At 62.7% G+C, this 90,999-nt stretch carries 86 protein-coding genes; 37 read left to right on the top strand and 49 right to left on the bottom strand.

The annotated features are described in order from the left end of the window. The 4 genes from ACFWYE_RS28640 to ACFWYE_RS28655 all read right to left on the bottom strand — a co-directional run. Positions 1 to 515 (bottom strand): ATP-binding cassette domain-containing protein (locus tag ACFWYE_RS28640; RefSeq protein WP_379115462.1); only part of this gene is annotated, 515 nt, incomplete at its 3' end. Next, on the bottom strand, positions 512 to 1,438 hold the full coding sequence (nikC, locus tag ACFWYE_RS28645; RefSeq protein ID WP_379115463.1) for a nickel transporter permease: 927 nt from the start codon (positions 1,436 to 1,438) through the stop codon (positions 512 to 514). The genes nikC and ACFWYE_RS28640, both read right to left, overlap by 4 nt. Positions 1,439 to 1,529: 91 nt before the next feature. Then, positions 1,530 to 2,537 (bottom strand): ABC transporter permease, encoded by a 1,008-nt coding sequence (locus ACFWYE_RS28650; protein WP_379073167.1) that lies wholly within the window; start codon positions 2,535 to 2,537, stop codon positions 1,530 to 1,532. Positions 2,538 to 2,609: 72 nt separating this feature from the next. Then, the gene (locus ACFWYE_RS28655) at positions 2,610 to 4,244 is read right to left on the bottom strand and encodes an ABC transporter substrate-binding protein (RefSeq protein WP_379115519.1); all 1,635 of its coding nucleotides are present in this window, start codon (positions 4,242 to 4,244) and stop codon (positions 2,610 to 2,612) included. 372 nt (positions 4,245 to 4,616) lie between these two features. Here ACFWYE_RS28655 and ACFWYE_RS28660 point away from each other — a divergent pair, with 372 nt between their 5' ends. After that, positions 4,617 to 5,474 carry a MurR/RpiR family transcriptional regulator gene (locus ACFWYE_RS28660; protein WP_379115464.1) on the top strand — a complete coding sequence of 286 codons (858 nt, stop codon included), beginning with the start codon at positions 4,617 to 4,619 and terminating at the stop codon, positions 5,472 to 5,474. A gap of 37 nt (positions 5,475 to 5,511) precedes the next feature. After that, entirely contained in the window at positions 5,512 to 6,306 is a 795-nt protein-coding gene (locus ACFWYE_RS28665) for a TetR/AcrR family transcriptional regulator (RefSeq protein ID WP_379115465.1), read from the top strand. Between the two features lie 5 nt (positions 6,307 to 6,311). Here ACFWYE_RS28665 and ACFWYE_RS28670 read toward each other — a convergent pair whose 3' ends face one another. The 6 genes from ACFWYE_RS28670 to ACFWYE_RS28695 form a co-directional block, all read right to left on the bottom strand. Beyond that, positions 6,312 to 7,178 carry a carbohydrate ABC transporter permease gene (locus ACFWYE_RS28670; protein ID WP_379062639.1) on the bottom strand — a complete coding sequence of 289 codons (867 nt, stop codon included), beginning with the start codon at positions 7,176 to 7,178 and terminating at the stop codon, positions 6,312 to 6,314. Beyond that, entirely contained in the window at positions 7,175 to 8,071 is an 897-nt protein-coding gene (locus tag ACFWYE_RS28675; protein WP_379115467.1) for a carbohydrate ABC transporter permease, read from the bottom strand. The genes ACFWYE_RS28670 and ACFWYE_RS28675 overlap by 4 nt, the downstream gene beginning before the upstream one ends. Beyond that, a complete protein-coding gene (locus ACFWYE_RS28680; RefSeq protein ID WP_379115468.1) occupies positions 8,068 to 9,186 on the bottom strand; it encodes an ABC transporter ATP-binding protein in 1,119 nt (372 codons plus the stop codon). The genes ACFWYE_RS28675 and ACFWYE_RS28680 overlap by 4 nt, the downstream gene beginning before the upstream one ends. Before the next feature lie 72 nt (positions 9,187 to 9,258). Further along, a complete protein-coding gene (locus ACFWYE_RS28685; protein WP_379073169.1) occupies positions 9,259 to 10,518 on the bottom strand; it encodes an ABC transporter substrate-binding protein in 1,260 nt (419 codons plus the stop codon). A 48-nt stretch (positions 10,519 to 10,566) separates the two neighbouring features. Beyond that, entirely contained in the window at positions 10,567 to 11,508 is a 942-nt protein-coding gene (locus tag ACFWYE_RS28690; RefSeq protein WP_379062645.1) for a carbohydrate kinase family protein, read from the bottom strand. After that, entirely contained in the window at positions 11,508 to 12,890 is a 1,383-nt protein-coding gene (locus ACFWYE_RS28695; RefSeq protein WP_379062647.1) for a 6-phospho-beta-glucosidase, read from the bottom strand. Before ACFWYE_RS28695 ends, ACFWYE_RS28690 begins: the two co-directional genes overlap by 1 nt. Positions 12,891 to 13,052: 162 nt before the next feature. On the opposite strand from ACFWYE_RS28695, the gene ACFWYE_RS28700 reads away from it, so the two are divergent. Next, entirely contained in the window at positions 13,053 to 13,799 is a 747-nt protein-coding gene (locus ACFWYE_RS28700) for a GntR family transcriptional regulator (RefSeq protein WP_379062649.1), read from the top strand. Positions 13,800 to 13,815: 16 nt separating this feature from the next. Here the strand turns inward: ACFWYE_RS28700 and ACFWYE_RS28705 are convergent, their stop codons facing one another. Both ACFWYE_RS28705 and ACFWYE_RS28710 read right to left on the bottom strand, forming a co-directional pair. Further along, positions 13,816 to 14,628 (bottom strand): SDR family NAD(P)-dependent oxidoreductase, encoded by an 813-nt coding sequence (locus ACFWYE_RS28705; RefSeq protein WP_379115469.1) that lies wholly within the window; start codon positions 14,626 to 14,628, stop codon positions 13,816 to 13,818. Positions 14,629 to 14,639: 11 nt separating this feature from the next. After that, complete coding sequence (locus ACFWYE_RS28710; protein WP_379115470.1) at positions 14,640 to 15,482, bottom strand: NAD-dependent epimerase/dehydratase family protein; 843 nt, start codon at positions 15,480 to 15,482, stop codon at positions 14,640 to 14,642. Between the two features lie 250 nt (positions 15,483 to 15,732). Here ACFWYE_RS28710 and ACFWYE_RS28715 point away from each other — a divergent pair, with 250 nt between their 5' ends. The 3 genes from ACFWYE_RS28715 (at position 15,733) to ACFWYE_RS28725 (ending at position 18,266) form a co-directional block, all read left to right on the top strand. Continuing rightward, on the top strand, positions 15,733 to 16,377 hold the full coding sequence (locus tag ACFWYE_RS28715) for a cysteine hydrolase family protein (protein WP_379062655.1): 645 nt from the start codon (positions 15,733 to 15,735) through the stop codon (positions 16,375 to 16,377). A gap of 46 nt (positions 16,378 to 16,423) precedes the next feature. Next, a complete protein-coding gene (locus ACFWYE_RS28720; protein WP_379062657.1) occupies positions 16,424 to 16,957 on the top strand; it encodes a MarR family winged helix-turn-helix transcriptional regulator in 534 nt (177 codons plus the stop codon). A 109-nt stretch (positions 16,958 to 17,066) separates the two neighbouring features. Further along, a complete protein-coding gene (locus ACFWYE_RS28725) occupies positions 17,067 to 18,266 on the top strand; it encodes an amidohydrolase family protein (RefSeq protein WP_379062659.1) in 1,200 nt (399 codons plus the stop codon). Between the two features lie 51 nt (positions 18,267 to 18,317). On the opposite strand, the gene ACFWYE_RS28730 is transcribed toward ACFWYE_RS28725, so the two are convergent. Both ACFWYE_RS28730 and ACFWYE_RS28735 read right to left on the bottom strand, forming a co-directional pair. After that, positions 18,318 to 18,902 carry an amino acid synthesis family protein gene (locus ACFWYE_RS28730; protein WP_379062661.1) on the bottom strand — a complete coding sequence of 195 codons (585 nt, stop codon included), beginning with the start codon at positions 18,900 to 18,902 and terminating at the stop codon, positions 18,318 to 18,320. Next, positions 18,899 to 19,483: an amino acid synthesis family protein gene (locus tag ACFWYE_RS28735; protein ID WP_379062663.1), complete on the bottom strand. Its 585-nt coding sequence runs from the start codon at positions 19,481 to 19,483 to the stop codon at positions 18,899 to 18,901. Before ACFWYE_RS28735 ends, ACFWYE_RS28730 begins: the two co-directional genes overlap by 4 nt. A gap of 240 nt (positions 19,484 to 19,723) precedes the next feature. Between ACFWYE_RS28735 and ACFWYE_RS28740 the strand changes: the two genes are divergently transcribed. The 7 genes from ACFWYE_RS28740 to ACFWYE_RS28770 all read left to right on the top strand — a co-directional run bounded on the left by ACFWYE_RS28740 (position 19,724) and on the right by ACFWYE_RS28770 (position 27,518). Next, positions 19,724 to 20,731, top strand: a complete 1,008-nt coding sequence (locus ACFWYE_RS28740) for a BMP family protein (protein ID WP_379115471.1) — start codon at positions 19,724 to 19,726, stop codon at positions 20,729 to 20,731. Between the two features lie 115 nt (positions 20,732 to 20,846). Next, a complete protein-coding gene (locus ACFWYE_RS28745; protein WP_379115472.1) occupies positions 20,847 to 22,427 on the top strand; it encodes an ABC transporter ATP-binding protein in 1,581 nt (526 codons plus the stop codon). Beyond that, entirely contained in the window at positions 22,424 to 23,464 is a 1,041-nt protein-coding gene (locus ACFWYE_RS28750) for an ABC transporter permease (protein ID WP_379062669.1), read from the top strand. The genes ACFWYE_RS28745 and ACFWYE_RS28750 overlap by 4 nt, the downstream gene beginning before the upstream one ends. After that, positions 23,452 to 24,441, top strand: coding sequence for an ABC transporter permease (locus tag ACFWYE_RS28755; RefSeq protein WP_379115473.1), 990 nt, complete (start codon positions 23,452 to 23,454; stop codon positions 24,439 to 24,441). Before ACFWYE_RS28750 ends, ACFWYE_RS28755 begins: the two co-directional genes overlap by 13 nt. 17 nt (positions 24,442 to 24,458) lie before the next feature. Further along, positions 24,459 to 25,472, top strand: coding sequence for a nucleoside hydrolase (locus ACFWYE_RS28760; protein WP_379115474.1), 1,014 nt, complete (start codon positions 24,459 to 24,461; stop codon positions 25,470 to 25,472). Then, positions 25,472 to 26,413 (top strand): nucleoside hydrolase, encoded by a 942-nt coding sequence (locus ACFWYE_RS28765; RefSeq protein ID WP_379115520.1) that lies wholly within the window; start codon positions 25,472 to 25,474, stop codon positions 26,411 to 26,413. The genes ACFWYE_RS28760 and ACFWYE_RS28765 overlap by 1 nt, the downstream gene beginning before the upstream one ends. 148 nt (positions 26,414 to 26,561) lie before the next feature. Further along, positions 26,562 to 27,518, top strand: coding sequence for an ornithine cyclodeaminase family protein (locus ACFWYE_RS28770; RefSeq protein WP_379115475.1), 957 nt, complete (start codon positions 26,562 to 26,564; stop codon positions 27,516 to 27,518). A gap of 13 nt (positions 27,519 to 27,531) precedes the next feature. Here ACFWYE_RS28770 and ACFWYE_RS28775 read toward each other — a convergent pair whose 3' ends face one another. Further along, a complete protein-coding gene (locus tag ACFWYE_RS28775; RefSeq protein WP_379062677.1) occupies positions 27,532 to 28,665 on the bottom strand; it encodes an aminotransferase class I/II-fold pyridoxal phosphate-dependent enzyme in 1,134 nt (377 codons plus the stop codon). A 224-nt stretch (positions 28,666 to 28,889) separates the two neighbouring features. Between ACFWYE_RS28775 and ACFWYE_RS28780 the strand changes: the two genes are divergently transcribed. The 6 genes from ACFWYE_RS28780 (at position 28,890) to ACFWYE_RS28805 (ending at position 35,474) form a co-directional block, all read left to right on the top strand. Then, positions 28,890 to 30,326, top strand: a complete 1,437-nt coding sequence (locus ACFWYE_RS28780) for an aldehyde dehydrogenase family protein (protein WP_379115476.1) — start codon at positions 28,890 to 28,892, stop codon at positions 30,324 to 30,326. A 156-nt stretch (positions 30,327 to 30,482) separates the two neighbouring features. Continuing rightward, positions 30,483 to 30,953, top strand: coding sequence for a cupin domain-containing protein (locus tag ACFWYE_RS28785; protein ID WP_379115477.1), 471 nt, complete (start codon positions 30,483 to 30,485; stop codon positions 30,951 to 30,953). Between the two features lie 11 nt (positions 30,954 to 30,964). Then, positions 30,965 to 32,479 carry an argininosuccinate lyase gene (gene argH, locus ACFWYE_RS28790; protein ID WP_379115478.1) on the top strand — a complete coding sequence of 505 codons (1,515 nt, stop codon included), beginning with the start codon at positions 30,965 to 30,967 and terminating at the stop codon, positions 32,477 to 32,479. A gap of 112 nt (positions 32,480 to 32,591) precedes the next feature. After that, a complete protein-coding gene (locus ACFWYE_RS28795; protein ID WP_379115479.1) occupies positions 32,592 to 32,891 on the top strand; it encodes a (2Fe-2S)-binding protein in 300 nt (99 codons plus the stop codon). Positions 32,892 to 32,893: 2 nt separating this feature from the next. Continuing rightward, positions 32,894 to 34,327, top strand: coding sequence for an FAD-dependent oxidoreductase (locus ACFWYE_RS28800; RefSeq protein WP_379115480.1), 1,434 nt, complete (start codon positions 32,894 to 32,896; stop codon positions 34,325 to 34,327). Then, positions 34,311 to 35,474, top strand: coding sequence for an NAD(P)/FAD-dependent oxidoreductase (locus ACFWYE_RS28805; RefSeq protein ID WP_379062689.1), 1,164 nt, complete (start codon positions 34,311 to 34,313; stop codon positions 35,472 to 35,474). The genes ACFWYE_RS28800 and ACFWYE_RS28805 overlap by 17 nt, the downstream gene beginning before the upstream one ends. A gap of 26 nt (positions 35,475 to 35,500) precedes the next feature. Here ACFWYE_RS28805 and ACFWYE_RS28810 read toward each other — a convergent pair whose 3' ends face one another. Beyond that, positions 35,501 to 36,046: an Lrp/AsnC family transcriptional regulator gene (locus ACFWYE_RS28810; RefSeq protein WP_379062691.1), complete on the bottom strand. Its 546-nt coding sequence runs from the start codon at positions 36,044 to 36,046 to the stop codon at positions 35,501 to 35,503. A gap of 123 nt (positions 36,047 to 36,169) precedes the next feature. Between ACFWYE_RS28810 and ACFWYE_RS28815 the strand changes: the two genes are divergently transcribed. From ACFWYE_RS28815 to ACFWYE_RS28835, 5 genes are all read left to right on the top strand, one after another. Then, entirely contained in the window at positions 36,170 to 37,069 is a 900-nt protein-coding gene (locus ACFWYE_RS28815; RefSeq protein ID WP_379115481.1) for a LysR family transcriptional regulator, read from the top strand. Between the two features lie 176 nt (positions 37,070 to 37,245). Then, positions 37,246 to 38,100, top strand: a complete 855-nt coding sequence (locus ACFWYE_RS28820) for a transporter substrate-binding domain-containing protein (RefSeq protein ID WP_379115482.1) — start codon at positions 37,246 to 37,248, stop codon at positions 38,098 to 38,100. Then, complete coding sequence (locus ACFWYE_RS28825; RefSeq protein WP_379115483.1) at positions 38,097 to 38,816, top strand: ABC transporter permease; 720 nt, start codon at positions 38,097 to 38,099, stop codon at positions 38,814 to 38,816. Before ACFWYE_RS28820 ends, ACFWYE_RS28825 begins: the two co-directional genes overlap by 4 nt. Next, positions 38,813 to 39,508 (top strand): ABC transporter permease, encoded by a 696-nt coding sequence (locus ACFWYE_RS28830; protein ID WP_379115484.1) that lies wholly within the window; start codon positions 38,813 to 38,815, stop codon positions 39,506 to 39,508. Before ACFWYE_RS28825 ends, ACFWYE_RS28830 begins: the two co-directional genes overlap by 4 nt. A 125-nt stretch (positions 39,509 to 39,633) precedes the next feature. Further along, positions 39,634 to 40,422 (top strand): ABC transporter ATP-binding protein, encoded by a 789-nt coding sequence (locus tag ACFWYE_RS28835; protein ID WP_379115485.1) that lies wholly within the window; start codon positions 39,634 to 39,636, stop codon positions 40,420 to 40,422. Positions 40,423 to 40,529: 107 nt separating this feature from the next. Here ACFWYE_RS28835 and ACFWYE_RS28840 read toward each other — a convergent pair whose 3' ends face one another. The 9 genes from ACFWYE_RS28840 to ACFWYE_RS28880 form a co-directional block, all read right to left on the bottom strand. Next, complete coding sequence (locus ACFWYE_RS28840) at positions 40,530 to 41,774, bottom strand: pyridoxal phosphate-dependent aminotransferase (protein WP_379115486.1); 1,245 nt, start codon at positions 41,772 to 41,774, stop codon at positions 40,530 to 40,532. Between the two features lie 19 nt (positions 41,775 to 41,793). After that, positions 41,794 to 42,177: a nuclear transport factor 2 family protein gene (locus ACFWYE_RS28845; RefSeq protein WP_379115487.1), complete on the bottom strand. Its 384-nt coding sequence runs from the start codon at positions 42,175 to 42,177 to the stop codon at positions 41,794 to 41,796. A 14-nt stretch (positions 42,178 to 42,191) separates the two neighbouring features. Continuing rightward, positions 42,192 to 43,499, bottom strand: coding sequence for an aminotransferase class III-fold pyridoxal phosphate-dependent enzyme (locus tag ACFWYE_RS28850; protein WP_379115488.1), 1,308 nt, complete (start codon positions 43,497 to 43,499; stop codon positions 42,192 to 42,194). Between the two features lie 37 nt (positions 43,500 to 43,536). Then, entirely contained in the window at positions 43,537 to 44,736 is a 1,200-nt protein-coding gene (locus ACFWYE_RS28855; protein WP_379115489.1) for a M20 family metallopeptidase, read from the bottom strand. A gap of 89 nt (positions 44,737 to 44,825) precedes the next feature. Then, complete coding sequence (gene speB, locus ACFWYE_RS28860; RefSeq protein ID WP_379115490.1) at positions 44,826 to 45,782, bottom strand: agmatinase; 957 nt, start codon at positions 45,780 to 45,782, stop codon at positions 44,826 to 44,828. 34 nt (positions 45,783 to 45,816) lie between these two features. Further along, positions 45,817 to 46,725 carry an ABC transporter permease gene (locus ACFWYE_RS28865; RefSeq protein ID WP_379115491.1) on the bottom strand — a complete coding sequence of 303 codons (909 nt, stop codon included), beginning with the start codon at positions 46,723 to 46,725 and terminating at the stop codon, positions 45,817 to 45,819. A 10-nt stretch (positions 46,726 to 46,735) separates the two neighbouring features. Then, positions 46,736 to 48,010, bottom strand: a complete 1,275-nt coding sequence (locus ACFWYE_RS28870) for an ABC transporter permease (protein WP_379115492.1) — start codon at positions 48,008 to 48,010, stop codon at positions 46,736 to 46,738. Beyond that, the gene (locus tag ACFWYE_RS28875; RefSeq protein WP_379115493.1) at positions 48,007 to 49,110 is read right to left on the bottom strand and encodes an ABC transporter ATP-binding protein; all 1,104 of its coding nucleotides are present in this window, start codon (positions 49,108 to 49,110) and stop codon (positions 48,007 to 48,009) included. The genes ACFWYE_RS28870 and ACFWYE_RS28875 overlap by 4 nt, the downstream gene beginning before the upstream one ends. 84 nt (positions 49,111 to 49,194) lie before the next feature. Further along, entirely contained in the window at positions 49,195 to 50,274 is a 1,080-nt protein-coding gene (locus ACFWYE_RS28880; RefSeq protein WP_379062717.1) for an ABC transporter substrate-binding protein, read from the bottom strand. 153 nt (positions 50,275 to 50,427) lie between these two features. Here ACFWYE_RS28880 and ACFWYE_RS28885 point away from each other — a divergent pair, with 153 nt between their 5' ends. From ACFWYE_RS28885 to ACFWYE_RS28895, 3 genes are read left to right on the top strand one after another with little or no spacing between them, the layout of a single operon-like run. Then, a complete protein-coding gene (locus ACFWYE_RS28885) occupies positions 50,428 to 52,074 on the top strand; it encodes a 5-guanidino-2-oxopentanoate decarboxylase (RefSeq protein WP_379115494.1) in 1,647 nt (548 codons plus the stop codon). Then, complete coding sequence (locus ACFWYE_RS28890; RefSeq protein WP_379115495.1) at positions 52,071 to 53,468, top strand: FAD-binding oxidoreductase; 1,398 nt, start codon at positions 52,071 to 52,073, stop codon at positions 53,466 to 53,468. The genes ACFWYE_RS28885 and ACFWYE_RS28890 overlap by 4 nt, the downstream gene beginning before the upstream one ends. A 43-nt stretch (positions 53,469 to 53,511) precedes the next feature. Continuing rightward, positions 53,512 to 54,297 carry an IclR family transcriptional regulator gene (locus tag ACFWYE_RS28895; protein WP_379062723.1) on the top strand — a complete coding sequence of 262 codons (786 nt, stop codon included), beginning with the start codon at positions 53,512 to 53,514 and terminating at the stop codon, positions 54,295 to 54,297. Between the two features lie 198 nt (positions 54,298 to 54,495). Here the strand turns inward: ACFWYE_RS28895 and ACFWYE_RS28900 are convergent, their stop codons facing one another. The 7 genes from ACFWYE_RS28900 to ACFWYE_RS28930 all read right to left on the bottom strand — a co-directional run bounded on the left by ACFWYE_RS28900 (position 54,496) and on the right by ACFWYE_RS28930 (position 62,078). Continuing rightward, on the bottom strand, positions 54,496 to 55,242 hold the full coding sequence (locus ACFWYE_RS28900; protein ID WP_379062725.1) for an SDR family NAD(P)-dependent oxidoreductase: 747 nt from the start codon (positions 55,240 to 55,242) through the stop codon (positions 54,496 to 54,498). Between the two features lie 37 nt (positions 55,243 to 55,279). After that, complete coding sequence (gene ppaT, locus ACFWYE_RS28905) at positions 55,280 to 56,458, bottom strand: pyridoxamine--pyruvate transaminase (RefSeq protein ID WP_379062727.1); 1,179 nt, start codon at positions 56,456 to 56,458, stop codon at positions 55,280 to 55,282. Between the two features lie 118 nt (positions 56,459 to 56,576). Next, positions 56,577 to 57,383 (bottom strand): 4-pyridoxolactonase, encoded by an 807-nt coding sequence (locus tag ACFWYE_RS28910; protein ID WP_379062729.1) that lies wholly within the window; start codon positions 57,381 to 57,383, stop codon positions 56,577 to 56,579. 47 nt (positions 57,384 to 57,430) lie between these two features. Further along, positions 57,431 to 58,366 carry an ABC transporter permease gene (locus tag ACFWYE_RS28915; RefSeq protein WP_379115496.1) on the bottom strand — a complete coding sequence of 312 codons (936 nt, stop codon included), beginning with the start codon at positions 58,364 to 58,366 and terminating at the stop codon, positions 57,431 to 57,433. A gap of 3 nt (positions 58,367 to 58,369) precedes the next feature. Further along, complete coding sequence (locus ACFWYE_RS28920; protein ID WP_379062733.1) at positions 58,370 to 59,467, bottom strand: ABC transporter permease; 1,098 nt, start codon at positions 59,465 to 59,467, stop codon at positions 58,370 to 58,372. Then, the gene (locus ACFWYE_RS28925) at positions 59,464 to 61,026 is read right to left on the bottom strand and encodes an ABC transporter ATP-binding protein (protein ID WP_379115497.1); all 1,563 of its coding nucleotides are present in this window, start codon (positions 61,024 to 61,026) and stop codon (positions 59,464 to 59,466) included. The genes ACFWYE_RS28920 and ACFWYE_RS28925 overlap by 4 nt, the downstream gene beginning before the upstream one ends. Before the next feature lie 77 nt (positions 61,027 to 61,103). Continuing rightward, entirely contained in the window at positions 61,104 to 62,078 is a 975-nt protein-coding gene (locus tag ACFWYE_RS28930; RefSeq protein ID WP_379062737.1) for a BMP family protein, read from the bottom strand. Between the two features lie 151 nt (positions 62,079 to 62,229). Here ACFWYE_RS28930 and ACFWYE_RS28935 point away from each other — a divergent pair, with 151 nt between their 5' ends. Next, on the top strand, positions 62,230 to 62,655 hold the full coding sequence (locus ACFWYE_RS28935; RefSeq protein WP_379062739.1) for a hypothetical protein: 426 nt from the start codon (positions 62,230 to 62,232) through the stop codon (positions 62,653 to 62,655). 34 nt (positions 62,656 to 62,689) lie between these two features. Here ACFWYE_RS28935 and ACFWYE_RS28940 read toward each other — a convergent pair whose 3' ends face one another. The 10 genes from ACFWYE_RS28940 to ACFWYE_RS28985 form a co-directional block, all read right to left on the bottom strand. Next, entirely contained in the window at positions 62,690 to 63,700 is a 1,011-nt protein-coding gene (locus ACFWYE_RS28940; protein ID WP_379115498.1) for an ABC transporter substrate-binding protein, read from the bottom strand. A gap of 31 nt (positions 63,701 to 63,731) precedes the next feature. Beyond that, a complete protein-coding gene (locus ACFWYE_RS28945) occupies positions 63,732 to 64,541 on the bottom strand; it encodes an ABC transporter permease (RefSeq protein ID WP_379115499.1) in 810 nt (269 codons plus the stop codon). Beyond that, on the bottom strand, positions 64,538 to 65,368 hold the full coding sequence (locus tag ACFWYE_RS28950) for an ABC transporter ATP-binding protein (RefSeq protein ID WP_379115500.1): 831 nt from the start codon (positions 65,366 to 65,368) through the stop codon (positions 64,538 to 64,540). Before ACFWYE_RS28950 ends, ACFWYE_RS28945 begins: the two co-directional genes overlap by 4 nt. Before the next feature lie 58 nt (positions 65,369 to 65,426). Further along, positions 65,427 to 66,356: a 5-formyl-3-hydroxy-2-methylpyridine 4-carboxylate 5-dehydrogenase gene (gene fhmpcd1 / locus ACFWYE_RS28955; protein WP_379115501.1), complete on the bottom strand. Its 930-nt coding sequence runs from the start codon at positions 66,354 to 66,356 to the stop codon at positions 65,427 to 65,429. After that, entirely contained in the window at positions 66,356 to 67,990 is a 1,635-nt protein-coding gene (locus ACFWYE_RS28960) for a GMC family oxidoreductase (RefSeq protein ID WP_379115502.1), read from the bottom strand. Before ACFWYE_RS28960 ends, fhmpcd1 begins: the two co-directional genes overlap by 1 nt. Before the next feature lie 112 nt (positions 67,991 to 68,102). After that, entirely contained in the window at positions 68,103 to 68,825 is a 723-nt protein-coding gene (locus ACFWYE_RS28965) for a class II aldolase/adducin family protein (RefSeq protein ID WP_379115503.1), read from the bottom strand. 71 nt (positions 68,826 to 68,896) lie between these two features. Further along, a complete protein-coding gene (locus ACFWYE_RS28970; protein ID WP_129411166.1) occupies positions 68,897 to 69,355 on the bottom strand; it encodes a YbhB/YbcL family Raf kinase inhibitor-like protein in 459 nt (152 codons plus the stop codon). Between the two features lie 24 nt (positions 69,356 to 69,379). Beyond that, entirely contained in the window at positions 69,380 to 69,970 is a 591-nt protein-coding gene (locus ACFWYE_RS28975) for an amino acid synthesis family protein (protein WP_379062749.1), read from the bottom strand. 65 nt (positions 69,971 to 70,035) lie between these two features. Further along, positions 70,036 to 71,175 carry an FAD-dependent oxidoreductase gene (locus ACFWYE_RS28980; protein WP_379115504.1) on the bottom strand — a complete coding sequence of 380 codons (1,140 nt, stop codon included), beginning with the start codon at positions 71,173 to 71,175 and terminating at the stop codon, positions 70,036 to 70,038. A 43-nt stretch (positions 71,176 to 71,218) separates the two neighbouring features. Then, on the bottom strand, positions 71,219 to 72,049 hold the full coding sequence (locus ACFWYE_RS28985; protein WP_379062755.1) for an alpha/beta fold hydrolase: 831 nt from the start codon (positions 72,047 to 72,049) through the stop codon (positions 71,219 to 71,221). Between the two features lie 187 nt (positions 72,050 to 72,236). Here ACFWYE_RS28985 and ACFWYE_RS28990 point away from each other — a divergent pair, with 187 nt between their 5' ends. The 4 genes from ACFWYE_RS28990 (at position 72,237) to ACFWYE_RS29005 (ending at position 75,880) form a co-directional block, all read left to right on the top strand. Next, complete coding sequence (locus tag ACFWYE_RS28990) at positions 72,237 to 72,908, top strand: GntR family transcriptional regulator (protein WP_379062757.1); 672 nt, start codon at positions 72,237 to 72,239, stop codon at positions 72,906 to 72,908. A gap of 139 nt (positions 72,909 to 73,047) precedes the next feature. Further along, positions 73,048 to 74,613 (top strand): GMC family oxidoreductase, encoded by a 1,566-nt coding sequence (locus ACFWYE_RS28995; protein WP_379115505.1) that lies wholly within the window; start codon positions 73,048 to 73,050, stop codon positions 74,611 to 74,613. A 59-nt stretch (positions 74,614 to 74,672) separates the two neighbouring features. After that, on the top strand, positions 74,673 to 75,251 hold the full coding sequence (locus ACFWYE_RS29000; RefSeq protein WP_379115506.1) for a TetR/AcrR family transcriptional regulator: 579 nt from the start codon (positions 74,673 to 74,675) through the stop codon (positions 75,249 to 75,251). Between the two features lie 134 nt (positions 75,252 to 75,385). Next, positions 75,386 to 75,880: a hypothetical protein gene (locus ACFWYE_RS29005; RefSeq protein ID WP_379115507.1), complete on the top strand. Its 495-nt coding sequence runs from the start codon at positions 75,386 to 75,388 to the stop codon at positions 75,878 to 75,880. A 98-nt stretch (positions 75,881 to 75,978) separates the two neighbouring features. Here ACFWYE_RS29005 and rsgA read toward each other — a convergent pair whose 3' ends face one another. The 4 genes from rsgA to ACFWYE_RS29025 all read right to left on the bottom strand — a co-directional run bounded on the left by rsgA (position 75,979) and on the right by ACFWYE_RS29025 (position 80,952). Next, a complete protein-coding gene (gene rsgA / locus ACFWYE_RS29010) occupies positions 75,979 to 77,058 on the bottom strand; it encodes a ribosome small subunit-dependent GTPase A (protein WP_379115508.1) in 1,080 nt (359 codons plus the stop codon). A 163-nt stretch (positions 77,059 to 77,221) separates the two neighbouring features. Beyond that, positions 77,222 to 78,088, bottom strand: coding sequence for a 2-keto-4-pentenoate hydratase (locus tag ACFWYE_RS29015; protein ID WP_379115509.1), 867 nt, complete (start codon positions 78,086 to 78,088; stop codon positions 77,222 to 77,224). 30 nt (positions 78,089 to 78,118) lie between these two features. Further along, positions 78,119 to 79,765 carry an ABC transporter substrate-binding protein gene (locus tag ACFWYE_RS29020; RefSeq protein ID WP_379115510.1) on the bottom strand — a complete coding sequence of 549 codons (1,647 nt, stop codon included), beginning with the start codon at positions 79,763 to 79,765 and terminating at the stop codon, positions 78,119 to 78,121. A gap of 44 nt (positions 79,766 to 79,809) precedes the next feature. Continuing rightward, entirely contained in the window at positions 79,810 to 80,952 is a 1,143-nt protein-coding gene (locus ACFWYE_RS29025) for a trans-sulfuration enzyme family protein (RefSeq protein ID WP_379115511.1), read from the bottom strand. A 219-nt stretch (positions 80,953 to 81,171) separates the two neighbouring features. On the opposite strand from ACFWYE_RS29025, the gene ACFWYE_RS29030 reads away from it, so the two are divergent. Continuing rightward, a complete protein-coding gene (locus ACFWYE_RS29030; protein ID WP_379115512.1) occupies positions 81,172 to 81,666 on the top strand; it encodes an Lrp/AsnC family transcriptional regulator in 495 nt (164 codons plus the stop codon). A gap of 27 nt (positions 81,667 to 81,693) precedes the next feature. Here the strand turns inward: ACFWYE_RS29030 and ACFWYE_RS29035 are convergent, their stop codons facing one another. Further along, positions 81,694 to 83,220, bottom strand: a complete 1,527-nt coding sequence (locus ACFWYE_RS29035; RefSeq protein WP_379062775.1) for an MFS transporter — start codon at positions 83,218 to 83,220, stop codon at positions 81,694 to 81,696. Positions 83,221 to 83,383: 163 nt separating this feature from the next. Between ACFWYE_RS29035 and ACFWYE_RS29040 the strand changes: the two genes are divergently transcribed. The 3 genes from ACFWYE_RS29040 (at position 83,384) to ACFWYE_RS29050 (ending at position 86,244) form a co-directional block, all read left to right on the top strand. After that, positions 83,384 to 84,292 (top strand): LysR family transcriptional regulator, encoded by a 909-nt coding sequence (locus ACFWYE_RS29040; protein WP_379115514.1) that lies wholly within the window; start codon positions 83,384 to 83,386, stop codon positions 84,290 to 84,292. 462 nt (positions 84,293 to 84,754) lie between these two features. After that, the gene (locus ACFWYE_RS29045) at positions 84,755 to 85,384 is read left to right on the top strand and encodes a DUF6088 family protein (RefSeq protein WP_379115515.1); all 630 of its coding nucleotides are present in this window, start codon (positions 84,755 to 84,757) and stop codon (positions 85,382 to 85,384) included. Between the two features lie 65 nt (positions 85,385 to 85,449). Next, entirely contained in the window at positions 85,450 to 86,244 is a 795-nt protein-coding gene (locus tag ACFWYE_RS29050; RefSeq protein WP_379115516.1) for a nucleotidyl transferase AbiEii/AbiGii toxin family protein, read from the top strand. A 140-nt stretch (positions 86,245 to 86,384) separates the two neighbouring features. On the opposite strand, the gene ACFWYE_RS29055 is transcribed toward ACFWYE_RS29050, so the two are convergent. Further along, complete coding sequence (locus tag ACFWYE_RS29055; RefSeq protein ID WP_379115517.1) at positions 86,385 to 87,146, bottom strand: 4'-phosphopantetheinyl transferase; 762 nt, start codon at positions 87,144 to 87,146, stop codon at positions 86,385 to 86,387. Between the two features lie 521 nt (positions 87,147 to 87,667). On the opposite strand from ACFWYE_RS29055, the gene ACFWYE_RS29060 reads away from it, so the two are divergent. Then, on the top strand, positions 87,668 to 88,480 hold the full coding sequence (locus ACFWYE_RS29060; RefSeq protein WP_379115521.1) for a glycosyltransferase family 8 protein: 813 nt from the start codon (positions 87,668 to 87,670) through the stop codon (positions 88,478 to 88,480). Between the two features lie 100 nt (positions 88,481 to 88,580). Here ACFWYE_RS29060 and ACFWYE_RS29065 read toward each other — a convergent pair. Then, positions 88,581 to 90,999, bottom strand: a 2,419-nt coding sequence (locus tag ACFWYE_RS29065; protein WP_379115518.1) for a thioesterase domain-containing protein, incomplete at its 5' end; no start/stop codon positions are given.

The following is a 90,999-nucleotide window of genomic DNA, read 5'->3' on the forward strand; positions in this document are numbered from 1 at the left end:
ATGGCGCGCTGGCCCATGCCACCCGAGACTTCATGCGGATAGAGATCGAAGACACGCTTCGGATCGCGGATCTGCACCGCCGCCAGCATGTCGAGGGCACGTTCCCTTGCCTCGGCTTTCGAGACCTTCTCATGGGTGCGCAGGGTCTCGACGATCTGGCGGCCGATGCTGATGACGGGATCGAGCGAGTACTTCGGGTCCTGCAGGATCATGGCGACACGCTTGCCGCGCAGCGCCCTGCGCTCGCGCGCCGGCAGCGACAGAAGGTCGATGCCGTCGAACTGCAGCCGGTCCGCGCTCACCTCGGCTCTCGGATCTGTCAGGCCCATGATGGCGCGGCCGGTCTGGGACTTGCCGGAGCCGGATTCACCGACGATGCCGAGGCGTTCGCGTCCCAACGAGAAGGAGACGCCGCGCACCGCTTCGATGACCCCGGTGCGGGTGGGGAAGCGGACCCTGAGGTTGTCGACCTCGAGCAGGGTGCCGCCCTTCGAGTTTGCATCCGTCGCGCTCATTGGCCGGAGCTCCTTGGATCGAGCGCATCGCGCAGGCCGTCGCCGAGCAGGTTGAAGCCGAGGCTGACGATGAGGATGGCCATGCCGGGCATGGCCGCCACCCACCACTGGTCGAGGATGAAGCGACGGCCCGAGGCAATCATCGCGCCCCATTCGGGCAACGGCGGCTGCGCGCCAAGACCGACAAACCCCAGACCGGCTGCCGTCAGGATGATGCCTGCCATATCAAGAGTGACACGCACGATCAGCGAGGAGGTGCACATCGGGATGATGTGGCACCACACGACCCGGAACGGGGACGCGCCCATCAGTTGCACCGCCTTGATGTAGTCGGAGTTGCGCACCATCAGCGTTTCGGCACGCGCAATGCGGGCATAGGGCGGCCATGAGGTGATGGCAATGGCGATGATGGCGTTCTCGATGCCTGGCCCGAGTGCGGCCACGAAGGCCAGCGCCAGGATCAGCTTCGGAAAAGCCAGGAAGATGTCGGTGATGCGCATCAGGATCGCATCGGTCCAGCCGCCGGCGTAACCTGCCACCGCACCAACCAGCAGGCCGACGGGCGCCGAGATGACGGCGACCAGCACCACGACCAGCAATGTCAGCCGCGAACCGTAGATGATACGCGAATAGATATCGCGGCCGAGATCGTCGGTGCCCAGCCAATGCTGCGTGGACGGCGGCAGCAGCCGGGCGGCTTTCAGGTCACCGACGACTGGCGAATAGCTCGTCAGATGGCTGGCGAAAGCGGCGACGAACAGCAACAGGAGAATGATCAAAAGGCCCAGCACGCCCGGCTTGTTGGCGAGGAAGCGCCGCCATGTCGCATAGCCACGGCCGAGCCTGGCCTGCCAGCGCGAGGCGGGCTGATCCGAAAGCAGCCACTCGCGGCGGGAGAGCGCCGATGGTTGTGCCGTGCTCATGGCAGGAAGGTCCAATGGATAGCGTGCACGGGTTCGTCTCCTCGTCGCGGGCCGAAATCAGGGATTGCTATGTTGGCAGTGGCCAGACGGCTCACTGCTGCTTGGTTCTTGGGTCGAGCAGCCGGTAGAGCTGGTCCGAGATCAGGTTGATGGCGATGAACACCGAGCCGATGACGACGGTACCGCCAAGCACCGCATTCATGTCGGCATTCTGCAGCGAGTTGGTGATGTAGAGCCCGATGCCCGGCCAGGAGAACACCGTCTCCGTCAGCACCGAGCCCTCCAGCAGCCCGGCGTAGGAAAGCGCGATCACCGTCACCAGCGGCACGGCCGCGTTGCGCAGCGCATGCCCCCAGATGATACGCGTTTCCGAGACGCCCTTGGCACGCGCCGCAATGACATATTCCTGGGACAGCTCGTTCAGCATGAACGAGCGCGTCAGGCCGCTGATATAGGCAAGCGAGAAATAGCCGAGCAGCGAAGCCGGCAGGAAGATGTGGCGCATGACATCCCAGAACACATCCCACTGCCCCTGCATGGCCGAATCCAGCAGGTAGAAGCCGGTGGTCGGGGTGAAGGAATATTCGTAGGCGATGTCGAGACGGCCAGGGAACGCGGCCCAGCGCAGCTTGGCGTAGAACAGCACCAGCGACAGCAGGCCGAGCCAGAAGATCGGCACCGAATAGCCTATCAGGCCGATGACGCGCACAATCTGGTCGACAAGGCTGCCGCGCCTGACCGCAGCCAGCACGCCGAGCGGAATGCCGATAAACGCGCCGATGAGCGTGCCGATCGTCGCCAGCTCGATGGTGGCAGGGAAGACACGGCGGATATCGTCCATGACCGCATTGGAGGTCAGCACGGACCTGCCAAAGTCTCCGGAAAGCACGCCCTTGATGTAGATGTAGAACTGCTGGATCAACGGCAGGTCGAGCCCCAGTTCGCGCCGTGTGCGCTCGACGACGCTGGCGGGCGCCCGGTCGCCGACGATCGCCAGCGCAGGATCGATCGGGATGACCCGGCCGATGAAGAAGGTGACCGCCAGCAGGCCCAGATAAGTCATGATGGCGATGACCAGGAAGCGGACGACAGGCGCCAGAAGCGCAAACGCACGGGTGCCATCAGCCTCGGCTTGCGCTCCGGCTGCACTCAAGCCACGGGTTTCCACCGGTTATTCCTTTGTGATGGTGCCGACGAAGTTGGTGTCGAAGCTGGGCCCCAGCTTGAAACCCTTGACGGCGTTGCGCACGCCGGCGACCTCGGTCTGCTCGTAGATGATCGCGAACGGGCTCTTCTCCAGCACTTCCTTCTGCAGGTGCCGGTACATCTCGATACGCTTGGCCGGATCACTTTCCAGCAAGGCGGCTTCCGTCTCCTTGCTCAATTCCGGCACATCCCAGGCGTTGCGCCAGGCCAGCGTCTGGTTGCTGCTGTCATCGGCATTGTTGGGATTGGACGCGAAAGTCTGGGCGTTGGAGTTGGGATCGAAATAATCCTGCCCCCACTGGCCGATATAGATGTCGTGATTGCGGGCGCGGTATTTGGTCAGCGTCTGCTTGTCGTCGCCGGGGATGATCTCGATCTTGATGCCGGCTTCGGCCGCCGTCTGCTGGATGGCTTCGGCGATGCCGGTCACCGGCTGGCTGTTGCGCACATCCATCGTGACGGAAAACCCGTCCTTCAGGCCGGCCTTCTCCAGCAGTTCCTTCGCCTTGGCCACGTCGAGCTTGTAAGGTTTGTCTTCGATCGAACCGAGCACCCCGGTCGGCAGGAAGGTCTGGTGGACATTGCCGATACCCTTGATCAGGGTGTCGCCGATGGCACCGTAGTCGATCAAATATTTGAACGCCTGCCGCACTTCCGGTTTGGCCAGCTTCTCATTCTTCTGGTTGAGACTGATGTAATACACCGTGCCTTTCGGCGCGCTGGCGAGCGATATCTCGCCGTGCCTGGCCACCGCATCGAGATCGTTCGGTTCCAGGTTGCGGGCGACATCGATGTCACCGGCTTCGAGCGCCAGCCGCTGGGCGGAGCTTTCCTTCATGTGGCGGTAGATGACGCGTGCGAGCTTTGCCTTCTCGCCCCAGTAATTGTCGTTGCGATCCATGACGACCGCCTCGCTGGCCCGCCATTCGCGCAGCTTGAACGGACCGGAGCCCGCCGAATGCGTCTTCAGCCAGTCATTGCCGAAATCATTGTCGTATTTGTAGTCGTCGCCTGGCGTCATCGCCTTGGCGTTTTCGGACACCAGCTTCTTGTCGACCACCGCTCCCACGCCCGCCGCCAGGCAGTTCAACACGAAGCTCGGCGCATAAGGCTTGTCGACCGTGAAAACGAAGGTATCCGGGCCGGTCGCCCTGGCCTTCTCGGCCACATTGTCGCCAGTCAGGCCGAACTGGCCAAGGATGAAGGCCGGACTCTTGTCGAGTTTGATCACACGCTCGAACGAATAGGCGACATCCTCGGCGGTGAGCGGATTGCCGGAAGCGAATTTCAGGCCGGGCTTCAGCTTGAAAGTATAGGTGAGCCTGTCGTCGGAGATGGTCCAGCTTTCCGCCAGATCGCTCGTCACCTTGGTGGTGTCGGCAAGGTCGAAGCGCACAAGCAGGTCGTAGATGTTGGCATTGACCTCGGCAGTCGACAGTTCGAACGCCTCGCCAGGATCCATGGTGATGATCTCGTCGAGGGCATAGGCTTCGACCAGCGTATCGGCAGGCGTTGCCGCGAAGGCCGGGGCCACGCCGATCAGCAGCGCAGACACTGCCGCGCCCACGAACAGGCGGCGAAAGGCGATCTTTTCCATCATCATCATGCTCTCTCCCTTGACGGCCAGGGTTCCCCACCCCGGTTCGATGTCCGTTTGTGCCGGGCCTCCAACCCGGCGGGCACACCTTCAGCGACGGCTGCACACCAGCAGCCGGATCGATGTCGGAGGCCCTCTTGCCCTGAACTTTTTTGTTCAGTGGACAATAAACATTATGTATATACTTTTCCCGGAGTCAATCGTGCTTTTTGCGGTTGAGACAGAGCCGGTTCTTGCCGTATGCGCGTGATTGTGCCCTGTGATGCCTGGAGCGGCTTACGTCCTGCCCTCTGGTAAGATGACGTTATTTTGACAGAAAAAGAACGTCAAGCGCCATTATGTTAGAAATATTTCAAAACTGCGGTGCAGGATGAAATGACTGAATCCGTTCGCCAGCGACTGACCGAAAGCCTCGCCACCGCCACCAGCGCAAACAAGGCGCTTGCCAGCTACATGCTGGCGAACCTCGGCGGCCTGCCCTTCGAGACCTCAGCGACACTGGCCGCCAAGGTCGGCGTGAGCGAACCGACAGTGGGACGCTTTTGCCGCTTGCTCGGCTATGCGCATTTCAAGGAACTGAAGGAGGATCTGAGGGACGGCATCGGCGACAAGCCCTGGCTGGCCGGCGAGCGCCTCAAGGAATTCCGTGAGCGCAGCCACAAGGGCGATGCGCTCGCCCGCAGCCTCGATCTCGAGATCGCCGCACTGCTCAGGATCTACGAGATCGCCAAGACCCCTGAATGGGAGCGAGCGGTCGAACGCCTGGCAACGGTACCCCAGCTCTTTGTCGCCGGCTTCCAGACCGAGCGCGGCATGGCGCAATATTTCGCCACCCAGATGCAATATCTGCGGCCCGGGGTTCAGCTCGCCGACGTCGCCGGCGGCAATTTCAGCGAGATCCTGCTGGCCACGCCGAAGTCGACTGCACTGGTGCTTTTCGAGGCACGTCGCTATTCCCGGCTGACATTCCTGCTGGCGCAGGAAGCGCATCAGGCTGGAATACCGATCACGCTGATCACCGATGCCTTTTGCGACTGGGGTCGTGACCTGGCCGATGAGATGTTCGTGGTGCCGACCGAGTTCGGCATGTTCTGGGATTCGACCGCGCACATGGCCAGCCTTGGCAATCTGCTGATCAACGGCGTCTTCAACGAACTGGATGCATCCGTGGAAGAGCGCATGAACAGGGTCGCCGCCTTGCACGGGAAATTCATCGGCTTTACCGGCGACTGACCGGGATGGAGCATGGGTGTCGAAACAGCAGGAGAGAATGAGCGGTTTGCCGAAGAACTCCACTGCGCCATCACCAGACGGTAAAGACAGCACGGCCCGGAAGCCGGCATCGGAAAAACGTTATGTCGGCCGCGCCGCCGCCATCGGCCTGACCAGGCAGCGTGTCGTCGAGGCAGCGATCGCCCTGATCGACGACGAGGGCCTGACCGGCTTCTCCGTCCGCGCGCTCGCTCGCCGTCTCAATGTCTATCCGGCCGCGCTCTACTGGCATGTCGGCGGCGACAAGACCAACCTGCTGGCCGAGATCTCGGGCTCGCTGATCGCCAGCCTGATGCGGCCCGACGACCTGCCCGACGACTGGCGCGACACCATCCGCATCCTGTTCCGGCGCTTTCGTGCCAGCGTCCACCAGCATCCGCGCGCCGCGCCCTTGCTGGGCCCGCATATCCGCTCCAATGGTGCGCCTAACGCGCCCTGGGTCGAGGTCATCCTGAAGGCGCTGACACAGGCCGGTTTCGAGGGCCAATCGCTGATCGACGCCTTCAACGCCGTGGTCGGTGCGCTGGAAGGCTACATCACCATGGAACTGGCGGCCGATGGCGCGACGGAAGGTTCCGAATGGGTGCAGGCTTTCGATGCGGGACTCGATACGCTCGAAGCATCGCGCTTTCCATTGGTCAGGCAGCACCTGCCGCAGATGTACAACCGCTCCTTCGTCATGCGCTGGAAGAGCGGCGATGTCGCCCCGCTCACCGAGGGCTACGACTTCCTGGTCGAGACCCTCATCCTCGGTCTGGACGCCCAGGCCCGCGCGAAGCCGGTCGTCCCCTAGACCCGCTATCCCTTGACGGCGCCGGCAGTCAGCCCTGCGACGATCTTGCGCTGGAAGAACAGCACCAGCACGATCAGCGGCAAGGTCACGGTGACCGACGCGGCCATGATCGGCCCGAACGGATATTCGTAGCGTGAGTTGCCGGCCAGCAGCCCGATGGCGACAGGCACGGTGCGGCTTCCTTCGGTCAAGGTGAAGGTCAGCGCGAACAGGAACTCGTTCCAGGCGAGGATGAAGGCAAGCAGGCCGGTGCTGACCAGCGCCGGTCCCATCAGCGGCAGAAGAATACTGGTGAGGATGCGCCAGTGCGAACATCCGTCCATGATCGCCGCCTCTTCCAGCTCGCGCGGAAACTCGCGGATGAAGCTGGTCAGCACCCAGGTGGTGAAGGGCAGCGTGAAGATGAGGTAGGCGAAGACCAGCGACCAGACACGGTTGTAGAGGCCGAACCAGCGGATCAGTTCGAACATGCCCGACAGCACCACCACCTGTGGGAAGATCGAGATCATCAGCACGGTCAAAAGCAGCGAACGCCGCTCCGGGAAGTTGAGACGGCCGAGCGCATAGGCGGCCAGTGTCCCCAGGCCCAGCGACAGCGCCGTCGTCGAGATGGCGACGCAGAGCGAGTTGAAGATCGAGGTGGCGAAGTTGGCGTCGCGGAACAGTTCCTTGTAGTGCCTGAAATCCAGCGCCGGCAGCAGCACCGAATTGTAGAGTTCCGCGCCCTGCTTGGTCGAGGAGACGATCGCCCAGTAATAGGGGAACAGCACGTAGAACAGCAGCAGCGCGGTGACGCAGCCGAGGGCAAGCTGGCGCACGCGGCGCATGGCCCTGTAGTAGGCGGCCGAGCGCCGTTTGATGCGCGTGCTCATCGTTCAGCCGCTCCCGAGCGATCGAGCCGCATCGCACCGACGATGAAGATCGCCACGAAGGCGATCAGCAGGAACACCATGGTCGAGGCGGCCGAGCCGACACCGAGTTCCTGGTTGTTGATCAGCCGGTCGCGCGCATAGATCGACATCGTCATGGCGTTGACGTTGGCGCCGGCCAGCACATAGGCGAGGTCGAACATGCGCAGGGCATCAAGCACGCGAAACAGCACCGCGACGCCGATGGTCGGCGCCAGCAGCGGCAAGATGATCGACCACAGCCGCTTCCACCACGGAATGCCGTCGACCTCCGCCGCCTCGAAGATCTCCTCGGGCAGGATCTGCAGACCGGCCAGGATCAACAGCACCATGAACGGCGTCGTCATCCAGACGTCGATGAAGATGACGACACCGAGCAGCAGGGAGCCGTTCGCCACCCAGGCAACACCGTGATCGGCGAGGCCCAGCCCGACGATCGCACGGTTGACCACGCCGAACTGGTCGTTGAGCATCCATTCCCAGATCTTGGTGGAGACGACCACCGGCATCGCCCACGGCACCAGGATCGCCGCACGCACCAGTCCGCGTCCGGGAATGGCGCCATGCACCAGAAGCGCGATCGCCAGCCCGAGCACGGTCTCGATGGCGACCGAGATCGTGGTGAAGACTGCCGTGTTGCGGACTGCCCGCCACCAGACCGGATCGCTGGCAACCTCGACGAAATTGTCGAAACCGACCAGGACGTGATTGGCGCTGTCGTCGAGATAGGCGTCAGTCAGCGAAAAATAGAGCGTGCGCGCCAGCGGCCAGCCTGCCACCAGGACCAGGACGGCGATCAGGGGGGCGACGAACAGCAGCCCCGACCGATGCTCGCGCCGTTCGAGCCTCGTCTTCACGCCCGCACCTCATTGGCCGCGGCCGAGCGCTCATGGCTCATGGAATGGTCGAGCCGGCGGCCATCCGTGTCGAACAGGAAGAGATCTTCGAAGCGCCAGTCCAGGTCGACGGATGTACCGAGCGCCGTCCTGCCCAACGAATTCGGCAATCTGACGGACCATGCAATGTCCGGTGCGATGCGCACATAAGCGAGATGTTCGTGACCGAGGTCTTCCAGCCGTTCGAGCGTGCCTGTGACCTTGCCTTGTCCCTGGGCGGCAATTGACACGGCCTCGGGCCGAATGCCGATTTCGGCCGGCCTTCCAGGACTGGACAGCGCGACATCCAGCGACAGGTTTCCCGGTCCCTGCACGCTGCAACCGGCACCGGAAGCGCTTGCAGAGACAGCCATGAAGTTCATGCGCGGGCTGCCGATGAAGCCGGCGACGAAGCGGTTCTGCGGCGCATGATAGAGTTGCTGCGGCGTGCCGATCTGCTCGATGCGCCCTTTGTTCAGGACGACGATGCGGTCGGCCAGCGTCATCGCCTCGACCTGGTCGTGGGTGACATAGATCATCGTCGCCGCCAGGTTGGCGTGCAGCTTGGCGATCTCCATGCGCATTTCCATGCGCAGGTCGGAATCGAGGTTGGACAGCGGTTCGTCGAACAGGAACACCTCGGGCTGGCGCACCAGCGCGCGGCCGATCGCCACCCGCTGGCGCTGTCCGCCGGAGAGTTCGCGTGGGCGCCGCGACAACAGATGATCGATCTTCAGCGTTGCCGCGACTTCCGCCACCTTGGCGTCGATTTCCTGCCGCGACAGGCCGAGCGTCTCCAGCGCGAAGCCTATGTTGCGGGCGATCGTCATGTGCGGGTAGAGCGCATAGCTCTGGAAGACGAAGGCAATGCCGCGTTTCGAGGCGGGGATATCCGTCACCACCTCGCCGTCGATGACGACGTCGCCGGCGCCGACCGGCACCAGTCCCGCGATCAGGCGCAGCAAGGTCGACTTGCCGCAACCCGAAGGCCCGACGAAGACGACGAGTTCGCCATCGGCGATTTCGAGATCGACGTCGGTGATGACCGGAACGTGGCCAAATGACTTGGACACTGACCGCAAGGCAACTGATGCCATGGCATCCTCTGGCTGTATTTAAGGCAAATGACTGGTTCCGGCGCCGTCCGACTCCGGAACCAGTCGCGAAAGCTAACGGCTTTCCTTGAGCTTCTCCAGCCGACCGGACAGGTCGGTCAGCGTCTTGTCGACATCCGCGCCATCGGCGATGATCTCGTGGACGGCACGGTAGAAAGCCTGCGAGACGCGGTTGTAACTCGACCCGGTATAGCCGGATGGGCGCGCCACGGAGCCGTCGAAGGCCGCCTGCGCATCGGCAAGGAACGGCAGTTTCGCCAGCACGTCCTTGTCGCTGTAGAGCGACTTCTGCGTCGGGTTGTAGGCGCCTTCGATGGCACGCATCTTCTGCACCTCAGGCCCGACGAGATAGCGCAGCAGCTGGGTCGAAAGCTCGGGCTTGGCCGTGTATTTCGAAATGCCGAGATACATCGGGCCAAGGCAGCCGCTCGACTTCTGGCCATCCGCGCCGACTGGCAGCGCCATCATGCCGACCTTGCCGGCGACCTTGGAACCGTCGGCCTGCGACGTGCCCCAGACATAGGGCCAGTTGCGGTGGAAGACGGCATTGCCCGCTTCGAACACCGCGCGAGAGGTTTCCTCGTCATAGCCAAGCACGCCTTCCGGGCTGATCGTCTTGACCCAGTCCTTGGCGCGCGTCAGTGCCTTCGCGGCCGCCGGGTTGTTGATCGAAACCTTGCCATCCGGCTCGATGATGGTGCCGCCACCGCTGGAGGCTACCCATTCGATGGCGTCGCAGGTCAGGCCCTCGTAACTCTTGCCCTGCCAGGTGAAGCCCCAGAGGTCGGGATTGCCGGCCGCCCGTTCCTTCTCCTGGATGAGCTTGGCCGTTTCGGTCAGTTCGTCCCAGGTCTTCGGCGGCTGCTTGCCGTATTTCTCCAGCAGGTCCTTGCGGTAGTACATCAGCCCGGTATCCATGTACCAGGGCAGCGCCACCAGCCGGCCATCCTGGGTGGTGGCCGCATCGATGGTCGACTGGAAATGCTGCGCCACTTCCTCGGCCGGGACCAACGGCTTGAGGTCCAGCATGTTGCGCTGGAGCATACCGATCCAGATCACGTCGATAAACAGCACGTCGGCATCGGCGGACTGGGCCGCGAGAAGCTGCTGGTAGATTGGAATGGCGTCGTCGAGCAGCGCCGGCATCTTGGTGATCTTCACCTCGTTGCCGGTCTTTTCCTTGAAGCCGGCGGCTGCCTTGGCGCAAAGCTCATACTCGCTGGCGCCGCAGAACATGGAGACGGTGTCCGCCCAGGCGGACGTCGCCGCTGTCGAAAAAAGCATGGCCGCGCCAAGCGCGATGGATCTCATCATCATTGTCTCGTTCCCTCTGTTGTTGTTTCGGATGATGTCGGTGACTGGCTATCGCGCGCGCTTCTCCTTCCCGTCTTGTGAAACACGTGCGAGCAGATCGGCTTCGCGCGGCAGGGCGCGACCTCCATAGTCGGTGGTGGAGAGCGAGCCGCAGATGACGGCGTAGCGGAGCGCCTCCTCGAACGGCGCGCCGCGCAGCACGCCATAGATGAGGCCGGCGTTGAAGGAATCGCCGGCCCCAGTCGTGTCGACGACCTCGACCTTCGGCGCGGGCACGGCATAGCGGCGCCCTTCATGGCTGGCGATGGCGCCATTGGCACCGCACTTGATCACCACCGTCGGTACGTGACGTTCCAGCACGCCGAGCGCGGTCTCGGCATCCGCCGCCCCGGTGAACTGGATGGCTTCGCTCTCGTTGGGCACGAACATGTCCAGTGCCTGCAGGACATCGACAACCCCCTCGGCCTCGATGCCGAAATCGAGATGCTGGCACTCGCCGCAGACCAGAACGCCGTTCCGGCGTGCACCCCTGGTCAGGGCAAGCCGCTCGGCGCTCCTGGAAAACCCCTGGAGCATCAGCACCAGCGGCTGCGCGACCTCGACATCTTCGGCTGTGGGGTCGCGGTCGTGTTCGTCGACATAGCTGATGAAGCCGCGATCCTGCTGAAAGGAAAAAGCGGCGCTGACCCGGCGCAGCGGACCGTCATGCCACTGGAACAGGCCTTCGTCGATGCCTTCGCGCCGCACCTCGTCCAGCACCATGCGGCTGAAGATGTCGGTGCCGAAACCACACCACCAGCCGGCCTTCAGCCCGAGCCGCGTCAGTGCCAGCGCCGTCGTGTAGCTGGCACCCGGCAGGTCGTCGAAACTCCCGGCCCAGATGTCGGTTCCCAGGCGCGGCAATGCTGGCAGGTCGGTGAAGATCAGGTCGTAGTAATATTCCCCCACAACCATGACGTCGTAACGATTGGCCGGCGCGGGTTCCGTCATCAGCGCCACTCGCCGACATAGGCGGCATGCGCCTTGAGATATTCATCCACCAGCGGCTCGGCCCGCGAATAGGACAAGACAAGCGGGTGCGCCGCCAGCGCTTCCACCGCGATGTCGCGGCGGCGCTCGCGTATGGCCGCAACCGCCAGCCGTTCGTAGTGCTTGACGTTCTGGACGAGCTGCGACTGCGCCGCAGGCATCGCACCGATCTTGGTCGGACGCACGCCGTCCCTGTCGATCACGCAGCTCACTTCCACCACGTCGTCGGCGCGCAGGCCGTCAATGGCATCGCCGTTGCGGATGTTGAGCCCGCTATAGCAGGGCACACCGGTCTGCAATGCGTCGACAAGGTTGAGCGCGACACCGGCGTAACCTTCTCCTTCATGGCCGGTCGTTTCTTCCGGCAGGGTGGCATTGCGGTCCGCCTCTTCCATGCTGGGCGCGTCGCCACGGGCATAATGCATGTAGGTGGCGTTGCGGCGCTGCTCATAGGCGAAATAGGCAGACAGCGCCTCATCGGCGTTCTGCGTGACACCGATCTCCTTCAGCCGGGCCATCAGCGAACGGTTGAGATCGCGCACTTCCTCGCCGCGGGTGCGCTTGTCGTTCTGCACGGCGGCAACCGCCTTTTCCGCATAGTAATAATAATAGAGATATTCGTTGATCCAGAGGCGATGACGGCGCACGACCGACGGCGAGAACATGCGCTGCGAAGTCGAGGCCAGGAAATCGTCATCGTCGAGCAGGTCCTGCAGCACTTCCTTGCCGTTCACATAGGCGGCACGCGTGAACGACAGATGGTTCAGGCCGAAGACCTCGGTGCGGACATCGTTCTGAGGCACGTGAAAGCGCGATGCGATGGCTTCCTGCGCGCCGTTGGCGCCGTCACAGATGCCGATGGCGCGATCGAAACCGGCATCCTGCAGGGCCTGCGTGACCAGGCCGGCCGGATTGGTGAAATTGAACAGCCAGGCCTTGGGGCTGACCCGCTGCAGCTGCGCGGCATAGTCGAGAATGACCGGAATGCTGCGTAGTGCCATGGCGAAGCCGCCGGGGCCCGTCGTCTCCTGCCCCAGCACATCATGGGCCAGCGCGATGCGCTCGTCCTTGATGCGGCCTTCCTCGTCGCCGGGACGAACCGTGGTGACGACGTAGGAAGCTCCGTCGAGCGCCCGCTCGGTGTCCGAGGCCGTCGAAATACGCACCCGCGACTGCATGCGCGTGGCGAGTTCGGAACTCAGCGTGCCGAAGACCTCCAGCTTCTCGGCATTGATGTCGTGGAGGCAGATTTCCGTCAGCCCGCTTCGCTCGGCACGCCGCAGGGCCGACCCCACGAACAAGGGCGCGCGCACGCCTCCACCACCGATCAATGTCAGCTTCATCTGTCCCTCATGCTGTGCCGTGACAAGCCAATTAGAACTGGATATAACCAGTAATGTCAATGAACATTTGTTGCTTAAACACAGCCCGGCATGCCAGAAGATTTTCACGATGCCTCGCGCCGGTTCCAGCGATAACGGCATCCGCCCAACCGGAGATCATCGTTGAAGGACGCACGTCCCATCCAGCCAGTCGACCGCAACGATCCGGCACCGCTTTACATGCAGGTTCGACGGCACATCATGAACCTGATCGAGAACGGACGGCAGCCGCTCAATTCAAAACTGTCCTCGGAACGCGAACTGGTGGAACTGCTCGGCGTCAGCCGGATCACCGTGCGCCAGGCGCTGAAAGATCTCGAGCATGACGGCTATATCGCAAGCCATCCCGGCAAGGGCTTCTACGTCACCGGCGGCAAGACCAAGCCTTTCGAGCTCGACCTGCTGAAGAGTTTCACATCGACGGCGATCACCACCAACCGCAAGCCGGGAAGCCGGCTGATCGAAGGCCGGGTCGGCAAGGCCGACCGCGAGATCACCCGGCCGCTGTTCCTGCCGGACGGCGCCGACGTCGTCTATCTACGGCGCCTGCGCTTTCTCGATGATGTACCGGTGACGGTGCAGGAGGACTGGCTGTCGCCGGCGACAGCCCCCGGCCTGCTCGAGCTCGACTGGTCGAGCGGCAACCGCTCGCTCTATGGCGAACTGCGCGAACGCTATTCGGTCGTCCCGGTGCGCGGAGAAACGATCGTCAGCGCGCGGCTGCTGACCAGCGAAGAGGTGGTGCTGCTGCAGGTCGAAGCGCCCGCAGCCGCCCTGGTCATCGACCAGATCGCCTTCGACAGCGAAAACAGGCCGGTGAACCTGTCGGTATCGGTGACGCTGCATCCGCAGGTGCTGTCGCAGGCCTGAGGCAAGCTTTCGAGCCTTATCTGCGCCGGTGGTCCGGAAAGGCGACGGCCTCCGGTGCATTCGCCCAGCTCTGCAAGGTCTGGCCACCATCGATCAACCAATCGACGCCGGTGACATGGCGCGATTCCTCGGCTGCGAGGAATGCGACGGCGGCGGCAACGTCTTCCGGCTGCCCGATCCGGCGCAGCGGAATGCGGTCGGCGAAACGCTGGATGCCTGAAAGATAACCCGCACGATCGGCTGCGGGCACGCCGAGCGTCGTCTCGATGACGCCGGGGCAGATCGCATTGACCCGGATGCCGTAAGGTGCGGCATCGAGAGCCGCGACGCGTGTCAGGCCGACCACCCCATGCTTGGTCGACGCATAACCGGCACCTCCGGACAGGACATCCCAACCAGCCATGGACGATCCCATGTTGACGATCGAACCCTCCACGCCGGCTGCAATCATCGCGCGAAGCGAAGACTGGAGCACAAGGAACATGCTGCGCAGATTGACGCGGACAATGGCATCCCAGTCTTCGACCGGAAGTTCATGGACCGGCGCGACCTTGCCGGAGATGCCGGCATTGTTGAAGACGACATCGAGCCTGCCGAAGGCCTCCACGGTTTTCGCAACCGCTCCATCGGCAGCGGCCGCGTCCGAGACGTCCGCTGCGACCGCGATCGCATTGTCGCCGATGGTTGCCGCTGTCGCCAGAGCCCGCTTTTCATCGATGTCGACGATCGCCACCCGGGCGCCTTCTTGCGCAAAACGCAGCGCAGTCGCACTGCCGATCGCGCCGCCGCCCCCGGTCACCAATGCGACCTTGCCTTCGAAACGCTGCATCGCGAACTCCTTCAATTTTCGTAGTCCCGCCAGGAATGCCGCGGTGTGAACCCCAATGTGGCCCGGGCGTGGTCATTGTCTATGACGGAGGTGAAGCCCAGCAGGGCCGGTGAAACCGGCGTGGTCGGGAAAGCCCTGGCAACAAGTGTTTCCGTCGGTTCTTCCGAATAGGTGTCGGCCGCGCTCAGGAAGGTGCGCAGGTGGCCGTCGCCATTCCAGCCAAGAGCCTGCACGAAAGCCTCGGCGGCGTCGCGAGCGTCGAGATAGCTCCACAGATCTCTCGCGGATTCCTCGAGGCGACGGCGTGGCACGACCGCTTCGAGGAAATCGCGTGGCGTCTGGATCCAGGGCATGCGCAGGCTGACCGCTGAAAACGCGCCGCGGCGCACCGCTGCCTCGACAATTTCCTCGCCCAGCCATTTCGACAGGCCATAGGCATCCTGCGCACCAATAGGATGGTTCTCGTCGATCGGAAGATATGCGGGCGCCGGGAGGATCTGCGCGAAAGGATAGCCGAGCACGCTGAAGGAAGAGGCATAGATGAAACGCTCCGCTCCGTTCAGGACCGCCGCCTCCGTGACGTTGTAGGCCAAAGCCATGTTGGTTGCGAAAACTTCGGAGGCAGCCTTACCCGTCGGGCGCGGAATGGCGGCGATATGCGCGACGGCGTCACAATCACGGATCAACTGAAGTGCGACGCCGAGATCGGTCAGGTCGGCGTCGACATGGACCCAGCCATGATCCGTCCTCGGTGGAACGGCGTCGATGCCGCGAACATCGTGGCCTGCGGCAACAAAGGCGCCTGCAACGTGGCGACCGAGGAGCCCGCTGGATCCCGTGACGACGATTTTCATGTGATGCCTCCCTCCAGGCTTGGTAGAACCGCACGAATATCATTGATGGTCAAACAATCTAAGCCCCTCATTCCGATAAGTTGTCAATGCATTCTCCCTTCTCCTAAAAAGCTCCAGGATGCGGTAAACGTCGGGTTGCGCTGCACCATTCCGGGCTCGGCCGAAATCGAACCGGCAAGGATTGACTTGGAAACCGTGCGGGTTTTTTGTATGACCACCAACAATCGGTTCACACCGGGGAGGATTGGGCATGGCATTGGATAGTTTCTCGTCGCATCGGCAGGAAGGCGGGATCACCCTCGATCCGGGCCGGACCGCGGTGGTCGTCGTCGACATGATCAACGACTTCTGCAAGCCGGGTGGCGCAATGGTTCTGCCGGGTTGCGAAACCCTGCTTGGACCGCAGTTGCGTATCATTGATACGGCCCGCAAGATCGGCGCGCCGGTTATCTGGGTCCAGGACGCACATCGGCCCGGCCTGCGCCGGGACCGCGAATTCCTCAAGCGATCGCCGCACTGCATCGAGGGCACCTGGGGCGTTGACGTCATCGACGAACTCGGCGCCCGACCTGATGAGATCCATCTCATAAAGCGTCGTTTCTCGGCCTTCTTTCAGACCGATCTCGACCTGACGCTCAAGGACATGATGGTCGACCAGTTGGTCGTCTTCGGGGTCGTCACCAATATCTGCGTGCGCTCCACCGTCCATGACGCATTCTTCAACGGCTATCAGGTCGTGGTCCCAGCCGATTGCTGCGCGGCGACAGGCCCGCGCGAGCAGGAAAGCACGCTCTACGACATTTCGACCCATTTCGGTGTCGTCAGCGATTCCAACACCGTTGTTCGGGCGCTCACGGAAGGCGCCTTCGTGGAAAACGCAAACATCGCAGCCTGAAACGGCACGCGCGATTGAGCCTTCCAGCCGAAAGGTAATGCAGTTCGTGACATCCCTCGATAACGACGCTCAAGGATCGAACCCGGCCAGGTCCGACAAGATCAGCCGGGAAGAGGCGGTGGTCCGCTATGCCGAGACAGGCTACGATCTCGACGTACATCCCGCCCATGTGGTGCGCCGCGCGCACCAGCGCGCGACGCTCTGTTTCCAGCAGATCATGGCAGGTGAAGACCTGTCACCGACGCAGTTCGCTGCCTTGGCCACCATTCTCAAGCATGGCGAGGTTTCGCAGAACCAGCTCGGCCGCATGACGGCAATCGATCCCTCGACGATCAGCCTTGTGGTCCGCAAGCTGCTCAAACAGGGACTGATCATCCGCAGCCCCTCCAAGACGGATCAACGCCTGGCGATCATCACCCTTACCGATGAAGGAACCCGCTACACGCTCGAACGGCTGGAGCGGAGCGTCGAGGTGGGCAGGCGTCTGCTCGCGCCGCTTTCGGCCCCTGAACAGATCACGCTTCTGAGGTTGCTGCTGCGCATCAGCGAGGACGAAACCGGTGGCCCGGAAGGCAAATGACCCTCTGACCTGACAGACGATCGCTTGATCTGACGGCAAGGAACGTCGGCGTTACCGGCGGATGTCTTTGCTCGCGCCCGTAACAACAAAAGCAGACAGGGAAACATTCATGTCGCACGACCAGCCAAGCACCCCCTCCGCAAGCGGCAGGACCCTCATCCGCAACATCGGCCTCCTCCTCAGCGGGAATATCGGGCAGCCGATACTGGAAGCGGATGCAATTCGGGTCGAGGACGGACTGATAACCGGGATCGGCACAACCGAAGAGCTCGCAGACGGGGACGATGCGACCGTGATCGACGCGAACGGCTGCGTGGTCACGCCCGGCCTGATCGACAATCACGTCCATCCTGCGGCAGGCGACTGGACCCCACGACAGAACCAGATCGGCTGGATCGACTCGACCCTGCACGGTGGCGTCACCACGATCATATCCGCCGGCGAAGCCCACTATCCCGGCCGCCCGAAGGATATCGTCGGCGTCAAGGCACTTGGCATCGCGTCGCAGCGCTCCTTTGCAAACTTCAGGCCCGGCGGCATGAAGATCATTGCCGGGGCGCCGGTGCTCGAACCAGGCATGACCGAAGCCGATTTCAGGGAACTGGCAGAAGCCGGCGTGACGCTGATCGGCGAGGTCGGGCTCGGCGGCGTCAAGGATGGACCTACAGGCCGCCAGATGATCGCCTGGGCGCGCAAATACGGCATGACCTCGATGACCCATACCGGCGGCCCCTCGATCCCCGGTTCGGGCCGCATCGGCGCCGATGTCGTTATCGAGGTGGATGCCGATGTGATTGCCCATGTGAACGGTGGCCCTACCGCCCTGCCCGACGAAGAGATCCGACGCGTCTGCGAAGAAAGCACGCGGGCCCTGGAAATCGTCCACAACGGCAACCTGCGCACCGGCCTGTTCGTCCTCGACATTGCCAGGCAGCGCAACGAGCTTGGCCGTGTCGTGCTCGGCACCGACGGGCCGGCAGGTTCGGGCGTGCAGCCACTCGGCATCCTGCGTACCATCTGCCACCTTGCCTCGCTGGGCGGAGTGCCGACCGAAACGGCATTCTGCTTCGCGACCGGCAACACGGCGCGGGTGCGCAACCTCGACGATCGCGGCCTGATAGAACCCGGCCGGGCCGCCGACCTCGTCTTCATGGACCAGGCCGCGGGCGGAATAGGCAACGGGTTTCTGGATAGCCTGGCGCTCGGCAATCTTCCCGGGATCGGCATGATCATGATCGATGGCGTGGTGCGGACGGCACGCAGCCGCAACACACCGCCTGCGATCCGAGTACCGGAAGTGGTCGCCTGAGCCACACCAGGAAGAAAGAAGAAAGGCGGCCTGATGGCCGCCTTTAGTTTGTCAGTTCACGCCGTCGTTGCCGACGATCTTGTCTTTGCTCAGTCCGCCAACCCGCGGTAACGGCCGGCCGGAATCGGTAATGGCGATGGCGACCACGAGTTCGTCGTCTCGCGGTGCGTCGGGCACGCGCACTTCCATGCCGTCAAAATGGCTGCGCACCTTGGCTGCATCCTTGTGGCCAAGGGGAATGTCGAGCGGCACGCCCATGCCGCCGCGCTTCTTGGATGATGGAATGAGCGCAGCACCCTTGCCGAGCACTTCCCGAAAAGGTGCGCCAAGCTTCGGATGCAGGATCGCCGCCGCATGCTCCAGCTCGCCCTCTGCGCCGACCGCCACGGCCTTGCCGAAACTTTCAACCTCGCTGCCCGCAATGCCCAATGCGGCAACCGCCCGGCGTGGCAATATGTCCCCCAGGGCCTCTCCGACCGCGATCAGCTCGGAAAGATCGTCGACATACCGGCCGGCATAAGGATTGTGGATGACGGCAATGGCGGCGGCCCGTCGCGTCGGCGGATCGACGGGCCTGGAGCCCTCCGTGCGGACTTCTTCGACAACCGTGATGATCCGGCGTATTCGCGCGTTCATCGCAAGCCGTCCTCGCCCTTGACGTCCGCGGCCAGAAGGCCACCCGCACGAGCATGCACGCGGGCTCCGGTGGTCATGGCAAGCACCAGGACCATCTCATTGTTTCGCGGGGCATCGTTGATGCCGGCCTCGATGGCGTCGAAATGGCTGCGCACATAGGAGGCGTTGATATGGGTGATCGGAATGTCGATGCGGACTCCCGGCCCGCCGACCTTCTTGCTCGACGGGACGATGGCCTTCGCGCCACCAAGCAGTTCGCGCATCGCGTATCCCCCGGGATTGTGCCACAGCGCGCCATGTTCCAGCTCGCCGCCGCCGCCGACCACGGCCCCCTTGCCATAACCTTCGACCGCGGCAGCATCACCGCCAAGCGCATCGACAAGTTTACGCGCCATCTCCAGCCCGAGCGGCTTCAGGTCCTCCATGAAAGGCTGGATATCCTCGACATAGCGGCCGGCATAAGGATTGGCGATGACGGCGAGAACGACACCGCGCTTGACAGGATCGCTGCGCACAGGCCCGCCCTCGTGAAAAATCTCCTCGACCTGCACGACCATTTTCCTGACGACCACGTCTGGCATCGCTTGTCCCGATCTCCCGCTGAAACTTGTTAGAGTATCAACAATTATTGTTCAGCGAACTTTGTCAAGCCATGTGACGGAAAGCCGCCTTTTTCCTCAGCTGAGCAACGGTTCTGGACAAATTCTTCGCCAATTGACAGTTTGTGTAGCCGACCATAAAGTCATACGACCACCAACGAGTTTGGGATGTCGGGAAGCGAACCCACGGCTTTGGAGGCGGGAGCTTTAAAGGGGAGTGAGATGAAAAGCGTATTCCAAAAATGCCTGATCGCCGGTGTTGCCCTGGCTGCATCGTTTGGCTCGGCCGCTGCCGCCAACGGCAAGGTCTCGGTCGCCGCGATTTCCGGATATTTCGCGCAGGGCTTCGGTGTCTCGATCGTCAATGGTCTCAACAAGGCCAAGGACGAATTCGGCATCGATCTCAAACTGGTCGACACCGGCAACCGCGCACTCGACTATGAGGAACAATTCGCCAATCTGGCCAAAGGCGGCCAGTATGACCTGATCTTCGTGATGGGCTGGGAACTGGTCGATGCGCTTCAGAAGGCAAGTGCCGCCTATCCGAACCAGCGCTTCGTGTTCATCGACGGTGTGCTCGACAGCGACAAGATGATCTACGCCAACTTCGCCGAGGAACAGGGTTCCTTCGTCGCAGGTGCACTTGCCGGCATGATCGAAGACAAGGGCAGCGCTTTCGAAAAGATCGGCGATGGCAAGGCAATCGGCTTCGTCGGCGGCCGCGACATCCCCGTCATCCGCAACTTCCTCGGCGGCTATGAGCAGGGCTCCAAATATGCCGCGCCCGACGTCAAGGTGAACTCCGTCTTCGCCGGCACGTTCGATGATCCTGCCAAGGGCAGCGAACTTGCGCAGGCGCTTTATGGACAAGGCACCGACATCGTCTACAACGTCGCCGGCCCGACCGGCGAAGGCGTGATGCAGGCAAGTGCCGCCGTCGACAAATATTCCATCGGCGTCGACGTCGACATGTGCGCTTCCGCGCCGGGCAACGTGCTTGCCTCGATGCTCAAGCGCGGCGATATCGCCGTCTACAGCCTGATCAAGGACGAGGTCGAAGGCCGCAAGATCACCGCGGGTACCCGCACTTTCGATCTGGCCTCCGGCGGCGTCGAGGTGAAGATCTGCGACGACATCGCACCTTCGATCCCGACCGAGGTGACCGCCAAGCTCGACGAGATCAAGAAGGGCATCGCGGACGGCTCGATCAAGGTCGAGCGTCACAAGTAAGCGCCCGCATCCGGGGGCGGCATTGCCGCCCACCGGAGCGATCTTTTCCCGAAAATCAGGTAGACATCGATCGGCCCCATCCGTGGGGCTGATCGGCTCAACTTGCGAGGCTCTCGTGTCGGACACGTCGCCAGCCAGAACACAGGATACCACCTCGTCGGCGGAGTACGCCGTCGAGCTGGTCGACATCACCAAGCGCTTCGGCGCATTCACGGCCAATGAGAGCGTCGATCTCCGCGTCAGGCGCGGTGAGATCCACGCCATCATCGGCGAGAACGGTGCCGGCAAGACGACGCTGATGAACATCCTGTTCGGCTTGTTGCAGCCGGACGAAGGCAGGATCGTGCTCAACGGCAAGGAAACCGTGGTGAGCGATCCCGCCACCGCGATCGATGCCGGCCTCGGCATGGTGCACCAGCACTTCAAGCTGGTGCCTTCGCTTTCGGTTGCCGACAATGTCTTTCTGGGCATGGAGATCCGCCGCAATGGCCTGATCGATCATGCCGCGCAGGTCCAGAAGACCCGCGAACTCTCCGACCGCTTCGGGCTCAAGGTCGAGCCGCAGGAACGCGTTTCGCTGTTGTCGGTCGGCATCGAACAGCGCATCGAGATCCTGAAGGTGCTGGCGCGCGGCGCACGCACCATCATCCTGGATGAGCCGACAGCCGTCCTCACCCCGCAGGAAAGCCGCGAACTCTTCCAGACGCTGCGCGGCTTCGTTGCAGACGGCATGACGGTCATCTTCATCTCGCACCACCTCGAGGAAGTGATGGAGGTCTCCGACACGGTGACAGTGCTGCGCCACGGCAAGCATGTGGCCACGCGTCCGACAGCCGAGCTCACCAAGGACGACCTGGTGCGGATGATGGTCGGCCGCGACGTCTCCTTCGAGCGCCGCCCGCGCACCAGGACCTCGGGCGAGGTCGTGCTCGACGTCAAGAACCTGTGGGCTCGCGACGAGCGCCGTCTGCCGGCGCTGCGCGACGCAAGCTTCGCCGTGCGCGCGGGTGAGATCGTCGGCATCGCAGGCGTCGCCGGCAACGGCCAGACGGAGCTTGCCGAGGTGCTGGCGGGCCTGCGCCCGGCGAGCCACGGATCGGCCATGCTGAAAGGGCGCGATCTGGCGGCATTGACGCCGGCGGCAATTCGCGCGGCCGGCCTTGCCCATGTCCCGGGCGACCGCATGGTGCGCGGGGTCGACGGCAGCGCCTCGATCTCGTCGAACCTGCTGATGGGCCGCCAGTTCAAGGCCCCGTGGAGCCGGAACGGCGTTCTCGACTGGAGGGCCGCCGCGAACCAGGCTGTCGAAATGATCAAGCGTTTCGACATCCGCGCACGCGGCCCGGAAGACACGGTCAAGCGGTTGTCGGGCGGCAACATCCAGAAGGTGGTGCTCGCGCGCGAATTCACGAACGACGCGGATTTCCTTCTGATCGATCAGCCGACGCGGGGCGTCGACATCGGTGCGCAGGAATCCATCCATGACGAGATCATGCGCCAGCGTGCCGCCGGCCGCGCCGTACTCGTCATTTCGGTGCAGCTCGACGAATTGCTCACCCTGGCCGATCGCATCCTGGTGATGTTCAACGGCCGGATCATGGGCGAAGTCGAGGGCGATGGCGCCGACAGTGAAAGGATCGGCATGATGATGGCAGGCTTGAGCGCCAGCTCGGCAGCAGGTGGGGTCGCGGCATGAGTGACAGGTTGCGCGCATTCTATGGGCAGCTCATCGCGCTGGCGATCGCCCTGGCCCTCGGGGCCTTGATCATCGTGCTGATCGACGAGAGCCCGATCAATGTTTTCATGACCCTGGTCAGGGGCGCCTTCGGCGACCAATCCAAGATCGCAGGCACCTTGTTGCAGACGACACCGATCCTCATCTGCGGCATCGCCGCCTGCATCGGCCTGCGCGGCGGCATGTTCAATGTCGGCATCGAAGGACAGCTCTTTCTCGGTGGCTTTGCGGCCGCCTGGGTCGGCTTCGCCCTGCCGCTGCCGGCCGGCCTGCATGTCGTGGTCGGCATGGTTGCCGCCGTCCTTGCCGGCGCTGCCTGGGTCGCCATCCCCGCTTATTTCCGTGCCCGCTACAACACCAACGAGGTCGTCTCGACGATCCTGTCGAACTATGTCGCCGTGCTGCTGACCTCCTATTTCACGATCTTCCTGTTCAAGCGCCCCGGCGGCTGGTCGGAAACCCCACCCATCCTGCCCACGGCCTATCTGCCGGAACTGTTCTCCTTCTCCCGGCTCAACTGGGGACTGATCATCGGCCTGGTGCTGGCCTTCTTCGTCGCCTGGTTCTTCCGCCGTACCGCCAAGGGCTATTCGATCTCGATGGTCGGCTCGGCTCCGAAATTCGCCGAATATGGCGGCATCGACGTCAAGCGCCAGGGCTTCCTGGTGTTGCTCGCATCAGGTGCCGTGGGCGGTCTGGCCGGCGGTGTGGAGACCCTCGGTGTCCACCACCGTTTCATGGAAGGTTTCGCGCCCGGCTTCGGCTTCGATGGGCTGATCGCTGCCCTGCTCGCCAACGGATCGCCCATCGTCACCATCTTCACCGCGCTGTTCTTCGGAGCGCTGCGCAACGGCTCGCTTCTGCTCGAGACCGACACCAGCGCATCGCGCGAGATCATCACGGTGATCCAGGCGCTGATCATCCTCGCCGTTTCCGCCCAGGTGCTGATGAAGCGTCGCGGCGACAGCACCGCAGGAGAGCGTCGATGGAAGTTCTAGACAAACTCCTCAACGTCGCCCTGCTGGTGGCGACACTGCGCACGACGGCACCGATCCTGCTGGTGGCCCTGGGCGGTTCCTTCACCACGAAGGCCGGCATCTTCAACATCGGCCTCGAAGGCCAGATGCTGGTTGGCGCCTTCTTCGCCGTGCTCGGTTCGATCTGGTCCGGTTCCGCGCTGATCGGCGTCGCCTGCGGCATTGCCGCAGCGCTCGTGTTTGCACTGGCTTTCGCGGTGCTGGTCGTCTCCTTTCGGGCAAACGAGGTCGTGGTCGGCCTGGCACTCAACATCCTGGCCGGCGGCATGACCATCTCGCTGATGAAGGCGATCTTCGGCACCCGAGGCTCGATCGTCGGCCAGAAGATCGTCGGGCTGCCGAAGGTCCAGATCCCCGGTGCCCGTGACCTGCTCGGCTCCTGGGCGCCGCTCATCTCCGGCTACACGCCCATGGTCTATGTCGCCTTCATCGCCGTTCCTCTCCTGGTGCTGTTCTACAAGTGCACCCGGCTCGGCCTCTACATTCGCGTCGTCGGCGAAAAGCCGGAGGCTGCCGAGGCGCTCGGCATCTCGATCACACGCGTTCGCTACACTGCCTCGCTGCTTTGCGGCCTGCTTGCCGGCCTTGCCGGTGCGCATCTGTCGCTCGGCTATATCACCATGTTCACCGAGAACATGTCATCCGGCCGCGGTTTCATGGCGGTCGCTATCCTGATCTTCTCGGCGGGCGATCCGCTCAAGGTTCTGGCCGGCTGCCTGCTGTTCGGTTTTGCCGACGCGTTCTCACTGCGCCTCCAGACCTTCGGCTTCCCGTCCTACCTCATCCTGGCAGTGCCCTATCTGGTCGCATTGGTGGCGCTGTTCGCGCTGTCCTACCGCAGCCGCCCCAGGATCATCCGTGAAACGCTGGAGAGTATGAGGAAGATGCTCTCCGTCGAAGAGAAGCCGAGTCAAACCGGCAGCAACCTCCCGCGCTGAAGGATCATATCAAGACAATGGAACGCATAATCCTCGACGTCGATTCCGCCGGCGACGATATCCTCGCCGTGCTCTTCGCCGCGGCAAATCCGAACGTGAAACTCGAAGCGGTGACGACCGTGACGGGTGCAGCCGGCGCCATCGAGCAAGTCACCAATGTGGTGCTCAACACCCTGTCGCTCGCAGGCCGCGACGACATTGCGGTTCATGCCGGCGCCTGGCGGCCCATCGTCGGCCACTCCAAGGCCGACATGGAAGCGCCGGTGCATTTCGAGAAGACGTTGACGGCGCGCTTCGGCGACCGGCTGAAGAAGTTCAACCCACCGGCACCCAGGCCGAAGCGTCTGGCAACACCCGGCCATGCCGTCGACTTCATCATCAAGACCGTGATGGCAAATCCGGGCGAGATCACGCTCGTCACCACAGGCCCGCTGACCAATGCGGCCATGGCGCTGCTGCAGGAACCGCGGCTTGCAAAGCTGCTCAAGCGCCTGCTGGTGCTGGGCGGCACCTTCACGACTCCCGGCAACATAACGCCGGTGACCGAATACAACATCTGGGCCGATCCCGAAGCATCGCGCATCGTGCTCAATGCTGAAGTCGACAAGATCCTGGTTCCTCTCGACATATGCGAAGACAACCGTGTCGCCACCTCCATGCTGACGCGCGACGACATCGCCGACATGCAGGCGACGGCAAAGGACAATCCGGTCCTCGACATGATCGCCGACGTCTTTCCGATCTACATCGACATCTGGCGCGAATTCTTCGGGCTTGTCGGCTTCCCGCTCGATGACGTCATCACCGTGGCCCTGGCCTTCGACCCCGGCCTTGCCACGCTCACCGAGCCGCTCTTCGTCGATGTGCTCATCGACGGCCATGTCGCCCGCGGCCAGACGGTGGCCTATCGCGGTTTCCAGATCCTGCCTGGCGGCGGTCCGAAGACCACGCGCATCGGCACCGATCTCGACGGTCGCCGCTTCCTCGAAATGTTCAAGAAAACCATAGCGCGCTACGAGCGTGCGGCATGATGAGTGCAATGATGAAGCCCACCCCCATCCTTTTCGACTGCGATCCCGGCCACGACGACGCCATTGCACTGGTGATGGCGCATCGCTCACCGGCCATCGAGCTGCTCGGCGTCACCACCACCTGCGGCAATGCCGAGCTGGAAAAGACGACGACCAATGCCCTGCGCATCCTGGAATATATCGGCGCCGGCGACGTGCCGGTTGCCGCCGGCTGCCACCGTCCTCTGGCGCGTCCGCTGGTGCTCGGCACCGCCGATGGACCCAGCGGTCTCGAAGGCTCGCCCTATCTGCCGCAGGCCACCATCAGGCCGGTCGACCAGCATGCGGTCGACTTCCTGGCCGAGAAGCTGAGCGCCTCGCCCGAGCCGCTGCTCGTCGTGGCGACAGGCCCGCTCTGCAACATCGGCCTGATGATCCTCAAGCACCCGCATGTGTTGCCCAAGATCAAGGAACTGATCTGGATGGGCGGCGTGTTCTACCGCAAGAGCGAGATCATAACGCCGACGGAGTTCAACGCCTTCTGCGACCCGGAGGCTCTGAAGATCGTGCTCGATTCCGGCGTTCCGATCACCATGGTCGGTCTCGATGTCACGATGCAGGTCCTGGTCGAGGAACCGCAATATGCCGAGCTCGCCAAGATCGACACACCGCTCGGCAAGCTCGTCAACGACTGGCTGCTGTTCTACGAAAAACTCCACCGCAACTCGATGGGCGTCGGCGGCGCGATGCATGATCCGCTGGCGCTGGCACTGGCGATCGATCCGACCCTGGTCAAGACACGTCCTGCCCACATCGCAGTCGACCTCAAGGGCAGCCACACCTTCGGCGCGACGGTAGCCGACTTCTGGGGTGAGCGTGGCGAAAGGGACAATGCACGCATCGCCTACGAGGTCGATGCCAGCCGGTTCTTCAAACTGATGTTCGATCTGCTGAGGGATTGACGCCATTCCGAGGTGGGTGCCCCGCGCCCGCCTCGATTGTTTGCCGGCCAGATCCCGAACCACACAATAATTCCTCAGGCACCCTGCCTTCAGCAGAAAATAGCACCAACAGCGATTTATGACGGGCTGACGAATTCGGGAGGCTGGCGTGACCGCTGTCGTGGATCTTTCCCAGATCAAAAGTGCCCTCTCCGGTGTCGACGTCATCGCGGAGATGGAGACCGCATTCAGCCTGTATTCGCAGGGCCTGGCAACAGTTCCGCCTGTCGGCGAACTGCTGTTCGAGCAGCCCCCCGGCGAGATGCACATCAAATATGGCGCGGTGCGCGGCGACGGGATCTTTGTCGTCAAGATCGCCACCGGCTTCTATGAAAACCCGTCCATCGGCCTGCCTTCCTCGGGTGGCGTGGTGCTGGTTTTCAGCGCTCGCGACGGGCAGCTTCTGGCAATCCTGCAGGACGAAGGCCACCTCACCGACATCCGCACAGCGGCCGCCGGCGCGGTTGCCGCCAGATGGCTGATGCCGAGCGGCCTCGAATGCATCGGCATTTGCGGCTCCGGCAATCAGGCGCGGTTGCAAGCGCGATATCTGCGCGAGGTGACCTCCTGCAGGAACATGCTGATCTGGGCACGCAATTCGGAAAAGGCCGAAAGCTGCGCTGCCGATATCGCCGCTCTCGGCTTCGAGGCCACGGCTGTCGCCTCACCGGCGGAACTTGCCAGGCACGCCCGCCTTGTCGTCACCACCACCGCGTCGAAGACACCCTATCTGATGAGCGATCATGTCCAGCCGGGAACGCTCATCGTGGCGATGGGTGCGGACACGCCCGAGAAATCGGAAATCGATGCAAGCCTGCTCGGCAGGGCGGCAACCGTCATTGCCGACAGCCGCCCGCAATGTTTCGAGCGCGGCGAGATCCATCACGCCATCGTCCGGGGCCTGCTTGCCCCCGAACGGGTCGTCGAGCTCGGCGAGATCATTTCCAGAGGGGATCGGCATCAACGGCAGGCCGACGATATCTCCCTCGTCGACCTCACCGGTGTCGCCGTTCAGGATATCGTGCTGGCCAAGGCATTGTGTCGGAAGCTGGGGCTCCTGGATTGAACAAACCCGAACCTCACGACCCGACGTGATCGGGGAATTCGTCCTGGAGGAACCGATCCACCCGCAGCAGGGCATCGCCGAAATGCTCCGGCTCGCCGCCGATGCCCAGGCGCAGGTGCCCCTCCATTCCGAACCAGCTGCCGGCGACCGCGAAAACGCTTTGCGTCTCGCGCAACCTGCGACACAGCTCTTCCGAAGAAACGGGAAGCTCGTAACGCAGGAAGGCCATCGCGCCGGCGTGCGGCGGCACCCAGCTGAAAATCCCCGGGTGCGTCGCTATCCATCGCGAAAGCTGGTCGAGGTTGCGGGCAAGAAGGTGGCGGTTGCGGGCAACAATCCGGGCGCGCTTTTCCGGCTGCAGGGCATACAGCGCGATCCGTTGCCCGAGCGTGTTGCTGCCGATCGTCGTGTAGTCCTGCCGCTGCATCGCCTTCTCGATGATGTCCCCAGACGAAACGATCCAGCCGATTCGCAGCCCCGCGAGCGCCATCGCCTTCGCCGTGCCACCGGTTATCACGGTGGTCGGCGCCGTCGCGAAAAGTGTCTCGGTCTCCGGTCCAGACAATTCGGCGCCACGATAGATCTCGTCGGCATGAACAGCGATGCCGTGACGCGCGGCAAGGGCGGCCAGACCTGACCGCTCCTCCGGGGAAAGCACGCCGCCAGTCGGGTTGTTGGGATTGCAGACCGAGATCAGCCTGGTTTTCAGCGTGATCGCTCCCGCCACCTCGTCAAGGTCGAGCATCCAGCGGTCACCCGACAATCGCAAGGGCACCTGGCGCACCTTCGCACCGAGCGCCTTCGCCAGCCCCGGCAACTGCATGAAATTGGGCGTGACGATGATGGCTTCGTCGCCGCTGTCGAGCAGGCTCATCACCGCCAGCATGTTGGCTTCCGACGATCCGGTCGTGACCAGGACATTGTCGGCTACCGCACCGGGATAGAGCGAAGCGATCGTTTCGCGCAGTGCCGGCTCGCCTTCGGTATGGCCATAGCCCAGCGGCAGCTCGAGCAGTGCCTCGATCTCCCGCGCGTCGAGCAGTTCGCGCAAGGTGAAGGGGTGCAGCCCGCTTTCGGTCAGATTGTACTCGACCGTGTTTTCCCAGATCGACTGGCTGCGTTCGAGTTCGAAAAGGTCAATGCGCATATCGCTTCCCATCGAGAGTATGTCATCGGCCGGCTGGCGCGATGTATCGAGAACGCGAGGCTAGTGTCACCCTTCGCAAGGTTCGGCTGAAGCTTCCCTGACCGTGGCAGAATGTGTCCACGCCGCGCGTGGCAATGACAGCATATTCTCCCCCATCCGCGCCATACCGAGGGCGCGCGGCATCCACATTCACGGCATGCCGCCGTTCACAGCGAGGACATGGCATGCAACAGGTCAGGAACAACTACATCGACGGTGCGTGGCGCCCGGCCGAGCATTGCAGCGAGGGCTACAATCCTTCCGACACCAGTGAGTTGATCGGCCGCTTCGCCATTGCCAGCGCGGCCGATGTCCGTGACGCCGTGGATGCCGCCCGCAAGGCCTTCGCCGACTGGAAGGAGAGCTCGCCCCAGCAGCGTTCCGATATTCTCGATCGCGCCGCCAATATCATCGCCAGCAGGACGCAGGAGCTGGCGACGCTGCTGTCGCGGGAGGAAGGCAAGACCTTGCCGGAGGCCGTCGCCGAGGTGACCAAGGCCGCGCATACCTTCAGATATTTCGCCGGCGAAGCCGTGCGCCTTGCCGGTGCAAGCCTGCGATCCGTGCGCAAGGGAGTCGATGTCGACGTCCGGCGCGAGGCAGTGGGCGTGGTCGGGCTGATCACGCCATGGAACTTTCCTTTCTCGATCCCGGCCTGGAAGAGCGCGCCCGCGCTGGCCTACGGCAACTGTGTCATCCTCAAGCCTTCGGAACTGACCAACGGCATCGCCTGGGAGCTGGCCAGCATCCTGCATGAAGCCGGCGTGCCGCGCGGTGTTTTCCAGATGATCATGGGCGGCGGCGACATCGGCGCGGCACTGGTCTCCAACCCTGGCGTCGACGCCGTCAGCTTCACGGGGTCGGGGGCCGTCGGCGGCCTGATCGCGGCGCGGGTCATCGGCCGTGGCGCCAGGCTGCAGCTTGAGCTGGGCGGCAAGAACCCGCTTGTGGTCGCCGACGACGCCGACCTGGACAAAGCAGTAGACGCTGCGGTGCGTGGCGCCTTCTATTCGACCGGACAACGCTGCACGGCATCGAGCCGCCTCATCGTCGACGCTGCCGTCCATGATGATTTTGTCGAGCGGCTGGTGGAACGGACGGCCAGGCTGCGGATCGGCCATGCCCTGGATGAGGCGTCCGACATCGGTCCGCTGGTCAGCGCCGCCCAGCTGAGGCGCGTGTCCAGCCATGCCGAAACCGCGCCGTCCGACGGCGCGCGCCATGCATTCGGTGGCCGCGTGCTCGCAACACCGGCAAACGGCTACTATTACGAACCGGCGATCTTCCTGGACGGCAACATGCGCCAGAGCATCAACCGCGAAGAGGTCTTCGGGCCAATCGTCTCGGTGTTCAAGGCCACCGATTTCGAGGACGCGCTGCGTCTGGCCAACGCGACCGAATTCGGCCTCAGCGCCGGCATCTTCACGTCCTCGCACGCGAGAGCCCGCGCCTTCATCCGCGCCAGCAACAGCGGCATGGTGATGGTCAATCTGCCGACCGTCGGCTCCGACTATCACGTGCCGTTCGGCGGCCGCGGCGCCTCTGCCTACGGGCCGAAGGAAATGGGGCTGGGCGCGATCGAGTTCTTCACCCAGACGAAGACCGCCTACATCGCTGACTAACCTTCGGGTCGGGCCACGACACCTTCTGTCCTGAACCCTGGCAAGGCGACAAAAACCGCTCGCCACGACACAGGAAACGGAAGTTTGTGCTCCTGCCGACAGCCTATCGTCGCCTCCTGACACCGGCCAGTAGGCCGGTACTTGAAAGGAGCCATAATGTCCCAGTCGCCGCGCGTGATCGATCCCGCAAGCATCGAGCCGGATACAAGATCGACCTATCCGGAGCATCTGCAGGAGCCCGTGAAGGGGCGACGCAAGCGGCGGCTCGCTTCGCTTGCGGGTCTTGGCAATCTGTCGGCCGTGCATGTCGAACTGCCCGCAGGCTGCGCGTCGTCGCTCCGGGTCTGGCACAGCCACGAGGACGAACTCATCATCGTCCTGAAGGGCGAAGCGACGCTGGTCACTGACCAGGGCGAGCAACTGGTGCATGCCGGCCAGGCCATCGGTTTCCCAGCCGGCGAGGCCAATGGCCATCAGATCGTCAACCGCGGCGAAACACCTGTCGTGTTCGTCGAGGTGGCAAGCTTTGCCGAAGCCAATGTGTCGACCTATCCGGACGACGACCTGCTGCAGATCCCGGATGGCCGCGGCCGCCGCTTCGTGCACAAGGACGGCACTCCTTACTGAGGTCCGGCACCATGCAATCGAAGGTTTCGCCGCGTCTCGCCGAGCCACTGGCACCCGAGATTCTCGATCTCGTTTTCCGGCCGCGCATCGAGCGCGAGCTGGCGCTCGGCATCGAGGATCTGTGCGCGGTCAACGAGGCGCATCTCGTCATGCTGGCCAGCATCGGGCTGGTCGAACCCGCGGTCGCCCGCGCGCTTGCCCAGGCACTGTCGGACATTCGCGAGGAGGGCGACAGTGCCGTTCCACGCGATCCTGCCCGCGAGGACGGCTACTTCAATTTCGAGGCGCTGCTCATGGCACGCGCCGGCGCGGATGCGGGCGGACGGCTGCATGTCGCGCGCAGCCGCAATGACATCAACGCGACGCTCGACCGGCTGGCGATGCGGTGGGTGATTCTCGACCTCCTGGCGAAAACCATGGCGCTGCGCCAGGCCCTGCTGCGCCGGGCGAGTGAATTCGCCGACACCATCATGCCGGGCTACACGCATATGCAACCCGCGCAACCGATCACGTTCGGCTTCTATCTGACAGGCATCGCGCAGGCTCTGGCACGGGACGCCTCAAGGTTGTTCAGCGCCTATCACGCGGCCGACTCCTGTCCGCTCGGAGCCTGTGCCTTCGCTGGCACCTCCTTCGCCATCGACAGGCAACTGCTTGCCGATCTGCTTGGTTTCAGCACCGTCCACGTCCATGCCCAGGATGCGGTTGCTTCGCGCGATTATGGCTGGGAAGCGGGGAGCGCCATCCTTGCCATGGCGGGAAACTGGGGGCGTTTCGCACAGGACATCTATGTCTGGGGCACGCAGGAATTCGCCCTCCTCCGCTTTCCCGACAGCATCGCCGGCACGTCGAGCATCATGCCGCAGAAGAAGAACCCGGTGGCGGTCGAATATCTGAAGGCGAGTTCCGGCGAGGTTATCGGTGGCCTCACCGCGACCTTCGCGATCCTGAAGGGCGGACATTTCAGCCATGCCGGCGATACTGGCCGTTCCTCTCTGGCGCCGTTGTGGCCTTCGCTGCGCCTCGCCGGCAACGCCCTGGCGATTGCCCGTCTCGTTGCCGAGAAAATCGAACCGGATGCCGAGATGATGCGTCAGCGCGCTGGCGCGGGTTTCTCATCAGCGACTGATCTTGCCGATTGCCTGGTGCGCGAAGGCGGCCTGTCATTCCGCGAGGCACACCATGTCGTGGCCGATCTTGTAAGGGATGCCCTCCATCGCGACCTGAGGCCGGACGAGATCGGGCTTGGCGATGTGCTTGCCGCGACCGAACGCGTGCTCGGTCATGTCATCGAATTGCCGGATGAAGCCGTCACGCAGGCGCTCGATCCGGTCCGTTCGGTCGCAGCACGACGATCGGCGGGCGCGGCCTCGCCGGTCGAGACTCGGCGCATGATCGCGACCGCCCTGGACGAGATAGAGCACGACCGGGCCAGGCTCGACGCGCTGCACGCGCATCTCGCATCGGCACGCCGCCAACTGGAAGCGCATCTCGAAAAGCTCCGGCAAACGGCATCGCCGAACTGATGCGGCAGACATCCGATCTTTGGAAGAATCTGTCCGTTCCGACACGCCATTTAGGAAAGTCTGCGGGCAGGCAGCCGCTAGTCTGGTGCCAGCATTTAAGAGTTGTGATCCGATGACAGGCAGCAGTGCAGGACAATTCATCCGGCTCGGGGAAACCCAACGGACCCCGGTCGAAATCCGCATCGATGGCGAGAGCGTGTCCTGCCTTGCCGGCGACACGCTCCTGACCGCGATGCTCCTGAACGGCCGGTTGCTGCGTCATTCCGAATTCAGCGACGGACCGCGCGCCGGTTTCTGCAACATGGGTGCCTGCCAGGATTGTTGGCTGTCGCTTGACTCTGGAGAGCGGGTTCGCGCCTGCACCACCGAGGTGCGCAGCGGCATGGTCGTGCTGACGCGCGAGGCGAGCTGACCATGGCCGGTGATGATCGGATCGTCGTGGTGGGCAGCGGGCCGGCGGGCTCGCGGGCGGCCGAAACACTTTATCGCGCCGGTTGCCGCAACCTCACCGTGATCAGCGAGGCCCCGGCAAGCGGCGGCCAGATCTACCGGCGCCAGCCCAACGGCTTCAAGCGCCCGCCGGCCAGCCTCTATGGCGATGATGCCGCGAAGGCGATGCGCCTGCACGGCACGTTCGACGCCTTCGCCGGCGAGATCGACTATCGGCCCAACACGCTGGTCTGGAACATTTTCGACGGTGCGGTTCACACCAGCGACGTCTCGGGTACCGGCAGGCTGGAATTCGATCGGCTCATTCTGAGCACCGGTGCGATGGACCGCGTCATCCCGATACCGGGCTGGACGCTGCCCGGCGTGTTCACGCTCGGCGGCTCGCAGATCGCGCTCAAGAACCAGGCCTGTTCCATCGGTCGCGCCGTCGTCTTCGCCGGCACCGGGCCATTGCTTTATCTCGTCGCCTACCAATACGCCAAGGCCGGCGCCAATGTCGTGGCGGTGCTCGATTCCGCCTCCTATGCCGACAAGATCCGCGGCGCGGTGCGCATGGCCCGCGCACCCCGCATGCTGCTGCGTGGCCTTGCCTACCGCCGCTATCTGTCACGCAGGCGCATCATGCTGCGTGAAGGCGTGAGACTGCGCGCGATCCAAGGCGCCGACAATGTGCAGGGCATCCACTTCAGCGCCGGCGGTCAGGACGGGTTCGTCCCGTGCGACGCCGTTGGCCTCGGCTTCGGACTGAACCCCGAGATGCAACTTGCCGAGATCGCCGGATGCCGCACCCGCTTCGACGCGGCCAACCGGCAATGGGTGATCGCTCATGACGGACAGGGCCGCGCGGGCGACGGCGTCTATGTCGCGGGCGACGGCAGCGCTATTGGCGGCGCCGACGTCGCCGAGCTGGCCGGCGAGCGAGCGGCGCTGGCGCTGCTGGCCGATATCGGGCTGCCGGCATCAAAGGCGCGGCTGCGCCAGATCGAGCGTGCTCTCGGCCGAGAGGCGACGTTCCGAAAAGGCGTCGAGACGAGCTTCCCTTTTCCGGCTGACTGGATCGGCGAAGCGCCCGACGAAACCATCCTGTGCCGCTGCGAGAATGTCACCTTCGGCGAGGTCCGTGCCGCCATTGCCCGGTTCGAGCCGCAGGAGGTCAACAGGCTGAAGGCGCTTGCCCGGCCAGGCATGGGACGCTGCCAGGGGCGCGTCTGCGGACCGGTCCTGGCCGAATTGCTTGCGGCAACAACCGGAACGCCGCTCGACCAGGTCGGCAAGCTTCGCGGACAGGGGCCAGTCAAACCTATCTCTTATGGGCGCACCTGCGGCCAGGCCGACCCGCAGGTCGATGCCTGGATGCAGGCCGGCGAAAAGCGTGATGGCGATGACCAGGATTTTTGAAACGGACGTCATCATCGCCGGCGGCGGCATAGCCGGCGTCTGCTCCGCCTACTATCTGGCGCGACGGGGCGCTCGGGTCAGCCTGTTCGAACGCGGTGCGGTCGGTGCCCAGGCCAGCGGCGTGAACTTCGGCGGCCTGCGCACCAACGGCCGGGCCGAGCCCGAACTGCCGCTCAGCCTGCGCGCCCGCAGCCAGTGGCAGAAAATCGAAGCGCTTGTCGGTGACGGTTGCGAGACGGAAATCACCGGACATGTCGAGATCTGTGACCGGCAGGACCACATGGCGGCGGTCGAGCAATGGGCCGTCATGGCGAAGCAGCACGGCGTCGGCACACAGATGCTGACCGGGGCAGAGGTCGCCAGGCGCTTCCCCTGGATCGGCACCAAGATGCTCGGCGGGTGCTTCGTCGCCGCGGATGGCGCGGCCAATCCAAGGCTGGTCACGCCAGTGTTCGCCATCGCCGCGCGCCGGCTGGGCGCCGACATAGTCGAGTATGACGCGGTGCGAACCGCGCACCACGACGGAGCATGCTTTCAGATCGAAACCGCATCTGGAACCAAGGCGCGCGCGCCGATCCTGATCAATGCCGCCGGCGCCTGGGGCGCACGTCTTGCCGCCCAGTTCTCGGAGGTCTTCCCCCTCGACGTGATGGCGCCGCAAATGGTGGTGAGCGAGCCATTTCCGCGCATGGTCACATCGACCGTGGACTATCCGGTCAATGGACGTTTCTTCTACGCCCGCCAGATCGGGCGGGGCAATCTCCTGTTCGGACGCGGTCCCGGCCGCGCCGACCTGGATACCGGCCGTGCGAAATATGTTCCGCAGAACCTGTTCGACGCCTCGCGCATCGCCGTGGACGTGTTGCCCTTCCTGCGCGGCCGCAACTTCATCCGCAGTTGGGCCGGCATCGAAGGCAAGTCACCGGACTCGCTGCCATTCCTTGGCATGAGCCGTGCGATCGGCGGTTTGATCCATGCCTTCGGCTTTTCCGGACACGGCTTCCAGCTCGGACCAGGTATCGGTGAAGTTGTCGCCGAACTGGTGCTCGACGGCCGCACGTCCACACAGATCGAGGGTTTCGACCCTTACCGGTTCGACAAGGCGAACGACGGTACGAACAAGCCAATGCAGACCGGGTCCGCCTGAACCTGGCGATCCGGGTCAGGCCTGGATCAGGCGACGCGCCGCAATTCGTCCTGCGGTCCCTGCAGCGAAGGGACGGCCGGAGACAAGGGCTCGTTCTTGATTTCGCGCAGCACCACGAAGCTGTCGAAACGAGAGAAAGACACGTCGCCGTCGAGAAGTTCGCGCGAGATCGCCTCATAGGCTGCGATGTCGCGGCAATCGAAGCGCAGCATATAATCATACGGCCCGCACAGTCCGAAGCAGTTGGTGATCTCCGGATGGTGCCTGATGCGGCGCTCGAAGGTCTGGAAATCGGCCGAGCCATGGTTCTTGAGCGACACCGCGGCAAAGACCGAGACATTGGAATACAGGCGGGACCAGTAGATCTGCGCGCGGTAGCCGCTGATCAGACCCATCTTTTCGAGCCGGCGTACACGCTTGTGGCACGGGCTGGCGGAGATGCCGACGATCGAGGACAGCTTGAAATTCGTGATCCGGCCGTTCTTCTGCAATTCGGTGAGTATGCGCAGGTCGATGCGGTCGACCTTGCCGGGAAGGCCTGCGAATTCCGGTTTCAAAGGCACCATGTTCATTGTGTTTTTCTCCTGACGAGGCTCAACTGGGGCCGCATGTGCGCCGCCCTCCAGTTGGTCTGCTGGGCTCTGCCAGAATGAGAGGACGCCCTGGGCTTGCAATCGAAAAATGGTAACGCCTGAATGAGCGTCAGACATGCAGAGACCGTGAGACTGCCCTGGCTCAACACGCTGGTCGCGTTCGAGGCTGCGTCACGTCTCGGCAGCCTGACGCTCGCCGCCGCCGAACTGAACCTGACGCCCGGTGCGGTAAGCCGGCAGATCAAGCTTCTCGAGCAGTCGCTCGACGTGACGCTGTTCCAGCGCAGCCATAACGCCATCGAGCTGACGGATACGGGCAGAGCCTTTCTCAGCCATGTCAGGAATGCACTGGCCGAGGTTCGCAAAGGTGTGCGCGAGGTTTCCGGCCAGGCCGCGAATTTGACCATCCGGGCGCCACTGACGCTGATGCAGCGCTGGCTGATCCCACGGATCGAGCACTATCATCTCGGCCATCCGGGTGTCGACCTGCGCTTCCGCACCATTGGAGCAGCAGGCAGCGACAGGATCGACATCGAGATCAGGTACGCGCGCGGCTTGCCGGCCGCTGAAAGCGAGGGCGAGATGTTCCTCGCCGACACCACCGCGCCCATCTGCCGCCCGCAGTTCCTGGCTGGAGCTGGCGCTGACATTCAGCCGGAGGAGGTGCTCACCTTGCCGATCCTGCAGGACACGGCGGATGCCTGGTCCTGGCGGCAGTGGTGCAAGGGCGCGGCCATCCCCTTCGAGCCACTTGGGCGCAGCATGGTCTTCGACACCGACGAAGCAGCTATCGACGCCTGTCTTTCAGGCCTTGGCGTCGCCCAGGCCAACACCGTCTTTGTTTCCTCCCTGCTGGAATCCGGCAGCATCGTCCAGCTGTGCCCGTCGGTCGAAGTGGTGCTCGGCGCCTACTATGCCGTCATCCAAACTCCCGGACGGGTTCCGGAGGCTTTCGTGACATGGCTCAAGAGCCAGGGGAGCCAGATGGAGCTGGCAAAATAAACTGCCGGGCGGGACACCAAACCAGACATTTTGTGCCGCCCGCCGTTGTTCGTTTGACCAAACGTGGCTGTCTTTCGGCCTACTCTCGAAAGGGCTCCGCTCAAGACGCCCGTCCGGGCGCTCCAGAGTGGCGTAAACAAGAACAGAGGGTGAGCGAAATGAACATGAAGAGACGAATGCTGCTTGTCTCCGTGGCGATGCTTGTCGCCGGAGCCGGCACCGTTCATGCGGCCGAGCAGCGGGTGGTCAAACTCGCAACCGACGGCACCTACGCGCCGTTCAACTATACCGATCCTTCGGGCAAGCTGATCGGCTTCGAAGTCGATCTGGTCGACGACATCTGCAAGCGCATGAGTGTCAAATGCGAATGGGTGATCCAGAATTTCGACGGCATGATCCCTGCCCTCAACGAGAAGCGGTTCGACGCCATCCTCGCCTCGCTTTCCATCACCGACGAACGCGCCAAGGCCGTCGACTTCTCGATCCCGTATTATGCCGGCCCGACGCGCCTCATCGCCTCGGCCGACAGCACGCTCGGCCAGTTCAAGAGCGGTGAAGGCACGACCATCCTGCTCGGCACGATGAGCGACAAGGACAAGGCGGTTATCGGCGATGTCGCGGCGGCCCTCAAGGATGCAACCGTCGGCGTGGAACGCGCCTCGACCCATGCGAAATTCTTCGAGGAGGTCTTTCCGGGCGTTAAGGTGAAGATCTACGACAAGGGCGAGAACATGCTGCTCGACCTCGTCGCCGGGCGCATCGACGCCGCCGTCGACGGAGCCGGCTCGACGCTCAACTTCATCGGCGAACAGAAGAAGGCCGGCAAGAATTTCCTCGCCTTCGGTCCAGCCATCAAAGGCGGTGCGCTCGGCAAGGGCGTGGCGCTGGCTTTCCGCAAGGGCGAGGAAACGGAATTGCGCGAGCAGTTCAACAAGGCGATCCGCGAGGCGACCACTGATGGCAGCATCGCCAAGATGAGCGTGAAGTGGATCGGTGTCGACGGTTCGATCCCCGAAAACGCCGCCAAATGAAGACCCTCGACCTTCTCGCCTTCGGCCCGACCGGCTGGGGTGACGAACTGGCCTACGGTGCTGCAATGACCCTGGTCATTGCAGCACTGGGTTTTGCCGGCGGGCTTGTGGTGGGACTGCCGATCGCGGCGGCCCGCCTCTCGCCGAATATCCTGCTACGCGCCGTTTCCGGGATCTATGTCACGGTTGTCCGCGGTGTGCCTGAACTGCTGGTGATCTATCTGCTCTTCTTCGGCGGCGGCCAGTTCTATCGCCATATCGCCAATGCCATGGGCTATTCCGGCGCGGTCGCCGCAGACGCCTTCAGCGCCGGTGTCCTCGCCATCATACTGATCTGCGCGGCCTACAGCGCCGAAGTGTTCCGCGGCGCGTTCCAGGCGATCCCGAAAGGACAGATCGAAGCCGCGAATGCCTTCGGCATGAGGCGCTCCACTTTGTTCCTCCGCATCAAGCTGCCGCAGATGCTGCGCTACGCCTTGCCCTCCATCGCCAATGTCTGGCAGCTGGTGCTGAAGGACACGGCGCTGATCTCGGTCACAGGCCTGGTCGAACTCATGCGCACCATCGACGTTGCGGCCGGCTCCACGCGCAGCCCGTTCCTGTTCTACATGGTCGCCATCGTCATCTTTCTCTTCTTCACGTCTGTCTCGAACAAGGTCTTCGAGAGCGCCGAACGTCATTTCAGCCGCTCTGTCATCGGGGGATACGGCAAATGAGATGGGATGTTCTGTTCGGCTCGTTTCCAGCATTGCTATCGGCACTGCCGCTGACGCTGGAACTGGCCCTGACCTCGATCGCGCTCGGTTTCATGCTGGCGGTGCTGTTGGCGACGGCAAGGCTTTCGGGTGTTCGCGTGCTTTCCGCGCTCGCCTATGCCTTTGTCTACATCATCCGCGGCACTCCGCTGCTGGCACAGGTCTTCTTCGTCTATTACGGACTTGGCCAGCTCGACGCGATGCGCAACTCCTTCCTGTGGCCAGTCTTCCGGGAAGCCTATGCCTGTGCGCTCATCGCGCTGTCGCTCAACACAGCCGCGTATGGCAGCGAGATCATCCGTGGCGGGCTGCTCGCGGTTCCGCGCGGGCAGATCGAGGCCGCCAAGGCGTTCGGCCTCAGTGCCACGCAAAGGTTTCGGCTGGTGATCTTTCCACAGGCCCTGCGCACCATGCTGCCGGCCTATGGCAATGAATTGATCCTGATCCTCAAGGGCACATCGCTCGCCAGCACCATCACGATCATAGAGCTCACGGGACAAGCACGCATCCTGGCCTCGGACACCTATGCTCCCATCGAAGTCTTCGCGGCAGCGGGCGCCGTGTATCTGGCGCTGAACATGGCACTCAGCTTCGGCGTGCGACTGCTCGAAGGCCGCATCAGGCGCAGCGGAGGCCTGGCGATGGAGGGCTGAGGCGCAAGCCGCGCCCTGCCCGATCCAGCGACGTAACCCGAAAAGACAACAGCAAAAATGCGCGTTCCAGCAATGGCATGCCCGGCGGGATTCTTTCCGCCGCCCAGGAGCACCCGGAGGAAATGATGAATGCAATCGAACTGTCTGCCGGCAAATCCACACCCGCAGTGCCGACAATCGAGTCGCGGGACCTGCGCAAGAGCTTCGGTGTCGTCGAGGTGCTCAAGGGCGTTTCGTTCAAGGCCTACGAGCATCAGGTGGTGTCGATCATCGGCGCCAGCGGATCGGGAAAGAGCACATTCCTGCGCTGCCTGAATTTCCTCGAGACCCCGAGCTCCGGCGAGATTGACTTCAAGGGCCAGAGCCTTGAGATCGGCGGCGGCAAGGCTCCCGCCCAGGCGGATGTCGAGCGGTTGCGCCGCCGCACCGGCATGGTGTTCCAGCAGTTCAACCTCTGGTCACACTGGACGGTGCTGGAAAACATCATCAAGGTTCCCATCCACGTGCATGGCGTGCCGCGCCAGCAGGCGGTGGAGAAAGCCATGGAACTGCTGGCCAGGGTCGGCCTGCGGGAAAAGGTCAATGCCTATCCGACGTCGCTGTCGGGCGGCCAGCAGCAGCGTGTCGCCATTGCACGAGCCCTTGCCGTCGAACCGGAGCTGCTGCTGTTCGACGAGCCGACCTCGGCGCTCGACCCCGAACTGGTGGGCGAGGTCCTGGCTGTCATCCGCTCGCTGGCGAAGGAGGGCCGCACCATGCTCGTCGTGACGCACGAGATGAGCTTCGCACGCGAGGTCTGCGACAAGGTCGTGTTCTTTCACGACGGACGCATCGAGGAAGAAGGCCCGCCGGCCGAAGTGCTGCGCCAGCCGCGCAGCCCCCGTCTCGGCGCGTTCCTGAAATCCGTTCGCTAAAGCAATTCCAGGAAAAGCGTGTAACGGTTTCCCGTCCGGAATTGCGCAAAAACAAAGAGCTGGAGCACTTCCGCGTTACCGATTGGAACTGCCGCGGCGCCGAAATCTCAGCCGAGAGACGCGCAGAACCGGCCCAGGCGCTTCATACCTTCCTCGATCACATCTTCCGACCCCGAAAAGGAAATTCGGACGAAACGATCCATGTTCGGTCCGAATGCGACCCCGGGCACGACCGCGAGGCCTTCAGACCTGAAGAGCCGCTCGGCGAAGTGCACGCCCGAGAACCCGGTCGCGCTGACGTTGACGAAGCAGAACATTCCGCCGGCCGGACGGATGAAATCCAGCCGGGGAATTTCCGACAGTCGGGCGCACATCAGGTCCCGTCGACGACATAGTTCGCTCGCGAAGAAATGCATCTCCTCGTCACCGTCGATGGCGAGTGCCACGGCCGCCGCGTCCTGGACAAATGTCGGCGAGCCAAACAGCATGCACTGCGCGAAATTTTGCAGGTGAACCGAAGCCTCGACCGGTCCGATCGTCCAGCCGACGCGCCACCCTGTCATCGCGTGGGATTTCGAGAGGCTGTTGACGATGATCGTCCGCCTGCGGAACCCCGGCAGGGAGGCAGCGGAGAGGAATTCCCCGTCGAAGACGGTGCTGCGATAAACCTCGTCGCTGATGATCCACAGGTCATGTTTCTCGGCAAAGCCGGCCACCACCTGCACATCTGCGGGACTGAGGACGTATCCGCCGGGATTGTTCGGCGAATTCAACAGAATCGCCCGCGTTTTCGGGGTCACCGCAGCGGACAGCAGCGCTTCCGTTATTTTTGCACCGTCACCTTCCAGGGCAGTTTTGACGGGTCGCGGTATGGCGCCCCCTGCCCGGATTGTCGCTTCATAGGTTGCGTACCAGGGTTCAAGGTACAGAACCTCGTCCCCGGCTCCAGCCACGGTCATGATCGCCGCGAACAATGCATTCTGGGCACCGGCAAAGACGGTTACCTGGTCAGCGTCCCAATGCTGGCCGTCGAAACGGCTCTGGGCGCTTGCGATGTTCTTCCTGAGGGCGGCCGTACCCGGGACCGGCGCATAGTGCGTTCGCCCGGCCCGCAGGTTCTGGATCGCCGCCTCCGAGATCCTGGCAGGGGTGTCGAACGAGGTGTCCCCAAGGCAGAGGCTCACGACATCTTCACCGCGCTCCAGCGCATCCGCCGCGGCATCGGCGATGGCCCACCCTGCGGCTCCTTCACTGGCGATCGCCCTGGTGTGCGCTGAAAACCGAGGGGCCTCAGCACGTGGTTGAACCCGCTGCACAGTTTCCATCGAGAGCTCCCCCTGCACGGCCTTCATACACGCCTCCGATCCCGGGCTAGATTTCGAAGTGCCAGACCTTCGATACGATCTGCCACTTGCCATCGAGCAGGACGAAGGTGAGGTCATCGATGAACCTCTTGGGCAGATAGACATCCTTGACCCGCACGTGAGCGGTCGTCGGGCTGGCAACGGAGATCGAGACAATCTCGTCCTGGCGCATGTCGCCTTTCTTTTCAGGCGACGGGCGGTTGGCAACCAGGTCGAGATACGCTCCGACATCCAAATTCACGAGCTTGCCCTCGGTCGTGGAATACAGCTGGGCCTGAGGGTGGAAGACCGAGCGGAACCCTTCGACATCGCCGAAATACATAGCGTCCAGGTAGGACTGCGCGGCCGAAAGGACGCTCTCCCTGACAGGGCCGTCAATCAGATCGTTCATGTCGTTTGTTCCCTTCATGCTGCGCTGCGTTCGAATTCGGCATCCGCCAGATCAAGCCCGTGGTCGAGGGCAGCCAGCAGCGTATCGAGTTCGGCGTCGGAAATGATGAACGACGGAGCGAGGAAAAGCGATGTCTGCTCGCCGCTTGTACCGATGATCGCTCCCGCTTCGATTGCGCGTGCTGCCACGCGCGATGCGATCGAGGAGACGGCTGTATCGGCGTACCAGTCGCGCCAATCCGGACCATGGAGTTCGACCGTCCAGTGCAGGCCGAAACCATCGACACGCGCCACGCTCGGATGGCGGCGAGCGATCTCCACCAGATCCCGCCGCATCCTGCCTTCGAGGCTTTTGACACGGCGGATGATTTCACCGTCCTTCATCACCGACAGATAGGCGCGGATCGCGGCAACGGCACTCGGGTGAGCGCGGAAGGTGCTGTAGGTCTGCCAGCTTTTGTCCTTCATCTGGTCGACGATGTCTTTCGACATGACCACGGCGCCCGCGGGTGCGGAACCGCCAGCCAGGCATTTGCCCAGCGTGACGATATCGGGCCGGGTTTCGCCACCCTGGAAGGCGAACCAGCGACCACTGCGGCCGAGGCCGGTAACGACTTCATCGGCAATCCAAAGGGAGCCGGCTTTTCGTGCGGCATTCGCGACGTGGTCCTGATAGTCCGCATCATAGTAGGTGCCGCCCTGCGTGTAGTCGATGATCGTGGCGGCGACGGAGGACAATGTTTCGTCGACACCAGCCATGCGGTCGGCGAGAGGCCTGTTGTCGCTCAAGCCGCCATACTCGGCGTTGACCGGCCCCGGGATGATGCGAACGGGGACCTGCGCCGGAACCGGCTTGCTGCCGCCGCCCTGCAGCGCCAGGCCGCCATGCCAGTGGGGCTGCACGGTCATCTGGCGGGCCAGGCCTGCCATTCCGTGGTAGGCGCGCTCGCGCGTCGCGAGTTCGGTCCTGCCGGTGAGAGCCTGGGAGAAGGTCAGGGCGAGATCGTTGGCCTCGCTCCCGGAAAGGAAGAAGCGGACAGCGCCGACCCAGCTCTTTTCATCGCCAAAGGCGATGTTGATCAGATCCTCCGCCGCAGCTTCGCGCTCGGCCCAGAACCATCCTTCATTGATGACGGGGTTCGATGCCGCCTTGATCATGGCCTCGAGCATGACCGGATGTTTGTGGCCGAGCGGCCCGCCGGTATTGCTGCCGTCGATCAGGCGACGGCCATCGGCCAGAATGAAATATACCCCTTCGCCATCGACGACCTTGATGACCGGGTCCTTGCCGGCATTGAGGCCGGTTTGAAGAAGTCTGCTCATGTCTACCTCCATGGAACTGCCTATGCGTGGGGACGTGTCAGCTCGCCGAGGCGATCCCGCACACGTCGACGGTCATGCGGCTCCAGATGCCGCACGCTTCGATGAGGTCTGCGACAAGGATGTGCTCGTCGGGGGTATGCGCCCATTTCTCGTTGCCGGGACCGAGACCGACCGTCGGGATGCCGGCGGCGCACATGAAAGTGCCGTTGACGCCAAATCGCCAGGAGGCGACCGCTTCGGGTTGGCCTGTGATGCTCGCTCTCGCCCGAAGCGCAGCCTTGACGACCGGACTGTCCGGATCGACCCACATCAGTGGGTAGTGCACGATGACATTCAGGTCGTACCGGAAGTTCGGGTTTGTGGAAGCGATGCGGTCGAGGATGTCGCGCAGTTCGTGTTCGCAACTCTGCGCCGTCTCGCCACGAACATATCGCCTGTCGACCCGGATGATGCAGCGGTCAGGCACCACCGCCGTCCCGTTGTCGGGCGAGGACTTCATGGAAATCAAAGTAACGGTGGCGGGTCCGAGAACATCGTCGTTCTTCATGGTCTTTGCGTATTGCCGCAATGCGTCGAGGAAGGGCGCAGCCTCGAAAACGGCGTTGATCCCGTTGTCAGGCTCGGAGGCATGCGACGTACGGCCGTGGACCATGATTTCCACGTCGATCTTGCCGCGGTGGCCGATATGGACCCGGCCTCGGCTGGATTCCGTGTTCAGGCCGAACTCGGTCCGAACGCCTCGCGCGATAACCGATGGAACACCAAGGGGGGAGTCCACCTCCTCGCCCACATCGGCCACGAACACCACATCGCCGCGCAGCTTCACGCCGGCCCTTTTGATGGCTGCAATCGCGTAGGCGCTTGCCATGACATTGCATTTCATGTCGCAGGTGCCACGGCCGTAAATGGCGAGCCCTTCCTCGCCCCATCGTGCGGCATCGACCAGCTCCCCACTGAAGGGGTCTTTCATCTCTCCGGTGGGGACATGATCGATGTGCCCGTTGACCATGAGAGAAGGACCGTTTCCCTCGCCGCGGAGCACAGCGATCACATTGCCGTTCCGGTCGATTTCGACGGAATCGAAACCGAGCTCTTTCAGATGTCTGGCATAGATTGCCGCAACCTCCCCCTCTTCGAACGAGAGGCTGGGGGTGCGGACAACTTCCTGGCAGGCCGCGATCATCCGCGCCGTATCCAGTGACTGGTCTATCGCCGCGAACACGGTTTCATGTGTCATTTGTCGTCACGCCCTTTCGGTCCGACGCATTGTCTTTTGTGGGGAGCCTTGATCTCCGCGAAGATTTTGCTCCGCCAGGACCAGCCCGCTTAACGAGCCTTCTCGACGGCTTTCGCCATGACGCACAGGATCTCGAACATCATGTTGGCCGCGGTGACACAGGTGATGCCTGTCGGATCGTAGACCGGCGCGACTTCGCTGATGTCGGCACCGACAAGGTCCCTGCCCTGAAGCGACCGGATGATCACCTGGAGATCGCGTGGCAGCAGGCCGCCGATTTCCGGTACCGCAGTACCCGGAGCGTAGGCAGGATCGATGCTGTCGATGTCGAGGGAGATGTAGAACGGACCATCGCCGATGACGGCACCGATCTTCTCGATGGCGGCAGCTCGCCCCATCTCCTCATAGTCGTCGAGGGTGATGATGTTGTAGCCCTTGTCGTAACCGAACTGGACGTCGTCGTCGCCGAAGCGGCTCCCGCGCAGGCCAAGCTGAACGACCCGCCTGGGATCGATGAGGTTTTCCTCATAGGCACGGCGCATGAAGGTGGCGTGATTGACCTTGGTGCCGCACATGGTGTCCATCACGTCGGCATGAGCGTCGATATGCAGGATCCCCACCGGCCGGTCGGAAGCCAGCGCACGCAGGATCGGCGTCGGAATGGTGTGGTCGCCGCCGATCGCGATCGGGCGAATGCCGGCATCCTTCACCGCCTGGAAAAAGGCCTGGATCTGGTCGATCGACTGGTCCTTGTTGAGCGGATTGATCGGGGCATCTCCGATGTCCGCAACGGTGCAGAGATCGTAGGGCCGAACACCGCTGACGGGGTGGATCCTGCGGATGATGCGCGATGCCTCGCGCACCCCGGCCGGGCCTTGTCGCGGACCGGATCGGTAGTTCAGGCCGAGGTCGAAGGGCACGCCGCACAAGCCGATGTCGATGCCGCGCTCGATCTCGTGACGACGCGTGCGCAGAAAGGTTGCGACATCCGAAAAGCGCGGGGTCACAGCGGCGTCGACCGGCTGGAAGTCGTTTCTGTCAATCATGGGTTTTCCTATGCTTTCTTGAAGTTGTTGCGGTTCAGGCGGCCACGCCGCGCATCCTGTCCGAGCGTCGTCTGAGCAATTCGACTGCCGTCAGCAGGCCGATGGACAGGAAGACGAGGATTGTCGCCATCGCCAGGATCGTCGGGCTGATCTGTTCGCGGATACCCGCCCACATCTGCCTCGGCACGGTGCGCTGGTCGTAATCGGCGAGGAAGATCACCGTCACCACCTCATCGAAGGAGGTCGCGAACGCGAAGACGCCACCGGAGACCACGCCGGGGAGGATCAACGGCACAACGATCTTGAGGAACACCCGGACCGGCGACGCTCCGAGGCTGAGGCCGGCCCTGATCAGATTGCGATCGAAGCCTTCCAGCGTCGCGGCGACCGTGATCAGGACAAACGGGGTTCCGAGCACCGTGTGGGCAATGATCAGCCCAGCGAAAGTGCCTGTCAGACCGAGCGTCGAGAAGACGAAGTACATGCCGGCCGAGGTGATCACGAGCGGAACGATCATCGGCGAGATGAGCGCGCTCATCACAAGGCCCCGCGCGGGCATGTTGGGGCTCGTCAACCCCAGGGCCGCCAGGGTGCCCAGCAGCATCGAGAGCAGGGTTGCCGCGACGGCTATGACGAAGCTGTTCTTCAGCGAGTGAATCCACTGCGCGTTGTTCCAGCTGTCGACCAGGTAGCTCCAGCCAAATGGCGCGCCAGGGTCGTTCATTCCGTTCTGAACGATGTCCCAGTACCACCGCAACGAGAACGCGGACGGCTTGAGCTGGAGCATCTCGCTCGAGAAGGTGAAGTAGGGCGCGGCGTTGAACGACAGCGGAATGATCACCAGAACGGGCGCGATCAGAAAAAGCAGGACCAGTCCGCAAAACGTCAGATAGCTGTAGTGGGCAATCCGGCCGACGATCGTGGTGTGCGCGGGCAATGCCATGGTCGAGCTCCTAACCCATCCGCAGGCCGTTGCCGCCGGTCAGGCGGTTGAAAAGCCAGTAGACGAGGAGAACCCCTACCAGCAGGATCGACCCGAGGGCGGCGGCAAGCCCCCAGTTGAGCGATTGCTGCATGTGGTAGGCGATGACATTGGAAATGAGCTGGCCGCTCTGCCCGCCGACCAGGGCCGGCGTGATGTAGTAGCCAACGGCGAGAACGAAGACGAGGAGGCAGCCTGCAAGCACCCCGGGGATGGTCTGCGGAAGGTAGACCCGCCGGAACGCGGTGACCGGCGATGCGCCGAGCGAAAGCGCGGCACGGACATAGGAGGGCGGTATCGACTTCATCACGCTGTAGAGTGGAAGGATCATGAACGGCAGCAGCACATGCGTCATGGCGATCAGCGTGCCGGTGACGTTGAAGATGAGAGGCAGCCGGTTCGCGTCGCTCACCAGACCGATCGAGACGAGAATGTCGTTGATCACTCCGTGCCCCTGGAGCAGCACGATCCAGGATGTCGTGCGAACGAGCAGGGACGTCCAGAAGGGAAGCAGGACCAGCATCATCAGCAGGTTGGATGTCCTGAGCGGCAGCCTGGCCAGCAAAGCGGCCACCGGATAGCCCAGGACGAGGCAGAGGCCGGCCACCGCGGCGCTGACCCAGAGTGTGCGCAGGAACAGTGTCCGGTATATCGCCTTGTCGACATCCACGCCCTGGACGGAGCCGTCGGCAGCCTGTTGCAGATCCAGGGCCGCCAGGAAATGCCTGGACGTGTAGGGTTGGCCCAGGCGCTTGATCAGCGCCCAGAGATCGGGATTTCCCCAGTCCGGTGCCGCGGAGATCAGTTTCTCCTTCCAATTGTCTTCGGACGCGGACGACAGCAGCCGAACCGTTTTCATGACCAGCGGTCGAGCGCCAGGCCAGTCGAAATTGAGCGATGACGAAACCTGTCCGAGCTTCTGCTCGTCATTCGCCTGCCTGAGATCGGCAACCAGATCCGCGTAGACGTTTTCGGGTGGCGTGCCCTTGCCGTCCCATTGAAGAAGAGAGGCCGATGTGCGGTACAGGACCGCGCCGAACTCGTCGTTGCTGACCGCCCTTTTCAGCATCGTTGCCAGCGGCCATGCGAACATCACCAGCAGAAAGACACAAAGCGGCGCGACGAGAGCCAGCGCTCTCAGCTGGGCTTGCCGCCTGGACCGGCGATGCAGCCTCTCCATGGAGATCGGGCGGGGGATCGCCGGGCCGGCAGATTGCAGCCAGGTGGTTGCGGCACCGCCCCTCATTGCATGCCTCCCCGGGGAGGGCTGGAATCGAGTGCGCGGCAGTCGTTGACGTGCCATCCCAGGGTGATTGCCTCGCCCTTGCTGAAGGTGCGCCGCAGCGAGGCGTTCTGCACCTTCACCACGAACTCATGGTTGCCAAAAACGCGCACCTGGATTCGGGAATGGTCGCCGACATAAATCTGATCGATCACCTGCCCGGTGACCACGGCATGCTGGCGATCGTCCATGGACGGCTCAACGATGATGCGCTCGGGCCGAAGGGAGAGCAAAGTCGATCCACCGACCGGCGCGTTCGTCACGGCCAGTGCACTGAGGGCATCGCCATTTCCGAGCCTGACCTTGCACAGGTTTTCGTCACGCTCCACCACGGTTCCGGGGAGAACATTGTTCTCGCCGATGAACTGGGCGACGAAGCTGTTGCTGGGCGTCTCGTAGACTTCGTCGGGCTTGGCCAGTTGCTGGATCTTGCCGTGGTTGAAAACCGCGATCGTGTCCGACATGGTCAGGGCTTCCGCCTGATCGTGCGTGACATAGACGATCGTGACGCCAAGCCGTTCGTGAATGCGCTTTATCTCATATTGCATCTGCTCGCGCAGCTGCTTGTCGAGCGCGCCAAGCGGCTCGTCCATCAGCACGAGCCTGGGGTCGAAAACGAGTGCCCGTGCGACCGCAACGCGTTGCTGCTGGCCGCCCGAGAGCTGCGCGGGTCGGCGACTGCCCAGAAGAGGCAATTCCACCATGTCCAGCGCCCGCTTCACCTTCGCGGTGATCTCGGTTTTTGAGATATTTCGAACCTGCAGCGGGAATGCCAGGTTTTCGGCGACAGTCATATGCGGGAAGAGCGCGTAGTTCTGGAACACCATGCCGATGTTGCGTCGCTGGGGAGCCACCCTGTTGATCGGGCGATCGTCCAGAAATATCTCGCCTGTCGTGGCGGTTTCGAAACCTGCCAGCATCATGAGGCAGGTTGTCTTGCCGGAGCCGGAGGGCCCGAGCATGCTCAGGAACTCCCCTTCCCGCACTTCGAGGTCCAGCTTGTCGACCACCGACGTCTTGCCGTCGTAGGTCTTGCCAACGTTCGCAAATTTGACTGACGCCAACGTCCTGTCTCCACGCAACAGTCCAGGGTCTGCCGGCAAACGGAGCCGCCGGCAGGAAGAGTTCGATACAGGTGAGCGGAACCGCTACTTAGCCAGCCATGAGTTGAACCGGGCAAAGAGTTCGTCGCGATAGGTCGACCAGAACGCGCTGTCGGACTCGATCGCGTTTTCGAGATGGGCGGTCGGAACGAAGTCCTTCATCTCGACACCGGTCTTGTCGTTCTTGCCGATCAACGCAATAGCGGAGTGACGCACCGGTCCATACGAGCTGGAATTCGTGATGGCCGCCTGCTGCGTGGTCTCGCTGACGAAGTCGACGAACTTCTTCGCGGCATCGAGGTTCGGCGTCCCCTTCGGGATCATCCAGACGTCGCGGTCCCAGACCTGGCCGTCCCACACGATCGTAAACGGCTGCTTCTCGTCATTGATGGCATTGAAGATGCGGCTGCTGTAGGCCGAAGTCATCACGACCTCGCCGTCCGCCAGCAACTGCGGCGGCTGCGAACCGGCTTCCCACCAGACCACGGAGGATTTGATAGTGTCGAGCTTGGCGAAGGCGCGATCGACACCCTCCTTGGTCTGCAGCACCTTGTAGACGTCGGCGGCCGGGACGCCATCGGCCAGCAAGGCCCATTCGAGGTTCACGTCCGCGGACTTGCGAAGGCCGCGTTTGCCGGGGAATTTCTCGAGATTGAAGAAGTCGGCGATGGTTTTCGGACCATCCGCCAGTTTCGACGTGTTGTAGGCCAGGGCCGTCGACCAGATCACCGACCCGACACCACAATCGCTGATGGTGCCTTCAATAAAGTCCTTCGCGGCGGGCGTGCCGTCCTTGGCGGCGGGAAGCGTCGAGGCGTCCTGCTTTTCGAGGATGCTGTCAAAACAGCCCGTTTCGGCAAGAGCCTTTTCGCCGACGACGACATCCCAGGTTACGTTCTTCGCTTCGACCTGAGCTTTGATCTGGCCAAGGCCGCCGTTGTAATCGACGGAGTTGACCGCAATGCCGGTCGCCTTCGTAAAGGGCTCGTAGAAAGCCTTCTTCTGGGCTTCCGTGTAGGCACCGCCCCAGGAAACGACGGTGATCGCATCCGCGGCGAAGACCGGTGTGGCAAAGCTGCCGGCGGCAATCGCCACGGCTGCTACGGACGTCAAAAATCTTCTCATGCTCCGGGCTCCCATTTTTTTGTTCTGTTCCAACAAATTCCGTTTTTCGGAAGTTATTTCTGTTTTTTGGAATGATTAGGGGCTTGCCCGGACCTTGTCAACGGCATATTCAGCATAACAGAATTTGTTTCCGAAAAACGGAATGGGAGATTCATGAAGAATACGGGTGGCAGTGAGCTCGTGGCTCAGCTCGAAGGGTACGGCGTCGATACGGTGTTCGGCATGCCGGGCGTCCACACCCTGTCCTTTTTCGACCCTCTGGCGAAAAGCACCATCCGCCATATCGGGGCACGGCATGAACAGGGCGCCGGATTCATGGCCGACGGTTATGCGCGTGCAACCGGGAAACCGGGAGTGTGCCTGATCATCAGCGGCCCGGGCGTCACCAACGCGGCGACGCCGATCGGACAGGCCTATTCCGATTCCATTCCTGTTCTCGCAGTGACAAGTGCGATCGCGCGGGCCGATATGGGCCTCGGGCGGGGCATGCTTCACGAGATCACAAGCCAGCAGGCGGTGACCGCGCCGATCACCGGCTTCAGTGCCACGGCGCTGACTGGCCAGCAGATCGGCGAACATCTGGCCAGAGCCATGGCTTCCTTTCAAACGGAGCGGCCACGTCCGGTCCATATCTCGATACCGCTGGATGTTCTGGACGAGGAAGTTGTCCCGCGTCCCACCCGGAAATTTCTTCCTCGCCGGCCCGGCCCCAACCCGATCGACATCAGAGCCGCGGCAGATCTGATCCGGGCGGCAAAACGTCCTGTTATCCTGGCCGGCGGCGGCTGCCGAAACGCCGGAGCCGAACTGACTCGCCTCGTCGAAGCCACGCAGGCCCCGATCATCACAACGGTGGCCGGCAAGGGCGTGGTCCCGGAATCCCATCCGCTGTCGCTGGGATCCACCCTGCAGCGGGCCAAGATTCGCAGACTCGTCGAGATCGAAGCCGATCTGGTGATTGCAATCGGAACCGAAATCTCGGAACCGGATCTTTATGTGACAGCCGACAGCGAGGCCGCCGCCGACGGGCCGATGATCGCCGACCCAACCCGGTTGGCCATCGCAGGAAAATTCATCAGGATCGACATCGACCCTGCTGCAACCGTCAGGGACTATGTGCCGGATGCCGCGATCGTCTCGGATGCCGGGCTGGCGGCCGCAGCATTGGTCGAAGAACTGGGCCGACAGCCTGCCGGGCTGATCGCCTGGAAAGTGGACTTCGCGGCACTGAAAAATCAGGTGAAGCAAGACGTATCGCCGCTGGAACGCCAGCATATTGCTGTCCTGGAGGCGGTTCGAGAGGCGCTTCCGGCGGATGCGCTCGTCTATGCCGACATGACGCAGATTGCCTATACCGGGTGCGTGTACTTTCCCGTCGACATTCCCGGCACCTGGCATTTCCCGGTTGGCTATGGAACCCTTGGCTATGCCTTGCCGGCGGCGATCGGCGGCTCCGTCGGTTCGCCCGACCGGGCCTGCGCAGCCATCGTCGGTGACGGCGGCCTTCTTTTCACGGTTCAGGAACTCGCGACGGCAGTCGAGCAGAAGCTGCCGCTCCCGATCCTTCTGTGGGACAATGACGGCCTTGGCGAGATCGCCGATTTCATGCGTGCCCGCAACATTCCGGAAGTAAGCGTGCGGCCGCTCAATCCTGACTTCAAAGCACTTGGCGAGGCGTTCGGCTGCCTCGTGGCTGTGCCGCATTCCCTCGACGAAATCGGAAACGAAATACGTCGTGCACTCCGTGCCGATCGGCCAACCATCATCATCGTCAAGCAGGATGCAGGATACCTGCGATGAACCTGGAGCACTGCCGGATCGATTTCGATGCTGCCGCCAGGGAACTCGAAACGCGATTTGCGTCGAAGTTCTCCGTAGCGCTCGCCGTCAGGGAACATCACGGCCACGACGAGAGCTGGCATCCTGCCGCCAAACCGGACGGCGTGCTGTTTGCCACGACGACCGGGGATGTCGTTGACGCGGTCCGGATCTGTGCAGGATACGGTGTTCCTGTGGTTCCCTACGGAACCGGCAGCGCCATGGAAGGCAGCGTCAACGCGGTGTGCGGCGGACTCTCGATCGACCTAGCCGGCATGGACGCGATTCTGGCGGTGAACGCTTCCGACATGGATTGCACCGTCGAGGCAGGATGCACCCGCTCGGCACTGAACTCCTTTCTGCGCGACACGGGTCTCAACTTTCCCGTCGACCCGGGAGCCGACGCGACGCTCGGCGGGATGGCAGCCACCAGGGCATCGGGGACGATGACGGTCAAATATGGCTCGATGCGGGACAATGTCGTCGGGCTGGAAGTCGTGCTCGCTGATGGAACCGTGGTCCAGACCGGAGGTCGTGCCAGGAAGTCCTCGTCCGGCTACGACCTCACGAAACTCTTCGTCGGGTCGGAAGGCACCTTGGGCGTCATAACAAAACTGACGCTGCGCCTCCATCCGATCCCGGAACACGTTCTGGCATTGCGCGCCGTGTTTGAAGACATGCGCCCGGCCGTCGAGTTCGTCGTTCTCCTGATGCAGCTCGGATATCCCGTCGCCAGAGCGGAATTCATGGACGAACTCGCACTCGAAGCGGTGTGCAGATACGAAAAGCTCGACTACGAGCGGCTGCCGACGATTTTCCTCGAATTTCATTCGAGCGTCGCTCCCCTGGACGAAACCGGCCCCGCGATCCAGGAACTTTTGGGACAATATGGCGCGAAATCCGTGCATCTGGCTGCGACGTCCGAACAGCGTGCGGAGATCTGGAGGGCCCGGCACAATGCGGCCCATGCAGAGCCGCTGCTAAGACCGGGCGCCAGGGCGATGGTGACGGATGTCTGCGTTCCCCTGTCCAGTCTGGCCGAATGCATCGCCGAGACACAGGTCGATCTGAAATCGACGAGGCTATGCGCCCCGATGGTCGGCCATGTCGGCGACGGAAACTTCCATCTTGCTATTTTGATCGATCCCGAGTCGGAATCGGAGATCGGAGAAGCAGAGCGCCTTCATGCCAGGCTCGTCGAACGCGCGCTCGGCTTCGGGGGAACCGTCAGTGGAGAACACGGCATCGGCCTCGGAAAACGGCAATATCTGGAGGCAGAACACGGTGCGGGTCTTGCCGTTATGCGATCTATCAAGCATGCGCTCGACCCACGAAACATGATGAACCCCAGGAAGATCTTTCTTCCCGATCTGTAACGCAAGCTGACGAATTCGCATGAGCGAACACGGAACCAACCGAATGTCGAAAACGAATGACAAGGTCTCTGAGAAAGGGTCCAGCCCCCTGAGGCGCATCGCGACGGTCCTGGACGCTGTCGCGTTTTCGTCGTCGGGATTGACACTCCAGGATATTGCGAGCGCGGCGCAGATACCGGTGTCGTCGGCGCACCGCATAACCAACACGCTTCTCGATGTCGGTTATCTGGAAACAGCGCCAAACCGCAAGGTCTACCTCGTCGGGCCCCGGCTGTGGCGGCTGCTGAACCTGAGCTTCGGTGACGCTCCGATTGAAAAGGTCGCCTCGCCGCTGCTGCTGGAGCTGGCAAACAAGGTCCAGGAAGTTGCCTTCATTTGCCGTCTGGTGGGAGGCAAGATCAAGCTGGAAGCCTTCGCCTTCCCACAGGAAGCGTCGACCTCATTGATCCATCCGGGCTATGAATTTCCATACCATGCCACCGCGAGCGGCAAGGCGATGCTGGCGTTCCAGAACGAGGATTTCGTCGAAAATGCGCTCAGCGAAGACATCCCCCGATTTCAGGCCGGAACCACCGTCGACCGCGCCGAAATTCGCCAACAGTTGAGTGCCGTGCGTCAGCGAGGATATGCAGTCAACGACATGGAGTTCGATCCGGGAGTGTTCGCGCTCGCGGCACCCGTCACCTTCGAACACGGAAACGTTTTCCTCACCGTTGGCATCGTCGGCATGAGTGGCAGGATGCACGACCGCTTCGAAGAGACTGACATGGCGACCTTCGTGAAATCGACGGCCGCCAAACTGTCCCATCTGCTTTCGAGCCATCGATAGGGGGATCCGTGGAATCGCGCCGGCCGAAGTGCCGCGCCAGCCGCGCAGCCCCCGTCTCGGCGCATTCCTGAAATCCGTTCGCTAGCTCAGGCTGGACCTAGAGCGTTTCCGTTTTTCACGGAACCGCGGAAACGCTCTAGGTTTTGTTTTCGTCGCATTTTTGTAACGCCAAGTGATTCCACTTGGCTACAAAATGCTCTAGTGCCGCACCATGCCGGCATCGACGTTGAGGGTCTGGCCGGTGATCCAGCGCGCGTCGTCGGAGGCGAGGAAAGACACGACGTCAGCGATGTGCTCGGGCTGGCCCTTGCCTTTCATCGCCTGCAGCATCTCGACGAAACCGAATGCCTCGTTGTGCGGGCTCGCCTTGACGCCGTCGCTCTCGATCAGGCCGGGCGTCACCGCATTGGCCGTGATGTTGTATTTGCCGAGTTCCGTCGCCAGCGCCCGGGTGAAACCGATGACGCCACCCTTGGCCGCGACATAGGCTGCCATATTAGGCGTGCCGGCGAAGAAAGTGTTGGAGGCGATGCTGATTACCCGCCCCGCCTTGTCTGCCGCCCGCATCTGGTCGGTTGCCGCGCGGGTGACTATGAAAGTGCCGGTCAGGTTGACGTCGATGATCCTGCGCCAATGGTCGATGTCGACATCGTCCCAGGCGATGAAAGGCACGATGCTGGCGTTGTTGACGAGGATGTCGAGGCCGCCGGACAGCGCCTGGATCTCGGCAAACAGCGCCTTCACCGATGCAGGGTCGGAGATGTCTGCAGCAATCGCCTTCGCTTTTCCACCGATCGACGCGGCAGCGGCCTTGGCACCCTCGGCGTTGATGTCACTGATGATGACGGTCGCACCATCGGCGGCCAGCCGCGCCGCGATCGCCTTGCCGATGCCTTGCGCGGCGCCCGTCACCAGGGCCGTCTTTCCCGCTAGCCGTTCAGTCATGAAATCTCTCCCTTAAGCTCAATCTTGTGATGTGTGTTCAGGCGTCGGCGTCGATGACGGCCAGCGCAGCGTCGATGCCCTTGCCGATTGCAAGCTTCTGGCCGGCAGCGTTCATGGCGCCGCCGAGCGCGGTCAGCGCAGCGATCGCATAGATCGGCTGCGCCGTCGGACCCATGTGGCCGATGCGCGTCAACCTGCCCAGCGTTTCGCCGCGGCCCGACGAGAACACCACGCCGTAGCGGGCACGCGCGGCTTGGCGCAGCGCCTTCTCATCGATGCCTTCAGGCGTGCGCACGGCGGTGGTGGTCGGCGACGCTATCGCCTCGCTGGCCGCCCAGATCGACAGGCCCATCGCGGCGACGCCGGCGCGCATGGCCTTTGCCGTCAGCGCGTGACGCGCCCACACAGCTTCCGGCCCCTCCTCGAGATAAAGGTCGAGCGCGGCGTCGAGCCCGTTGACCTCAGCGACGGATGGCGTGAACGGGAAAGGCTGCTCGCGGGACCACGCATTTTCCCAGTCGACGATGCTCAGCATCGAAGCCCGCGGCGCCGCCTTGTTGGCCTTCATCCTGGCCCAGCCGCGTTCGCTGACGCCCATCAGCGTCAGGCCGGGAGGCGCACCCAGGCATTTGTTCGGGCCGGTGACGTAGATGTCGGCCTTGCAGTCTTCCGGATGCGTCTTCATGCCGCCGAAGGACGAAACGGCATCGACGATCAGATAGGCGCCGTGGGCCGACACCAGCGCGCCGATGGCATCGATCGGATTGATGGTGCCCGACGGCGTGTCGTGGTGGCAGACCGACACGATGCTGATTTCCGGATGCTTCTTCAGCATCTCGGCAACCGCCTGCGGGTCGATCGCCTCATTGTAGGGCACTTCAATCTCGAGCAGGTTTGGCGAGTAGCGCTTCGCCCAGTAGCCGAAGCCCTTGCCGTAGACGCCGGAGGCGAGGTTCAGCACGACATCGTCGGGCGTGATCAGCGATGCCGCCGCCGCTTCGAGGCCCAGCACCGGTTCGCCATGCAGGATCAGCGGCCTGTTCGACAGCCGCATCGCCTTCTGCGCCTTGTCGATCACCTTCTCGTAGAAGATCTGGAACGCCGGATCGTAGTCGTAGAGCACCGTGCGGCCAAGGCCGCGCAGCACTTTTGCATAAGCGTCCACCGGCCCCGCGGTCAGCGTGATCACCGGATCGGCGTGTTCGAGGTAGCGCATTTTCCGTCTCCCGATTGGAGCAATTCCGGCAAAGGCGCGTCGCGGCTTTGCGTTCGGAATTGAGTAAGAACAAAACGTCAGAGCGTTTCCCCGAAAAACGGAAACGCTCCGGTGGCGCTCAGCCGTAGAACTGCGTGCCGGTCCGGTAGGTTTTGAAGTTGTCCATGTCGTGCGAATACATCAGCTCCGCACCATGGTCCGCAGCCAGCTTCTGCACCTTGCGCATCGAATTGACGCCGGCGACCGGATCGATGTGGAAGGCAGCCTGGCACAGCGTCTCCAGGCTCTTCTGGGTGTAGGCGGCATCGATCGTGAACAGGATCGGCTGGCGCCTGGGGAACTCCACCAGAAGGCTGTAGTGGCCGATCGAATGGCCTGGCGTCGAAATCAGCTTCACACCTTTGGCAAGTTCGATGTCGCCATCGATCCCCTCGAAGGTCGAATTGGCGCGTGTGGTGCCTGCCAGCAGTTGCGCCGTCGCGCCGCGCGCTTCCGCCGCCTCCGCCGAGAAGCTCAGGTCGGAATAGCCGAGATGTTCGAAGGGCTGCGGATTGCAGGCCTGCGGCACTTCCGTGCGATGGCAGATCTTCTTGGCGTGCGGGAAATATTTGTTGCCGCCGCAGTGGTCGAAATGAAAATGCGAGTTGACGACGACGTCGATGTCCTTCGGTTCCAGCCCAAGCAACGCCAGCGCACCCGGAATGGTCTGGTGCTTCTCCTGGATCGGCTTTTCGAACGGCAGCACCTTCATGACGTGGTCGTAGTCGAAGCCGGTGTCGATGAGGAAGCGGCCCTCTGCATGCTCGATCAGGATCGAATAGACCGGAAAGCGGACTTCACCGCCCGGGCCGCGGTTCCAGAACACATGATAGCCATCGAGGACGAGCGAGCCGCCGTCGAGCAGGTAGACCTTGGTATCCGACATTCTTGCCTCCTGTTTTGGCGCGGCTCCCGTCCGCGCATCGGTTGTGGTCAGCGCGCGCCGCGCTCGTAGGGAATTCCGAGTGCAGCCGGCAGGCTGGCCCGCCGCCCGAACAGCACCAGCATGATCATCACCGCCAGGAACGGCAGCATCTGGATGACGTCGGTGGGGATGTTGATGCCCGCCACCTGCATGGCCGTGGTCAGCGACAGGCAGACGCCGAACAGCAGCGCACCGAACAGAACCCAGACCGGCCGGCCCCGAGCCAGCATGGCCAGCACGATGCCGAGGAAACCGGCACCGTTGGTGATGAAGGGAATGAACAGCCCCGCCCCGACATTGGCGAGATAGGCACCGCCGAGCCCGGCCAGCGCACCGGTGGACAGCACGGCGATGGTACGGGTCCTGATGACGTCGATCCCGGCAACGTCGAGCGCGGCCGGCTTGTCGCCGGCGGCCTGCAGGTTGAGGCCGAGCTGCGTGCGCCGGTAGAGGTAGCCCATGGCGAACACCAGGGCGACAGCCAGGTAGACGATCAGGTGATGTTTGAAAAAGGCCGGCCCCACCACCGGAATGTCCGCCAACGTCGGAATCACGGTCGGGTTCGGGGCCGGCAAACGGGGATAGCTGCGTGAGAACTGAAAGTGGTGCAGAAGCGCCGTCAGTCCTTCGAGCCCGAGCGTCAGCGCGATGCCGATGACGATCTGGTTCAGGCCGATGCGCACGCACAAGAGCGCCATGACCAGCGCCACCGCGACACCGCCGGCAGCGCCTGTGAAGAAACCCAGCCACAGCGAACCGGAATAGAAGGCGCCGACGAAGCCGAGATAGGCGCCGGCCAGCATCATGCCCTCGATGCCGATGTTGAGCACGCCGGCTTTTTCCGACATCTGCTCGCCAAGCCCGGCAAGCAGAAGCGGGATGGCCGCGGTGACCGCGCCGAACAGCAGCGCGCTGAGAAAGACTTCGCTGAACAGCCCGGTCATGCGTCAGGCCTTTCTCGACTGGTTATAGCGATGGTCGACATACTCGGCGAGGGCGAGCACGATCAGCACGATCGACACCAGCACCAGCGTGAAATGATTGGGCACGCCGAGCCGCCGTGCCGCGCTCTCGCCGCCGATCGACAGCACCGAAAGCAGGAACACGAAACCGATGGCGGCAAAGCCGTTCATACGGGCGAGGAACACCGCCGGGATGACCGCCAGCCCATAGGCGGGGTTCCAGTCTGCACGGACGTTGCCCTGCACGCCGATGATGTCGATGGCACCGGCAAGGCCCGCCAGCCCGGACGAAATGGCGAAGACGGCGATGGTCAGGCCGGGCACGCCGAGCCCGGCATGGATCGCCGCCCGGGGATTGGCGCCGACGATCCGTAATTTCAGTCCGAAGGCCGTCCGCGTCATCACCAGGTGCACGATGATGATCGCGGCCAGGCCGAACAGCAGGCCGCTGGTGATGGTGGTGTCGAACAGGCGCGGCAACCGGTCCTCCACCGGCAGGGTTCGCGTCTGCGGCACGGTGGTGCCTGGGTCGCGGAACAACAGCTTGACCAGAACATTGGCGAGCGAGGTGCCGAGGAACGTCATCATCAGCGTGGTGATGATCTCGTTGACGCCCTGATAGGCGCGCAGCAGTGCCGGCACCAGCGACCAGGCCATCGCGACAAGCGTGGCGACGAGGAACGCACAGAACAGGGCAAGCCAGGCCGGCATGATCCCGACGAAGAACGGTGCACTGGCCGCCGCCGTGACCGCGCCGAGCAGGAACTGGCCGTCGCCACCGAGATTCCACATGCCGGCACGGAAGGCGACGATCAGGCCGGCGGCGAGGAAGAGAAGCGGCGCCATGCGCGTCAGCGTCTGCTGGATGCCAAGCGGCGAGAACAGCCCCTTTTCCAGCACATAGCCATAATAGGCGAGTGGATCGACGCCGACAGCAAGCAGGATGCAGCCGGCGATGACGAGCGCGGCCAGGATCGGACCTACGGTCATCAGCAGCCGGCGCAGGATGTCGCGGCGCACGGCGACGCCGCTGGTGGCATCGAGAGCGGTAGCGCTGACGGTGGGGGCGGTGTCGATGCTCATGCGGCTAGTCCGATCATCAGGCGGCCGACCCTGGTGCGGGCATCGTCGGCATTGGCGACGGTGCCGACCAGGGCTCCGTTGGCCATGACGGCAATGCGGTTGCAGATGCTGAGCAGCTCCTCGAGGTCGGTGGAGATCAGCAGCACGGCGAGGCCGCTTTGGGCGGCGTCGCGGATGCGCTGGCGCGACGCCAGCGTGTTGGCGAGATCGAGCCCGTAGGTGGGCTTGTTGAAGATCACCACCCTGGCGCCCTCCGCCAATTCGCGGGCCAGAAGCACCTTCTGGATGTTGCCACCCGAGAGCCGCGCGACGGGCGTCTTCAGGCTCGGCGTGCGTACGTCATATTCGCGCACCAGTTCGGCGGCGCGCCGGTCGATCTCGGCGCGCTGCTCGATGCCGCTGCGCCAGAACGGCGCGGCGCCGACCTGCTTGAGGAAGAAGTTGATCGAGACCGGGAAGGTGCCGACCGTGCCCTCGCCCAGCCGGTCGTCGGTCAGGTAGCGCAGGCCGCGTCTGCTGCGCTCGCCGACGCTCAGCGTCTCGATGGCGACGCCCCCCAGTCGCACCGAACCGCCGGTCGCCGCGCGCTGGCCTGACAGCGCCTCCGCCAGCTGTTTCTGGCCGTTGCCATCGATGCCGGCAATGCCGAGGATCTCGCCTGGGCGGATATCGAAGGAGATCGACGACAGCCCAGGCGCGTTGTCGGTCGCCGCCACCGTGAGGTCGGTGACCTGAAGCAGCGGCGCAGCCTCCGCGTGGACCGAAGCAACGGGACGCTCCGCCGCTTCCGGATCATCCTTCTGCTTGCCGAACATCAATTCGACGATCTCGGAGATGATCTCCTGCTCGCCAAGCGCGCGAAAACGTTCCGGCGGGATTTCGCCGACCTTGCGGCCGAGCTTCAGCACCGAGATACGGTCGCCGAAAGCAGCCGCCTCCTTGAGCTTGTGGGTGATGAAGACGATCGCCAGCCCCTGTTCGACGAGGCGACGCATCAGCGCGCCAAGCTCTTCGATGCCTTGCGGCGTCAGCATCGAGGTGGATTCGTCGAGGATCAGCAGCCGGCTGTTGCGCACCATGGCGCGCACGATCTCGACCTGCTGCTGTTCGCCCAGCGAAAGCTCCGACACCCTGGCATGCAGCTTGACGACGATGCCGAGGCTCTTGCTGATTTCGGCGACGCGCGCCGCGAGTTCCTCCGTTCTGGGGCGTTGCCACCAGGGGCCGCCGAGCAGCAGGTTTTCCGCCACGGTCAGCGTCGGCACCAGCATCATGTGCTGGAACACCGTGCCGATACCAAGCGCCAGCGCCTGGCGCGGCGATGTGATCGGTGTCGGCCTGCCGTCGACCAGGATGCGTCCTTCGTCCGGCTGCTGCAGGCCGGACAGCATGCCGATCAGCGTGGATTTTCCCGCCCCGTTCTCGCCGAGCAGCACATGCACTTCGCCCGGTCGGATCGACAGGTCGATGCCGTCATTGGCGACGATGCCCGGAAAGCGTTTGGTAACGCCTTCGAGTGTGACGATGTCGCCAACGGATGACGAGGAAGCATTGCTCATGAAAGCCCGGCCCTGAAAACGGGGATTGCTCCGAAGGGACGAACTGATCGCCCCTTCGGCATCTGACCTTGATCGCCTTACTGGGCGACGCTTGTCATCAGCGCCCTGACGGCGGCGGCATCATAGACAGGCTCGACCTTGATCTTGCCGGAGATGATGTCCTCGCGCACCGCCTGGACCTCGGACCAGACCTTGTCCGGGATCGCGGCGGTCTTCAAGAGTTTCACGGAATCGTCCTTCAGGCCGATCGTGTAGTGCTTGCTGCCGAAGGTGTCGGCCTTGAGGTCGGCGATCATGGCGGCATAGACCGGCTCGATGTTCCAAACCACCGACGACAGCAGGAAGCCCTTGTCGATCGGCGACTTGTCGCCAATGACGTCGATGAAATAGACCTTGCCGCCATCCGCGGCCTTGGTCGTCTCGACCGCCTGCAGCATGCCGAAGCTGGAACCGTTGCCCTGGCCGAAGATGATGTCGGCGCCCGAGGCGATCACGCTTTCGGCGACGCGCTTGCCGCCGGCCGCATCGCTATAGGCGGCGGGCCCGATCACCGCATAGGTGATCTTGACGTCCGGGTTCTCCGCCTTCACGCCCTGTGCGAAAGCCGCCGATTGCGAGTTCCAGGATGGCGGTTCGCCGGAGACGACGATGCCGACCGACTTCGAGCGCGACATCTTGGCGGCGAGACGGCCAGCCAGATAGGCGCCCTCATGGCCGCTCAGCGTGTAGTCGGCGACGAGGCCCTTCTCCAGTCCATTCGGCGTATCGACGATCGCCACCGGAACCTTGGTTTCCTTGGCGATCTCCGGCGCCGAGGTGTTGTAGCCGCTGGCATGGGCGATCAGCAGGCTGGCACCGTCCGAGGCGAGTTCCCGAAGCGTGGGACGAACGTCGCCATAGCCGAGGCCCTGGGCCACGACCACTTCGACACCGGCGGCCTTGCCGGCCGCCTTGGCGGCATCGATGCCCTGCTGATTCCAGCCGTAGTCGGTACCCTCTTCGGGCGTCAGGATGGCGATCGACTTGACTTCGCCAGCAACCGCGCCACCCAATAAGACACCACTAAGTATAACTGCACTTACGCTGCTTTTGAGAATCTTTAGCATGTTACCCTCTTTTGTTGCCTTCCGGTTGATATTCTTGTTGTCATTACGCAGAAGAGAGATAGACTTTCGGAAAAATTGCTTCCGGAGCCTATTCGAAGTGAAGATCCGTTATGTCCTCCCGTTAGCGCTGGCGTTCGCACCCTTTGCCAACGCGGTTGAGTTGCACCACGTCACCGTCCGCACCGGCACCGACGGGCTTGCCATGGTGCCGCTGACGATTTCGAATTCCGGCGAGGAAGGCCTGTCATGCAACGCCGACTTCGCCCACTGGTATTCGGCCGGGATCGCGACGGTCGAACCGGGCAAGAGCGCCCGTGTCGAACTCTGGTTCGACGCCGCGACCGGCACCTTCACCATCCTCAACGACAAGCGCGAAAACCTGCCGGTCGAGCGCTTGTGGTGCGGCCTGTCGGCCCGCGCATATGCGACCCGCGTCCAGATCGCGCTCGACCGCACCGATGCGGAGAAAGGCACGCGCGCCGTGTCCTGCGACACCTGGCAGGATGGCCTGGTGTGCAGATAGGCGCCCATCGATCCGTGCCCCTCACGCATTGCGCCTATTCCTTCGCCAGGAATTTGTCGGTGAAGGTCTCGTCCGCCGACAGCGGCACCTTGAGCACGCCCTGATCGCTGAGCGTCTTCAGCGTCTCTTCCCACTGCGTCTTGCTCATCCAGCCGAGGCCGTGTTCCTTGGTTTCTTCGCTGGTGAAGGTCGAGGCGATGTCGGCGTTGATCTGTGCCAGCAGCACGTCCTTCTTGCCGGCATAGCCGGGCGCTGCCTTGGCCGTGATCTCGGCGGCCTCTTCGGGATGAGCGACGACATAGTCGAAGGCTTCGCGATAGGCCTTGACGAAACGGCGCACGACGTCGGGCTTGTCCTTGATCATCTTCTCCGAGGTGAACAGACCGGAGCCGTAGGCCTTCCAGCCATGGTCCGCGCCCATCATGATGCTGAGCGAACCGGGACCGCCCGCCTTGGCTTCGAGTTCCGGAACCTCGGCGTCGACATAGCCGACGACCGTCTGCACCCGTCCGAGCAGCAGATAGCTCTCATAGGGCGGCGAGACGCTGTTCAGCGTCATGTCCTTTTCGGTCAGGCCGTTGGCGGCCAGGAACCCCCTGAAGAAGATGTAGGTCGATCCGGCCGGGTGGATGCCGATGGTCAGTCCCTTGAGGTCTTCCGGCTTGCTGAGCTTCAACGTCTTGGCCAGCGAGATGATCGCCAGCGGCGAGCGCTGGTTGACGGCGGCCAGCGCCACGACCGGAACCTTCTGCGATCGCGCGACGGCGAGCGTCGGCAGGTCGCCGAAGCCGAAATCGGCATTCTCGTTGCCCACCAGTCGCATGGCGTCCGGCGAACCCGAGCCCTTGCGGATTTCGGCGAGATCGATGTCGTTCTTGGCGAAGAAGCCCTTTTCCTTGGCCACGAAGAACATGGCATGGTTGCCGCGCACCACCCAGTCGAGCTGGACGTTGACGGTGTCGGCGGCAAGCGCTGCGCCGGAGAAGCCAAGCGCACCGGCAAATGCCGCAAGCGTGGCCGCCTTGATGAGTGAGCGTCTCAGCATTGTTCGATCCTTCCCTTGACTGCCCAGAACCCTAGGCGTGGCTGAATTTCGGTGCCCACGGCACCACGATGCGTTCGAGGATCTCGGCCGCGTAGTAGAAGGCGATGCCGAGAACGGAGACGAGCAGCAGCGCTGCGAAGACCAGCGCCGTATCGAGCTGTGTCGAGGCGAACTGGATGACGTAGCCCAGCCCGTCCGAGGCGCCGGCGAACTCGCCGACGATGGCGCCGATGACGCTCAGCGTGGCGGCGATCTTGGTGCCGGCCATCAGATTGGGTAGCGAATGCGGCACCCGGATGCGGAACAGGATCTGCGTGCGGCTGGCGCCGACCGAATTCATCAGCGACAGCAGCGAGCGGTCCACCGATTGCATGCCGGCCAGCATCGACAGCGTGACCGGGAAGAAGGCGATGACCAGGATCAGGCCGATCTTGGGTGCCAATCCGTAACCGAACCAGAGGATGAAGATCGGCGCCAGTGCCACCTTGGGCACGTTCTGGAACAGCACCACCAGCGGATAGAGCGCCCGGCCCAGCCAGTCGAACCGCACGATGACCAGCGCGATGGCAACGCCGACCACGACCGAGACGACGAAGCCGAGCAGGATCTCGGCCGCCGTCACCAGCGTGGCCTGCATCAGCGTTCCCCATTGCGCGACCAGTGATCGCCCGATCTCCGACGGAGCCGGGATGATGAAGGGCGAAATGGCGAAGATCCGAACAATCGCTTCCCAGGCCACGATCGTGGCCAGCAGCAGAATGACGGCAGGCAGCCAGCTGCTTGTCGCGGCGGCGAAGCCGGAGGGCGAACGCGGCTCGGCGGTCATGGGTTGATCGCTCATGATGCGTCTCCCGGTTGATGGCTGGCGCGCAGCATGGTGCGCAGCTGAACGACGAGGCGCACGAATTCCGGATCTTCCGTTACCGCCAGGTCGCGCGGATACGGCAGGCCGATGTCGATGCTGCCGGTGATGCGTCCGGGCTTGATGCCGAGGGCATGGACATGGCGCGACAGGTGGATGGCCTCGTCGATCGAATGGGTGACGAGCACGATCGTCTTGCCGGTGCGCTGCCAGATCTCCAGCAGCGACTGCCCCATCGAGTCGCGGGTGATGGCATCGAGGGCGCCGAAAGGCTCGTCCATCAAAAGCACCGCCGGGTCGAGCGCCAGCGCCCGGGCGATGGCGACGCGCTGCCGCATGCCACCCGACAATTCGTTGGGCCGCTTGTGGGCGGCATCACCGAGCCCCACCAGCTCCAGCATCTCCTGTCCGCGTGCCCGAAGCTCGGCACGCGACAGCGATCTGTCGGCGATGGACAGCAGCATGGAAGCGTTGTCGACCGCGTTCTTCCACGGCAGCAGATTGGCATCCTGGAAGACGACGCCGATCATGCGCTTGCGCGCCGCCTCGACCGGCGAAAGTCCGCCGATCGAAACGCTGCCGCTTGTCGGCTCGACCAACCCGGCCAGCACCTTGAGCAAGGTGCTCTTGCCGCAGCCGGAAGGGCCGATGAGCGAGACGAAGGAGCCCTTCGGCACCGCAAGATCGATATTCTGGAGGACCAGCTGCCGGGCATAGACCACCGAGACGCCCTTGACCGAGATAAGGTCGTCATGCCGGATGTGAGCCGGTTTGCCACCGTCTGCCCGGATCGTGTCAATGCGCATGGCTTGTTCCTCCGTGCGTTCCGATCCAGCTGCTTCTCTGCATGGTGCGATCCATCGGCTACTCCCGGCCTTCCAGGATGCGCCGCACCGCGACGAGCTTGCGCGCCCGCTCGGCCTGCAGCGCCTTTGTCTGCTCGGGCGTATAGGAGAACATGCCTTCGCCCGACTTGATGCCGAGCTTCGCGGCGCCGGTCTTCTCCAGCACCATCGGCGCGACATCATCGCGATTGGAAAGATCGGCGTTCAGGAAGGACGAGACGGACTTGTAGATGTCGAGGCCCGCCATATCGAGCAGCGCCATCGGGCCGACGACGGCGATCTTGTAGCCGATGCCCCAGGACACGCAGGTGTCGAGGTCCTCCGGCTCGATGACACCGCGCTCGACGAGATCGACCGCCTCGCGCAGCAGCGCATAGAGCACGCGGTTCTCGACAAAACCCGGGACGTCCTTCTTCACGACCACGGGCAACAGGCCGATCGAGCGGATCAGCTCACGGATGGTCGCCACGGTCTGCGGCGCGGTCTTCTCGCCGCCGATCACCTCGATCATCGGGATGATATGCGGCGGGTTCGACCAGTGCATGCCCACCATCCGCCCGGGATGCGAGATATGCGCCTGCAGCTGGGTGATCGGGATGCCCGACGTGTCCGACGCCACGATCGTGTCGGACGGGATCAGGCCGTCGATGGCGCGATAGACGTCGGCCTTGATCGCGATGTTTTCGGGAACGTTCTCGATGACGAGGTCGGCACCGGATACCGCGTCGGCGATATCATCGGTGAAGCGCACGGTTCCGGCACCGGCCGCCGGCGCCGCGATGCCCAGGGCATCGAGAACGCCCTCGGCCGTGCCCAGCATGGCGCGTGCGCGTTCGATCGCCGCCGGGGCGACGTCATAGGCGGTCACATGCAGGCCGCCCCTGGCGAGCCTTGCGGCCATGCCCGGTCCCATCGTGCCCAGACCGATGATGGCGATACGTTGGATCATCACGCTGCCCTGCTTTCCGCTACTGCTCTCGACGCCGCGATGAGGTCGGCGGCCTTCTCGGCGATCATGATCACCGCCGCATTGATGTTGCCGCAGACCAGGTCAGGCATGATGGAGGCGTCCACCACGCGCAGGCCGTCGACGCCGCGGAGGCGCAGTTCCGGGTCGACGACCGAGGCTGCATCAACACCCATCCGGCAGGTGCCGGCCGGGTGATGCACGGTGATGGAGGTCTTGCGGATATGCTCGTCGATCTCGTCGTCGCTCTGGCATTTGGGACCGGGGAAGAACTCGGCCTCGATGAACGGCTGCATGGAAGGTTGAGCGGCGAGATTCCTTGCCACCCGGAAACCGGCGCGCAGCGATTCCCAGTCCTTCGGCGAGGCGAGGAAGTTCTGATGGATCAACGGGGCAGCCAACGGATCGGTCGAGGCCAGCTTCACGGTTCCCCGGCTTTCCGGCTGCGTCGCCACGATCCGTGTCGCGAAGCCATCGGCGAAGGGCGCCTTGAACGGCTTGAAATATGGCCAGGCGGCGAGCGGGGCCGCGGTGAACAGCAACTGCACATCCGGCAGCGGCCGCTCCGGGCCGCTTTTCAGGAATGCCACGACCCCGCCCGGCACATCGCCCGAGAAACCGCTTCCCGTCAGATAGGTCTTGAGGAAATCGAACCCGATCCGGTCCGCGCGCATGTTGTGCAGGAACGGCCCCGGGGTCCGGCGCCGGTACATCAGGATGACCGAGACATGGTCCTGCAGGTTCTTGCCGACCGCCGGCAGGTTCACCCGCGTCTGGATGCCGTGCGCGGCGAGTTCATCCGGCGCGCCGATGCCGGACAGCATCAGCAGCTGCGGCGTGTTGATGACACCGCCGCAGAGCAGGACCTCCCTGCGCGCGACAACCGTCCGTTCGCTGCCGCGATGGCTGATCGTCACGCCGGTGGCACGCGTGCCTTCCATGGCGAGCTTCGTCGCCATCGCTCCGGTCAGCACGGTCAGATTGGGCCGCGCCAGGGCCGGGCGCAGATAGGCCGATGCCGTCGAGCTGCGGCGGCCTTTCGAGATCGTCATCTGGAGGCGGCCGAAACCTTCCTGCCGCTCGCCATTGTAGTCGTTCGTCTGCGGATAGCCTGCCTCGACGCTGGCCTGCGCGAAGGCGTCGATCAGCGTGTCCTTGTAGCGACAGAACTGGGTGCTGAGCGGGCCGTTGCCGCCCCGGAAGCGGCTGCCGCCCTTTTCCCAGCTTTCCTGTTTCTGGAAGTAAGGCAGGACCTTTTCGTATGACCAGTCGGCAAGCCCGCTGGCGGCCCAGCGGTCATAGTCACCGCGATTTCCTCGGACATAGGCCATGGCATTGGTCGAGGAAGACCCGCCGATGACCTTGCCGCGCGCGCACTCGACGCGGCGTCCGCCGACATTGTCCTCAGGCTCGCAGAAATACATCCAGTCGTGGCGGCGCTCGGTCAGGATCTTGCCCCACCCGAGCGGAATGTGGATCATCGGGTCACGATCCCAGCCACCAGCCTCGAGCAGCAGCACGGAACACTGCGGGTCGGCGCTCAGCCGGTTGGCCAGCACGCAACCAGCCGATCCGGCCCCGACGATAATGTAGTCATAACTCTGTGCGTGCGGCATGGTTCTACTGCTTTCGCCTGACGCTCTGGCCCCGGTGAATCTTCAGGATCCGGGGGCCGGATACCCTGGCAGGGACCAGGCCCTGCCGGGGATGTTCAAAGACCCGCTGGCGCTAGGCCAGGCCCTTTTCCTTGAGACGCTGCGACCAGTGATCCCATCCCCGGTCGATCTGTTTGCCGACAAGCGCGCCCGCCGTCTTAACCTCGCCGGGCGTCAGGTATTTGATCTTGCCGATCTGGAGTCCGGCCGTGAGCGCCTTGGCTTCCTGCTCGAGATAGAAAGCGCGGAACACGACCTCACGGACAGAATTGCCGACGTTCACCACGCCGTGGCGGGCCATGAGGACCACTGTCTGGTCGCCGAGGCTTTCGGCGATATCCGCGCAGACGCCGCGGCCGCCGCCGAAGAGATCGGTCTCGTCACCCTGCTTGTCGCGGATTTCATAGACGGGTACGGCCTCGCCCATGAATGCGCCCATATGCGTGACTGGGCGTAGCGGTGTGTCGGTAAAGCAGTATGGCAGCACGGCCGGCGAATGGCTGTGCAGCACGCAGTTGACGTCCGGCCGTGCCTTGTAGATTTCGCTGTGAATGTAGCGCTCGAGATAGGCCGGCCGATTGTCCGTGGTCTCGCCATCGAGGTTGAAACGCAGGATGTCGCCGGTCGTTATCAGGCTCGGCGCGAGCTTCTGGGCAAGGAAGAAGCTTTGCGGATCCTCGGGGTCACGGGCACTGATGTGCCCGAACGTATCCAGGACCCCCTCGTTCAGAAGGATCTTGGTCGCCGTGACCAGCTCCTGGAAGACCTTCTGGCGCGTGGCGTTGCTGTCTGTCATTCTCGAATTCTCCCATTACACAGCGGCGGCGATCGTTTTTTGTTGTTCTTGTTGATCGCCGGGGTCGCTGTTCACCTGTTTTCGTAGATGCCGACGATCCGGTTCTGCTCGATGATGTTGCCGGCATATTTCTGGAGGAACTCCTCCCGGTTGGGCGTCCCTTCGACCTTGGTGTCGAGGGCGTACACCCAGAAATAATAGTGATGTTCGCCATGGCCAGCGGGCGGCTGCGGTCCGTAGTACTGCATGTGACCGGCGCCGTTCGGTCCGACGCGGAACTTTTCCTGTGCGTCGGAGAGATCGGTGGTCGACGGATCGATGCCATACACGACCCAGTGGGTGAAACCATTGGCCAGCGGCGCGTCCGGATCATGGCAGATGACGGCGAGCTCTTTCGCGCCTGCCGGGACACCGCTGACGGTCAGCCGGGGCAACACGTTGCCCTTGTCGCCGGCATGCTCGTCGCGCAGCCTGCCGAGCGGATGGAAATCCGCCGAGGTGATCTTCAGGTCCTTGATGTTCAGGGGCATGGAATGTGTCCTTGTTCGATCGAACTAAACGGTTGTCTCGAGGTCGGCGACGGTTTTGCCGCCGACGCGCTGATGCACGCGCGGTCCCGACGCGACGGCGACGCAAATCAGAAGCTCGTCCGGGCGCGGGCCATCCGGCACGGAGAAGGTGACGGCATCGTAGTGAGAACGGATGTAGAGCTCATCCTTGTGGGCGAGCGGGATGTCGATGGCGGTGCCGGCAGCGGCGACCTTGCTGACCGACGAGATCCAGGCCCTGCCACCGCCCACCTGCTCGCGCAGCGGGTCGCCGAACAGCGTGGTGATGCAGGCGACGACATGTTCCTGTTCGCCGGCCGTGCCGGCGATGCCTCCCTTGCCGTAGCTGTTGACCGGCCGGTTGCCGAGCAGCGATGCGGCGCGTTCGCCGAGCGCGTGGCCGATGGCCGCGCTGGGGTTCACGATATCGGAGAGATCGGCGACGAATTTGCCGGCAAACGGGTTGCGGATGACCACGCCCACCGCGACCTTGATGAGCGTGTCGCCGGGCTCTCCGCCATCATGCCGGATCTCATGGACGGTGGAGTACCAACCGCGCACCTCGTAGTGTTTCTCAACTTCTGCCGAATAGTTCATTTAAGTCTCCCGAGGAGAGCGCGGCTTCCGCCGCACCAATTGATCTGTAGCCCGCCCATTCGAAATCACTGCGGCCATGAGAAGACCCGGCGCAGCGGGTCGTAGCGAGCCGCCTCCAGGGCGGCCGGGGTGAACATGTTGCCCTTCGAGAGCGAGCGGTTGGCCGCATAGTCCCCGGAAAGGGCCTGACAGCGATCGGTGACCGGGCGAATGCGCTTCTCCCAATCGACGAGTGCGTCTTCGACGGAGGAGCCCGCTTCCAGGTCCTGCGACAGGCTGAAGGCGTTGACCATCGCGCAGCCGGCACCCTGGGCGAGAGCCGGGCACATTGCATGCGCGGCGTCGCCGACGAGTGCGACCTTGCCGCGTGTCCAGCTGTCCAGCTTCGTCGTCTCGTATTTGTCGTATCGGGCGGTTTTCAGCTTCGCCGCCTCGACCAGACATGGCTCCAGGAAAGGGAACATCTCGACCCAGACCTCGAGGTCGATCGGCACCGCCGATCCGCGCGGGTCGGCGGCCGGGGCCATCAGGCCGAGATAAAGCTCGTTCTCGTTGCAGGGCGAGTAGAGGATGCGCTGGACGCGCGGCCAGAAATTCCACATGTCGATGGTGTTGTCCCACTCGCCGTGGCCGAGTTCCTTCTTCATGCGCGGGACGATCAGCCGGATCAGGCCATCCTTCGATATCCACCGATCCTGCTTGAAGCCGATGGAATCCCTCACCTTGGAACCGACGCCGTCGGCACCGACGATCAGGTCGGCTTCGAGAACCTCGCCGGTCTGCAGGGTCAGGCGGCCCTCCGGATCGGCAGCAACCGCCTCGGAGTTGACGCGTATGTCGACACCCAGCGCACGCGCGCGGTTGACCAGCGCATCATGCAGATGGCTGCGGGTCATGATGCGCCAGGGGAGCCCGTTGAACGTCTCCCTGGAGACGGACTTGTTGTGCATCCAGGTTTCGTAGGTCGGCGGCGTGTGCGAGCCCTGCAGGACATCGTCCAGCGCCCCCAGTCCTTCGAGGACGCGGAGGCCGTTGTGCCAGAGATAGATACCCGCACCAAAGGCCCGCAGTTCGGAGCTCTTCTCGTGCAGCCGGACATCCCAACCGCTCTGCTTCAGAGCGATGGCTGCCGTCAGGCCGGCGAAGCCGCCGCCGGCAACCTCGGCACGACGCGCCTTGCCCGGAGTTTTGTTTACATTGGCCATTTTCTATCCTGATCCTGGGTACAAGAGGACGGCAGTCGAGCCGTCAGGCGTCTATGAAATTGGTGATGGCTTTCAGCGTGATCTCGGGGGCCGTCTCGTTGACGTAGTGGTCGGCTCCCGGGACGACGACCACGGGCAGGTCCGGCCGCAGCCGGCTGGTCTTTGCCAGTGCCGCCGGCGAAACCAGCTTGCTCTCTTCGCCACGAACGATGAGCACGGGCTTCGTCACGTCGCGGTAGGCCTGGGTCAGGTCTGCGCGCAGCCCCCTGGCGGTCTGCGCCATGGCCGAGGGCGACGCCAGCGGACGGAAGCCGCCGTCGACTTTCCGATAGCCGCTTTCGGCCCTGATCCTGATGGCGTCGGCGGGAATGTTCGGGTAGCGGGCCGCCAGATATGCCTGGACCGATTTGAGGTCATCGAAAAGCCGGTCTCCCGCGTTCACCCGGGTTTCCAGCGCGTCCAGCACCTCGGTCTCGATATAGGGCGTGAAGTCGATCGCGATGACCGACCGTACCAGGTCCGGATAGCGCGCTGCGGCGGTGACAGAGTTTCTGGCACCGAGCGAATGCCCGACCAGAATGGCTGGGCCGCGGCCGAGCGTGCGGATCAGCGCGGCGATGTCGTCCGAATAGTCATTGGCCTCGTAGCCGCTTTCCGGCTTGTCGCTGAGGCCATGCCCGCGCTGGTCGACCGCGATGGTCGTGAAGCGATCGGAGAGCCGGGCCATCAACGGTGCGAAGACAGCCGAATTGGAGGTGATGCCGTGGAAGAAGAGCAGCGACGGGCCGCAGCCTCCCTCGCGCACATTCAGGACGATGCCCCCCGTCTCGATGCGGCGCGAAATCAGCTGGTCGGAGCGTATGCCTGCCGCCATGTTCTGGATCCTTTTTGTTGCGGCCCGTCTCATTCAAGAGGATCATATTAGAAATGGCTCGTCAACCAGATTGTCAGACATTCTTGCAATCTTGATAATTGACAATCTGGCTATTCCTGCTGTCCAATACCGGCAGCGTCGCATATGATGCGTCCGATCGTGACCCCGAGCCCAAGAGACGTGATCAATGCCGGCAGATCTGAATTTGCGGATTTCCCCCAGAACGGTGCAGCAGGAGACTGTCGACAAGTTGCGGCTCGCGATCCTGTCCGGGCTGTTCCAGCCGGGAAGCCGCCTGATCGAAAGCCAGCTATGCGCCCAGCTCGGCATCAGCCGTCCTTCGCTGAGGGAAGCGTTGCGCAGTCTCGAGGCCGAACGCCTGATCGAGATCGTGCCCAATCGCGGGCCGGCGGTACCCGCGCTTTCATGGGAAGAGGCAACCGCCATCTATGAAGTGCGAGAACTGCTGGAAGTCGAGGCGGCGGGGCGATGCGCATCCCGAATTGCCGCCGAACAGCTGCAGGAACTCGAGACATCCCTTCTCGCCTTTGAGGCGGCGGCGGCCAGCCATGACAGCCTGGCACAGGTCACGACCGCCGCCGACTTCTATTCGATCATACTGGCCAATTGCGGCAATCCGATCCTGGAGGAAGTCCATCGTGGCCTGGTGGCCAGGATCAGCTTCTTCCGAGGACGGTCGATGTCCCTGGAAGGCAGGGCGCAAAGCAGCCTGGCGGAGATGAGGGAGATCTATGAATCCATCGCCGCCGGCGACGAGAAAGCCGCCCGCAAGGCATCGAAGAAACATCTTCTGAAGGCGAAGGCGGCGGCAAAGGTATCGATGGACAGCGGGATCTGATTTTCTTCGGAAAATCCCTTCGAAGTCTCAAGACCCCTGATCCCGTTTCGGTATCCGCAGAACACAGATCAGCGCGCCGGGGCGTGACCGCGCCGGCAGACAATGCCGGCTGTCGAGCCGGTCCACACAAGATGGGGTGATGATGACCAGGGCGACTGCAAACGAACGGCATGCCGATGTCGTTATCGTCGGGGGCGGTTCCGCCGGCGCGTTGCTCGCCGCGCGCCTGAGCGAGGATCCGACCCGCCGCGTCCTGCTGATCGAGGCCGGCGAAGAGGAGATCGACCCCGACATCCGCCATCCGGCGGCCTGGCCGGCGCTGCAGGGCCGCAGCTACGACTGGGACTATCGCACCGAGCCGCAGGCGGGAGCCGCGGGGCGGGTGCACCGCTGGGCTCGCGGCCGGCTCATCGGCGGCTCCAGCTGCCTGCACGCCATGGGCTACATGCGTGGCCACCCCGCAGACTTCCAGGCGTGGGTCGACGCCACCGGCGACCACCGGTGGAGCTGGGATGAATTGCTGCCCTCGTTCCAGGCCATCGAGGATCATCCGCTCGGCGGCAACGGCCTCTACGGCAAGGGCGGGCCGATGCCCGTTCATCTGCCTTCGGACGAAGTCAGTCCGGTGGCGCGCGCATTCATCGAAGCCGGCGCCTCGCTCGGCCTGCCGCGCCTTGAAGGTCACAACAGCGGACAGATGATCGGCGTCACGCCGAACTCGTTGAACATTCGCGACGGTCGGCGGGTCACGGTGGCCGACGCCTGGCTGACCCCGGCTGTGCGAAACCGCACCAACCTGACGGTCCTGACGGGATCGCGGGTGCGGCGGCTCACCGTGGGCGGCAATCGGGTACGCGGTCTCGAAATCGTGCAGCGACAAGGCAACCTCGAGGCGGTCCTCGCGGATCGTGTGGTGCTGTGCGCCGGCGCGCTGGAAAGCCCGGCCCTGTTGATGCGCTCCGGCATCGGTCCGCGCGACACACTCTCCGCGGCGAATGTCGATTGCCTGGTCGATGTGCCGGAGATCGGCCGCAACCTTCAGGACCACCTGCTGGGCGCCGGGAACCTTTACGCGGCCCGCAAGCCCGTTGCGCCGTCGCGCCTGCAGCATTCGGAATCGATGGCCTACATGCGGGCCGGCGACTTCACCGCCAACGGACAGCCCGAGATTGTCGTTGGCTGCGGCATCGCGCCGATCGTGTCCGAATGCTTCCAGGCACCGGCGGCCGGAACGGCCTATTCCCTGCTGTTCGGCATCACCCATCCGACCAGCCGCGGCAGCCTGCGCATCAGCGGGCCGGAACTCCAAGACCGATTGATCATCGATCCCGCCTATCTGCAGACCGACCGGGATCGCAGCTTGTTCCGCCGGGCGCTCGCTGCGGCAAGAGAGATTGGCCATCGCGACGAACTTGCCGAATGGCGAGAGCGCGAACTTCTGCCAGAGCCAGTCAACGCCGAGGGCGGCATCGACGAATTCATCGCTCGGGCCGTCATCACCCACCATCATCCCTGCGGCACCTGCCGGATGGGCAAGGACATGGATGCCGTCGTCGATGCGGACCTGCGGCTCAGGGGGCTCGACAATCTCTTCGTCGTTGACGCTTCCGTCATGCCCAGCCTCACGGCCGGGCCAATCCACGCTGCCGTTCTGGCGATTGCCGAGACTTTCGCGCGGAGGATGGACGCGTCGCGAAACGGATGACCAAGCCACGGCGTGGCGCATTGAATTGACAAACTACCTACTAGTTGGTAGGCAAAATCATGGAACGCTCGCAGACCAAGGCCGACGAAATCCTGCTGTGCGCGCGAGCGCTCATCATCAGGGGTGGCTACAACAGTTTCAGCTACGCCGATATCTCGAGCGTGGTCGGCATCCGCAACGCGAGCATCCACCACCATTTCCCCAGCAAATCGGACCTGGTCAGCAGGCTGGTTGCGCAGTACCGCGCGGAGGCTGCCGCCGGCCTCGCCGAACTGGAAAGAAATGTCTCCGATCCACTCGAACAGCTTCGCGCCTATGTCGGCTACTGGGAGAGCTGTATCGTTGAGGCGACTCATCCCTTCTGTGTATGCGCCTTGCTTGCCGGTGAGATTCCAGTTCTCCCGAAAGCTGTCGTCCTCGAAGTGCGCGCGCATTTTCGAAGACTCTGCGACTGGCTCACCGCCGTCCTAGAGCGCGGCGCCGCACAAGGCCGCCTGACCCTGACGGGCACGGCCCACGCCGACGCCGAACTGTTCATGGCGACCGTGCATGGCGCGATGCTTTCGGCACGCGCTTACGGGGATGCTGCGACTTTCGGCGCCATAACCCACCCCTTGCTGAACCGCATCGCCGCTTGAGACACCAGACCCTGCCAGGGAGGTCGACGCATGCCCGAAATGCCTACCAACCAGTAGATAGCTAAGTCATTCTCGCAGATCTGCCGTCGGCAATCTGCCTGATCAGGCCCTGTTTGATGAAGAGGTAACCTCTCATGTTCGGAATTTCCCCGCTTGGCTGGGTCCATACACTCGGCAGCCTGCCGGCCATCCCCGTAGCGCTCTACATGTTTGCCCGTCATGGTCGCATCGTTCCCCGGTCCGTGCCGGGATCGATCTACTTCGTTTCCATGCTGATCGGCGCCGCAACCGCGTTCCTCGTGGCGCATCAGCCGGTCAGCTACGTCATCGGCGGCTTGACCCTGCTGTTCCTGCTTGCCGGCTACGGGGTCGAACGCATCCTGGGTCCAACGCGCCTGGCCCGATATGCCGAGACTGTCTGCCTGAGCCTGAGCGCGTTTCTTCTGATGCTGCCGACCATCACCGAAGTGCTGCGCCGCGTTCCGGACGGTCATCCCTTCGTGACGGACCTGAAGTCGCCGCTGCTGCTCGGCGCCCAGGGCGGGCTGCTGGTCATTCTCGTGTTTGGTCTCGCGGCCCAGATAATTTACCTGGCAAGGCAAGGCAAAACGGCCCCGAGCCAGAAGTAGCCCGATCGTCGTCAAGGCCCGGCCCTCCCCCAAGAGCTCCTTCTGCCTGGATGCCCTGCGGAACCATGACCGCAGGGCATCCAGGCATTCGGGGTTCCCTACTCGTCCGCCCAGCCTCTGCCCTTCTCGCGCTTGCGGCTGCGGTAGTCCTTGTTGAGCCGGACCCATTTGCGGCGCTCCTCCCCCTGCGCCACCGGATCGTCCCGGCGGTCGAGATAGGCCAGCTCGCGCTGCAGCTTGCCGTAGCCCAGCCAGCGGTCCTCGGCCAGGCTGCCGTCCTGCAGGGCCGCTTCGATGGCGCAGCCCGGCTCACCGCCATGGCTGCAATCGCGGAACCTGCATCGGCTGGCCAATTCCTCGATGTCCGCAAAGGTTGCCGACAAGCCGGCACCCGAATCCCACAGCCCGAGCTCGCGCATGCCGGGCGTGTCGAGCACCAGCCCGCCCCCGGGCAGCAGCACGAGCTCACGATGGGTGGTGGTATGCCGCCCGCGCGCATCGTCCTCGCGAATGGCCTGGGTCGCCATGAGAGCCTGGCCGGCAAGCGCGTTGAGCAGGGTCGACTTGCCGGCGCCGGAACTGCCGAGCAGCACCGCGGTGCGCCCCGGCAGGATCAGACGGCGCACGGCATCGAGGCCTTGCCCTGTCAGCGACGACATGGCGATCACCTCGGCCCCGAGGGCCACGGCCTCGGCGGCAGCGATGGGACCGGCAGGATCCTCGCAGGCGTCCGCCTTGGTCAGGACGATCACCGGCGTGGCCCCGCTCTCCCGGGTCACTGCGAGGTAGCGCTCGAGCCGCCGCGGATTGAAGTCGGCGTTCAAGGAAGCCACGAGCAGCGCCACATCGACATTGGCGGCAATGACCTGGGCGGTCTCGCCGGTACCGGCCGCCTTGCGCCGGAAGCAGGTGGCGCGCGGCAGCAGATGGTGGATCGTCGCGGTGCCTTCGTCAGGACGCGCGGCAGCGGCCACCCAGTCCCCGGCGACGGGATGCTCCATGTCGCCCGCGGTGAAGGCAAAGCGGCCGGCGAGGCCGGCGTTCAACTCGCCAACGGGCGTGATCAGCCGGTAGAGGCCACGCTGCTGGACGATTACGCGCCCAGGGACAAGTCCTGACGCGGCATGCGGCAGGAATGCATTTTGGAGCGTTTCGCTCCAGCCATAGGTTTCTAGCACTTGGGAAATCTTTCGATCGGAATGCCATATCAGGCGCCGGCCGAAAGCTGATCAAACCCCTGTCGTCAGGGCAGCCGAACGGCGGCGCAGCGGAGCGCGTTGGCGACAAGCACAATCATGTAGCAACTCCTTTTCTGCTCGCGTTGCGGTTCAATCTGGGAGGTCAGCTTATAGCAGAGTGCGGCGCTGCCGCAATATTGCGCGCTCGGACAATTGATCGCCTGGTCATTGGAAAGAAATCTTCAGCCCCGCCCCGGGGTCCAAAATCTGCTTCGAGGCAGTCGCCTGTCGCAGCGGGCAACGCTGCGGCAAAGGCCCCGGACATGACCAGGTCACCAGCACGCAAACGCTCTCCACGCTCAAGCAGTGTATTTGCCAGCCAGGCCACGCAGAAAGCCGGATGGCCCATGCCCATGGCCGCCACACCGCTGACCTCGACAATGCCATTGCGTGCCAATATCGCCCCCATCCAGCGTATATCGACATCGCGCGGGCGCAACCGGTGCCTGGAAAGGACGACACCTGCGAAGGCCGAATTGTCCGCCACGGTATCGGCCACGCTGCGCGGTGGCGCCATACGAAAATCGACGAGTTCCAGCGCCGGCACCACGTGGTCGGTGGCTGCCAGAACTTCGTCGACGGTGCGCAGCGGAACGTCCACATCAGAGGCCATCACGAAAGCGAGTTCCACCTCGACATGCGGATTGATGTAACGGGCAGCTTGCAGCGTGACGCCGCTGGCGTGGACGGCGTCAGCCAGGATACGGCCGCAGATCGGCTCGGCGAGGCCGCATGCGAGTTGTGTCGTTTGCCAGGTCAGGCCGATCTTGTAACCGGCGAAAGCAAGGCCTTGCTGCTCACGCTCTGCATTGAACCGATCCTGGATGCGATAGGCATCGGCGAGAGCAAAGTCGGGGTAGACGCCGCTGAGGGGCGGCATGGCGACCACGGCCTTTTCCGCCCCCAGGATGGTGTACGCCGCCTCGCCAACCTCCGCTTCACTCAGCACCGTCGTCCCGCTTCTGCTCATTGCCAACCAATCAGGACCGTGTGGCCACGCTCACGCATCCAGCCACACTTTCTCAAAGTTCAGTTCGTTCAAAGGATGGGCACGATGGTTCTTGAGCGATGCAGCGAAGTGAACAAAGATCTTGCGCCAGTAAGGCTGGATGATCACCCCGGAATCCTGAAGGATTTTCTCGACGTCGCGCATCACGGCCTGGCGCTTCTTCACATCGGCGATCGAGAGCGCCTCGCTAAGCTTTGCGTCGAATTCCTTGTCGGAAAACGCCGTTTCATTCCAAGCTTCTCCCGATCGGTAGGCGAGTGCAAGGACCTGCACGCCGAGCGGGCGCATGGTCCATCCGGTCAAGGAGAAGGGGAATTTCGTCCAGTCGTTCCAGAAGGTCGAGCCCGGCAATACCGTACGCTTGATCTTGAAACCGGCTTCCCTGACCTGAGCGGCGATCGCGTCGGCGGTGTTCTTGTGCCAGTCCTCGTCGTCGCTGATCAGTTCGTGCTCGAACTCGAGCTTGCCGGCTTCCTCCATGAGCGCTTTGGCCTTTGCCAGGTCCCGCGTCATCTTGGGCAGTTCGAAATATTCAGGATGGATCGGACATACGTGATGGTTTTCGGCAACGCTGCCCAGACCGCCGTAGCCGATCTGGAGAATGGCCGCATTATCGACCGCAAGCTGCATGGCCCTGCGGACGCGCTGGTCGTCATAAGGGGCATGGGTCACGTTGAAGCGTGCGACAAGAGTACCCGCTGTCAGCACCTCGCTGCGTGAAAGGCCCAAGGCATCGAAAACCGCGACCTGGTCGCCGGTGGTTTCGAAATTGGCCTGCACCTCGCCGGACTCGAAAGCGCTCGCCAGCGCGTTCGGATCGCTGCCGTAGTCGATGAATTCCACGCCGTCGAGATAGGTTTCGCCACCCCACCAGCTGCTTTCGCGCCGCTTGTACACCGCTCGAACCGACGTCTCGAACGAGACGAGTTCAAACAGGCCCGTCCCGATCGGATGCCTGACCAGATCGCTGCCGGTTTCTTCGAAGCTGCGATGGACGAGCAACGCCGGAAAATCCGCAAAACTGGCAATGATGGAGATATCCGAATTCGCCAGGATCAGCTTGATGGTGTGATCGTCGACCCTGGTGATGGCGCCTTCGCGCGCCTTGCCGGTGGCTGGATCGACGAGTGCCGCCATGCGACCGGCCATGGAGTTGCCTTCCGCCTTCTTGTCGCACCAGCGATTGAGGTTGAAGAGCGCGTCCGTGGCGTCGAAGTCGTCGCCATTGTTCCATTTCACGCCCTTGCGCAGATGCAGGACATATTCGGTGGCGTCGTCATTGACGTCCCAGCTTTCGAGCAGCACCGGCTCGAAAGTGAAATCGGCCGTGTATTTGACGAAAGGTTCGAGCATCTGGCGCCCGAGATTGCCCATCTCGCCCCAGTCGAAGGTGCGCGGGTCCTTGAGCGGCTTGACCAGCATGCCCACCTTCAGCACGCCACCCTTCCTTGGGCTTTGCGCGTGTGCGGGAACCGGGGCCGACAGGCCAAGCAATCCATAGGCTGCGGCCGCCGAAAGCCCCATGGTGCTGGCAATGGTCAGGAACTCGCGCCTGTCCATAGTGTTGGCGGTCGCCATTTCCGCCATCTGCGTGATGACGGCAGGTACAGGCTTTGCGGTGCGGTCAGGAAGGGTCATTGCGCATTCCTTTTGAGTTGAGGGGTTTCACGCATGGGCGCTCGTCACTTCGCGGAGGAAAGTGCTGCGAGCAGATCGTCGAGCAGATCCGCGGTCGCCTCCACCCCTACCGAAAGACGCAGAAGGCCGGGATCGAGATGAGAACCGGCGCCTTCGACCGCCGCGCGCCGCTCGATCAGGCTTTCAACCCCACCCAGTGAGGTTGCCGGCCTCCAGAGCCGCGTGCGCGTCAGGGTCCGCTGTGCTTCGCTGGCTCCGCCGGCAACGACGATCGAAAGCATGCCGCCGAACCCGCCCGCCATCTGCCGGGCAGCCAGGGCGTGTCCGGGATGCGTCGGCAGGCCAGGGTAATAAACCGCGGTTACCCCGGGATGTCGCTGGAGGGCCTCGGCAAGCGCCATGGCTGATGCACAGGAACGGGCGATACGCAGGTGGAGCGTGCGCATGCCGCGCAGAAGCAGGGAAGCCTGAAACGGGTTCAGGATGCCGCCGTGATAATCGCGGTTGAACGCTACGCGCTTCCAGAAATCGTCATCGGCTGCCGTCAGCGCCGCGCCAGCCAGGACATCGCTGTGTCCGTTCAGATATTTGGTGGCTGAATGAACGACAATGTCGGCGCCTAACTTTATGGGTTGGGTGAGTATCGGCGTCGCCACCGTGTTGTCGACGACGAGTCTCGCTCCTGCCCGATGTGCGATTTCGGCCAGACCGGCGATATCGTAGATATGCCAGTGAGGATTGGACGGCGTCTCGAGCCAGACCAGGCGGGTCACGCCGGGGATCATCGTTGCACGGACCTTGTCCGGGTCGGTCATGTCGACATGGTCGATCCGCACATTCCAATGACTTGAATGTGCGTTCAGCCAGGTCTTCAAGCCATGATACATGTCGATGGGGAACACGCAGTGGTCGCCAGGGCGAAGCGCCATGATGACCGCTGTCATGGCCGACATGCCGGAACTGAACAGGCGGCAGTCGGCAGCGCCCTCGAGGGTTTTGAGCGTCGTTTCAGGCTGCTCCAGACCTGGATAGCCATAGCGGCTGTAGCTCCATCCACTCGATGGTTCGTCTTCGGGCGAACGCAGGAAGGTCGTTGCCAGGTGGATCGGCGGAACGATCGCGCCGGTGGCGTCGTGCTCCCGGCCCGATCCCTGGGCAAGAATTGTATCGGCGGCGTAGGGCGACATTCGAACCTGCGATGATGCGAAGCGCTTGGCTTCGGACTGGCGACACCAGCCGATCATGGCATCAGCCCACCCTATGATTTTCTCTATTTTGGCGTGCCGGGCGGCAAATCTATAACCTGCAGGCCCCTCTCGCGCATAAAACCGTCGTGCCCCCCTTCAATGCACGACTGTAACCGGCCTTGCCCGGGAACGGGGATGCGCCTAGGACCTTGGAGGTCAATGGAGCGCTTTATGTCCTCGGCACGGGTGAGTCTGGATCGCACCGATCGAAAGCTGTTGAACCTGCTTCAGCAGTCCAGTTTGCAGACCTTCCAGCAACTGGCCGACAAGGTGGGCATTTCCCAGCCCGCGTGCCATCGCCGGATTCGCCGCCTGCGCGACAGCGGCGTGATTGTCGGAGACGTATCGATCGTCAGCCGTGCCTATGCCGAGCGCAAGATGGCGATCTGGGTCGAGATATCGCTGTCATCCCATCAGCTCCAGATGTTCAACGAACTGCTGGACGTCTTGAGATCTTCGCCGCACGTCTCATGCTGCGATGTGATAACCGGCGACACGGATATTCTCGTCTGTCTCAACGTCGCCGATATGGAAGAATTTCGCGAATTGACGCGCGAATTCATGCGCAGGTGCCCGATCATCAAGACATATCGCTCGATAGCCGTGGCACAGCACGTAAAGATGCAACCAACCTGCGTCTTTGACGAAACCTGACCCCCGATCGGCTCGTCCCCGCCAGGATCATTCGGATGGCTCGGATTGGGGAGCCGTCGACTTGCGGGACGCTCCTGCGTTGAAGATCAGGAGGCTCATCGCAGCCATGATCCATACTCCCATCCCGCCATACAACGTTACCCATCCGAAGCCAGTTGCCAGCGCATCATGCACGATTGCGCCTGTCAGGCCTGGGATCGAAACACTGTCGCCGGCGGAAATCCTCTCGGCGAGCGGCCGGATTTGGGTGGCGTCCAGTTCGGGCAGCGCCTGCCTGAGATGCGCGGCGACGCCACTTGCCAAAATGAGGCCCATGATGGCGATGTTGACCGCCAGCGAAATCATTCGCGCGCTCATGTCTATGCCAGACGCCATCCCCACCCGGTCGCTTGAGACCGAGCCCGTCGTCGTGTTGGTAACAGGAGTGTTGGCGATCCCGAGACCGATGCCGGCGATCAAGCATCCTGGCAGCATTGTCAGCCAACTCTGGTTCGTCGAGGCAATGCCTAACTTCATCAGGAAAAACCCGACGCCGATCGTGAACAAGCCCGCCGGTATGACGAGGTTTGGCTGATAGCGAAGCGACAGGCGTTCCGCCAATGGCGGCATGACCAATGTCGGAACCGTGTAGGCAAGCAGCGAAAGACCTGCCGTGACGCTGTCATAGCCAAGGCCGGCCTGCATCCAGATCGGGAGATAGATCATGAATGGCCAGAAGCTCGTGTTCATCGCCGACGAACCGATGATCGCACCGGAAAAAGAGCGAATGCGAAACACCGAGAAATCGAACATCGGACGGGCGCTGACCTTCTCGGCAATGACGAACGCGATCAGGCTCGTGATCGATACGCCAAGGATCGCAAGGCCGGTGGTGCTGGCAAAACCGAAATCAGAACCCTGAGTGATGTAAAAGGCGAGACAGAAGACTGCCAGCGACAAGGAGAGGATGCCAGCGACGTCGAGTCTGCCTGCCTGCGGGTCTTTCGATTCATGGACGCCAGCCAATGTGAGCGAAAAGGCCACCACGGCCAGCAGCACATGGATGAGGAAAACCCACTCCCAGCTCGAGACCGCGACGATGCCACCCCCGATGATCGGCCCGAAGCCCAGCCCTATGCCGAAGATGACACCCCACCAGCCCCAGGCGATGGCGCGCTGACGGCCTTCCCGGAATTCGTGCGAGAGCACGGCAATCTGGCATATCAACAGCGCGCCGCCGCTCATGCCCTGCAGAAAGCGTGCGGCGATGAGGGTCTGAACATCCCCGGCCACGCCGCAGATCAATGAAGCGATGCCGAAAACAGCGATGGACATGAGAAAGACGCGCTTGCGCCCATAGCGATCCGCCAGCGCGCCGACCGCCATGAGCACGGTGGTGACCGCGAGCGTGTAGGCGTTCATCACCCACTGCAACTGCTTGAAATCGGCCTGCAGCACCTTTTCCAGCGTCGGCAGGATCGTCGGGACGCTGGATATCTCCAGCCCGAACATCAGGCATGCAAGGCAGACAGCGGAGAGAACGACGCCGCCTCGGCGGGTCAGGGCATTTGGCATGGTCAGCCTTTCGACAGTTGGGTCGGCAGCCGACGGTCCAGGAGTGCAGGAGAGGAGCGCGGCCCGACGCGTGTTGCGCGTTGGGCGAAAAACTAGGTTCCGCTGGATGATTTTAGAACTGGATGAACCTACATTTCAGTGACAACAAATCCGGATGGATGGCATGGCCTCATTGGATGTCGACGCGGTGAAGGCATTTCTGGCCATCGCCGATTTCCAGAGCTTCACACGCGCCGCCGAAACACTCGGCACCACGCAGGGAGCGATCAGCGTCAAGTTGAAGAGGCTGGAAGATCAGGTCGGCCACAAGCTAGTCGAGCGGACTCCGCGCCAGGTGCGTCTCTCGGCCCAGGGCGCGCTGTTCATCGAGGCTGCGCGGGAGTTTCTCAAAGCCCACGACCACGCGATGGCCACGCTGACATCCACCCGGCGCCGCTTCGCGCTCGGCATCGCCAGCCATGTCGGCGGGCCGGAGCTGCCGACCTTGTTGGCCCGTCTCAGCGCCCATGATCCCGCTCTCACCATCGAAGTAAGGCTGAACGATTCCCGTGACCTGCTCGCCGCGTTCGATCGCGGCGAGATCGACGCCGCCATCATCCGCCGGGAAGATGACCGACGGGATGGCGAGGTGCTCGCTCAGGAACATTTCGGCTGGTTCGCAACTCCGGATTTTGAGCGCCGCGCAGACGAGCCGTTGCGATTGGCCGCCTCGTCGCCGACCTGCGCCATCCGCAATCTCACGACACGCGCGCTGGACGACGCCGGCATAGCCTGGACGGAAGTGTTCCTCGGCTGCGGCACGTTTGCCGTCGCGGAAGCCGTCGCGGTCGGCCTGGCGACCTCGGTGTTCTCGTGCCGACTGGCACCTGCCGGCACCGTGGAAGTCAGTCGGCGGTTTGGGCTGCCGGCACTTCCCTCATCGGAAATCATCCTGCTCTCGACGCTGACGGACGCTAAATCGCGGGCCGCCCTCAGGACCCTCGCCGCGGCTTTCCGCGAACATCGTCCTTCACCCACGAGAGCTGAGCACACTCCAACCCACGACACTCGCGCGTTGAACGGGGTTTCTTGAACGTGAACTCCAGCCGCTGGAAACTATCGCCGCAGACGGGAGGCTGAAGCCTTCAGTCCAGTGCGCGTTATGGCGCATAAGCGCATGATTCCGGACACCGCCAGCCGGGCCAAAATCATTCCCACTCGATTGTTCAAATACCTTCTAACCATCTGATTTCATTGTCAAATTCTTTATCGCCAGCGTAGAACACCGACGCTGATACCGTCAAAATCCTACGCTTTTGATTTTGCAGGGATTTTTCGCCGGAAATTTTTTGGCGGTTCCGGGGTCTATCGGGACCAATCGGCCCTCGGGACTGAATTTTTCGGTCAGCATCAACCCGGCCGCTGACCCAAAAACTACCGTCACCACCCCATTTAGCAGATCGGACACTGTGAATCGAGATGGTCAGGCGGCTGATCCACCGGCAGCCTAAGCCGCCCCTTGCATGTCAGAAAACGATGCCTTATTTTCTGACACATGAAGATGATCGCCGCCTCAGTTCCCGATCGGGTCATGAAGCGTGTCCGCGCCAGCGGACGCGGCAGCGTCTTCACGCCCACCGACTTCCTGGCCGTTGCGGCCCGCGCAGCGGTCGACCAGGCCCTCTCCCGGCTGGTCAAGGGCGGGCAGCTTCGCCGGCTCGCGCGCGGGCTGTATGATTTCCCCAAGCTGCATCCGAAGCTCGGGCCTCTCTCTCCCGCTCCCGACGATGTCGCCCAAGCTCTCGCCCGGGAGACCGGCTCGCAGGTGCAGATTGCTGGCGCACGGGCCGCGAACGCCCTCGGCCTCTCGACGCAGGTTCCTGCTCAGAGCACCTATTTGACCGATGGTCCTTCGCGTCGCGTGGTGCTCGGAAAGCGCGTCGTCGATCTTCGCCATGCCTCGCCTAAGCATCTGATCGCGCCAGGCAGTCCCGCCGGCACGGTCGTTCAGGCACTTCGCCACGTCGGCCCTGTGCGCGCCGCCGACGTGGCGCAGGTTGCCGCGCGTCGGCTTTCGGCCAACGATAAGAAGAAGTTGGCCTCGACCGCCATTCAAGCGCCTGCCTGGATGCGACCGACGCTCGTCTCGATCGCCAATGCGGCGGCGGCCGACGTCGGTGGATAAGGTCGCCCATCTCCCTGTCGCAGATCGCGCCGCTCTCTTCGGGGAGACGGGTGTCGGGCGGGGCGTTGCCGACACGATCATCGAAAAAGTTCTGGGTCTGCTGGAGCCTAAAGCGCCTGTTCGGTCTCCCGAAAGGCACCGCAGCGAGCCTCGTTTTCAAAGGTGGCACGTCGCTTTCCAAAGCGTTCGGCGCCATTCGCCGGTTCTCCGAGTATATCGATCTGTCGTTCGCCCGCGCCGAACTCGGATACACCGGCGATCGTGATCCCGAAAAGGAAGGGATCAGCAAGAAGCAGGCAGCCCGGCAGATCGACGATCTGGTCGGCGACGTCGAGCGCCACATCGCCGAGAAACTTCTCCCGGCGCTGCGCACTGCGATCGTCGAACAACTCGGCGAGCCCGCGAACGGCGAGTGGTCGCTCGAGATCGACGCTGACGACGCTCAGACGGTCAACTTCCATTATCCGACAGCGCTGCCCGCAGCCGAATATGACGGCATGGCCTACATCACGCCACGCGTGAAGCTGGAGCTTGGCGCGCGGGGCGATCCTTGGCCGATCGAGGAGAAGATCATCCGGCCCTATGCGGCCGATGACTATCCCGGCTTCTTCGAAGGACCCGAAACAAGCGTGACTGTGTTGTCAGCGCGTCGCACCTTCTGGGAAAAGGCGACCGCTCTCCATGCGGAAGCGCATCGCCCGACCGAGTCACCGACGCCGCAATATTTCTCGCGGCATTATTATGATCTCGCCATGCTCCTCGCCACGGATGAGGGCCAGGCCGCCGCTGGAGATTTCGAGCTGCTGGCGCAAGTGGCGAAGCACAAGGCAACCTTCTTCCGTTCGGGCTGGGCGAGCTAAAACACCGCCCGGCCTGGAACGCTGCTACTGACGCCGAATCCCTCGACAAAGCTTCCCCGAGACGGCCTGCAAATCCTGCGGCATGATCATGGCGCTCCCCGGGCCCTCTACGAGACGACGGATAGCCCAAAGAAGATCATCTATAAACACGTATCGTAAGCGACACAGAAGCATAATGGGCCGCAAAATCTGTAAAGTACCGGTATGCTGATAGGGATGATGCCTGCAAAAGGAGACGTCCGCCTGAAGGCCAGCCGGATTGTTGTGGCTGTGATGTCGAGGACAATAACTTCCTTGAAATCAAGCACCTGCCTCACAAGCGGGTACGCTGCCTTATAGACGGCCTCCTTCGCCGAGAAGATCAGCGTCAGGAAGGCATCGTACGGCATTTCCACCGGCTGGAACTCAATATCGCCGTCGCAACACACGAGTTCTCGAACCGCTTGCAGCTGTTCCTGCGAGATGAGCTTTTCGACATCCACTCCCAACAAGCGATAGAGCCCAGTGCTGGCTGCGATGGCGACCGCATGATCTGCCGTATGGCTGATCGAACCAAGCGTTCCTTTTGGCCATGCAGGGCTTCGATCCGCCATTATGGGAATGTCGTAGCTTCGCCCTGTCAGTTCTTTGATCGCAAGTGACGCGCAGATGCGCCCGGCGAAATAATCCGCCCTGCGCCTGGTCACGGCCAATGCGAGCGTCGGCGGCAAATCCAACCAGGCGCTCCCACGGCTTCCCGGCGCGGACAGATCGAACACGCCTTGCTTTGCCGCGTCCCAACCTTGGTCGAAATGCCTGACCGACGCGAGTTGCTCAGACGGGAGATAACTGTAGTCACACCGCCGGCACACCACACCTTCGAGGGGGAATGGCAGGCTGTTGCTCGCGCCCGCGATAATCATGCAGTCCGCTTGCAAGAAGACATGGAAATGCGGCGAGCGTCAAAAGTCGCTGCTGATGTGCCGCCCCACCAGAATGTTTGCCAGGGCCTTGACCGTCTCCGCGATTTTCCGCCCGCAACTAACGCGCCGCGCGGCGAAGTCAGCGGGCAAAGGTGGCGTCGGACGGCACGCAACCCACCTGCTGCCGCCACAATGGAATTGAGCATTTGAGGCACCGTTTTCGTTGCCATTCCTCGCGACGGATAGCCGTTTTGGCAATCTGATTGCAGAGCGACTTCATACATGCATGCTGCTTCAAACGAGACCCCAGCTACTATGGCTGGCACCAAACCGGAACCGCGGACGTAGCAGCCTTTGGCGCCATCCAGCCCAGCAGCAGGTCTGGTGATGGAAATGAAGGAAAATACCATGGCTGAAACGGGGAATATTGGACAAACTACATACACGCCCTCGGCGAACATTGCCTATGCTGTTAACCACTGACTGAAATGGCAACCACAAAAACGTTTGGTGTAGCGCCTATGGACATTTGCCTGGCATTCGACAGCAATTACGTCGTCCCCGCACAAGTCTCTATGGAGACAATACTTAAAAGCAATCATTCCAACCGCGACAAGATAAAATTCTGGCTGATATCTTCAAACCTCTCGGAAGAAGAGACAGATCGAATACGGCGACAACTCGCCACGCGGGTCGAATTCAAAATAATAACGAACCTCGAGATGAACATCTCATTCGAAAACGTCTACGTTCCCATTTTCGAACGTCTGACACCAATCTCCCTGGCGCGTATCTATTTGGATACCGTAATACCGAAAAATATCGAGAGGATCGTTTATATAGACTGCGATACAATATGCCTTGGCGACATTGAACACCTGTTCAGATTGGAACTCGGCGACAATATCGTAGCTGCCGTCAAGGATATGTACCTACATACATTGGGAGAGGCCGACATTCCGGGCCTATCGTCCTATCCAGACCTCGATTTACAGCATCCGTATTTCAATTCCGGCATAATGGTCATCGATACGCGGAACTGGAGAAAACACGGAGTTAGGGAGCGAGCAGAATCCTATTTAAAGGCAAACATAAATGAGCTTGGCCTTCCGGATCAGGATGCTCTGAATATCGCCCTTTACAACAAATGGCTCCAAATTTCGGATAAATGGAACTTTATGAAAGTGTGCGAAGAAACTTCACCACCAACAATAGACATTGCTGATATCAAAATAGCACATTTCATTTCGAGCAAAAAAGTTTGGAACGACGATTATCCAAAAAGCGCATTGAAAGAAATGTACTTCAGAATTCGCGATGAGGTAGCGAAGTAATATTTCAATTCAGCACTGGTGCCCGGCGAGCCGGAAATCTGGAATTTCGGGCTCGCAGCAGCAGGGGGCGCTCAAAACAGGAGACTGGCGCAGGGCGCTGCTAAACACGCTCTAGAACCCGACTTGCATCCAGACCAGCTGGGCGATGCGCGGGCCCTGCGTACGGCATCATTCGCTCGATGAGTTCCACCCCCGCTATAGGCTTTGCTTGAGTTCGGAAAACCTTCTGCATTCTCAGCACGGCATCTTTCACTTCACTGCGGTCGAGTTGATCAAGCAGTCTTGCAATTTCTGTTTCGTCTATCGTGGCGATATCCCCACAAATACCCAGACCGTGATACCTGACCCGTGCAGCATTGCCGAACTGATCAAACCAGCAAGGAAATGTCAGCATCGGGACGCCAAAATACAATGCTTCCATGACGGAGCCATGCCCCGCCTGTGTCACGAACACATCGGCCTTCTCTAGTATTTCCAGTTGCGGTGCAAACTTGACGACGCGGATCCGGCCTGGCAGCTCCCCGAAGTCCGAAACCTCGGCTGCGGAGCCGACCTGAACGATCGCCTGAATATCATCCCTTGCCTTAACCGCATTGATGACGGCGAGGAAAAGTCTCTTGGCGTGGCGATATTCGTGACTGTAAGTCCCCAATGAGCAGTATATCAGCTTTTTTTCAGCGTCGTATCCATCCCAGCAGAAGTCACCGTCCGATCGCCTCAGATCGACGCTGCTGCCGAGATACGTCCTTGATGCGTCAACCTCCGAATGGGGAAAGTCGAACGTCCGCGGAGACGTGACAAGCTCAGGTACGGCAATATGTGGCCCGTATTCGTTCCAGCGAATTGTCCCTCCCGATCGGCGAACTTCAGCCCAAAACGGGTCTCTTCCGAGCCCCATGACGATTTGCATTCCGGCCGATGCGGCCTGCTTGCGCCAGGCAGCGAACAGGCACCGGCTCCATGCGAAGGAATTACGAAGCTTCCAACCAAACGTGCGGACAGCCGGAGGCATCAGCGAACTGAAAACCGGCGGTGTATCTCTGGTCCCGCTCGATGCCAACGTCGAATTGAGCGCGATCATCGGGATTTTGAGCTTCAAGGCAGGTATGACGCCAATTTTTGCCGAGGGATCTGTGATGATGAGATCGGTTTGGTCGGCAATCAGCGCAGTCTCGCAGCGGATGTCGGACGCCCTTATTTGCACGAGCAGATGCCACATCTGGAGCTGTGCAGCACGCCATCGGCCCAGGATCGCGCGAAATCCTCGTCCGCGTGATCGTTCTGCCTGTGGGATTGGCATATCCAAGGAACGGTATTCAAAGCCTTGCCCTGCCACACGCGAACTGTACCTAGCTGGCCCATGATAGATGATGCGATGGCCCGACCCCTTGAGTGCACGCGCCAGATTGTAACTTGCGTTAAACGCACTTGTTTCGGGGAACAGAATGAACGCTATCGTTTTTCCAGGATGTTCATGAGCGGTGGTAAACGGCTTTGTGTTACCGGAGGTCAGCGCTCGCGCAATTGACGCGCCCAATGGATTGCACAGCGGGATTTCCATCATGGACAGATGATCTCCCTCCATCTTCTCAACAGTAAGACGATTGCCCACCAGCAGTCGCCAACTGTTGGCAAGCTCGCTCTCGCTCGATGTCCGGGCGAGGAAGAGATGGATGGCCACGCTGCTGGGCAATGGGACGTATCGTTCGGCTGCAGAGACCAGATGCCGCCAGACTTTCGTTCGCTTCAACACATCCTGGGCTGTCAATCCGTCGTCAAAGTACCCAGCCCGTCGGCATTCGTTGATCAGATGCTCTGCCGTGCGCGGTCCTCGTCGCCAACCCGTCAGCTCGCCAATTTGAAACGCCGGAACAAGTTCCTTCAGGCGCAGCAAAAGGTCGTCAATATCGCTCTTGTATCGCGGTGCCGCGTAGCCCACTGCGTGGTTGTTGGCACAATCAATCAAACCGAGGAACTCGACGTTCTCGTGCGCGTTTGCAAGTTGCCTCGCCATCTCATAGGCGATCACGCCTCCGAGCGACCAGGCGGCCAGACGATAGGGCCCCGTGGGCTGGACTTTGCGGATACGGGATAAATATTCTTCAGCGATCTGTTCTACCGTCTCCGCGCGTAGCAGGTCGTCGCGCAAGCCGGCTGCTTCCAGGCCGAAAACAGGGATATCCTTACCGATCGCCAAAGCGAGTGCAGGATAGGCACCGACCTCTCCCGATGACGGATGGACAATGAACAGGGGACGCTGCGAGCCCGCTGAATTCAGTTCGACAACTCCCTCTACCGTGTTTGGCCTGATCTGCAGTTTTCGGATTGCTGAAGCGATACCTTCAATCGTTGGCTGCACCAGAACATCCTGAATCGTAACGACCTTGCCAAGCTCCTGGCGAATTCGGGCGACCAATCGGACAACCAGCAGCGAATGGCCTCCGAGGATGAAGAAGCTGTCGCGGCGCCCGATGCGTTCGACGCCCAGCAACTCGCTCCACAGGCCGGCCAGCATCGTC

Source organism: Mesorhizobium sp. NPDC059025 (assembly GCF_042739655.1).
In the GTDB taxonomy this organism is placed as follows: domain Bacteria; phylum Pseudomonadota; class Alphaproteobacteria; order Rhizobiales; family Rhizobiaceae; genus Mesorhizobium.

Excerpts from the sequence above, each read along its gene's own strand:
- nikC (WP_379115463.1), bottom strand. The coding sequence starts at position 1,438 with ATGAGCACGGCACAACCATCGGCGCTCTCCCGCCGCGAGTGGCTGCTT.
- ACFWYE_RS28655 (WP_379115519.1), bottom strand. The coding sequence starts at position 4,244 with ATGATGGAAAAGATCGCCTTTCGCCGCCTGTTCGTGGGCGCGGCAGTG.
- ACFWYE_RS28660 (WP_379115464.1), top strand. The coding sequence starts at position 4,617 with ATGACTGAATCCGTTCGCCAGCGACTGACCGAAAGCCTCGCCACCGCC.
- ACFWYE_RS28665 (WP_379115465.1), top strand. The coding sequence starts at position 5,512 with ATGAGCGGTTTGCCGAAGAACTCCACTGCGCCATCACCAGACGGTAAA.
- ACFWYE_RS28670 (WP_379062639.1), bottom strand. The coding sequence starts at position 7,178 with ATGAGCACGCGCATCAAACGGCGCTCGGCCGCCTACTACAGGGCCATG.
- ACFWYE_RS28680 (WP_379115468.1), bottom strand. The coding sequence starts at position 9,186 with ATGGCATCAGTTGCCTTGCGGTCAGTGTCCAAGTCATTTGGCCACGTT.
- ACFWYE_RS28685 (WP_379073169.1), bottom strand. The coding sequence starts at position 10,518 with ATGATGAGATCCATCGCGCTTGGCGCGGCCATGCTTTTTTCGACAGCG.
- ACFWYE_RS28690 (WP_379062645.1), bottom strand. The coding sequence starts at position 11,508 with ATGACGGAACCCGCGCCGGCCAATCGTTACGACGTCATGGTTGTGGGG.
- ACFWYE_RS28695 (WP_379062647.1), bottom strand. The coding sequence starts at position 12,890 with ATGAAGCTGACATTGATCGGTGGTGGAGGCGTGCGCGCGCCCTTGTTC.
- ACFWYE_RS28705 (WP_379115469.1), bottom strand. The coding sequence starts at position 14,628 with ATGCAGCGTTTCGAAGGCAAGGTCGCATTGGTGACCGGGGGCGGCGGC.
- ACFWYE_RS28710 (WP_379115470.1), bottom strand. The coding sequence starts at position 15,482 with ATGAAAATCGTCGTCACGGGATCCAGCGGGCTCCTCGGTCGCCACGTT.
- ACFWYE_RS28715 (WP_379062655.1), top strand. The coding sequence starts at position 15,733 with ATGGCATTGGATAGTTTCTCGTCGCATCGGCAGGAAGGCGGGATCACC.
- ACFWYE_RS28725 (WP_379062659.1), top strand. The coding sequence starts at position 17,067 with ATGTCGCACGACCAGCCAAGCACCCCCTCCGCAAGCGGCAGGACCCTC.
- ACFWYE_RS28730 (WP_379062661.1), bottom strand. The coding sequence starts at position 18,902 with ATGAACGCGCGAATACGCCGGATCATCACGGTTGTCGAAGAAGTCCGC.
- ACFWYE_RS28735 (WP_379062663.1), bottom strand. The coding sequence starts at position 19,483 with ATGCCAGACGTGGTCGTCAGGAAAATGGTCGTGCAGGTCGAGGAGATT.
- ACFWYE_RS28740 (WP_379115471.1), top strand. The coding sequence starts at position 19,724 with ATGAAAAGCGTATTCCAAAAATGCCTGATCGCCGGTGTTGCCCTGGCT.
- ACFWYE_RS28750 (WP_379062669.1), top strand. The coding sequence starts at position 22,424 with ATGAGTGACAGGTTGCGCGCATTCTATGGGCAGCTCATCGCGCTGGCG.
- ACFWYE_RS28755 (WP_379115473.1), top strand. The coding sequence starts at position 23,452 with ATGGAAGTTCTAGACAAACTCCTCAACGTCGCCCTGCTGGTGGCGACA.
- ACFWYE_RS28760 (WP_379115474.1), top strand. The coding sequence starts at position 24,459 with ATGGAACGCATAATCCTCGACGTCGATTCCGCCGGCGACGATATCCTC.
- ACFWYE_RS28765 (WP_379115520.1), top strand. The coding sequence starts at position 25,472 with ATGAGTGCAATGATGAAGCCCACCCCCATCCTTTTCGACTGCGATCCC.
- ACFWYE_RS28775 (WP_379062677.1), bottom strand. The coding sequence starts at position 28,665 with ATGCGCATTGACCTTTTCGAACTCGAACGCAGCCAGTCGATCTGGGAA.
- ACFWYE_RS28780 (WP_379115476.1), top strand. The coding sequence starts at position 28,890 with ATGCAACAGGTCAGGAACAACTACATCGACGGTGCGTGGCGCCCGGCC.
- ACFWYE_RS28785 (WP_379115477.1), top strand. The coding sequence starts at position 30,483 with ATGTCCCAGTCGCCGCGCGTGATCGATCCCGCAAGCATCGAGCCGGAT.
- argH (WP_379115478.1), top strand. The coding sequence starts at position 30,965 with ATGCAATCGAAGGTTTCGCCGCGTCTCGCCGAGCCACTGGCACCCGAG.
- ACFWYE_RS28795 (WP_379115479.1), top strand. The coding sequence starts at position 32,592 with ATGACAGGCAGCAGTGCAGGACAATTCATCCGGCTCGGGGAAACCCAA.
- ACFWYE_RS28800 (WP_379115480.1), top strand. The coding sequence starts at position 32,894 with ATGGCCGGTGATGATCGGATCGTCGTGGTGGGCAGCGGGCCGGCGGGC.
- ACFWYE_RS28805 (WP_379062689.1), top strand. The coding sequence starts at position 34,311 with ATGACCAGGATTTTTGAAACGGACGTCATCATCGCCGGCGGCGGCATA.
- ACFWYE_RS28810 (WP_379062691.1), bottom strand. The coding sequence starts at position 36,046 with ATGAACATGGTGCCTTTGAAACCGGAATTCGCAGGCCTTCCCGGCAAG.
- ACFWYE_RS28815 (WP_379115481.1), top strand. The coding sequence starts at position 36,170 with ATGAGCGTCAGACATGCAGAGACCGTGAGACTGCCCTGGCTCAACACG.
- ACFWYE_RS28820 (WP_379115482.1), top strand. The coding sequence starts at position 37,246 with ATGCTGCTTGTCTCCGTGGCGATGCTTGTCGCCGGAGCCGGCACCGTT.
- ACFWYE_RS28825 (WP_379115483.1), top strand. The coding sequence starts at position 38,097 with ATGAAGACCCTCGACCTTCTCGCCTTCGGCCCGACCGGCTGGGGTGAC.
- ACFWYE_RS28830 (WP_379115484.1), top strand. The coding sequence starts at position 38,813 with ATGAGATGGGATGTTCTGTTCGGCTCGTTTCCAGCATTGCTATCGGCA.
- ACFWYE_RS28835 (WP_379115485.1), top strand. The coding sequence starts at position 39,634 with ATGAATGCAATCGAACTGTCTGCCGGCAAATCCACACCCGCAGTGCCG.
- ACFWYE_RS28840 (WP_379115486.1), bottom strand. The coding sequence starts at position 41,774 with ATGAAGGCCGTGCAGGGGGAGCTCTCGATGGAAACTGTGCAGCGGGTT.
- ACFWYE_RS28845 (WP_379115487.1), bottom strand. The coding sequence starts at position 42,177 with ATGAACGATCTGATTGACGGCCCTGTCAGGGAGAGCGTCCTTTCGGCC.
- ACFWYE_RS28850 (WP_379115488.1), bottom strand. The coding sequence starts at position 43,499 with ATGAGCAGACTTCTTCAAACCGGCCTCAATGCCGGCAAGGACCCGGTC.
- ACFWYE_RS28855 (WP_379115489.1), bottom strand. The coding sequence starts at position 44,736 with ATGACACATGAAACCGTGTTCGCGGCGATAGACCAGTCACTGGATACG.
- speB (WP_379115490.1), bottom strand. The coding sequence starts at position 45,782 with ATGATTGACAGAAACGACTTCCAGCCGGTCGACGCCGCTGTGACCCCG.
- ACFWYE_RS28865 (WP_379115491.1), bottom strand. The coding sequence starts at position 46,725 with ATGGCATTGCCCGCGCACACCACGATCGTCGGCCGGATTGCCCACTAC.
- ACFWYE_RS28870 (WP_379115492.1), bottom strand. The coding sequence starts at position 48,010 with ATGAGGGGCGGTGCCGCAACCACCTGGCTGCAATCTGCCGGCCCGGCG.
- ACFWYE_RS28880 (WP_379062717.1), bottom strand. The coding sequence starts at position 50,274 with ATGAGAAGATTTTTGACGTCCGTAGCAGCCGTGGCGATTGCCGCCGGC.
- ACFWYE_RS28885 (WP_379115494.1), top strand. The coding sequence starts at position 50,428 with ATGAAGAATACGGGTGGCAGTGAGCTCGTGGCTCAGCTCGAAGGGTAC.
- ACFWYE_RS28890 (WP_379115495.1), top strand. The coding sequence starts at position 52,071 with ATGAACCTGGAGCACTGCCGGATCGATTTCGATGCTGCCGCCAGGGAA.
- ACFWYE_RS28895 (WP_379062723.1), top strand. The coding sequence starts at position 53,512 with ATGTCGAAAACGAATGACAAGGTCTCTGAGAAAGGGTCCAGCCCCCTG.
- ACFWYE_RS28900 (WP_379062725.1), bottom strand. The coding sequence starts at position 55,242 with ATGACTGAACGGCTAGCGGGAAAGACGGCCCTGGTGACGGGCGCCGCG.
- ppaT (WP_379062727.1), bottom strand. The coding sequence starts at position 56,458 with ATGCGCTACCTCGAACACGCCGATCCGGTGATCACGCTGACCGCGGGG.
- ACFWYE_RS28910 (WP_379062729.1), bottom strand. The coding sequence starts at position 57,383 with ATGTCGGATACCAAGGTCTACCTGCTCGACGGCGGCTCGCTCGTCCTC.
- ACFWYE_RS28915 (WP_379115496.1), bottom strand. The coding sequence starts at position 58,366 with ATGACCGGGCTGTTCAGCGAAGTCTTTCTCAGCGCGCTGCTGTTCGGC.
- ACFWYE_RS28920 (WP_379062733.1), bottom strand. The coding sequence starts at position 59,467 with ATGAGCATCGACACCGCCCCCACCGTCAGCGCTACCGCTCTCGATGCC.
- ACFWYE_RS28925 (WP_379115497.1), bottom strand. The coding sequence starts at position 61,026 with ATGAGCAATGCTTCCTCGTCATCCGTTGGCGACATCGTCACACTCGAA.
- ACFWYE_RS28940 (WP_379115498.1), bottom strand. The coding sequence starts at position 63,700 with ATGCTGAGACGCTCACTCATCAAGGCGGCCACGCTTGCGGCATTTGCC.
- ACFWYE_RS28945 (WP_379115499.1), bottom strand. The coding sequence starts at position 64,541 with ATGAGCGATCAACCCATGACCGCCGAGCCGCGTTCGCCCTCCGGCTTC.
- ACFWYE_RS28950 (WP_379115500.1), bottom strand. The coding sequence starts at position 65,368 with ATGCGCATTGACACGATCCGGGCAGACGGTGGCAAACCGGCTCACATC.
- fhmpcd1 (WP_379115501.1), bottom strand. The coding sequence starts at position 66,356 with ATGATCCAACGTATCGCCATCATCGGTCTGGGCACGATGGGACCGGGC.
- ACFWYE_RS28960 (WP_379115502.1), bottom strand. The coding sequence starts at position 67,990 with ATGCCGCACGCACAGAGTTATGACTACATTATCGTCGGGGCCGGATCG.
- ACFWYE_RS28965 (WP_379115503.1), bottom strand. The coding sequence starts at position 68,825 with ATGACAGACAGCAACGCCACGCGCCAGAAGGTCTTCCAGGAGCTGGTC.
- ACFWYE_RS28970 (WP_129411166.1), bottom strand. The coding sequence starts at position 69,355 with ATGCCCCTGAACATCAAGGACCTGAAGATCACCTCGGCGGATTTCCAT.
- ACFWYE_RS28975 (WP_379062749.1), bottom strand. The coding sequence starts at position 69,970 with ATGAACTATTCGGCAGAAGTTGAGAAACACTACGAGGTGCGCGGTTGG.
- ACFWYE_RS28980 (WP_379115504.1), bottom strand. The coding sequence starts at position 71,175 with ATGGCCAATGTAAACAAAACTCCGGGCAAGGCGCGTCGTGCCGAGGTT.
- ACFWYE_RS28985 (WP_379062755.1), bottom strand. The coding sequence starts at position 72,049 with ATGGCGGCAGGCATACGCTCCGACCAGCTGATTTCGCGCCGCATCGAG.
- ACFWYE_RS28990 (WP_379062757.1), top strand. The coding sequence starts at position 72,237 with ATGCCGGCAGATCTGAATTTGCGGATTTCCCCCAGAACGGTGCAGCAG.
- ACFWYE_RS28995 (WP_379115505.1), top strand. The coding sequence starts at position 73,048 with ATGATGACCAGGGCGACTGCAAACGAACGGCATGCCGATGTCGTTATC.
- ACFWYE_RS29000 (WP_379115506.1), top strand. The coding sequence starts at position 74,673 with ATGGAACGCTCGCAGACCAAGGCCGACGAAATCCTGCTGTGCGCGCGA.
- ACFWYE_RS29005 (WP_379115507.1), top strand. The coding sequence starts at position 75,386 with ATGTTCGGAATTTCCCCGCTTGGCTGGGTCCATACACTCGGCAGCCTG.
- ACFWYE_RS29015 (WP_379115509.1), bottom strand. The coding sequence starts at position 78,088 with ATGAGCAGAAGCGGGACGACGGTGCTGAGTGAAGCGGAGGTTGGCGAG.
- ACFWYE_RS29020 (WP_379115510.1), bottom strand. The coding sequence starts at position 79,765 with ATGACCCTTCCTGACCGCACCGCAAAGCCTGTACCTGCCGTCATCACG.
- ACFWYE_RS29025 (WP_379115511.1), bottom strand. The coding sequence starts at position 80,952 with ATGTCGCCCTACGCCGCCGATACAATTCTTGCCCAGGGATCGGGCCGG.
- ACFWYE_RS29030 (WP_379115512.1), top strand. The coding sequence starts at position 81,172 with ATGGAGCGCTTTATGTCCTCGGCACGGGTGAGTCTGGATCGCACCGAT.
- ACFWYE_RS29035 (WP_379062775.1), bottom strand. The coding sequence starts at position 83,220 with ATGCCAAATGCCCTGACCCGCCGAGGCGGCGTCGTTCTCTCCGCTGTC.
- ACFWYE_RS29040 (WP_379115514.1), top strand. The coding sequence starts at position 83,384 with ATGGCCTCATTGGATGTCGACGCGGTGAAGGCATTTCTGGCCATCGCC.
- ACFWYE_RS29045 (WP_379115515.1), top strand. The coding sequence starts at position 84,755 with ATGAAGATGATCGCCGCCTCAGTTCCCGATCGGGTCATGAAGCGTGTC.
- ACFWYE_RS29055 (WP_379115517.1), bottom strand. The coding sequence starts at position 87,146 with ATGATTATCGCGGGCGCGAGCAACAGCCTGCCATTCCCCCTCGAAGGT.
- ACFWYE_RS29060 (WP_379115521.1), top strand. The coding sequence starts at position 87,668 with ATGGACATTTGCCTGGCATTCGACAGCAATTACGTCGTCCCCGCACAA.